The following is an 85,070-nucleotide window of genomic DNA, read 5'->3' on the forward strand; positions in this document are numbered from 1 at the left end:
CACCGATGAGGTGCTCCAGATCCTTGAGCAGCATGGGTTGGGGGACTTCAGCCCGGTCATCGGCACCCTGGACGAGGGCGGTGAGATCCGGCTGCGGCGGCATGGCGAGGTGATCTGGTGCGGTAGTCGCGCCGCACTCCAGGCGGTCTGGTCCGAGACCAGTTTCCGGATGCAGTCCCTGCGCGACCACCCGGACTGCGCCGACGAGGCCTATGAGCGCATCGCTGCCGATGATCCGGGCTTAAGCGCCGCCTTGAGCTTCGACCCGGAGGACGACCTCAGCTTCCCCTATGTGGCGAGTGGCGCCCGGCCGGCCATCGCCATCCTGCGCGATCAGGGCGTCAACGGCCAACTGGAGATGGCTGCGGCCTTCCATGCCGCCGGGTTCGAGTGTGTGGACGTGCACCTGTCCGACGTCATCGCCGGGCGGGTGGACTTGGTGCGCTTCCGGGGACTCGCGGCCTGCGGTGGATTCTCCTACGGCGACGTGCTGGGGGCCGGCGAGGGTTGGGCCAAGACCATCCTCTACAACCCGCGGGCGCGCAACCAGTTCCAGGCGTTCTTTGAGCGCGCCGACACCTTCACCCTGGGCGTCTGCAACGGCTGTCAGATGCTCTCCAACCTGCACGAGCTGATCCCGGGCACCGGCCACTGGCCGCGCTTCGTGCGCAACCGCTCTGAGCAGTTCGAGGCGCGTACCCTGCTGGTGGAGGTGTTGCCGACCTCCAGTATCCTGTTGGCCGGCATGGCCGGCTCGCGGATGCCCATCGCCGTCGCCCATGGGGAGGGGAGGGCGGAGTTCCACGACGCCGCCCACCTGGCAGCCGCCGGGCGCAGTGTGGCGGTGCGCTATCTGGAGAACGACGGGCGGGTGGCCGCGCTCTATCCGGCCAATCCCAACGGATCCCCGGAGGGGATCGCCGGCCTCACCAGCCTGGACGGGCGGGTCACGATCATGATGCCGCATCCGGAGCGGGTCTTCCGCGCCGTGCAGCACTCTTGGCGTCCGGACGGTTGGGGGCGGGATGGGCCCTGGCTGCGGCTCTTCCGCAATGCACGGGTGTGGGTGGATTGAAGTCGCGTCGGGCGCAGCGCACAGCAGTGGTTTCGCCGGCTGGTGCAATGGCGGATCGCCCATTGGGTATCCGCCTGACGGTTTCAATAGCCACCGATGAATTCGGCTACAGTACCAGGAGCCCGTTTGCGGTGGAGCATTTTGGCGCATGTACACTTGGGTATCCATACCGCTGCAAACTCATGTGATTCACCGCCTTGCCTCGCGCCCTTAGCGCCCACACTTCGGGGCTCACTCGATCACGCATGGCTGCATGTGTGAGTGGGTTTCGCCCGTCACTTTCTGATGAATCAATCCAGGAGTCTACCGTGAAAAGCCCCTTTTTTCTGATGGCCGCCGCTGTCCTGTTCTGCGCCCCCGTCGCCGCTGAGCCGGCCGCTGAACCTGCTGCTAAGTCTGCGGCTGCGCCTGCCGCTGAACCTGCCGCGAAATCCGACGTTAAGGCTGATGCTAAGTCCGCCGCTGAACCTGCGGCTAAATCCGCTCCTGAGCCTGCCGCCAAGCCCTCCCCAGAACCTGCCGCTAAGACCGCCGCTGAACCTGCCGCTAAAGCGCCGCCTGAACCGGCCACCAAGTCCACCGCTAAGTCAGCAGTTAAGTCCGCTGAGACGGCCGCTGAATCCGCCGCTGAACCCGATCTGGACATTGACTTCGAGACCCTCACCTGCCGTGAGTTTCTGGCTAAGGATACGACGAGCAAGAACGTGATGCTCTTCTGGATTGACGGCTACATCAGCCGTGATCGCGATGCCGCCAATACGAACCAAAAATGGATTGAGAAGCTTGCTAAGCACTTGGGTCAGTACTGTGCCAAGAACGGCAAGAAGACGATGATGGACGCCATCAAGGACGCGCCCGACGAGGATTGAGGCTAACCCGCGTAGGGCGGAACGCGTAGCGGTTCCGCCCTACGCGCTCGTGACACCGCTTCAGCGGTGTCGCGCATGTGTCAGGCGCTGTGCGTCGGGGGCACCGGTGGCCGGATTATGTCAAGGCCGTCCCGCCCGTCCATCCCACGGGCTTTATCATTCATTTCTTGGGGTAGATCCCATGGGCCTGCCGCAGACCACGTCGCTCTTGAGTCTCGACGACTACCTGGACTTTGAGCGTCGGGAAGCTGTCCGCCATGAGTATTTCGACGGGCTGGTTTACGCCATGGCCGGGGAGAGTTTGGAGCGAAGTATGCTCTGCTTCAATCTCGCGGCTATCTTGGGCAGCCAATTGATGGGTACACCTTGTCGGGGGCTATCCCCGAATATGAAGGTGCTGAGTGGTGACTACTCACCCGGTCAGATGCGCGGCCTGTTCTCCTATCCCGATGTCACCGTAGTCTGCGGCGAGCCTAAATTCCACGACGAGCGGCGCGACGTGCTGCTAAACCCCACGCTGATTGTAGAAATGCTGTCGCCCGGCACCGAGTCGTTCGACCGCGGCGAGAAATTCCAGCGCTACCGCAAGCACCTGGATTCTCTGCAAGACTTTGTGCTGGTCTCGTCCGCCTATCCGCTGATCCAATTGTTCCAACGCCAGCCAAACGGGTTCTGGCTTTATTCTGCAGCGGCGGAAATAGACGCCAGCATGGTGCTGCCGTCGATCGGTTGTGAGGTACCGTTGGCGCAGTTATATGATCGGCAGATTGCGCCTGCGGCGGAATCTGAGCAGGAATGAACATGCGACCTGCCAAACCATGAAATCGGCCCGGTCCCTGGTGCCCGCGACGGCTCTGGTGTTGAGTCTCGGCTTGTCGGCCTGCGGGCCGGACGAGTCATCCCCGTCTGCGGCCAACGTCACTGCCGGGGGGCAGCTAGGCCCAGCGTCCGCGCCTCTCATTTTCGATCGCCGCGAGACACTCTATGTGACCGGTGCCTCCTGGGGCCCCGCATCAAGCTGGAATCCGTTCCAGCCGGGTGGCCTGGCCAACGCGACCGGCACCATCGGCAACCTGTACGAATTCCTGTTCGGCTATGACCCGCAGAAGGGCGAGCTGATTCCCTGGTTGGCGGAGGCGGGGACCTGGCGCGATGCCAATACCTATGAGTTGAAGCTGCGCGAGGGGCTCACCTGGAGCGACGGCCAGCCGCTGACCGTCGCCGATGTCAGATTCACCTTTGAACTCGGGCGCAAATACCCGGCGCTCTGGTTCGCGCCCATGTGGTCCTATCTGACCGGCATCACGGCCCCCGACGATCGCCGCCTGGTGCTGACGTTCAAAGACCCGCTCTACCAGGACTTCGCCAGCAACCTTTACAACCTCCCGATCGTGCCGGAGCACCTCTGGCGGGACCGCTCCGAGCAGGAGATCACCACCGGCGCCAACGAGCGGCCGATCGGTTCCGGCGCCTATCGCTATCTGTCGCATGCCGAGGATCGCAACGTCTGGCAGCGCAATGATCAGTGGTGGGGCATCGGCGTATTCGGCTGGCCGGCACCCAAGTATCTGGTTGATATCCGCACCACCGGCAACAACGTGGCGCTGGGGCTAATGATCCGGGGGGAACTGGACCTCAGCAACAATTTCCTTCCGGGGGTGCCCGAACTGGTCAGACGGGGCCAGATCAAGACCTATTCTCCCGGGCCACCCTACATGATCCCGGCCGACACGACAGTGTTGTACCTCAATACCAGGAAAGGACCGCTGGCAGACTCGGCGTTCCGGCGCGCGCTGGCCTTCGCCATTGATGTTCCAACCATCGTCAACCGCGCCTATGGCGGTCTGGTCGTCGCGGCTAGCTCCGGTGGTCTGTTGCCCAGCTTGAGCAGGTATGACGATCACGAGGTGCTCATGCGCCTGGGCTACACCTATGATCCAGGCCGGGCGAGGCAATTGCTTGCCGCAGCCGGCTACCGGGACCGCGACGGCGATGGCTTCGTCGAGGCCCCGGACGGCGCACGGATCGCGCTTGAGGCCACCTGTCCCAACGGCTGGACCGATTGGATGGCGGCCATCGGCGTCATCGCGTCCAGCGCCCAGGCCGCCGGCATCGATGTCAGGACGGCGGCGCCGGACTATGGCGCCTGGAACACGGCGCTGGAAGGCGGCACCTTCGATATGACCTTGAATAGTGCCGCGCCCCTGAGCCTCACCCCCTGGACCCTGTATAGCCAATTGTTCAACCATCCGTTGCGGGCGCAGATGCAATCAGGAAACTTCGGCCGCTATGACAGCCCCCGGATATTCGAACTGGTCGACGCGCTCGCGCGATTGCCTGCTGCCGACGAACTCGGGATCAAGGTCGCCACCGCGCGCATTCAGACGCTCATGCTGACAGAGCTCCCGATGATTCCACTGTGGTATAACGGTCTGTGGGCGCAGTGGCGCGATTCGGCCTGGACGAACTGGCCGACCGCCGCCGCCGGTACGCCCAAGACGCTGCCCACCATCTGGTCGGGCTTCTGGCAGTTGGGTGGACTGCAGACCCTGATCAATCTGAAACCCAATCAATGATCCCAAGTCCGGGCGCAGGCCTCGGGGCGCACAGCGCCCAACACATGCGTGACACCGCTGGAGCGGTGTTACGAGGGGGGGACTAATGATCACGGCTGGGATGGAGGTCGAATGCCGCGCTATTTCGCCAGAAAGTTACTGATCTACGCCTTGACCTTTGTGCTGGCGGTGACGATCGATTGGCTGATTCCGCGCTTCATGCCAGGCGATCCGATTGCGAATATGCTGGCGCGGGTCTCGGTCAACACCAATGCCGCGCAGGTCATGCACGACTATTACGCCCATGTCTTCGGCCTGGACCTGCCGCTGTGGCGTCAATATCTCAATTTCTGGGGCCGCCTGCTCCAGGGCGACTTAGGGATCAGCCTCTATCTGTTCCCCACGCCGGTGACGCAGGTCATCGCGCGAGCGCTTCCCTATGACATCCTGCTGCTCGTTCCGGCCATCCTGCTCAGCTGGTTCGCCGGGAACCGGTTCGGCGCCCTGGCGGCGCGCAACCGCTGGCTGGACAATGTGGTGTCGCCCGTGGCCTATCTTTTCACCGCCATGCCCTATATGTGGCTCGCCATCCTGCTGGCCTGGTACTTAGGTCTAGTGCTCGGCATCTTACCGATTGCCGGCGCCTATGCCTTCTCGCTGCATCCCGCTTGGTCGGCGGCCTTTGGCTTAAGTCTGCTCCAGCACTGGTTCCTGCCCTTTCTGTCGCTCTTCCTGGTGGGGTTCGGCGGTCAGGCGATCGGCATGCGCAATCTGATCATCTACGAACTGGAGGCGGACTATGCCCGTTATCTGGAGGCGCTGGGTGCGCCCCAGCGGCTGGTGAGAAAACACGCCTTCGGCAACGCCATGCTGCCCCAGATTACCGGTTTGGCACTCGCGCTCGGGGTGGTGGTGGCCGGTGCCCTGGTCACGGAGGTCGTGTTCTCCTACCCCGGCATCGGCTCGCTGCTGCTGGCGGCCATCCAGCGTCAGGATTACTTCCTCATTCAGGGCTGCTTCCTGTTCATCATCATCGGCGTGTTGCTCGGCAATTTCATCGTCGACATCGCCTATGTTGTACTCGACCCGCGCACCCGTCGCGGCATGACCGGTGAACCGGCATGACGCCAAGCGTGCCGGGACGTGAATTTCTCTATTTCGCCTGGCGCAATGGCAAGCTGCGCTTCGGCCTGGCGCTGGTCCTGTTCTTCCTGGGGGTCGCGCTGTTGGGGCCGCTGCTGACGCACTATCCGCCACTGGCCTACCTCAATCCGTTGGGCGCCGAGGCGCCTTCCGCAACCTACTGGTTGGGAACGACGTGCTTTGGGCAGGATGTCTATACCCAGTTCGTCCTGGGGCTGCGGGCGGCCTTTCTGGTGGGCCTGCTCGGTGGCGGCATGGCCACCCTCATCGGCATGCTGATCGGATTCATGGCGGGTTATCGCGGCGGCCTGGTGGACGAGGTGCTCAACGTCCTCACCAACGTGGTGCTGGTGATCCCGACCTTTGCCGTGCTGCTGATCGCGGCAGCCTATCTGCAGGTGCGTAGCGTGCTGATGGAATGCCTCTTCATCGGCCTGACCGCGTGGCCCTGGGCCGCCCGAGCCATTCGCGCGCAGACCTTCTCGTTGCGCACCAGGGACTTCGTCGACCTGGCCCGCCTGAGCGGCATGCGTCCCCTCAAGATCGTCTTCACCGAGATCGCCCCGAACATGCTGTCCTATCTGGTCATGACCTTCATCCTGCAGTTCGGTGGGGCGATTCTCATGGCCGCGACGCTGGACTTCATCGGCCTTGGCCCGACCAATGCGCAGTCACTGGGGCTCATGATGCAGACCGCGGTGCTCTGGGGTGCGCTGCCGCTCGGTGCCTGGTGGTGGTTCATCCCGCCGGGCCTCGCCATCACCGCCATCGTGGGTGCACTCTATGTGATGAACGTGGGGCTGGATGACGTCTTCAACCCACGGCTGCGGGAGCGGTCATGAGCCTGAGTGTCCAGGAGCTGCGGGTCTATTATCAAACCCTGCACGGTGAGGTGCGGGCGCTCGACGGCGTGAGCTTCAGCATTGCCGATGGTGAGATCATGGGTCTGGCGGGGGAGTCGGGCTGCGGCAAGACGACGCTTGGCTATAGTCTCGTTCGGCTGAGCCCTCCCCGGCGCCTGGTCAGCGGCCGGGCGGTGCTGGACGGGGAGGAACTGCCGCTCGGGGACCCCGACGCGATGCGGCGCTTCGGCTGGAAGGGGGTATCCATCGTGCCGCAGTTCGCGATGAGCGCCCTGAACCCCAGGCGCCGGATCGGCGGGATGATTGCGGAACTGCTGGCGGCCCGGAAACTGCGCTACCTGGAACTGCTGCCGGAACTGGAGCGCAGGCTGGATCTGGTCCGGCTGCCTGCGGCGGTGCTCGCGATGTATCCCTTTGAGTTGTCGGGCGGTATGCGGCAGCGGATGGTCCTGGTGCTCTCCACCCTGCTCAACCCGTCGCTGCTGGTAGCCGATGAGGTGACCTCGGCCCTGGACGTCTCGATCCAGCGGGCGGTCGCTCAACTGCTGGCCGAGTTTCGCGACCGGGGGCTCGTCAAGAGCATGCTGGTGATCACCCACGACCTGGCGGTACTCTACCAGATTGCCGATACCATCGCGGTGATGTATGCGGGCAAGTTGGTCGAAAAGGCGTCTGCCGACGTCATCATCCGTGCCCCGCGGCATCCCTATACCCGTCTGCTGATCTCGTCCCTGCCGGAAATTGGGGCCAGGCACGCGCGGTGCAGGCTCAAGGGCATTCCCGGCCAGCCCCCGTCGTTGCTGAATCCGCCACTGGGCTGCCGCTTTCGAGCGCGCTGTCCAGCTGTGTCGGATCAGTGCGGCGAAGAGCCACCGTTGCGCGAGGTCGCCGCCGGGCACCAGGTTGCGTGCTGGCAGCAACCATGCTGAGTCTCGAGCGAGTCAGCAAGGTGTATCGCGTCGGGACCTTCGGCGGCGGGCAGGTGCGTGCGGTCAGTGAGCTCAGCTTCGCGCTGGCCCCGGGCGAGGTGGTCGCACTGATCGGCGAAAGCGGCAGCGGCAAGAGCACCGTCGGCAGGATGGTGCTGAACCTGCTGCCGGTCAGCACCGGGAGTATCCGCTTCGACGGTATCGCCCTTTCCGATCTGCGCCAAGGCGACCGCAAGGACTATTGGCGCCGGGTCCAGGGTGTCTTTCAGGACCCCTTCAGCGCCTACAATCCGATCTTCAAGGCGGACCGCATCTTCAGGACGCTGAGGGCCGAGTTTTTCCCGCGGGTCGAAACCGGAGACTGGAACCGGCGCCTCGACGGGGCGCTCCAGGCGGTGGGCCTGAACCCCCAACAGGTTCGGGACAAATTCCCCCATCAACTGAGCGGCGGGCAACTGCAGCGGCTGCTGATCGCGCGTGCGCTGTTGCTGGATGTCCAGTTGCTGGTCGCCGATGAGATCATCAGCATGCTCGACGCCTCCACGCGGGTGGATGTTCTCAACCTGCTGGCCGATCTCAAGGCGCGGGGGATGGCGATCCTGTTCATCACGCACGACCTGGGGCTCGCCAATTACTTAAGTGATCGGGTGATCGTCCTGTATCGGGGCTGCATGGTCGAGGCGGGGCCGGCCGAAGCGGTGTTCGAGAATCCGCAACATCCGTATACCAGAATGCTGGTGGCTGCGACGCCGCGCCTGGATTGCAAATGGCCGGTGTCCGACTGGACGCCGCCAGTTGGCGAAGGCGAGGGCCTGGGCTGCGTCTATTCCGCCCGCTGCCCGTTGTGCGACGGGCAGTGCAACCGCCCACCCGTGCCGATTGAAACTGCCGCTGGGCATCGCGTGGCGTGCTGGAGAGTCGCTGATCCCGGACACTGACCATCAGGCGGCGTCCATTTGCCGACACCCCGTCTTTCTTGGGATCATCGCCATCCGTCCCGTCCACGCCTCGAAGATACCCATGTCCACTGCCCGCGGGCCACTCGCCGTTTTTGCCTCTTTCTCCGGGACCGGCGGGGTGGAGCGGATGCTGATCAACCTGATCCGCGGCTTTGTGGACCTGGGGCAGCCGGTGGACCTGGTGCTGGTGCGGGCGGAGAGTCCGCACCTGACCCGTCTGCCGGAGTCGGTGGAGTGCATCCAACTCCCCACCAACCACACGCTGCTCGCCGCCCCGGCACTGGCCCGCTACCTGCGCGCACGCCGGCCCGCGGCGCTGCTGGCCGCCAAGGACCGGGCCGGACGCACCGCGGTGCTGGCCCGCGCCCTGGCGGGCACCGACACCCCCATTGCGCTGCGGCTCGGGACCAATCTATCCACCGCCATGGCGGGGCGCGCTGCGGTCTCCCGTTGGCTGCGCTATGCCCCGATCCGGCTGCTGTATCCGCGCATCGAGCGGATCATCGCGGTCTCCGGGGGCGTGGCGGACGACACCGCCCGCATCGCCCGGCTGGCGCGCCCGTCCATCGCGGTCATCCGCAACCCGGTCATCACCCCCGAACTGGCGGCCCAGGCCGCAGAGCCCTGCCCGCACCCCTGGCTGAACGACACCGCCCTGGACACGCGAGTGCCGGTGATCTGCGCCGCCGGCCGCTTGCAGCGCCAAAAGGACTTCCCGACCCTGATCCGCGCCTTCGCCCGGGTGCGTTCACAGCGCAACTGCCGGCTCCTGATCCTGGGCGAAGGCAACGCCCGCGCCGGCCTGACGGCCTTGATTGCCGAACTGGGGCTCACGGGGCAGGTGGACCTGGTCGGTTTCCAGGCCAACCCCTATCCCTTCCTGGCCCGAGCCGACCTGTTTGTCTTGTCCTCCGCCTGGGAGGGGTCGCCGAACGTGCTGACCGAGGCGATGGCCTTAGGGGTGCCGGTGGTCGCCACCGACTGCCCCAGCGGACCGGCTGAACTGCTGGATGGGGGGCGCTACGGACCCCTGGTGCCGGTGGGCGATGTCGCGGCCTTGGCCGCGGCGATGGCGGCTACGCTGGAGCAGCCGTTGCCCGCGGCCCTAGTGCGCTCAGCGGTCAGCGAATACGCGCAGGACCGCAGTGCCCGGCGCTATCTGGAGCTGATGGGGCTCGCCGCCGCAGGTGACCTAAACCGTTGAGTCGCAGGGGTACCGGTCGTGCGCGGGCCGACCCTGCCGCTACCATGTCAGGTTTTTATGCACAAGGCTCAGCGGCTTGATTGACGCTCTCAATGGCTTGGGCGAGCGGTCCGCGTGACCCCGAGGGGAAATCATAAGTGGTTCTATAGAAAGCATAACTTGCAATCGGTCAATTTCCGGCCGATCTGTTTCGAGTGCAGCGACGGCGCGCCCTCTGACTGCCTTCCCAAAGGTTGCGCACAGACTTATCCACAGGTTCTGTTGACAGGTTCCATAATCTCTTGCGGGGTGGCAGGTTACGGAGAGATTACGAGGCTGGGCCGAATGAGTCGTGGCTAAGTTGGGTCGAGCGGCGGCGCCTGCTCAGAAACCCTGGCCTTCCGGAGTCAGGATCATCCGCTCCACGTCCGCCAGCCTAATCTCCCGCCCATCCAGGGTGCGGACCACACGGCCCTGGACATCCCGGCGGTGCGCCTTGTAGGGGGTGATGACCCCGGTGTTGGCGTTGACCACCTGTACCTCAACCACCTGATGGCCATGCGCCCAGTCCCGGTACAGGTACCAGCTGGAGCCGAGAAACATTATAAATATAGTGGTATAGGCGAGCGTGCGCGCCATGCCGGCGGGCAGCAGCGGGGGCGGCGGCGCGCCGTCCCGGGGGCGCCCCGGGCCGCGCAGCCGTTCCCGGATGAAAAAAGCGGCGGCCACAAGGACCGCGACGGTCAGCAAAAATTTCCAGATCATGGGGTGTGCTGTCTGTGGGCCTGGCAAGCGAAAGGGTCGATCGAAACTCAAGGATCAGAGGCTAACACGAGCACGCCGTCGCCTTCTCGGGTTGCGGGTCTGCACCCCGGCCATTTACCATCCCTTTTGACCGACCCCCGCGACCCACTTGGAGCCCATGCGTCAACCGCCGACCCTGCTGGTCATACACCTGGCCCTGGCGCTCTTGGTGCTGCTGCCGGCGGGTTGCGACCAGCCTGCGCCGCCGACGGTCAACCTGTTCCGCGCGCTCCAGGTGGATAACCTGGACCAGATCAGGCGGCACATCGCGGCGGGGACCGACCTGAACCAGTCGGACCGCAACGGCGACCGGCCACTGCACCTGGCCGCCCGCGCCGGGCAGGTCGCTATCGCCCGCGAATTGGTGGACCATGGCGCCTCCCTGATCGTCCTGGACAGCGCCGGCCGCACCCCCCTGGAACTGGCCTTGAGCCAGGGCAAGACCCAGGTCGCGACACTCCTGGTCGAGGCCGGTGCCCCGCTCGATGCCCAGGTGCTGTTGGTGACCCTGGTGCGCGCTGGTGTTTCGGACCGGGACAGTGTCGATTTTCTGCTGCGTCGCGGTGCTGACCTTAACCGGCCGGACGCCGCCGGTCAGACCCCGCTGCACCAGGCGGTGGCGCTGGGTCATCTGGAGACAGTCAAGCGGCTGATCGCTCGCGGGGCGGACGTCAACCGCCCGGACGGGACCGGGCGCACGCCCCTGGCCCTGGCCCGCGCCCTGGACCCCAAGGCCACCAAGACCGCCGATATCCAAACGGCATTACAACAATCCGGCGCCCGCCCCTGAGTGGCACGGCGCCCCATTCGCGGAGAGAGTGCGATGGCAGAAACAGTGGATGAACTGACCGTTTCCTACACGGAAGACGGTATCGAGACCACCAAGGAATTGGATAAGGTGATCCTGTCCAAGGGCAGCTGGACGACCATCATCTTCCGTCACCAGGACTGGGATAAGGTCAAGGAGGTCTATGGCCCGGACAAATACACCATCCGCCGCTACCAGAAGCGTGCCGGCGAATACCGTCAACAATCCAAATTCAATATCTCCAGCCGCGCCCAGGCGGAGGGGCTGATCAAGGCGTTACAGGGATGGCTTAATGAGGGTGATGGCAGCGCTGATTGATTGTCAATCTGGCGCCTTACCGCGATAGGTCGCCGGCGCCTCGGGCAGGCGCGGGTGCCCCTCTGTGTGGCCTGTGCGTAAGGCGACCCCGTGAAATGAGTTGCGCTCGACGTCTTCATTGCCCCACTGGTCCCAGCCGTCTCGGGGGAAGCGGGCAAAGAGCTCGAGATAGGGGCCGGGTGAGCATTGCTCGATGATGTCGAAGATCTCATCCGGTTTGCGCGAGTGTTCGCGTTTTTGGGTCGAGAGTAGATTCACCTGGCGGCGGCCCGGTGCCAGGGTTCGCATGCCGCCGCGCACCCCGAACAGGATCATCTCGGTGACGTTTCTGAAATAAAACCCCACGCCCCGCCCATCGGGTCCGCCGTCCTTGCGGACCTTGTACCAGATTAGGTTCGACTTATAGGTGAAGCCCCAGGCGGCCATGACGCGCAGGCCCTCGTTGAGCAGTGCGTTGGGTACCCAGAGATACAGGTGACTGCGCTCGGCGGCCACCGCCTCGATCGGCAGGTCCATGATTTCCTGGATGCCCATGGTCGGGTAGCGCAGCAGCCGCTTGTGTTCCGGTGCCATCTTGCCGGTGCGGTTCTGGAATTGCCAGGGGGGGTCGGCGAGGATGGTGGAATATCGTTCGGCGACCTTGGAGAGCAGGTCTTCACCGGGGGTTGGCTCGGTGATGTCGGCGACTTGGGGCATGCGGGGTCTCCTTGATACCGAGAACGGGGTGCGGGGACAATAGGCTGGAGATTTCGCTTGTCTGGGGCTGCGCGGCATTAAACAAGCCGCCTGTCGGCGCTCCCAGGGCTATTTCAGTGACCCACGCAACTGCTCCACCGCGGGGTCCCCCGGCGCGGCAGCGGCCAGTTTATCCAGCCAGGCGCTCGCCGCGTCGCGCTGCCCGAGTTTGGTGTTGAACTGGACCAGGGCGATGAGTAATTGCGTATTGGCCGCGTCCCGGCCGACGGCGGTCGCGAGGACCGCCACGGCCTCCTGGGTACGACCGGCGCCGTCCAGGGCGACGGCGTAGACATAGGCATAGCGGGTGTTGGCGGGTGCGAGTTCCACCGCGCGCAGCAGTTCCGGCAGGGCTGCGTCCAGGCGTTTGGCCCGCACCTTTGACAGGCCTAGGGCGTGGTGCAGGTCAGCGCTCTGCGGGTCCACGACCAATCCCGCCTCCAGTTGCGTCGCGGCCTCGCCCTCGCGCCCCTGACCGCGATAGAGGTCGGCCAGGTTCGCATGGGCGGGGATGAAGCGCTGGTCCAGTGTAAGGGCCTGGCGGTAGGCCCGCTCGGCCACTTCCGGCTCCCCGGCGGCCAGGGCGATGAGGCCCAGGTTGAGGTTGGACTCGGGGCGATCGGCGTTGACGGTGGCGGACACCACATACTCTTCCAGAGCCGCGGTCAGCTCCTCCAGGAGTTTGCCGCCGATCCCCTGGGTCATCACCGGGGCCAGCACCCGCGCCGCCTCCAGCCGGACCGTGCGCGCTGGGTCGGAGAGCAGGGGCCAGGCCTGCTCGGTGCGGGTGCGCAGATCGGTGAGGTCCAGGTAGCGGACGGCGGCGGCCCGCACCAGCGGGTCCGGGTCCGCCAGCAGGCGGGTCACGGTCAGCAGGGCGTCCGGGCTCGGGCGGCCCGGGCGGTCATGGAGCCGTTCCAGCGCGGTGGCGCGGGCAATGGCGGGCTCCTTCGTGTCCCCGGCCAGGGCGAGCAGGAGCGCCGGGGCGTTGGCCGCGCCACTGTCCGCCGCGTGCAGGGCTGCGCCGAAATGGGGTCCGCGTCGCGCCGGGTCCGGGAACCAACCGGCCACCGCGGCGGCGGCCCAGGCCGCGTCTTTATCCTGGTGACAGTCAGTGCAGGCATTGGGGGTGCCGAGCTCGGCCGAGAGGTCCGGGCGCGGCACCCGCAGGCTGTGATCGAAGCGTGGGTCGACCACCATGTAGTGATGCTTGGGCATGTGGCAGGCCACGCAGCCGGCACCGGTGCCGCCCTGGGTATGGTGATGGTGGCTCGGGTCGTCATAACGGGGCGCCTGGTGGCAGCGCACGCAGACCGCGTTGCCCTCGGCCTTAAGCTTGAGGCTGTGGGGCTCGTGACAGTCCGAGCACACCACCCCCTGGCGGTACATGCGGCTCTGGATGAACGAGCCGTGTTCATAGTCCTCATCCTTGATCTGACCGTCCGGGAAATACAGTGCCGGCTCCAACAGGGCGAGCCGGAAGCCCTGGTGCAGCGCCTCGCCGGGGGTCAGGGTGTCCCAGATCCGGCCGCGCCTGGAGTGGCAGCGGGCGCAGGTCTCGGTTTGGGTGTGGGTGGTGCGGGGCACCGTGCGGGCCGGTTTGCCGGTGGCGGGGTCGATCTGAAACGCGCCACCGTCGCGATCCTTGAGGTCGACCGGGAGCCCGAAACCTGGGTCAGCGGGTGTGGTCGGGGTGGTGCCGGACGCCTTGGCCGAGGCCGCCGCGCGCGCCCAGTCGACGTGTCGGGCGCCGGGACCGTGGCACGCCTCGCAGGCGACGTTGATCTCAGCGAAGCGCGTGTCATAGACGTTGTGCTCCGCGTCATACCCCTTTTTGAGGTCAGTGGAGTGACAATCCGCGCACTGATAGTTCCAGGTCTGGTCCGGCGCGGTCCAGTGCAGCGGGTTCTTGTGGTCCATCTTCTCGTTAGGGTAGAGGTGGAACCAGCGCTGCCCCCCCTGGTCCTTGGGGCGGCTGTCCCAGGCTAGACCTAAGCTCTGGAGCCGCCCACCTGGGAAGGCGATCAGGTATTGCTGGAGCGGGTACCAGCCGAAGGTATAGCGGATGGGGTAGTCTTTGAGCGTCCCGTCGGGCCCGTCGGTGCGTACGAAGAAGCGCCCGTCGCGCTTGAAGAAGCGGGAGGTCACGCCGTGGGCGGTAAACTCGGTGTCCTTGAAGTCACCCAGTACAGACTGCGCCGTCGGCTCCTTCATGGCGCGGTCGTGGAATGAGTTGCGCCACAGGTCGACCTCCCTGGTGTGGCACTCGCCGCAGATCGTGACGCCCAGGTAGCCGGCGTCCTGCGCCGCCGCTGGGCCGCAGGCGAGGAACGGGAGCAGCAGCAGGGCGGGCAACAGGGTGTGCAGGTGCATGGCGATAGACATCCGGACAGTCTGGGGGCGACGGGTCAGGAGTATACCCCGACCATCGCGAGCGCATCCTGCTCACCCGACTGCGCCTGCCGGTCGGTTACTCGCACCGTATGATCTTGCGCATCAACACCTCGTCCTGCCCAGTCACCACCAGGTCCGCGATGACACCGACCGGGCGAAAGCCGTGCTTTTCATAGAAACACCGGGCGCCTGAATTGAAGCCGGAGACCAGCAGCCAGAGGTTGGGGGACCGGTCGCGGTAGCGCGACTCGACGAACTCGAGCGCCGCGCGCCCGACGCCCCGCCCCTGGGCCGCCGGGAGCACGGCGAATAGCTCGATATAGGCCCCGCGCAGCCAGGGGTGACGCACCACCACGAGTCCCTGCGGCTCGCCGTCGCGCAGCGCCAGATAGCGGGTCAGGTCCGGGTGGAGAGCCACCAGCGCGCCGGTCAGCGCAGCGGCGCTGTAACCCAGGGTTCGCCAGGGGTCCATGCCGGCCAGGGTCTCGGCGATCACTGCGGCCTGGTCCGGCGTCAGGGCCGCCGTCACGACGAACTCCAAGGCCCCGGCGCTCATCGCTTGCTGCCCCGTCCGAACAGTGCGTCATAGCGGCGGTTGTCCCCCGGACGTTCCTCATAACACTCCTCGACCGCTACCGGGCGCCCGGCGGACAGGAGTTCGCTGACGGTTACAAAGCGGTAGCCCTGTTTCAGCAACTCTGGGACAAAAAGGGGCAGGGCGCGGGCGGTGTTCCAGCCCCGCCCGTTGGCATGGGCGACCACGATAGCCCCGCGGTGCCCCTTGACCCCGGCGAGTACCGCGCGGGCGATGGCCGCGGCACTCTGCCCCTTGTCCGGGTCCCCGGTGACGATCGACCACTGGATGGCCGGGAGCCCGAGTGCGGCGGCGGCGTCAAGCGAGCCCTGATTGCAGGTGCCGTAGGGGAAGCGAAAGACCACCGGCCACGCCGGGACACGGCTCATGGCCGCGGCCCCCGCCGCCTGGGCACAGGGGCGTTCGGCCAGTTCGCGGCGCAGGACCTGGTACTCGGCCTGGGTCCAGAGGATCTGCTCGCGCACCTCGCGGTCCTCCACCACCCGCAGGTTGGCGTGGGTCCAGGAATGGTTGCCGATCTCGAATCGAGGGTCGGCCATGAGTTGCATGGCCTGCTCCGGATGGGTGCGCAGCCATTTGCCGCCGGCCATGAAGGTCGCCTTCACGCCCTGGGCGCGCAGGGCATCCACCAGCTCGGCGTCATAGCCGGCGCGCTCGCCGGCCTGTTCGCAGAGGTCGAACGTGAGTGCCACCAGGCGCGCCTGCGGGTCCGCCGGTTCCACTGAGCGGATTGAGCCTTTCAGCCCGTGGGCCAGGGGCGGCAGGGCCGTCTCGGCGGCGCGGATCGCCCAGGCCGGCGGCGGGGTGCGGTCGGGTTTCAGCCCGCGCTGTATGGTTCGGTCCGTGGGCGATCCCGCGAGTTGGGCGGGGGTCCAGCAGGCATTGCGCAGGGTTGCCGGGTCGTTGCCGTCCGGGATCGGTTCTTGGTGATCGACCGCCGGGCCTGGTTTGGCACTGCTGCCCCGATTCAGCAGCAAGTCCAACAGTTGGGCCGGGCCCGGGGTGGCCTCGGCACTTTGCGTTGGCGCGTCCTGCGGCGGCAGCAAGCGATCGGCCGACCCCGAGGCCGGCCCGGTGTCGGCTGGTTGCGCGGGCGGGGTCTGCGGCAGGGCCGCAGGAGCCTTCAGTGCAAGGGGCTGAGCCGCCGACACCGGAGCGCCGAAACCGGCCACGACCACGACCAATAACACGTGAGCGCGCGCCGGCGTCACAGGCACACCAGTGCCGCGTTGTGAAACACCGGAATGCCGAAGTCCTCGAATGAACTGATTTCGCCGAGTGACAGCGCGCCCGCCAATTGCGACACCCCCGCCATCTCTCGCAGTTGGTGCAACTCCTGCGCTGCGGCGGCTCCCAGATGCAGGCGGCGTCCCGCACAATAAAATGTGACTAACGTGTCACGCGTGGTACTGGAGCGGGATTTTAGGTCCGCGGCAACCGCGGCCACGCAATCGCTCTCGGCGAGCGCCGGGGCCCGCAGCAAACGCAAGACCGAGTTCGGTGGTACCTCGCCGATACAAATGATCGCGCCGTCCTCATCAAAGGCCACCGGGATGCGTACCACCACCTCGGTCAACATGATGAGACCGAAGGGGAAGTGAACCGCATAGTCATAGAAATTCTCGCGGGTTAGCCGTACCCCGAAGTCGGCGTCGATCACTTCCTGGTAGACCTCAAACGCTGGTCGCCCATTGATGGTATTGATCCGGTTGCCGATGGTGGAGATGGCCTGCATCTGCGTGTTGGCGGCGGGATAGCCATGCTTGACAATGGCATGGGCGTCCGGCAGCAGTAGGCCGGCGACGGCGTTAGCGACCAGCGACTCGCGGTCGAACAGGCATGGCATGGGTTGGAAGGTCTCGCTGCCGGCATTGATGCCGGCGTAGCGAACCCGGTCATGCAGGTCTTGATAGACACCGCTCAGTAGCGAGCCGATGTTGGGAATCATGGCATCGAAGATGAAGAAGAGAGTCGATGTGGCCTGGTCCGTCGCGGGTCGATAGGCTTGCCTGACGGCCTTGCCGATCCGGGCGGCGGCTGCGTTGGCGTCGGTCGTCACGTCTTGGAGCAGAAACCAGGGCGGCATCGGCGCGAGCCCGATCAGCCAGGCGCCCTGGGTCGTAAACCCAGCATTCGTGACCAAGGCGGGAAACACCGCACCGATCAAGGGCAGGCCCAGCGCTCGACACACACCTTGAATGCCAGGGACTTGATCTTTCTCTGCCTCCGGCAGCAGGACCACTACCCCCAGGTCGCGTGATTGCTGCCGCCACTGCGCCAGGACCATGCTGATCGCCTCGGGCCGGGCCTCAACGAGGGCGAATTGTTCAAACATGGGGGTGCCCTGTCACCAGCGGCGACTGGCACTGTGAGCGGGTGTTGGTCAAGGCCATGCCTTCAATGCCATCATCGTGGGCCAAGAAACAGATTTCTGACATATCCGTCGTGCGCGAGGCGCGAGCCTCGATACCACGCGGACCTCCCCGCGCACGACGGATCGCACGATGGATTCTACAACAATACCCGCTCGATCCCGCCCGCCTCGACCTGTTTCAGGAAGGCACCCTGCCAGCCCTCCCCAAGCAGCCGCCGCGCGACTTCTACCACGATGTAGTCGGTCGTAAGCCCAGTCTCGTCGGCATACTTGGACAGGCCCTGCTGGCAGGCCGGGCAGGCGGTCAGCAGTTTCACCTTGCCGCTCGCCGTGCGGTCCGCTCCGGTCAGGGCGCGTAGCCCATTGGTCAGTTCCTCGTGTTTGCGAAAACGGACCTGGTTGGCGATATCCGGGCGGGCACTACCGAGCATGCCGGCCTCGCCGCAGCAGCGATCCGAGAGGCGGACCTCCTGGCCGATCAGGGCGCCCGCGACCTTCAGCGGGGCATAGGTCTTCATCGGGGTATGGCAGGGGTCGTGATAGAGGTATTGCACCCCCGGCACGCCCCCCAGGCTCAGCCCCTTTTCCATCAGCCATTCGTGAATGTCCAGGAGTCGGCAGCCGGGGAAGATCTGTTCGAATTGGTATTTGAGCAGCTGGTCCATGCAGGTGCCGCAGGACACCACCACGGTGCGGATATCCAGATAATTGAGCGTATTGGCGACGCGGTGAAAGAGTACCCGGTTGTCCATGGTGATCTGCCGGCTGCGTGCATCCAGACCGGCGGCGCGCTGGGGGTAGCCGCAACACAGGTAACCGGGGGGCAGGACGGTCTGGGCGCCCTGATGATAGAGCATGGCCAGGGTGGCCAGTCCCACGTCAGAGAGCAGGCGCTCGGAGCCGCAGCCGGGAAAATAAAAGACGGCCTCTGCGTCCTCCGGGGCGACTCGGGGGTCGCGCAGGATGGGTACCTGGGTGCGGTCCTCCAGTCCCAGCACCTGGCGGAAACCGCGCTTGGGCAGGGCCACCCGGACCGGACGGCTGACCAAGTCCAATAGCTGACCGAGCGCGGCGGGGTGGCCGGTGGTGGCGGCGGGCCGCGTGGTGCGTCCGCGGGTGAGTCCCACTGAACGCGCCGTGGCATGGGCTAGGTTGAGCCCGGCAAAGCCCCATTTGATCAGCCCCTTGCGCAGCAGATGGATCGTGGCGGGGTTGGTGGTGTTGAGGAACTGCATCGCGGCCCAGGCCCCGGGGTTGAAGCGCTGCTGACGGCGGCTGACCAGGATGCGCCGCATGCGCATGGTGACATCGCCGAAGTCGATGTCGACCGGACAGGGGCTGAGACACTTGTGACAGACGGTGCAGTGGTCCGCCACGTCATTCATCTCCTCGATGTGACGTAGCGACAGCCCGCGCCTGGTTTGTTCCTCATAGAGGAAGGCCTCGAGAATGAGGCCGGTCCCCAGGATCTTATTGCGCGGTGAATAGAGCAGGTTGGCCCGGGGGACGTGGGTCGAACACTTGGGCTTGCACTTGCCGCAGCGCAGACAATGCTTCACATCGTCATTGACCGCCCCCAGTTCGGTCTCCTCCAGGATGATGGCCTCCTGCTGAACCAGCCGCAGCGACGGGGTATAGGCCCCGTCCAGTCCGGACCCGGGCATGAGTTTGCCGCGATTGAAGCGCTGGTGCGGGTCCACCCGCTCCTTATAGGCGACGAAGGCGGCGAGCTTGGCCGGCTCCAGATAGCGCAGCTTGGTGATGCCGATCCCGTGCTCACCGGAGATGACCCCGCCCAGCGCGGTGGCGAGCTGCATGATCCGGTCCACCACCAGGTCTGCCTCATGCAGCATGGCGTAGTCCGCCGAGTGGACCGGGATGTTCGTGTGTACGTTGCCGTCGCCCGCATGCATGTGCAGTGCCACGAAGAGGCGCGAATCGCGCACCCGGGCGTGACACCCGGCCAGGCGCTCACGCACCACGGCCAGGTCATGGCCGGCGAAGATCTCGCCCAGGCGCTCACCGACCTCGGTCCGATAGGATTGGCGCAGTTCCCGGCGCAGCATCAGGTCGAGCAGGGTGTCACCCGGGCGCCGGCGGGAATGCTCCGCCGTGCTCAGCAACTCCAGGTGTGCGTCGGCCGGGGCATCCAGATGCGCGAGCACCGAGCGCCAGCGCGCGCGCGCGCGGGTGACCAGCACCCGGGCGGCCTCGCGCTTGGCCGCGAGGATGGCGCGCTCCTCAGTCGAGTCCCGGTAGTCCCCGTCCCGATGCGACTCGGGGAGTTCGCCGGCCAGGTAATCCAAGACCGCGGCCATGATGGCGTCCTTGTTGCGGATGGACTGCTCGATGTTGATACGCTCGATCCCGCGGCTGTAGTCCGCCAGCCGGGGCAGTGGGATCACCACGTCCTCGTTGATCTTGAATGCGTTGGTGTGGCGGGAGATGGCGGCGGTGCGGGCGCGGTCCAGCCAGAAGCGCTTGCGCGCCTCCGCGCTCACGGCGACAAATCCCTCGGCGTCGCGCGCCCGGGCCAGTTCCACCACGTGCCCTGCCGCCCGGTCCACGGCCGTCGCATCGTCGCTCACCAGATCGGCGAGCAGGACCATCTTGGGCAGTTCCCGCCGGTCGGCCTTGGTGGTGTAGCCCACCGCCCGGACATAGCGCTCGTCCAGGTGCTCCAGGCCCGCCACCTGCACGTCGGCCAAGCCGTCGATGAAGTCCTTGATCTCGACGATGGCGGGCACCGCCAGTTCCAGATCGGTGCCGAAGAACTCCAGACAGACGGTGCGCACCTGCTCGGGCATGCGGTGCAGTACAAAGCGGGCGGAGGTGATGATGCCGTCGCACCCCTCTTTCTGCACCCCCGGCAGGCCGCCCAGGACCTTGTCGGTCACGTCCTTGCCCAAGCCAGCCTGGCGGAAGGTACTGCCAGGCAGGGTCAGGACCTCGGGTTGGCCGCGCGGCGTGGTGCCGTCCGGGGCGAAGCGCGAGAGGCGAAAGCGCACCTGCGCCTGGTCGTGGATCTTGCCCAGATTGTGGTCCAGCCGCTCCACCAGGAGCCAGTCGGCGTCCGGGGTGACCATCCGCCAGGAGGCGAGATTGTCGAGCGCCGTCCCCCACAGGACCGCCTTCTTGCCGCCCGCGTTCATGGCCACGTTGCCGCCGATGCAGGAGGCGTCCTGGGAGGTCGGGTCCACCGCGAAGGCGAGCCCATTGGCGTCCGCCAAGTCAGAGACCCGGCGCGTCACCACCCCGGCGCCGCAAAGCACCGTTGGGACCGGGTCCGCCACCCCGGGCAGGTTGATCCGCTCCACGCCGGAGAGTTGCTCCAGCTTTTCGGTATTGATGACGGCCGTCATGGGGTGCAAGGGCACCGCCGAGCCGGTGTAGCCGGTCCCGCCGCCGCGCGGGATCAGGGTCAGACCGCAATCGATGCAGGCGCGCACGATCGGGGCGACCTCGGTCTCGCTGTCCGGTGAAAGGACGACGAAGGGTAGTTCCACGCGCCAGTCAGTGGCGTCGGTGGCGTGTGAGACCCGGGCCAGGCCGCCAAAATCCAGGTTGTCCGCCCGGGTGATGCCGGCCAGTGCCTTGCGCAGCCGGTCGCGGGCCGCCTGCTCGGTCTCGAACCAGGCCCGGAAGCGCGCGACCGCGGTGCGGGCGGCGCTCAGGAGTTCAGCCGCGCCGGCGTTGTCGTTGAGGCGCAGCTCAAACTGGTCGAGCCGGTGGTCCAGCGCCGCGAGCAGCAGCCGACGGCGGTCGAGGTTCTCCAGCAGGTCGTCCTGGAGGTAGGGATTGCGGGTGATGACCCACATGTCACCCAGCACCTCGAAGAGCATGCGCGCCGAACGCCCGGTGCGCCGCGTCCCCCGCAGCGCCTCGATCAGCCGCCAGCGGGCCTCACCCAGGAAGCGGATCGCGATCTCCCGGTCGGAGAATGACGTGTAGTTATAAGGGATCTCGCGGATGCGCGGCTGGGTATCGGCAGTCATGGGGTTTCGGGTCCGGCGGGGCGGGCGTATTGCACTGCACAAAATGGTACCCCAACCCCGGCCATGGGTGGCTGTGAATCCGCGGTGCGGTGCGGTGCGGTGGGGCAGGGCGGTAAAATTGTGCGACGATCGCCCGGCATCCGGCCTTGGCTCGCGCCAATTTGCCTAACCATGAGGGATAACATGAACAGCAATTCCCCTGACGCCGCGGCCAAGCCGCACCGCCCCGGTCTTGGCGTCTTCCTGGATCTGGCGAGCGTCGACCGGGGCGACCTCGACCTTGGGCGCCTCACTGGCGCCTGCGAGCGCTGGGCGTTTTACCCCGCCACCGCGCCGGGGGAGATTGCCGGGCGCATCCGCGCGGCCGAGGTGGTCGTCACCAACAAGGTGGTGCTGAATGCCGACCTGCTGGGGGAGGCGGCGGCCCTGCGCCTGGTCTGCGTGGCGGCGACCGGCACCAACAACGTGGACCTGGAGGCCGCCGCCCGACTGGGTATCCCGGTGCGCAACGTCCTGGGCTATGCAACCCCCGCGGTGGTCCAGTACGTCTTTGCCGCCATCCTGAGCCATTACACGCGCCTCGCGGATTATCGTGCCTCGGTGGTGGCCGGCGCCTGGTCCAAGGCCGAGCACTTCTGCTTCTTGGAGTATCCGATCGAGGAGATCGCGGGCCGCACGCTGGGCATTGTCGGTCTCGGCGAGCTGGGTCGTGGGGTGGCGCGGGTGGCGGAGGTCTTCGGGATGCGCGTGCTGGTGGCCCGGCGGGATGCGGCGGATGAGCGCCCCGGCCGCGTTGCGCTGCACGAACTGCTGCCCCAGGTCGACGTGTTGAGTTTGCACTGCCCACTGACGGCACAGACCCGGGGGCTGATCGGGGCGACCGAGCTTAAGTTGATGCGGCGCGATGCGCTCCTCATCAACACCGCCCGCGGTGGTATCGTCAACGAGTCTGCCCTGGCCGAGGCCCTGCGTGCGGGCCTTATCGGTGCTGCCGCGCTGGATGTACTGACCCGCGAGCCCCCGCCGCCGGACCACCCGCTGTTGGCCGCGGACATCCCAAGCTTAAGTATTACGCCGCACGTTGCCTGGGCCAGCCGCGCCGCCCGCCAACGGTTGCTGGATGCGGTGGCGCACAACATCGGGTGCGGTTTGCGTACCGTATGAGTTGTCCCGCCCATGGGCCGCTTGAGTCACTGTAGAAGCGGCCCCGGCCGCGACGGGTTGTTGCGAGGACGGATGATCAAGGCCGGGCCTGGCGCGCATATCCGTTAGAATGACAAGACCGTCGCGATCAGGATTGCGATAGCCGCGTACAGAGACCCCCGCCATGGGGTCTCAGCACCGGTCGCTGTCGTGAGTCGGTAGTTGACCACGAAGAGGCCGAGGCAGAAAAATAAACCAGCGATTGCCGCAACGAACACGGCAAGCGAGTCATGCGTCATGAGACCCACCAGCGGCAGCACGATGAGTTGCAGGCCGATGACCCCGAAGCCGAGTCCGGTGAGCCTCATGAGTGCAGTGACGATGGACTGCAGGCCGGCGTCCACCTCCTCCCAGTGTCTCCCGGCCGCTTGCTCGTGAAATGGAAGGAAGCCGGCGCTGGAGAGGTTTTTGTACGCCATCACCAGCGAGACGAGTCCTACCAGGGCGTAGAGGAACACCGCAACCAATTGGAACGCCAGACCCATATGTCACCCCTGAAATTAAACTGCGTTCTTGTATATAACAGCCCTTCACTGCTTTGCGCAACGGGCATGGCGATTAGCAAAAAGAGTATCGTCGGATTGTACAGCTTCATCCGTGCTGCGTGCAACCGCAGTCTCGCCCTTGGCTTAGGCTTGGTGAATAAATATCGATTAGCGGAGTGCGCGACGATCGCGCGGAGATGATGGCGATACCTCAGATCATTCCACTGGGTGATAGTGCCGTCCTGGCCAAGTTTGATAGTGACTCCGCTGCGTCGGTCGCTATCCAGGGCTTTTGTGCCGCGGTGCAGGCGCGGGCCTGGCCCTTTGTGCGCGACTTGGTGCCGGCATTCCGGAGCGTCTGCATTCATTATGACCCGCTGCGGCTGTATGGGCATGGCTGGACCCCAACGACCTGGTGTGCGGAGTTGGCGGTGTTGCAATGCGCGCCGGCCGGGGCGCCGGCGGCGCGTCTGCATCGGTTACCGATCTGTTATGAGGCTGGGTTTGGTCTGGACCTGGACGCGGCTGCGCAGCAGCTGGGTGTAACGGTTGAGGCGCTGATTGAACAGCACCTGGCAGCGGTGTATACCGTGGCCATGATCGGATTCGCACCGGGGTTTCCCTATCTGGAGGGTCTGCCCGAGCGGCTTCGCCTGCCGCGTCGTGCCACGCCGCGCAGTGCGGTGCCGGCCGGCAGCGTGGCCATCGCCGAAGACCTGTGCGGTATCTATCCGGTGCAACTGCCGGGCGGCTGGCATGTGCTGGGGCGCACGCCGGTGCCGTTATTTGACATTCATCGCCCCTCACCCAGCCTGTTGCAGGCAGGGGATCGGGTGCAATTCGAGCGTATCGACTCACTCCAATTCGCGGCGCTCGGCCCATGTTGAAGGTCCTGCGGGGCGGTCAACTGTCCACCGTCCAAGATGCCGGCCGCATGGGCTGGCAGGCGCTGGGCGTCACGCCCGGGGGTGCCCTGGATGCGGTGGCGCTGCGGGTGGGCAACTGGCTGGTCGGCAATGCCGATCACCTCGCGGCGATCGAAATGACCTGGGCCGGTCTACAGGTCAGCTTCACCGAGGATACCCTGATCGCGCTTACCGGCGCACGGGCTGAGGTGTCCTGTGAGGAGCGGTCGGTGCCTTTCTGGCGGCCACTATGGATCAGTCGAGGCAGCGTGCTGCGGATGGGCCAGGTCATCGCGGGTGCCCGCGTCTATCTGTGCGTGCAGGGCGGGATCATGGCGCCGGTGGTCATGGGTGGGTTGGGTACCGATTTGCGCAACCGCTTCGGCGGGTACGAAGGTCGTGCCTTGAAGGCGGGCGATACGCTCGCGCTCAGGCCTCAGCAGGACCGCTATCCACGTTTGCGTGTCCTGCTGCGACAGCATGGGAGCGGATTCGCCAGTCCACCCTGGCAGGTCTCGATGTGGCGTGACAGCGGCCTGCCGGGTGATCGGCCGATCCGGCTGCTGGCGGGGCCACACCAGTCCGGATTGGGCGATCAGGGCGTTGCGACCCTGCATTCGGCTGAGTTTCGGGTGCTGCCCCAATCCGATCGCCAGGCGCTACGTTTGCAGGGCGTCGCCCTCACGGCGGCGAATGATCGGCAGCCGTCCGCCGGGGTGTGCTTCGGGGTCCTGCAACTACCGCCGGACGGTCATCCGATCCTGCTCCTGGCCGATCATCAGACCACCGGGGGCTATCCGGTGATCGGGGTCGCGGCCAGCGTCGAGCGCACCCGGCTGGCCCAGCTCAAGCCGGGTGACAGCGTGCACTTCGTCGGCTGCGGGCAGGACGAGGCGCATCGACTCTTGCAGGAACGTGAGCGGCGCTTAATGACGATCCGACACGAACTGGCGTGGCGTGCGCAATACGGCTGATGGGTCTGATTCTTGCGACAGCGCGCCGTCGGCCTTGATCATCAGCCCGGCCACCTGGCTGCGTCAGTGTAGGTCGCCCTTCAGGGCGACCTACATCTGCCCGTGGCCGGAACGATGATCACGGCCGCGCCGTCGTGTCATGAGGGTCCGAGCGCAGTTCAAGGTCCTACCGATATCTCTCACGACGCCCCTGCTGGCGATAGGTCAACCATGGATATCAATGCCGATCTCGGCGAAGGCGGTGACTGTGACGCATTGCTGATGCCGCTGATTGACCGCGCCAATATCGCCTGCGGCGGTCACGCCGGTGATCGGGCCAGCATGCGCGACGCCCTGCGGCTGACCAGGCAGTATGGCGTCAAGGCCGGGGCGCATCCGTCATATCCCGATCGCCCAGGGTTCGGCCGTATCGAGACCGGGGCCTCACCGGCCGCGATCGAGGCGGACTGCACCCGGCAATTGAGCGAATTCCGGCAGGCGGCGGATGACTGTGGCGTCACCATATCCCATGTCAAGCCGCACGGTGCACTCTATCATCGCGTGACGCAGGATGCGCCGGCCGCCGACGCCTTCTTGCGTGCGGTGATGGCCGTCTGCGGCGACTGTGCGGTGATGGGGCTGCCCGAAAGCCGGTTGCAGGAACAAGCCCGCCTGGCGGGGGTCGGTTATCTTGTGGAGATGTTTGCCGACCGGCGCTATGAGCCGGATGGCCGGCTGACGCCGCGTAGTCATCCTCAGGCCCTGATCGGCACGCCCGACGAGGCGCTCGGGCAAGTCCTGTCAGTCCGCGACAGCGGGTGGCTGCGCGCTCGTAACGGGCAGTGGATCGCGTTGCACGCCGATACCGTCTGCATCCATGGCGATGGCGGGCAGGCGCTGGCCTTGGCGCGGGAACTTCACCGCGTGTTGGCTGGTTCCGAATTGCCGTAGATCCGGTTGCGCTGCGCCAACCCAACGTGCGGACCGGCCATGGCCAAGTGCACTGATCGCGAAGCGCGGAGCGCCCCGCACCTGTGTGTCACCGTCGAGCGGTGTCACCAGTCAGTGCGGCGGAGCGCTCGGCACTCAGCGCGGCGGGCGGCGGCGCCTGGCCTTCTTGACGGCCGTCGGCGGCTTTGCCCCGACGGCGAGACCGCGGTAGATCCGCTCCGCGGTCCGACGCACCTCCGGGCTCACGTTGCGCAGGATGTCCTCGCCTTCGAGCAATGCCAGGAAGGCCCAGTAGAGGGGGGCGTAGCGTGCTGGGTAGTCGGCGGCCTCCATCCATTCACAGAACTGGGGGCCGTAGCCCTTGGCGTGGGCATAGCGCAGCGTGCGCTGGACCCGTAACAAGAAGGTACTCCAAAGTTGGGCATCCCCCTTCGCCAGGGCGGCGTCGAAGGCGGCGAAGGCTGGCCCAGGTGAGTCTTCCGCCAGGTGTTGGGCGGCGTCCAGCAGACGACCGATAGAATCCTCCGGGACCTGCCGCCCCAGCTCGGCGTGCTGCCGGGCGTCTTCGGGGCGGTTCAGATGGAACCAGTACAGATAGGCCAAATGCCCGTGCGGGTAACCTTGTTTCTTCGGCTCCGCCAGTTCCAGGCTGCGGAGATAGGCTTGCTCGGCCTCTTCATGGCGTCCCAGTTCGTCCTGAAGAAGTGTGCCGAGGTTGTTCCATGGCAATGCGTCCTTTGGATCGAGGACGATCGCCTGACGGAAGGCGGCTTCAGCTTCCTCACAGCGGCCCAGGTGCTCTTGCAGAAGGTCGCCGAGGTTGTTCCAAGGCCATGCAAAATTCGGATCGAGCGTGATCGCCTGACGGTAAGCGGCTTCGGCTTCCTCATAGCGGCCCAGGTGCTCTTGCAGAAGGCCGCCGAGGTTGTGCCACGGCAATGCGTCCTTTGGATCGAGCGTGACCGCCTGACGGTAGGCGCCTTCGGCTTCCTCATAGCGACCCCATTTCTCATTGAGATAATAGCCGAGTTGACCCCATGCCCAGGAGCGGTGCTCGTTGTCAAACTCCATTTCACCGCCCTTCCGCAATGAAGATTCGGCGTCTGCTGGAAAGCCAAGCTCCTCAAGTCGCCGTCCGCGGTGATAGGCTCTCAAGGGCGTATCTGATTGTTCAATGTCAGAATGGCCGTCAACGCGCGCCCATAGCCTATCGCCGTCTCCTGCAAATCGTTTCCGGGTGGCGCGCACCTGGTCGGGATCACTATTCGCCGTGTTCAGGGCGACCAGGCAACCCATTGCTGCAATGCCGGGTGTGTTTTCGTGTAATGCAGCGGCACTGGCCCCTTCCAGATCATAGCAATGACCTATGCTGCCATCCCGCACCGCCGCGCGATAAGGCCCCAGCTCATGCTCGGAAAGCGACACGGCTGCACATAACTCGGCAAGCTCATTGCGCAGCGTTTCTGTCAGCGCTGCCAGCCTATCTGCCTCTATCGTCGGCAGTAGTTCGACGACTCTACGCTTCTGCGCACCGCCGATTTCCAGGGAGCCACCCAACAGGTCCCAGAATCCCCGCGCATCCATCCCATTCGGCCATTCCCGTTGCATCGCCAGCACCCGGCGTTTTAACTCGACCATATCCGCCTGTTCAGGGTCGATATCGCGCAGGTCCACCAGGTGCCCGATCCGCTCACGGGTCTCGGATTGCTGAACCAGGTCCCGGCCGGCGGCGTGGCTCAGTGCCTTGCGATAGACCGGGTCGTCCATGCTCTCCGACAGGGCCGCCATCAGATCGGCCCGGCCCCGGTGGTTGCCGCTGCTCAGAACATCGCGGGCCAGGCCCTCCCGGTCGCCGGGTGAATAGAACCCACGCAGGAAGCAGGTCAGCCAGCGGACCCGCTGCTTGAGACGGCGGCTGCCATGGCGCATCAGATACCAGATATTGAAAAAGCGCTCGACCATCTGATAGCCGGAGCGCCCGCTGCCGCTGACCTCGACCTTTTCCACATAGCCATCGTTTTCCAGCCGGGCCAGTTGGGCATTGACCACCGTGACCTCCAGCCCGGATTCCCGCGCCACCTCATTGGCGATGATCGGGTCCCAGGCCAGGGCCACGGCATCCAGCACGGCGCGGGCCTGGGGTGCGGCCTCCTCGGCGCGCGCCTTGTAGAGCGGCGTCATGCGGTCCAACAGTTGTTCCAGGTCGGCAAAGGCGTCCTCGCCCGCCTGGCTTTCCAGCAGTAGATACAGGAGCGCCAGGGTGCGCGGATTGCCGCCGGTCATTTCGGTGAGTGCGTCGATACGCCCGGGGTCACGACCCAGCAGTGCCGCTACCTTGGCCCCGTCGGGACCGCGTTTGCCGGCCAGGCGATGCAGGCAGGCACGTACCTCGGCGATTTGCAGTCTTTCGAGGGTGGTGATGCGGAAGAAGTCGAAGAAGGCGGCCGTGCGATCGGACAGACCCTTGGGGTAGGCGGCCGCCGCACCGATCACCAGTGGACCGTCGGTCTGCTGGAGCAGATCGCGCAGGCCCCACGCGTGCTTTTTCAGCGCATCCAGGATCAGATTCAGGTTGTCGAGAAACAGCACCGGCCGCCGTCCCAGACGCTCACAGCCCTGGCGGAATGCGCGCCAGGCCGACCCGCCGCCGGCCTCGGCCTTGCGGTCTTTTTCGTAGGCGGTCTCCGCCGCGTCCAATGCGCTTTCCAGGGCTTGTGCGTCCTCCTGGTGGCCTGCCTGCTCCAGCCAGTCCAACAGCGATTCGCTGGCGTTGCGCCAGAACACATGCAGGTTGATGACGTTGTATTGTTCTTCGCGGAAGGTCAGTGGCACCAGACGCGCGGCGAGCCCCGGTTGTTCGCCGACCGCGATGGCGATGCGCAGCAGGAGCGTGGTCTTGCCCATGCCCCGTTGCCCGATGATGAGATGATGACGGGGGCTGGCCCCCGGCTCGGTTTGGTGACGAAGTTCGCCGAGGAAATGGTTGAGCGTGGTTTCCCTCGCTACGAAACCGGCTACCAAGTCGTCGGGGCTTAGATTTCCTGGGCCATAGAGCGCAATGACATCGATATCGGTCATGGCGTCACTCCGGCAGATAGCGCTGCCACCAGAGTCGTAGCAACTCCATGCGGAAGCGGTGGTTGTCGGCATCCAAGTCGGAGACGAGGAATCCGTCCTCTTCCAGAATGCGCAGTAGACGAAGCAGGTCCTTTCTGGGCAGAGTCGTGTCGTTTAGCGCCGGCAAGATGCCGTCGGAGGAAAGCCCAGCCTCAAAGTCGGCCAGATAGGCGAGAAGCGCAAATAGGCGGCCCCGCACGGGTTCGGCAAAATTCTTGCGTAGGTGTTCAGGCCAAGTCTCAAAATAATTGCGGTTTGTTGGTTGCAGCAGCCGCTTGCGGGCCTCGTTGACGCGCACCTGGGCAGTGTCAGGGTCCTCGGCAGGGCTGCCCTGCAACTGCATACCGAAGGCTTCGAGATAATAGGCGGACAACCAGCCGGACGCGGCGACGATGGCCGTGGCCTCGTGTTCACTGACCTGCTGGCGATGCTCGAAGAACCCTGTCGCTGCCCAGTCTTTTAGCAAGGCGCAAGCCGCTTGCGAATCCAGCGGGAGCAGTTCAAAGGGCTCCAGATTATTGGAGGCGCCCAGGTATTCGCCGCGGCGCGCCAGCGGCTCGATACCGATGGAGCCGGTCACCAGCCAGCGCAGACCCGGGAAGCGTTCGCGGAATTCCCGCAGGCGGTACGCAATGTTCTTTACCTGGGCGAGCCCATTGGGCGTGGCCTCCAGATGCAGCAGGAAAACCGGCAACTCATCAATCAGGATGGCCCAGCGGTTGCCTGGGTCCTCGGCGAGCGCAGCGATCAGATGGTCGGCGAAAATCTCCCAATTCACATTGAGGAGCGATTGCCACCAAGGGCTGGGACCCGCTGGGGCGCCGTGAGTCGCCTGCTTTAAGCGCTGGCGTAAGGAGTCGAGCAGGGACGCGGCTCGCTCACGTTTACCCTCAATGGTCTGACATAGCTTGGCAAAAAACTCCCGTTCGTCGCGACAGTTGGAGACGTCAATCTTGATCATGGCGTACCCATGATCGGCCGCGCGTTCCTCAAGTCGTTGCAGCACAAAGGTCTTGCCCAAGCGCCGCGGGCCGGGCATGAGCAGGTTCTTGCCGGCGTTGAAGCGACGAAAGATGGCCTCGGTCTCGGCCTGACGGCCGTAGGGGGCGGTGGCGAAATCGAGGGGCATGTCATGCTCTTTAAGTGTGGTTTGAATCCGTAATGTAGGTCAGGTACTATTGAAACGCAAGTGTTTTAAAGCGGAAGTGTTAAAAATGCTACCGCGCCCGCTTTCATGTTCCGGGCTCCGGTGGCTCGCCGTCGACAATGTTGCCGGGTCGATGGATCGCAAATCGACCTTCGGATAGTTGGATTTATCTGGTCTCATGAGTATGGACATATCTGGGCGTACACTTGTGGTGTGGATAAGCGGGAGCCTACAGGAGACCGGCGGCGGAGCACTCGCTGGCGTTTGGATGTAGCCACGCTGAGCACCGACGCTGACCCAGAGGCGCCCCGCAAGGTATGCTGACGCCCGGCACAGTGTTCCCTAAACCGTGTGAAACCATGTCCCTCATCGATAACCTTCAAGCCATGCTCGCCCGCGGCCAGGACTCGGCGTTGCTGCGCTATGGGCTGGGCAACGAGTATCTGAAGGCCGAACAGCCCGCCGCGGCGGCCGAGCACCTGGCCGAGGCGGTGCGTCAGGACCCGACCTACTCCGCCGCCTGGAAGCTCTACGGCAAAGCGCTCGCCGCACTCAGCCGCCACGCGGAGGCGCTCGACGTGTTCGACCAGGGCATCGCCGCTGCCGAGCGCAAGGGTGATCTCCAGGCCGCCAAGGAGATGCGGGTCTTTCGCAAGCGCTCGGAAACGGCCATAACTAGCTGACCTATAGGGTCTTCGGGAACTTTGACAGGTAAGGCGATGGCCTATGTCCTCGTGCCTGAATAAAGTCCTTGCGCAATGGCTCAGCATCAGGTATCGTTAAGTCAGTGCAGTATTTTCCCTGTAGTGTTCCGGTAGTACCTCCTCTCCGCAGTGTGTGGCAGATCCTTCCGTAATATCCCGACAGTCTTCTGCATATACACCAAGTAGAGTTTATCCAGAGGTAAGCGTAATGGCTTCAGGCACAGTTAAGTGGTTCAGTGACGAAAAAGGCTTCGGCTTCATCGCCCCGTCCGACGGTTCCAAGGACGTCTTCGTCCATCACAGCGCCGTCCAGGGCGGTGGCTTCAAGTCACTGGCCGAGGGACAGAAGGTCACGTTCAATGTTGAGCAAGGCCAGAAAGGCCCGAGCGCGACCAACGTCGTAGCCGAGTAAGACTCGGTACCAGGTGCCCGCCACCTGGTCTAAAGAGCCCCGCCCAACCGCGGGGCTTTTTTGTTTTCCGGTCCGTCGCATGCCGGCGGGCTACCCTTCTCCCGCTCCAGCCCGTGACGGAACCCACTCGTGATCTCTACTGCCAACATCACTATGCAGTTCGGCGGTAAACCGCTGTTCGAAAATGTCTCAGTCCAATTCGGCGGCGGCAATCGCTACGGCCTGATCGGTGCCAACGGCTGTGGGAAATCCACGCTGATGAAGATCCTGGGCCGCGATCTGGAGCCCAGCGCGGGCAACGTGTCGGTGGAGCCCCACAAGCGTCTGGGCAAGCTGCGCCAGGATCAGTTCGCCTTCGAGGACCACACGGTGCTGGATACCGTGATCATGGGTCACGATGAGCTGTGGCAGATCAAGCAGGAACGCGACCGCATCTACGCCTTGGCGCACATGAGCGAAGAAGACGGCATGGAGGTGGCGCATCTGGAAGTGCACTACGCCGAGCTGGACGGCTACACCGCCGAGGCCCGTGCCGGCGAACTGCTGCTCGGGCTGGATATCCCGCTGGAGCAGCATGAGTGCCTGATGAGCGCTGTGGCCCCCGGCTGGAAGCTGCGCGTGTTGCTCGCTCAGGCGCTGTTCGCCGACCCCGACGTCATGCTGCTGGACGAGCCCACTAACAACCTGGATATCAACAGTATCCGTTGGTTGGAAGAGGTGCTGAATGCGCGCAACAGCACCATGATCATCATCTCTCACGATCGGCACTTCCTGAACAGCGTCTGCACCCACATGGCCGACCTGGACTATGGCGAACTGCGCGTCTACCCGGGCAACTACGATGAGTACATGACCGCGGCCTCCCAGGTGCGGCAGCGTCAGTATGCCGACAACGCCAAGAAGAAGGTCCAGATCGCCGAGCTGCAGACCTTCGTCAGCCGCTTCTCCGCCAACGCCTCCAAGGCCAAGCAGGCCACCTCGCGCCAGCGCCAACTGGAAAAGATCAAGCTGGAGGACATCAAGCCATCCAGCCGGGTCAACCCCTTTATCCGCTTCGCCCAGGACAAGAAGCTCTATCGCCTGGCGCTGGAGGTGAAGTCGCTGGCCAAGGGGTATGACGGCGTGCCGTTGTTCAAGGGGCTCGACCTCACGGTCGAGGTCGGCGAGCGGGTCGCCATCATCGGCCCCAATGGGATTGGCAAGACGACACTGCTGCGCAGCCTGGTCGGGGATTTGACGCCCGACCACGGCGCTGTCAAGTGGTCAGAGAACAGCAAGTTGGGCTATGTTGCCCAGGACAACACCGAGGACTTTACGCAGGACGCCACCCTCTATGACTGGATGGACCAGTGGAAACAGCAGGGTGATGACGAACAGGTCATCCGCGGCACCCTGGGGCGGCTGCTGTTCTCCCAGGACGAGATCAAGAAATCGGTGAAGGTCATCTCCGGTGGTGAGCGGGGCCGCATGCTGTTCGGCAAGCTGATGCTGCAAAAGCCCAATATCCTGCTGATGGATGAGCCCACCAACCACCTGGACATGGAATCCATCGAGGCGCTCAACACCGCGCTGGAAGACTATCCCGGCACCCTGATCTTCGTCAGTCACGATCGGGAGTTCGTCTCCTCGCTCGCGACCCGCATCATCGAGCTTACGCCCCAGTGCGTGGTCAACTTCCGCGGCAACTACGAAGACTATCTGCGGCAGGGCGAGCGCGCGGCGGCCTAACAGCAGCGATCACGGCGGCGGGGGCGTCCCGCGTCAGGCAAGCAGGCGGGGCCCCCCGGCTCCAATGGGTGGTGTCCGCCCCATCAGCGCCCGATGCGGGCGCGGACCTCCAGCGCGACTTCCAGGGCCTTGAGTCCGATAGCGCCATCCACCAAGGGCGCGGCGCCGTTGCGCACACTTTCCACAAAGGCCGCCAGTTCCTGATCCAGGGGCTTCACCGGTTCCACTTGGAGGCGTTCGCGGGCGATCTCCGGGCGTTCGGCGCCAGGGGCCTCCCGTAGCCAGGCCCGATCGATGGTCTGGGCGATGAAGTCGAGCGACAGGTAGCCGCCGGACTGGAAGACGCGAATGCGCCGCGTCTGCTTGTCCGAGACCCGGCTCGCGACCACGTTGGCCACCGCGCCGTTGGCGAACTCCAGGCGGGCGCTGGCAATGTCCACATGGGGGGTCAGCACGGCCGCGCCGACCGCGGAGATGCTGCTGATCTCGGAGTCGATCAGCGACAGGATGATGTCGATGTCGTGAATCATCAGGTCCGAAACCACATCCACATCGGTGGCCCGCTCGGTGAACCCGCCCATGCGTTGGGCCTCGATATAGCGGGGGACCGTGATGCGCTGCGCCAAGGCCATGACCCCGGCGTTGAAGCGCTCGACATGCCCGATCTGGAGCAGTGCCCCATGGTCATTGGCCAGGCGCACGATCGCCTCGCCGTCCGCCCGGGTGGCGGCGATGGGCTTTTCGATCAGGACACCGAGGCCGCGCCGCAGGAAGGGCTCGGCCGCGTGCAGGTGGGTCGTGGTCGGGACCACCACGCTCACCGCGTCCACTCGCTCGGCCAGCTCCGCCAGGCAGTCGCAAACGGTGCAGCCGGCCTCGGCCGCCACCGCGCGTGCGCGCGCCGGGTCCGAGTCAACGACGCCGACCAATTCAACCCCAGGCATTCGCGAGTAGATTAGTGCGTGGAAGCGCCCCAAATACCCGACACCAACGACAGCGACGCGCAGCTTGTCTGACATGGCGGCTACCGGTCGTCGGTTCGGGAGGATGGCGCAGCGGCGATCCGACGCCGCACCCACCCAGTGCGTGGGGCCTCAGCCACCCACGCCACTGCCGGCCGGCCCCTGCCTGGCGATCGGGACCGGGGCCCCGCCGTAATACACATTGATTTGGTATGCAAGGGTCGCGGACATGCCGAGCGTGACGACGATCAATAGGAGAGAGAACAGATCTGGTTTCCGACGGCTGTGCTTGTGGGTCATGGACGTACCGGCGATCACTTCGATTGACGCTCAAACAGTGGGTTAGGGTTTACAACGCACGGTAATTGTGGATTAACGGCCCGTCGCAGGGCACGGAAACAGGGTGCAGAGTCGCTCCTGATTCACCCGGACCGCGGGCGTCTTAGCCCCTATTATTACCTGTTCCTTTGCGCTTGTCTGCTTTCGTTAAAATGCGCTAAAACCCCTGTCTCGTCATGGCCTCCTGCCATGCCTCGCGGCGGCCCGCTTCCTGCGAGCGCCCCTGGTAAGATACCCTTAGGGTCCGGTGAGTGGTGGTCTGCCAACCGATCCTACTGAAGCCCATTGCGCCGGGCAACCCACGGGCCTGGTGTCTTGCCGCAGACGGTCCCGCTGGTGCGCGCGAACACCCCCCATAGCCATTCCGCAGCGAGGTTCAAGTGCAGCGTCACGCGATCAAGGTCTTGGCCCGCAGCCAGTTTCAGCCCGAGCAGTCCGACCCCGGTGAGGGGCGCTACGTTTTCTCCTACACCGTCACCATCGAAAACCAGGGCAGTGAGCCCGCCCGTCTACTCGATCGCCATTGGATCATCACCGACGCCGACGGCCAGGTGCAGGAGGTCCGCGGTGAGGGGGTGGTCGGTGAGCAACCGCACCTGAAGCCCGGCGAGCGCTTCCACTACAGCAGCGGGGCCATGCTGCCCACCCCGGTCGGCAGTATGCACGGGAGCTACGGCATGATCGGCGACGACGGGACCCGGTTTGCGGCCGATATCCCGCCTTTTTCACTCGCCTCCCTCGCCCGGCTGCACTGACGCACCGCCCTGCCAGATGCCCACCTACGCCATCGGGGACATTCAAGGCTGCGAACTGGAACTGCGGCGGCTGCTCGAGCGCCTGCGATTCGACCCCGCCCTCGACCGCCTCTGGTTCACCGGCGACCTGGTGAACCGGGGCCCCGGGTCTTTGGGGGTGCTGCGCCTGGTTCATTCACTGGATGCCTGCTCGGTCGTGGTCTTAGGCAACCACGACCTGCATCTGCTCGCGTTGGCGGCCGGCAACGAAAAGCACGCCAAGAAGAGTACGCTGGCGGAGGTTCTTAAGGCCCCGGATCGGGATGAACTGCTCCACTGGTTGCGCCATCGGCCGCTGCTGCACCATGACGCCGATAAGGGCTTCACCCTGATCCATGCCGGACTCCCGCCCCAATGGACGCTGGCCGTGGCCCAAGACTGTGCCCGTGAGTTGGAAGAGGCCCTGCAGGGGCCCGACTACCGGGACTATCTGTTCGCCCTCTATGGTGACCAGCCGGCGCGTTGGGACCCGGAGCTGGCGGGTATGGAGCGGCTGCGTTTTATCACCAACGCACTGACGCGCTTACGCTATTGCACCCCAGAAGGGACCTTGGCCCTGAAAGAGAAGCGCCCGTGGTCCAGCCGCCCGGCGGGACTGGTGCCCTGGTTCCAGTGTCCGGGCCGGCGCAGCGCCGATGCGCGCATCATCTTCGGTCACTGGTCGGCCCTGGGCTATTGGGACCGGGACAATGTGTGGGGCATCGACAGCGGTTGTCTGTGGGGCGGCCAGCTGACCGCCGTGCGGGTGCGCCGGTCCAAACCCATCGAGCCCCTGCATCTGCCCTGCGCGGGTTATCTGGTTCCGGGTGAGGGCGGGGATTGAGCTTGGGTTACAGTAAGAGGTAACAGATTCGGCCCGTCCTGGCACGGACTTGGGGCCGTCAGCCGTGGCCTGCGTCGCTGCGGGTCGCCGTGATAGCCCCCGGCGCGGTATGCTGTCGCCGATCGCCCGATCTTGACCCGTCTACCCGATACGAACCCATGCAACACGACTACGATCCGCGCGGCATCGAGGCCGCGGCCCAGGCATTCTGGGAAGAACACCGCAGCTTCAATGCGGTGGAGGACCCCGCACGCGAGAAATTCTACTGTCTCGCCATGTTCCCCTACCCGTCGGGGCGGCTGCACATGGGGCATGTGCGCAACTACACCATCGGGGACGTGATCGCCCGCTACCAGCGGATGCAGGGCAAGAATGTCCTCCAGCCCATGGGTTGGGACGCCTTCGGCCTGCCGGCGGAGAACGCGGCCATCAAGCACGGCATCCCGCCGTCGCAGTGGACGCGCTCCAACGTCGCCTACATGAAGGCGCAGTTGCGCAGCTTAGGCTTCGGCTACGACTGGGAGCGCGAACTGGCGACCTGCGACCCGGACTACTACCGCTGGGAGCAGTGGCTTTTCACCCGTTTGATGGACAAGGGTCTCGCCTACCGTGCCACCGCCACGGTCAACTGGGACCCCATCGACCAGACGGTGCTGGCCAACGAGCAGGTGATCGACGGCAAGGGTTGGCGCTCCGGCGCGCCGGTGGAGAAGCGCGAGATCGAGCAGTGGTCGGTGCGCATCACCGACTATGCCCAAGAGTTGCTGGACGCCCTGGATGGGCTGACCGGCTGGCCGGAGCAGGTGCGCACGATGCAGCGCAACTGGATCGGGCGCTCTGAAGGTGTCTACATGGAGTTCGGCATTGCCGGCTCGGACGAGCCACTCGGCATCTATACCACCCGCCCGGACACCGTCATGGGTGTGACCTATGTGGCGGTGGCCGCCGAGCACCCGCTCGCCCGCCGCGCCGCGCAGCACAACCCGGAGGTCGCGGACTTCATCGAGTCGTGCCGACAGGGCGGGGTCTCGGAGGCCGAGATCGAGACCATGGAGAAGCGCGGTCACGCGCTGGGCCTTGACGCCATCCACCCCGTCACCGGCGCGGCGGTGCCCATCTTCGCCGCCAACTTTGTACTCATGGGCTACGGTACCGGGGCGGTCATGGCCGTCCCGGCCCATGACCAGCGTGACTGGGAGTTTGCCGAGAAATATGGAATCCCCAAGCATCAGGTGATCCATTCGGCCGACGGCAGCCCCTGCGGTATTGAGTCCTGCGCCTATGTCGAGAAGGGGGTCTTGCGGGACTCAGGACCGTTCGACGGCCTGACCTCGGGACAGGCCTTCGACGCCATTGCGAGCTGGCTCAAGGAGCACGGCAAGGGCGAGAAGCGGGTAAACTTCAGGCTAAGAGATTGGGGCGTCTCCCGCCAGCGTTATTGGGGCTGCCCGATCCCGGTCGTGCGCACGCCAGACGGCGGTGCCCGCCCGGAAACAGATTTGCCCGTCCGCCTTCCCGAGGACGTGGTGGTCGATGGCTCCGGCTCGCCCCTAAAGAGAATGCCTTCATTCTCGAATCTCGCCGACGGCGAGATTCGAGAAACGGACACATTTGATACATTCTTCGAGTCGTCCTGGTATTACGCCCGCTTCTGCTCCAGCAACTGCACCACGGCCATGCTCGACGAGCGGGCGCGCTATTGGCTGCCGGTGGACCAATATGTCGGTGGGATCGAGCATGCGGTGTTGCACCTGCTCTATGCCCGCTTTTTCCACAAGCTGATGCGCGACGAGGGGCTGGTCGATTGCGATGAGCCCTTCACGCGGCTCTTGACGCAAGGCATGGTGGTCGCCGAGACCTGGTACCGTGAGGACGCGGAGGGTCGCAAGGAGTGGTTCAGCCCGGCCGATGTCACGGTGACCCGCGACGACAAGGGCAAGCTGCTCCATGCGGTGCTCGCGGCGGACGGGCAGCCGGTGTGCTTCGGCGGCATTGAGAAGATGTCCAAGTCCAAGAACAACGGGGTGGACCCCGAATCGCTGATTGAGCGTTACGGGGCCGACACGGTCCGTTTGTATACCATGTTCACCTCGCCGCCGGACCAATCGCTGGAATGGAACGACGACGGGGTTGAGGGTGCCTACCGCTTCCTCAAGCGGCTGTGGACGCTGGCGAGTGCCAAGGCCCACCTGATCACGGGAGACGGCAGGAGCGTGAACCTGTTGTCGGCCCCGGATGAGGCGGCCGCAGCCGTCCGCCGCGAGGTCCACACCGCACTCAAGAAGTCGCTCTTCGACTACGAGCGCCAGCAATATAATACCGTGGTCTCCGGCTGCATGATGATCGTCAACGCGCTCTACAAACTGGATGATTCACCCGAAGCACTGTGCGTGCTGGATGAAGGGCTGAGGATCGTGCTGTGCCTGCTGGCCCCCATTGCCCCCCATGTGACCCACCATCTGTGGCAGGAGCTCGGTTTCGGTGAGGATATTCTCAACGCCTCCTGGCCGGCCGTGGACGAGGCGGCCCTCAAGCAAGACAGCATCGAATATGTGCTTCAGGTCAACGGCAAGGTGCGCGGCAAAGTCAGTGTCCCTGCGGACGCGGACCAGGCCGCCGTACAGGCCGCGGCCCTCGCACAAGAAGGGGTCCGGCGCCATACCGAGGGTGCTACGTTGCTCAAGATCATCGTCGTCCCCGGCAAACTGGTGAACCTCGTTGTCAAATAGCGTTGTTCAAACCCGGCGAGCGGTACTGCGGACGCTGCTGCGGGCGCTGTCCTTGCTGCCGCTCGCCGGCTGTGGCTTTCACCTGCGCGGTGCACTCGAGGTTCCGGCGACGCTTACCCCCTTGTATGTCCAGGGGGGCGCCGGCTCGCCGGTCTTTCAGGCAATCAAGGAACAGCTCTCCGGCAGCGCCGTTCCCGTGGCCGCCAGCCCGAGCAAGGCCAAGCTGATCCTGCGCGTGCTGGGGGAGGGGCGCACCTCTCGGGTCGTGGCCACCGACTCTAACGGCAAGGTATTGGCCTATGAGCTGCACTATCTGGTTACCTACGATGCGGTGCTGGCGGACGGGAAGCAGTGGCTGCCGCAACAGAAATTGGACTTGGTGCGGACCTTCGACAACCCGGACGTGGAGGTCTTGGGCAAGCAGCTGGAGGAGGTGCAGATCTACCAGGAGTTCGCCGTCGACGCGGCCGATCGCATCTTGATGCGATTGCGCACTGCACTGCACTGAGCCGCGGCAACGCCATGCGGCTGCGCTTCACTCAACTGTCGGACCAGCTCGCACGCGGGTTGGCTCCGGTCTATCTGATCTGCGGCGACGAGCCCTACCAGCTCGGCGAGGCTGCCCGGCTGATTCGGGCGCGTGCCCGCGCCGCGGGCTTTGACGAGCGGGAGGTGCTGGACCAGGACGGAGCCTTCGACTGGGGCGCCCTCACCGCCGCTGCCCGCGCGATGTCGCTGTTTTGCGCGCGCAAGCTCATCGACCTGCGCATCGGCACCGCCAAGCTTGGCAAGGACGGCGGGGCCGCGGTGCGCGCCTACTGCGAGCGGCCCTGCCCGGACAACCTGTTGCTGATGACGGCCCCGGCGCTGGAGCGCAAGGAGCTTGAGACCCAATGGGCCAAGGCGGTGGAGGCGCAGGGCGTGGTGGTTCAGGTGTGGCCGCTCAAGGAACGGGAGCTGGTCCAGTGGCTTGACCAACGGCTCAAGTTCGCCGGCTTCACCCCGGGGCCGGGGGTGGCGGACCTGTTGGCCGAGCGACTGGAGGGCAATCAGATGGCGGCGGCGCAGGAGATCGAAAAGCTCAAGCTATTGCGCGCGCCGGGACCGCTCGCGCTGGATGACCTGTTGGGCACCCTGGCGGACAGCGCCCGTTTCGACCTCTTTGCACTTACTGACGCGGCGCTGGCCGGGGATCGGGCGCGCGTCCAACGGGTGCTGACGGTCTTGCGGGCGGAGGGGACCGCGGCGACCCTGGTGCTGTGGGTCTTGGCCCGGGACCTGCGGATGCTGGCCCAGGCCGCCTGGGCTAAGGGGCATCCGGGGGCGGCGCCGGCGTTCATTGCGCGCCCGCGTCAGGAGATCGTCGAGCGCGCCCTGCGGCGTCTGTCGACCACCCTGCTACGCTCGCTGGTGCGCCAGTGCGCCCTGGCCGATCGCTCCATCAAGGGCCTGGGCCCCAATGACGCCTGGGAGCGACTCACGTTCATCGCCGACACCCTCGCCAGCGGCGCGCTACGGCTCCCGCCGCCGCCGACCCCGCGCTGAGCGCGAATGGGTGAAGGTTGGTTGGCCGTTCCTAGGCCGCATGTCCCGACGACATCCATGACTGCAAGCGGCTGAGAATAATGGGACAGGATTAACAGGATTTCGCAGGATTTACAGGATTCTTGATACCCTGATCAGCTGTCTTCTAATCCTGAAAAATCCTGTTAATCCTGTCCAATTTCCAGCGGACGACCACGATGTCATGCGCTTGGGGGGAGGCTTCGCTTCGCGGGTATCGAATCTATGGTCAACCTGGCGCGGCTACTACCAGCCCGTTGCGTTCCAGTACGGCGTAGACCTTGCGGCTGGTCCGCGCCAGCCGGGACAGGTCCCCCAGCGTGGGGCTCTCCCCGGCGGCCAAGCGGCGCTCCCAGTCATCCAGTTCGCCTTCCAGAAAATCCAGGAGCTTGCGTGAGCAGCCGTCGCACGCCCCGGTGCAGACCCGGGATTGCGGGGCCTCGAAGGGGATCGCCACCCGGACCTGGGCGATTAGGTGGCGCATTGCCGTGCGGGTGTCGGGCTTCATCCAGGCCGTGGGCTAGCCGGGCGTCTCAGACCCGCGACATGAACTCGCCGGAGAGCGTATTGACCTTGATGGACTCGCCCGACGCCAGGTACTCGGGTACCTGTACCACCAGCCCGGTGCTCAGCGTCGCCGGCTTATTGCGGGCGGAGGCCGAGGCGCCCTTCATGGCGGGGGCGCAGTCGATCACCTCCAGGACTACCGTGGCGGGCAGCTCGATACCCACCGCGACGGCGTCGACCACCAGGGCATAGATCCCCTCCAGACCCTCGGTGAGGTAAGGGAGTTCGGCCTCCAGGGCCTCCAGGTCGAAGCCGTATTGTTCGTAGGTGTCCCGGTCCATGAAGGTGCAGCCGTCGCTGTCCTGAAACAGGAACTGCACGGCGCGCCGCTCGAAATCGACCGTCTGCACCTGTTCGTCACCCTTGAAGCTGCCCTGGAATTTCTGGCGATTGACGACGTTGCGCCCGCGCACCTTGTAGAGCGTGTTGCCGCTGCGCGAGGACGCGGTCTGGACTTGGAGGTCGGTGATATAGACCACCGCACCATCCACCTCGAGGACGCTTCCCTTCTTGATTTCACTGGCTTTCATGTGTTCACTTGCACTGCGCGTAAGGATTGAGAGGCCGCATCATACAGGCGCGGGAGGGTCTCGGGGGGCACGGGTCAGCCGTCCGACGCCCATGGGGGCCACGGCGCGGCCGTCCCGGCGGGCACTGGGTCCGGCGCCTGGGGTAGAATCCGACCCATGATCCAGGTTACCGCACACATCCGCATCGACCCCGCCGAACTTGAGGAGCAATTCTGCCGCTCCCCGGGGCCCGGCGGGCAGAACGTCAACAAGGTCGAGACGGCCGTGCAGTTGCGCTTCGACGTGGCGCACTCGGCGTCCCTGCCGGAGGACGTGCGCGCGCGTCTGCTGCGGCTCGGCGGGCGGCGGGTCGACAACGCGGGTGTACTGACCATCGAGGCGCACCGCTTCCGCACCCGCGAGCGCAACCGCGAGGACGCCCGCAGCCGCCTGGTCGCACTGATTGCGCGCGCCGCCCACCGGCCCAAGCCGCGGGTGGCGACCAAGCCCACCCGCGCCTCCAAAGAGCGGCGGCTTGAGAGCAAACGGGCCACCTCAAGTACCAAGCGGCTGCGCGGGCGGCATGCGGGCGATGACTGAATTCGAGCCGTGTTCGCGATTGAGGCGATGACTCACCTGGCACAGAAACGGCGCAGCCGTGGGCTGCCGCGGGCGGACTCCTCCCCCGATGGCAGGGCGGCCTGCGGGTTCGCCAGCCAGGTGGCAATGTCGCTCATCACCCGTTCCCGCTGGAGGTCCCGGGTCAGCATGTGCCAACCTCGGGCATAGAGTACCAGCCGCAGGTCCGGGTTCGCGGCGGGCAGATCATTGAGTAAGGCGCAGAAGGCCGCGCGAGGGATGATGCGGTCGTGCTCGCCGTAGAGTACCAGTGCCGGCCGCGGTAGACGGGGCGCGGCGGCGCGGGCGAGATCCATCAAATTGGTGAGGCCCCACAGGGCTTCGATCCGGGTTGCCCTGATGATCAGTGGGTCGTCGGCATAGGTCTGCAGCATGGCCCGGTTGTCGGTGGGCGGGCGTTTGAGCCCTTTGCCCGTCAACGTCAGCCAAGGCAAGGCGCGTGCCGTGATCGCGAGCGCCAGGCGCTGCAGCGGGGGCATGGTGTCACGTGACCAGACCGCCGGGGCGATCAGCACGGTGCCCGCGACGTTGGCCGTCACTCCCGCGGCCATGATCTCCGCGCCGCCCATGCTCTCCCCCACCAGATACAGGGGTAGGCGGGGGTGGCGTTGATGCAGCAGTGCGGCGAGGGTTCGCAGATCCGCGATCAGGTTGTCCTCGCCTGCCCAATGGCCGCGCCGCTGGGTAGCGCCGAAACCGCGCTGGTCGTAGGCGTAGACGAGGAAGCCGTGGGCGGCAAGCGCGGGGCCGAGCTGGGCGAAGGTTAGCCCCGCGTGCTCATTGAAGCCGTGCAGCGCAAGCACCAGGCCCCGCGCCGTGCGGGCGTCGCCCCAACGGCGCAGTGGCAACCGATAGTCGTCGTCCATCACGGCCGTCGTCGTCGTGAGCCGGGCCGGCCCGCTCGCTGACCGGGGACTGTGCGGCGGCACCCCGGCGCAGCCGGTCAGCAGGACGAGCACTGCAAGGGTCCAGCACAGGGTGGGTGTGCCGCCCGCGGTGCCTGTTGACTCGATCAGCGTCCCCTCATTCTTCCGTCTCCACCACCACCCCGGCTCCATGGCGGCCGGTGATGATCACCAATTTGCCCAGCGTCGGGTGACGGGCGGTGACGACTGTGAAGTCGTCGGCCGCCTTTTCGGCCAGGGTCTCACTCTCGTCCTTGAGGTCACGGATGACCGGGGGATTGGCATCGAACATGCGCATGGGTAGGCTCCGGGTGAATGGGTGGTGAGCGGTCAGGCGTAGGTCGGGTTAGCGAAGAGTAACCCGACATTTCGGTGCCGCATGTCGGGTTACGGCGCGCGTTAAGCCTCTGTCCTGTCAACAGATGCCGTGCCCCGCGCGCCTAACCCGACCTACGGGATCGTGCAAAATGAGCGTGGCGGCGGAATGCCTCTTACAATCTCCGGCGCGTGGGAACGAGACGGAAGACGCCTGGTCCGGCTACTGCTTGCGGTCCAAGTCCTCTTGAATCTTGGCGATGCCGGCCAGGGCGCACTCCTCGTCGGCCTCACCGGCCGGCGAGCCGCTCACCCCGACCCCGGCCACCAGGACGCTCCCGCCCATCAGGACCGGCACCCCCCCGGCGGACATCAGCACCCCGTTGAGATGGCCGATGGCACTATTGGCCCGCTCCCGCATGGCGGAGGTAGCGGCGCTGAAGTTGGCCGCGGTCTTGGCCTTCTGTTCGCTGAGATTGGCCATCAGCGGGGCGGCCAGGGTGTCGCGCAGGGGTGACCTGGACGGTGCCGGCGCGATCGACCACGGTCACGGCCACCTCGAACCCCTTGTCCCGACAGGCGGCCATCGCCCCCTCTGCGACCTTGAGGGCGGCGCTCAGGGAGAGGTGCGGCAGCTGCACCAGCAGGGGGTCATCGGCCAGCGCGGGGGTGGCGATCAGCAGGGCCGCGGCGGCGGCACACAAGGTCTTGGTCATTGTCGGGTCCTCTGTGATGGGGCGGGCCATTAACCGTAACGCCGCTCGATGTATTCGTCCACCATGCGCTTGAACTGGCCGATGAGGTCGTCCCCCTTGAGGGTGGCCGCCTTCTCGCCGTCCACGTAGACCGGCGCGGCCGGGTGCTCCCCGCTCCCGGGCAGGCTAATGCCGATGTTGGCGTGCTTGCTCTCGCCGGGGCCATTGACCACGCAGCCCATGACGGCCACGTGCAGGGTCTCCACCCCCGGGTAGCGGGTGCGCCACTCGGGCATCTGCTCGCGCAGATAGGTTTGAATATCCTGGGCCAGGTGCTGGAAGGTGTCGCTGGTGGTGCGACCGCAGCCGGGGCAGGCCGTGACCATGGGGGCGAAGGAGCGCATCCCCATGGTCTGGAGGACCTCCTGGGCGACCTGGACCTCGCGGGTGCGTGCCTCCCCCGGGGCCGGGGTGAGCGAGACGCGGATGGTGTCGCCGATGCCCTCCTGCAACAGCACGGCCAGGGCTGCGGTGGAGGCCACGATGCCCTTTGAGCCCATGCCGGCCTCGGTCAGCCCCAGGTGCAGTGCATGGTCGGTGCGAGCGGCGAGCATCCGGTAGACGGTGATCAGGTCCTGTACACCGCTCATCTTGCAGGACAGGATGATGTGGTCCTTGGGCAGGCCGAGTTCCACCGCGCGGGCGGCGCTGGCGACGGCCGATTCGACCATCGCCTCATGCATGACCTGATCGGCCAGCTTGGGGGCGGCGGAGCGCGCGTTGGCGTCCATCATGCGCACGATCAGCTCCTGGTCCAGGCTGCCCCAGTTGACGCCGATGCGCACCGGGCGGTCATAGCGGGCCGCGATCTCGATCATGGTGGCGAACTGGCTGTCGCGCTTCTCGCCGCTGCCGACGTTGCCGGGATTGATGCGGTACTTGGCCAGGGCCTGCGCGCACTCCGGGTAATCGGTCAGCAGCCGGTGGCCGTTGAAATGGAAATCGCCGACCAAGGGCACGGTACAGCCCTCGGCGTCGAGCTGAGCGCGGATCGGCGCCACCGCGCGGGCGGCGGACTCGGTGTTGACGGTGATGCGCACCAACTCGGAACCGGCCCGCGCCAGGTCCGCCACCTGGCGCACGGTGGCGGCCACGTCGGCGGTGTCGGTGTTGGTCATGGACTGGACCACGACCGGCGCCCCGCCCCCGACGGTGAGCGAACCGATGCGCACCGGGACCGTGGCACGCCGCGGGAGCGGGGACTGGGGGGGAGAGACTGGATTCATGCTGACCTCGCCGTGGAGCGGCCTGGGGGACTCGAAAAAAAGCCGTACAAAGATGAACCCTGCGGGGCTTCAGGGCAAGTGCGAGCGTAACCCCTGAATGATCGGCAGATAGTCCGGGTGCTCCTGATCGATGCCGCCATGCCGGACCAGGAAGTCGATCACCACCAGGTTGCAGTTGAGTTTGAACTCCTCGGTGTTCCGGACCAATTCTGCCACCGCTGCCAACGGCAGGCGGGTGAATGACTCCACCTCCCCGTCGGTGCAGCGCGGCACGAAGTCCGCCGGTAGTTCCAGGTCGTAACAGAACATCACGTCCGGCTTCAGCCCGTCGCGGGCCTCCCGGCAGTAGGTCACGGCGCCCACGGCTACGGCCTGATCCGCGAGCGCGGGGCCGATGTCGGCCTCCTCGCGGCACTCCTTGCGCAGGTTCTCGCGCAGCCCGACCCCGTGGGGCAGGCCGCCGGCCACCAGGTTATCCAGGCACAGTGGATAGACGCGACGGTCGGCCGAGCGACGGCCGATCCACAGCTCAATCCCGCGCGCCGTGCGCACGAAGCCGTTGAGGTGCTGACCGAAGGCGCGCACCCCGAACCAGGGGGCGGCGGTGCGGTCGATCAGGCAGCGGGCCTGGTCACGGCGACCCGGGGTCACGGCGTAGCGCTCGCCATGCAGGTGGGCGATCAGGCCCTCAGCGACCAGGGTCTCAACCACTCCCGCCAGGCACTGCGAGCGCGCCGCGAACCCGGCCGGGGCACCGACCCAGTCGACCCGATCGGCGTCCACGCGAAACTGGTCGGGCCAGCGCCGCAGCTCGGCCGCAAAGACCGGCCGCAGCGAGCCGATGCGCTCACGGGCCAGGGTCCAGGGCAGAAAGCCGGCCGGGTCCCAGGCGTTGCAGGCGCGGACCTTCTCGAGATAACTCATGATCCATCCGCCTTGGCGTCTTCCCACAGGCGCTCCATCTGCGCACGCACGGCCGGTCCCGGCTGCAACCCCTGGGCGGCGAGCCCCGTCTCGATCCGCGCGAAGCGCCGTTCAAACCGATGGTTCGCGGCGCGCAGGGCCTGCTCGGCATCCACCCCCAGATGCCGCGCCAGATTGACGCAGGAGAACAGCAGGTCGCCGATCTCATGCACGCGCGCGGTGGGGTCGACGTGTTCGGCGAGCGTCTCACGGCACTCGTCCAACTCCTCCTGCACCTTGTCGAGTACCCCGGCGATGGCGTCCCAGTCGAAGCCCACCCGGGCCGCCCGCCGCTGGAGCTTTTCGGCACGGACCAGGGCGGGCAGCGCTTGGGCGACCCCGGCCAGGACGCCGACGGGGGCGCCGACCGCCCCCGGGTCGCCCGCCCGTTCTCGGGCCTTCTCGCGCTCCCAGTGGGCACGTACCGCCGTGGTGTCCGCGAGTGCCGCATCCGCGAAGACGTGCGGGTGCCGGCGGACCATCTTGTCGCAGATGGCCCGTACCACGTCCGGGAAGGCGAAGGCCCCCTGCTCTTGCGCCATGCGGGCATGGAAGACCACCTGGAACAGCAGGTCCCCTAACTCGTCGCGCAGGTCGGTGAGTGAGCCGGACTCGATCGCCTCCGCCACCTCGTAGGCCTCCTCCAGCGTGAAGGGCAGGACGGTGCTGAAGGTCTGGGCCAGGTCCCAGGGACAACCGCCCGCCGGGTCGCGCAGGCGGGCCATGATGGTCAACAACTCGTCGATGGTGGTCTTGTCGGGCATGGGCTTAGCTGATTCGAGGGCCTATCGTGGATCGCAGGGACGCGCCGGAACTGAAGTTCCATCAGCGCCGTATCGGCGGCGGCAGCGGTTCGGCCGTGCTGAGGCTATCGGCCCACGCCTGCACCGCCTGGTGGTCGATGACTTGGCCAGCGTCCACCTCGGCCAACGCTTCGCGGGTCAGACGGCTGCGCTCCTGTTCCTGGTCGACCTTCTCCGCCAGCAAGATCGGAACCTGTGCGGTCAGCGCCATGGTCTTTGCCCTCTTACCAATTCCCTCAAATCATAGTGATTAAGAACGATTGATACAACAGAAGGTGCCGTCGGCCATGCGGGAGGCGCGAACGCCCCGCCTTTTCCGGCTTCCTGTTAGGATATGCGGCTTCGCCGAGCATCTGAGTATTTAAAACCATGTCCGAGACCTTGCGCATCGCCACCCGCAAATCACCGCTCGCCATGTGGCAGGCCGAGCACGTGACCGCCGCCCTGACGGCCATCCACCCAGGGTTGCGGGTGGAGATCATCGGGATGTCCACCAAGGGCGACCGCATCCTTGATGCGCCGCTCGCCAAGGTCGGCGGCAAGGGCCTGTTCGTCAAGGAGCTGGAGCAGGGGATGCTGAGCGGCGAGGCGGACATCGCGGTGCACTCGCTCAAAGACGTGCCGGTGGAGCTGCCCGAAGGGCTGCACCTGGCGGCGATCCTGGAGCGCGAGGACCCGCGCGACGCCTTCGTCTCCAACCGCTTCGCGTCGCTGGACGAGCTTCCCCAGGGCGCCTGCGTGGGCACTTCCAGCCTGCGCCGCCAGTGCCAGCTCGCCGAGCGCCGCCCGGATCTGCGCATCGAACCGCTGCGCGGCAACGTCAACAGCCGTCTGGGCAAGCTCGACGCCGGTGATTACGACGCCATCATCCTGGCCTCGGCCGGGCTGATCCGCCTGGGTTTCGAGTCGCGTATCCGCAGCCGCATCACCGCCGAGCAGAGCCTGCCGGCCATCGGCCAGGGCGCCATCGGGATTGAGTGCCGCACCGACGACCCACGGGTCAATGCGCTGATTGCCCCGCTGCACCATCATGAAACGGCCCTGCGCGTGCGCGCCGAGCGGGCCATGAACCTGCGCCTGCACGGGGGTTGTCAGGTGCCGATCGCCGGCTTCGCGACCCTGGCCGACGGGCGTCTGCACCTGCGCGGCCTGGTGGGCGACCCGGACGGCTCGCGCACCCTGCGCGCGGAGGCCGAGGGTCCGCAGGAGGACGCGGAGGCGCTGGGCACGGCGGTGGCTGACGCGCTGCTGGCCCAGGGTGCCGGGGAGATCCTGAGCGCGCTGCACGACGCGTCATGAACGCAGGCGGTACCCTCGCGGGGCTCGGGGTCCTGGTGACCCGGCCCCAGGCGCAGGCCGCGGGTCTGTGCCGGCTGATCGAGTCCGCCGGCGGTCGGGCGCTGCCCTTCCCGACCATGGAGATCCAGCCGGTCGCCGACCCCGCGCCGGCGCGCGCGCTGCTCGCCCAGGACTGGGACCTGATGGTCTTCACCAGCCGCAACGCGGTGGACCTGGCCCTGGCACTGGGGTGCGACGCGACCTGGCCGCGGGTGGCCCGGCTGGCGGCGATCGGGCGCGCCACCGCGGCCGCCTTGAGCGCCGCTGGGCGCGCCCCCGACCTGGTCCCGCCCGAGCGCTTCGACAGTGAGGCACTGACGGCCATGCCCGAGTTGGCCGCCATGGCCGGCCGGCGGGTGCTGATCGTGCGCGGGGAGGGCGGGCGCGCGCTGCTCGGGGAGGTGCTCAGTGAGCGCGGCGCACTGGTCGAGTTCGCCGAGGTCTACCGACGGGTGCGCCCGACCGTCGACCCAGGCCCCTTGCTTGAACAGTGGCCGACGCAGGTGGGCCTGGCCATCGCCACCAGTGACGAGGTGCTGCTCAATCTGGTCGAGATGCTGGGCGCCGCCGGGCGCGACCTGCTGCTTGCTACCCCGCTGGTGGTGATCAGTGAGCGCACCGCGACGACCGCGCAGGGCTTGGGCTTTCGCCGGGTGCGGGTGGCCGAGCGCGCCGAGGACCAGGCGATCGTGACGGCCTTGGGCGCGCTGGCGGGGGAGGCCGGCCGCGGTGAGCCTGTGAAGGTATTCGGAGCGTCTCCGACGTAGCCCGGATGAAGCGCAGCGGAATCCGGGGGGGGCGCAGACACGCAAGGAATCAGTGGCTTGCAGCGGCGACCCGGATTCCGCTGCGCTCCATCCAGGCTACGGGACTACGGTGTACTCGGGTACCTCGGCGGCGGTCAGCATAGGCGAAGTCTAATCCAGCGGAGTTCAATGGTCGCCCTTCGCGTAGGCCAACACCGGGGCGCTGTGATCCAGGTCACCCGGGGCTTGGTGCTGCCCTGGGAACCGGCGGCAGTCAATGCGCTTCATCTTTTTCCCGTACACGGCGAAAGACCTCCCGCGCCAAGTGATCCTGTGCCGCGGAGCGGAACTCGGCGTCGGTCATCACCCGGGAGAAGATCTCCTCGTTGCCCTCCATTCGGGCGATGAACAGTTCATCCAGCATGCGATCAAAATAGGACGCGAAGTTCGCGAAGTTGTTGGCACGGGCCGCTTCCGCGATGTGCTCATTGTCTTCCGCCGACGCCCGTATCTGGTCGAAGAACAGTTGATCCGCCACGGTAAAGTCGGTGCCGAAACGCTCGTTGAGGAGATCGATCAGGCTCGATAGGGCAACCGCCTCATCTTTGACCCCACCAGTGCCCACATCGGTCGGCCCCTTCAGTGGATAGGCCTCGCCCGGCGCGAGGTTGATGGAGCCCTCGGTCATCTGTTGGAGCCGGAAGAACCGCAGCGCCACCTCATCATCGAGAGCGAAACCCTGACCATCACCCGGCGGCGGGAGCTTTGCCAGCAGGTTCCGCACGAAGGCGTAGAGCCGTTCGAGGTCGCTATCCTGGTAAGGGATGATCTGCGACAGAAAGCCATAGAGATTGCGATAGGCCGTCAACTGGCCGCGAAACGTCTCGCGTTCATCTTCCTCCCGCTCCTGGAAGCGCTGCACGACGGCATCGAGCACGGCGTTCATCACCCGATGATCGCTCGCCGAGTGGTCGCGCTTGGCGCGATACCAGACCTTGGCGAAGGCGGTCACGTCCGCGGGTGTGAAGATCGCCCATTCGAGCAGGCGGTGTTGCAGCTCGGAGAGTCGCTGGGGATCGGCGTTCTCGCCGACGGGCGTCGTCTCATAATAGGGCTTGAACGCCTGGTAGATGTCGTCCTCCTCGTTGACGAAATCGAGCACGAAGGTGCGCGACTTGCCGGGCGCGATGCGGTTGAGCCGCGAGAGGGTCTGTACCGCCTGCACGCCGGCGAGCCGCTTCACCACATACATGGTCTGCAACAGGGGCTGATCGAAGCCGGTCTGATACTTCTCCGCCACCAAGAGCACCCGGTAATCGTCGCGCTCGAAGGCCTCCGGCAGCGCGCTCTCAGAAAGACCGCCGTTCATCGAGACCTCAGTGTAGGACGCGCCGGGGTCATCCGGGTCTTCGACCGTGCCCGAGAAGGCCACCAGCGAGCGAATGCCGGTGTAGCCCTGATCCTTGATGTAACGGTCAAAGGCCAGCTTGTACTTCACGGCGGCCAGGCGGGAGCCCGTGACCACCATCGCCTTCGCCCGCCCGCCCAGCTCGTGCATCACGTAGAGCCGGAAATGCTCGACGATGACGGTCACCACCTGCTCGATATTGACTGGATGCAGCTCCAGGTAGCGTGTCAAGGCCTTCGCGGCCTTCTTGCGCGGTACATTGGGGTCGTCCTCGATCTGTTTGATCAGGCCGAAGAACCGCTTGTAGGTGCTGTAGTTGGCGAGCACATCCATGATGAAGCCTTCCTCGATGGCCTGGCGCATGCTGTATTCGTGGAAGGGTGAGGCGCCGGAGGGGCCCGGCTCATCGAACAGGGCCTTGGTCTTGAACTTCGGTGTGGCAGTGAAGGCAAAGAAGCTCAAGTTGGGCTGCCTGGCCCGCTTCAGCGCATCGCGGAGCACCGCCGCCTTCGTCTCATCGGAGAGGTCGCGGTCCTCCTCGTCGGAGAGCTGGGCGGCAATCGCCGCCTCGATCCCTTCCTGGTTCAGCATGCCCCGCAGTGCCGTCGCGGTCTCTCCGCTCTGGGACGAGTGCGCCTCATCGACGATGACGGCGAAGCGTTTGCCCGCCGTATCGATCTGGACGCCCGCGCCCTTCTTCTCCAGCGTCGACAGCGCCCGGGCGATGAAGGGGAACTTCTGAATGGTCGTGATGACGATGGGCGTGCCCTGGGAGAGTGCACGGGCGAGCTGCTGGGTGTCCTCGTCGATCTTCTCGACCACACCGGTCTTGTGCTCGAATTGGTAGATGGTCGCCTGCAACTGTTGATCGAGCACCCGCCGGTCGGTGACGACGATGACCGAGTGAAAAACCTTCTGATCCTGGGCATCGTGCAGGCTGGCCAACCGATGCGCGAGCCAGGCAATAAAGTTCGACTTGCCGGAGCCGGCCGAGTGCTGGACGAGATAGTTCCGGCCCGCCCCATGGGCCTTGGCGTGGGCGGCGAGCTGGCGAACCCCGTCGAGCTGGTGATAGCGCGGGAAGATCATCATCTCCCTGCGCACGGTGCGTACGCCCTTGCTCGTCGTGACCTGGCGCTCCTTCACCTCCAGATGCATGAAGCGTTGCAGGATCTCCAGCAGGCTGTTTGCCTCAAGCACCTCGTCCCACAGGTAATGGGTCTTCCAGTTGCCCGCCACCGGCGGGTTGCCCGCCCCGTGATTGTTCCCCCGATTGAAGGGCAGGAAATGAGTCTCCTTGCCATTAAGCCGTGTGGTCATCCACACCTCGTCCGGGTCCACGGCGAAGTGAACCAGGGCGCGTTTCTTGAATGCGAAGAGCAGATCGCGCTCATCCCGCTGGTGCGCGTATTGATGCATGGCATCGGCGGCGCGCTCCCCGGTGAGCGGGTTCTTGAGCTCGCAGGTGACGACGGGGATGCCGTTGACGGCCAGGGTCACGTCGATGATGCAGCGGCGGTGCTGCCCATCCGCCCGCTTCAGCACCGAGGTAAAGGCGACCTGGCGGGTGATGGTCAGCCGGTTCTTGGCGTAGCTCGCCGCCGCCTCGGGGTTCATCGCGGTGTTCGGCCGGAAATAGGCCAGCCGCAGGGTCTTGCCGTAGCACTTGAAACCGTGTCGCAGGACGTGGAGCGTGCCCTTGAGTTCCAGTTCTTTGGCCAGGCTGTCGAGCACGGTCGCGGCGGTCTTGCCTCCGAGCAACGACTCCAGCGCCGCCCACTTGGCCGGCTGGCTGTCTTTAAGGAAGCCGGTGACATCGTCCGGGAAAAGGGCGAGCGCTTCGTCATAGGCGGTCGGACTGCGCGTCTGATAGCCGCCAGTGCTGGTCAGACCGGCCTCGATCGCTGTCTCGAAATCGCGTTCTGTGTGGGCGGACATGCCGAGTTTCCCCAAGTGTGTTCATCAATGATAACTTGGCCGCATGGGGGCCATCGTGTCTGGGACCGCGCGCGCTCCCCTCCCGCGTAGCAAACTTGCCCTCATGTAACCGTTCGATTACGATTACCCTATGGTCACGATGAGGACTGAGCGATGAGCGAGAAGATCCGCATTGCCGATTTGCCCGAATTCGACATCACCGAACACCTGGAAGACGACCAGGCCATCGCCGAGTATCTGACTATCGTGCTGGAAGAGAACGACCCGGCGGCCTTCGCACAGGCACTCGGAACCGCTGCCCGCGCGCGCGGCATGACCGAGATCGCCAAGGCGAGCGGGATCGCGCGCGAAGCCCTCTAGGCCCTGCGCGCCGACGCACAGCCGCGTTTCGATACTATCAACCGCGTCTGTCATGCGCTGGGCGTCAAGCTGGTGGCTCAACCGATCGAGACGTGACGCGGGACGGCAGATGATGGGGGCATCAAGGGTCATCGCAGATCCGCAAGCTGCCCTGTGACGACTGCCGTGATCAGAGCACTACGGAACTCGGCTAGAAGCGTAATCGTGCGATCGATCTTATCCATTTGCTCGGACATTTGTCCAAGCTCCAAGCCAAGAGCGGCAAGTATCCGAGCGATCTCATCTCTTGGCGGCAGCGGAATCGGAAGATCGGCGACGACAGTCCTCGAAATTGAAGCGAGATTCGTGGATTGAACAGCACGCCTGAAGAAGTGGAACTTCGCATACGCGGCTTCCGTGCATCGCGCGACCCATTCTGGATCTAGCGCATTTAGTCTCACGGCAAAGACGTGATTTTGATGCAAGCAGGGAAAAATTTGACGTCTCCAAACCGCCCCTCGCCCAAGTTTGTCATTGTCCCCGCCTTCGTTCATTAGGATGTCGCCATTCTCAAGAGCGTACTTCTGGACGTCATTAGCTCTGACTTCAATCTCTGCGATCTCGTTCAAGTCCAACCAACCGTCTTGGACGTTCGCGACCCGAAGGTATGGCAACACCACCGTTTCCTCGTTCGAGTAGGACTTGCCCTTGGTGATGCCGGAACGAACTTGGCCAAGCCGCTTCAATGGTACCGGCTCCCAATGCGCGGGGATGTCGCCGAGCCAGTCGATGCCCGAGGGTTTCATGGGGGCGTCGGGGTTGAGGCCCTTGGTGACGGCGCGGGTGATGAGTGCCTGGCGCTTCTCGGCCAGCCGGTCTAGCAGCGCGCGCTTCTTCTCGATCAGGCCGTCGATCCGCGCGGTCTTCTCATCCAGAAATCGTGCAATCCTCTGTTGCGTGTCGAGCGAGGGCTTCGGCACCATGAAGTTCGCATAGCGCTCCGCGCTGACGTTTTGGATTGTCGATTGAATGAGGTTTGAGTCGATATCAGCCCAATAACGTGTGCTCTGAAGATACCAGTAGATATACCGCGCATCGAATTCTGCTGAGCTGCGCAGTCGGATCAAATAACCTGCAAAGCACGCTCTACCCCAGTCCTCTTTATAGATTAGAGACTTGCCAACCGTAGCGCCGCTGCGAGCCAATAGAATATCGCCTTCCTGAAGCAGGTAAGGCTCTGCAACGCTGGGTGGGAGGGAACGAAATGTCTCTTCCCGCAATAGACCGTTGGAATCAACATCCGTGATCCGGACAAAACGAGGCCAATCGGGATCATCAAACTCAGCTGCGGCGTTGGCGCCGTATTTGAGCGATTCGGTTGACGTGAACTTTAGACGGATTTCGCCAAAGACGCTCATGTGATGAGCCCCTTCAGCAACCCGGCAATCTTCCCTTCAAGCGTCGTAATGTCCGTCTCGATCTGATCGAGCGGGCGCGGCGGTTTATAGACATCGAAATGCCGGTTGATCGGGACTTCGGAGTGAACATTGGTCATGCCTGCCCCTCTCCACCTTGGCCTTTGCCTGCGGACTTCTGCGCCGGTTGCTTCCGCGCGGCACCGAGCAGTTCTGCCGACGCCTTCAAATCCTCGATATAGCGGGCTTCGGCCTCGGCCTCAGCGGCGAGGCGGCGGCGCTCGGCGAAGGCATCGTATTCCCGGTTGGCGTGGTCGAGTGCGTCCTGGTGGCTGATGCGACCCGCGCCCTGGAGCACGGGCAATTCGGTATCGTGCAGGAACTTGTCGAGAAAGCCCTCCCAATCGCCCATGCGGATGTCCTGCCGACGCTGGGCGCGGAATTCGGCCTGATCGAGGAACATGACGGTAATCCGGTTGAGGGTGTCGATTTCCTGGCTGTCGAGGTAGTTCTTGGCGGTGCCGACATCGCGCTTTAGTAATTGGCGCCCTTTCCAGTTGGTCGCTCCCATGTTGGGCTTTTCGGCAATGGCCCGCTCGTAAACGATCTCGGCCGCTGTCAGGCCGGTGGCGGCGAAGTGCATCTTGTTCTGCACGGCGGCAAAAAAGCGCTGGGTTTCGCGCTCGCCTTCGCGGTAATCGCTGGCGAGGGCGAAGATGTCGCGGATACGCTGGTAGACTCGGGCCTCGCTGGCGCGGATGTCGCGGATGCGGGCAAGGAGTTCATCGAAATAATCCACTGGGCCGGCGGTGCCTTTGAGCCGCTCGTCATCGAGCGTGAAGCCCTTGACCAGGTATTCGCTGAGGCGCGCGGTGGCCCACTGCCGGAACTGAGTGCCGCGGGTGGAGCGCACACGGTAGCCGAGGGCGATGATCATCTCCAGGTTGTAATGGTCGAGGAGACGCTTGATCTGTCTCTTGCCTTCGGTCTGAACAATTAAGTATTTCTTAAGAGTTGCCTCTGGCCGCAGCTCTTCCTCTTCGTAAATGGCTGTTATATGTTGGTTTATGTTGGGGACCGAGGTGCCGTAGAGCTCGGCGATCTGGCGCTGGGTCAGCCAGACGGTGTCGCCTTCGAGCAGGACACGAATCGGCGCGGCGGCATCGTCTGCACGGTAGATCAGCAGGCTGCCCCCCGGATTTTCTTGCTCTTGCCCGCTCATGCGATCAGCCCCTTCAGCAGCCCGGCGATCTCCCCTTCCAGTTGACTGATGTCCGCCTCGATCCGATCGAGCGGGCGCGGCGGTTTGTAGACATAGAAGTGCCGGTTGATCGGGATCTCGTAACCGACCTTGGTCTTCTCATAATCCACCCAGGCATCCGGCACATGGGGCAGCACCTCGCGTGCGATGTAGGCGTCGATCTCACCCCGGAAGGCCGCTATCAGCCGGTCGTTGGGCTTGTCCGGGCCGAAGTCCATGGGCAGCGGCAGCGCGGTGCCGGTCGGGAGTGGAATGTTCTCGGTGTCCCGCAGCTCGCTGTCGGGCTCCGCTTGGCCCTTGGCGTCGCGGCAGATCGCGGCGCCCGGGTCGCGCTCGCCCAGCGCAGCGAAGATGGCCTTCTTGATGGGGGCCGGGAGCTTGAGCCCGGCGCGCTTCGCGGCCTTCGTCAAATCGGCATCGAAGACCGCCCGATCCCGATAGCGCCCCTTGCCTTCGAGGGTCCCGACCGCGGCGCGGATGGCATCCTGGAGCTTGCGCCCCTCCTCGATCTCCCGTTCCACCTCGCCCTTGTCCTTACGCTTCTTCGATGTGGCCAGGTTGGCAAAGGCGGACTGGTCGTCGAGCCGGGCGATGCGCTCGGGGTTGGCCGCGAAATTCATCCGCAAGGGGCGCTCGACCGTCACCTTGAGGAAGCCGAATTCGCGGTTCTCGAAGAGGCGGGAGATGACGCGGGTCTCGGTCTGTCCGTCGATCTGGACCACGGCCGTCTCGCCGTCCTGGTAATTGCCGTAGACGCGGGCGAGGTGGCGAATCTGGTCTTCGGTGATCTCGTTGCGCTTGTTGTTGAGGCTCTTCTTCATCTTTTGGAAGAAGTGGGTGCCGTCGATGAGCTGTACCTTGCCGCGCCGCTCGGTGGGCTTGCGGTTGGTCACCAGCCAGACGTAGGTGAAGATGCCGGTGTTGTAGAAGAGCTGGTCCGGCAGGGCGACGATCCCCTCGAGCCAGTCGTTCTCGATGATCCAGCGGCGGATCTCGCTCTCGCCCGAGCCCGCGCCGCCGGTGAAGAGCGGCGAGCCGTTGAAGACGATGGCGATCTTGGAGCCGGGCCGGTCCTCGTCCCCCTGCGTATAGGGGTACATCTTGGAGATCATATGCTGGAGAAACAGCAGCGATCCGTCGTTGATGGCGGGCAGTCCCGCACCGAATCGGCCGGCGAAACCCAGGGTGTTGTGCTCGTGCTCGAGCGCGTCCTTCTGGTCCTTCCATTCGACGCCGAAGGGCGGGTTGGCCTTCATGTAGTGGAAGTGCCAGCCCTCGAAGCCGTCGCGGGTCTTGCCGTCGCCCAGGGTATCGCCGAGGACGATGTTGGCGGTGTCCTCGTCCTTGATGAGCATGTCGGAGCAGCAGATGGCCCAGGCTTCGTCGTTGTACTCCTGGCCGTAGAGGGCAAGCTGCGCCCGGTCATTCTGGGAGAGGATCAGCTTCTCGGATTCGGAGAGCATGCCGCCGGTGCCGCAGGACGGGTCGTAGATGGTGCGGAAGATGCCGGGCCTGTAGACATCCTGCTCGCCGGTGTAGATGAGGTTCGCCATCAGGCGGATGACCTCGCGGGGCGTGAAGTGATCGCCGGCCTCCTCGTTGGCCTGTTCGTTGAAGCGCATCACCAGGTGCTCGAACACGTAGCCCATCTGGAGGTTGTCGATCCGCCTGGGATGAAGATCCACCTCGGCCATGGCCTTGACGATGGTGAAGAGGCGGTTGCTGGCGTCCAGCTTCTCGATCTGGTCGGCGTACTTGAAGCGCTCGAAGATGCGCCGCGCGGTGGGCGAGAAGCCGTTGATGTAGGAGACCAGGTTGGGCGCGATGTTCTCGGCGTCGCCGAGGAGCCGTGCGAAGGTGTAGGGGCTGGTGTTATAGAGCGGGTGCTTGCGGTTCGGGTCGGCGGCCTTGCCGAGCAGCCGATCCATGGCCGCCTCCGGCATCTGCTGGGCCTCCAGTTCGCCGCGTCGCTTGAGAACGGCATCCTTGGTCGGTTCCAGCACGCAGTCGAGCCGGCGCAGGACGACCATGGGGAGCATCACCAGGCGATATTGCGGCGGGCGGTAGGGACCCCGGAGCCGGTTCGCGATCTCCCAGATCTTGGCCTTAAGGTCTTCGTGCGTTTGAATGTCCACGGATGGTCGTCCTTCTCGTTGGTCGCTGCCACGCATCGATGCGTTGCATGCTTCAGGTGCACCGCGCTCGCGGCGGTGGCGTTCTTCTTCTGGTCAAGCAGCATGCGGACGACGGTACGCGGGCGGGCTTACCGGGCCCGGAGGTGCGCTGTCCCGGGGGTCGGCGATGGGCCGGATTATGGCCAATCTCCGGCCCGCTGACCATTGCGACGCCCCAATTCGGATGCGGGCTGACCCAGGGTTTCCTCTCCTCCTCGGATGTCGCAGGGGACCCAAGGACGGCGGCGGGGGAGTTGCCGCCGTCTTCCAGGGACTCCGGGAAGCGCGGGTCCGTGGCCGGCTAACGCTCGGGGGACTCCATGGAGCCTGGCAGGGAGGGGACGGAGTCCTCGGGGGACTCCGCGGACGACTCGCGGAAGACCATGAAAAAATAAAACAAACAATATTTTGCATCATCCTTCCGCGAACCCCGACCCCAGGGGAGTCCGTCGATACCTCCAGGGACTCCGCGACGCTCTCGGGGGAGCCATGGAACTATCCCAGGGTCTAAAGGCGCACCCCAGGGGAATCCATGAGCAGCCCCAGGGAACTAGCGGAGATTCCGGGGTAGTGCGTCGGTATCCCCGGACTATACTTGAATTGCGCAGGGGTGTCGGGGACTGTCTCGGTGGACACCATGCCAAATCCATTGCCTCCACCGCGGCGCCTGGTTCCATCCTGCGAGGACCATCCGTTTAACCGCGAACGATAAGGAGTGCAGCCAAAATGTCTAACTCCGATTTCATCCCTAACTCGGACCACGACTTACTGGTTTGGGCGGAAAATTTGCATGCCAAGCTGGCAGCCAATCCCGCCGCCTATGGTGTGACCGCCGAGGAGGTCGCTATCTTGGGCGGGGCAAATGCCGATTTTCGTGCCAAGAATGCCGCAGTCGCGGAGATCAACACCACCGCCAAGCGGATCACCGCCGAGAAGGATCACAGCCGGGGGACCCTCATGTCCCTGGGCCGGGGACTCGCGCGGCGTGTGAAGGGGCATGCGGGTTATACCGAGGCAGCGGGTGCCGACCTGGGGATTGTCGGCCATAAGATCAGCTTCGACCCCGCCACGGCCAAGCCCATCCTGAGCGGCACCGACAAGACCGACGGCGCGGTCGAGTTGCGCTTTCCCAAGCTCGGGACCGAAGGCGTGAATATTTACTGGCAGCGCGAAGGGCAGACGACTTGGCTCCTGGTGGGGCACGCCAACCACTCTCCCTACACGGACAGCCGCCCGCTGCTCGAACCCGGCAAGACCGAGTTGCGCCGCTACACGGCAGTCTATGTGATCAACGACAAGGAGGTTGGGCAGTTCAGTGATGTCGTCGAGATCACCTGTGCCCCGTGATGGGCTTGATCATCACTGCGGCCACCCGGCACCGATAGGGTGATGGCTTGCCCCACTACCGAGTTGTGCCGTGCCGTTGGAGCGCTTTAGCAGGCGCATCGTGACACTGCTGCGGCAGTGTCACGCCTGTACTGGGCGCTCCGCGCCCTGATATCTCACGCAAGATCGCTTTTTCTCCGAGTCTCTGCGCGCCGCGGGTTCCGACCGGGACGCATTGCCGCTTGCCGAGCCCCTGCCCAAGCCGGTCGTCGGGTTAGGCGCGCCCTTTCACCCGCGCCACCCGTGCTGACGGTAGCGTGCGCGGTAACCCGCCATGGCGCTGCCGTCGGGTTACGCTTCGCTAACCCGACCTACACGCTCGACGCTGACCAGATAGCCGCTTAGGAGTAATCATGACAAACGTCATTCGCCTCGTCGATGCTGACGGCACCGACCAGCGACACATCACCGCGGAGATCACAAGCACGGGAGACCTCCTGTTGTCCGGGCAGGATCTCGGCCCGCTCGTCCGCGAGGTTTGGGGGGATTCGGACTACGAGTACTGGCTCACAGTCCCCGCAAGTGAGAAGGACCGGGTGCTGCTGATGCTCCTCGAAATCGCCTATGCCGGAGACGAGCAAGCCGTTAACAAGCTACGAGAAGCCCTTGATTCCCGAGGCATCCCCTGCAAGTTCGATTCCTACGCCTAAGCGATACCCGAGTCGGGCAATGACCACCGCAAAGCGCGTCAGCTAACCACTGCTTCGGGGGGGAATACCTGCCCACAGGCTTGCAGGGCTCTATGGGCGGTTTCCAGTGCCCCCCCAAGCTTCAATGCGACGGACCACGGCCAGCAGGTCAGGGGCGGTTATCCCGCCCGTCGGCCGGGGGCCGATCCAGGGGAACACGTCAACCTCGAATCGACGGATGATCTTTTCAGCATGGGCCGGTACCCACTTCGTGGGGTTCCGCCCGAACCACTCAGGGGTGATGGCCTCGAAGGTATCAATCCCCGCGGTCTTGGTGGCCTTGCGCGCGGCGCTTGGGTCAATGTCTTTGGCGATCGGTTCGCGGGCTTCGTCGCGCCGGGTGCGGGCCGCTTTCAGGGTCACGCCTGGGTAAGCGGCCAGCGCCATCAGCTTCTCTTTACCGTCCATGCGGTACTTGAAGCGTCAGAGCTTGGTGCCATTCGGGTTGACCAGCAGGTAAAGCCCGCGCTCGTCCGCCAGCTTGTAGGGTTTGCAGTGGGCTTGGCGTTGCGGATGGCGGTATCGGTCAGGGGCATGGGGGTATCCCTCTTTTGCGGGGCCGGGATACCCCCGTGGGTACCCCCAGATGCGCGGGCTGCTATGGGACTACCTTAGACCGTCTGACCCCTCAGAGCAAAAAAAGGCGGCAGAAACGAGAGCTTCGGTGCTTCCTGGAACTGTCTGAAACGGCGATGTGGTGCCCTCGGCGGGATTTGAACCCACGACCTATCGCTTAGGAGGCGATCGCTCTATCCAGCTGAGCTACGAGGGCGGACGGATGGACGGGACCTGCGGTAAACTCGTCAGGCGGGTCACGCACCGGGTCCTTAGTGTACCGCATCGCCGAACCAGTCAGCGACCGCACGATGCCTGACCAATCCGGCCACCCGGCCCAATTGGCCGCTCAACAGCGTGCTGGGGCCTGGGCCGGTGTGCCCGCGTGGCGACCCGGAGCTATCTGGTTGGACGTCCGCTCAACGGGGGGTGACTGCGCCGGCGTTGCAATTGTTGCAACCCCGAGAGAAATCCGGGATCATGGGTAACCACCACTGAATGGCGTAGGAACGACCATGGCCGAGCCCCAGGAACGCACAGTCCGAGACGACCCCTTTGCACCCGATTTGTCGCTGCAAGAGCGGCTGCATGCACTGGAAGCGGCCTGGGGGGAGCCGCTGCCCGGCCAATCGGGGGCGCAGCGGCAGTTGGCCGAGCAGGCGGCGGCCTTGGCGGCACTCGCCGCCGAGGCCGCAGCCCAACGGGAGCGCTTGCGAGACCGGGAAAAGGCGCTGGTGGAGCGGATCGCCGATGTGGATGATGACCGCCGCCTCAACATCGCTCAATTGCAGCGTGAGTCGAAGTCGCAGCGCGAGGAGTTGGAGGCCCGGCTGCGCCGCCATGGTCGGGTGACGGTCCTGGCGCTGTGCCTGGCCGTGGCCGGTAGCGGCTTGGTCGCCCTGTACGCGTATTGGCGGACGCCCGTGGCCGATCTTTCTGCGGAGGTCGCTACCCTGCGCCAGGACCTGCAACGGCTCTCCGGTATCGCGCGGCAGGATACCGAGCTTCAGGACCGGCTAACGGCCATCGCCACCGTGGTGGGGCAGGTCTCGGGCGGCGTGGTGCAAGACCCAGCCCTGGCGGCCCGGCTGGACCAGCTGGCGGCCGAACAGGGTCGCCAAGGGGCTGAACTGGTGGGCGTGCAACGCAGCCTCCAAGCGGTGGTCGCCGGGATGCCGTCGAAGGTCGGGCCGAGCGTCGACCCTCAGCCGGCGAGCCCGTCACGCCCACTCAAGTCCGCCGCGTCGGAACCCATCCCCGAACCCGCCCCGAAACTTGCCCCAGCCCCCATCCCGGCACCCATCGCGGAACCCGCTCCGCAACCCGCCCCGGCATTGGCGGGTAAACATCAGCTGACGGTCACCGACCGCCCCTTTGCCCTGCAAATCAGCGGCGGCTACCATCTGGACAAGATCCTGGAAATGGCTGCCGGCCCGAACCTGCCGGCCCGGGTCTATGTGTACCAGGACGTCCGGCGGGGGCGGCCCTGGTTCGTGCTGATCCACAGCATCTACAAGAGTAGGGCGGATGCCCAGGCGGCAGTCGGGCAATTGCCCCCGCAGCTGCGCCCGTGGATCCGCTCCCTGACGCCGGGGGCTGAACTGAAGATGATCGAACCGCGTTCCGATAACTGAGCGTTCCGGGTCTTTCTTCCCCGCCCCATGGGCAAGGGCCCCGGAACAGGCGACAATGGACGGTCGCTGTTGACGCCTGATCTATCTGAGTCCCATGCCCCGCCCCCTGACCCGAGACGACATTCGCCACGCGATCGACCTGAGTTCGTTCAACCGGGGTCTCGGCTATTTCCGGCAAGGGATGGTAATCGATCTCGCGGAGGAGCGGCGCGACGCCGACGGGATCAGTCTCCAGGCGCGGGTGCGTGGCAGCGGCGGGCGCTTCTATCGCCAGTCCATCTTCATCCCCGCGGACCCTGACAAGCGCGACATCACGGGCTCCTGCGGCTGCCCGGTGGGCTACAACTGCAAGCACGTGGCCGCTGCCTGCCTCGCCTTCGAGGAGCGTGAGCGCCAGTTCCAACCCACCGACGGCAGCGCCGCTACCGAGTTCCTGAAGCGCTGGCTCACCCGGGTGGTGGCGGCCGGTGAGACCCCGGTCACGGTCGCGGATGCGGAACGCTTGGTCTATGTGCTCCAGCCGAGCCCCACCGACAGCCAGGGAGTCGCCGTGGAACTGCGGGTCGCCAAGCCCCTGCGTCGCGGCGGGCTCTCCAAGGGCCGCCAGGCGAATCTCTATAACCTGCTGCACGGGTTCTCCACGCCTGAGTATCTGGCGGCGGTAGACCATGACATCCTGGGTATTCTGCGCGCCTCCGCCGCCGGTCAGTGGATCACGAGCGTCCCTTTGAGCGGACTAAACGGCCAGTTGGCCCTGCTGCGGATGGTCGCGACCGGTCGTTGCCATTGGCAAGGCAGCGAGGCGGCACCCTTGGTAGCGGGTCCGCCGCGGGATCTCACGATCGGCTGGCGGGAGGGTGCCGACGCACTGCTGAGCCTGGTGCTGACCGTGACCCCGGCGGCCCGGCTGCTGCTCCTGGACCCGCCGCTGTATCTCGACGGCACGCAGCACCTGGTGGGCCCGGTGCAGGCCCAGGGCTTGAGCTGCGCCCAACTGCGCGAACTGCTGGCCGCCCCGCGCCTGCGTGCCAGTCAGGCGCAGGCCATCGCCCGCACCCTGGTGCTGGAGTTCCCCCAGTTGCCCCTGCCGCCCCCGGTGCCGGTGCCGGTGGCTGAGGTCGTTGCGGCCCCGGCTGTCCCCTGGTTGACGCTGAGCTGCGAACCGCTGACGGGCATCGAGACCGACCTGCTCAGCCTGGATTTCGACTATGCCGGTCATCGCGTCCCCGGCCTGCCGGCGGTGTCGCACAGTGTGCTCGCCGCTGACGGCGGGACGGTACGCATCCGCCGCGATCTGGACGCGGAGCATGCCGCCCTCGACACCCTGGCGGGGCTGGGTTTCGTGCCGGTCGAGACCGTGCGCCCTGGCGGTCACCGGCTGCTCCCCGCCGCCACCAATCCCATTGAGCGCGCCGGGCACTGGTCCGCGCTGCTGCGCGACGGTCTGCCGGTCCTGGAAGCGGCCGGCTGGCGGGTGGATATTGCGTCGACCTTCCGGCTACGTTTCGAGGCGGCGGACTGGGACCTAGAGGTGGAGGAGGCCCCGGAGGTTGGGGTCAACGACTGGTTCGGCCTGCGCTTCGACCTGGACATCGGTGGGCGGCACGTCCCCCTGCTGCCGATTATCGCCCCCCTGCTGGAGCTGGGGATGGGCGCCGAACTGCCGCAGATCATCAGCCTGCCCCTGGACCCCACGGGGACCGACGCCGCCGCGGCCCATCGCTATGTCGATCTGCCCGCGGCGCGTCTGCTGCCTTTCATCGAGACCCTGCGGGACCTCTTCGACCGGGCCGCACCGGGGGCGGACGGGCAATTGCGGATCTCGCGTTTTGACGCGGCGGCGCTCGCCGACCTGGAGGCCCAGGGGTATGCGATCCGCGGGGCCGAGCGGCTGCGCGAACTGGCCCGACGCCTCGCGGACTTCACCGGCATCGAGTCGATTGAGCCGCCCGCCGGGCTGACCGTCGAGTTGCGCCCCTACCAGCGGCGTGGGCTCGACTGGCTCCAGTTCCTGCGCGCCTGGGACCTGGCCGGTATCCTGGCGGACGACATGGGGCTCGGTAAGACCATCCAGGCCCTGGCCCACCTGCTGGTCGAAAAGGAGGCCGGGCGGCTCGACCGCCCCGCACTGGTGGTCGCCCCCACGAGCCTGATGGGCAACTGGCGACGGGAGGCGGCGCGCTTCACCCCGGCCCTGCGTACCCTGGTACTGCATGGGTCCGAGCGGCATGCCTCCTTCGAGCGCATCCCGAACTATGACCTGGTGCTGACCACCTACCCACTGTTGTCGCGGGACCAGGAGCATCTGCAGGGGCAGTCCTTTCACTCAGTGATCCTGGACGAGGCCCAATCGGTCAAGAACCCCAAGTCCCAGGCCGCTGCAGTGGTGCGCGCCCTCAAGGCCGATCATCGCCTCTGTCTGACCGGTACCCCGATGGAGAACCATTTGGGCGAGCTGTGGACCCAGTTCGATTTTCTGCTGCCGGGCTTTCTGGGCGACCAGGCCAGTTTCAAGCGCAATTGGCGCACCCCGATCGAGCAGCACCGCGACCAGGAGCGCCATGCCCGCCTGGCCCAGCGCGTGGCCCCCTTCATGTTGCGCCGGCGCAAGCAGGACGTGGCAACCGAACTGCCGCCCAAGACCGAGATCATCAAGAGCGTCACCTTGGGCGAGGCCCAGTCGGCGCTCTATGAGGGCATTCGGCTTTCCATGGAGCAGCGGGTGCGCGATGCCATCGCCGCCCAGGGCCTGGCGCGCAGCCATATCACCATCCTGGATGCGCTGCTGAAGCTGCGCCAGACCTGCTGTGATCCGCGTTTGTTGAAGCTGCCGGCGGCCGCCCGGGTCAAGGAGTCCGCCAAGCTGGAGCTCCTGATGGACCTGGTGCCGGAGCAATTGGAGGAGGGCCGGCGCATCCTGCTGTTCTCCCAGTTCACCAGCATGCTCGCGCTGATCGAGACCGAACTGGACGGGCGCGGCATCCCCTACGCCAAGCTCACCGGCCAGACCCGCAAGCGCGACGAGGCCATCGACGCCTTCCGCTCGGGAGCGGTGAACCTCTTCCTTATCAGCCTCAAGGCTGGGGGCGTGGGGCTCAATCTCACCGAGGCGGACACCGTGATTCTTTACGACCCCTGGTGGAACCCCGCGGTGGAGTCGCAGGCGGCGGACCGCGCCCATCGCATCGGCCAGGACAAACCGGTCTTCGTCTACAAACTGGTGACGGAGCAGACGGTGGAGGAACGCATCCTGACGATGCAGGAGCGCAAACGCGCGTTGGCTGCCGGGGTCTATCAGGAGTCGGCCGGAGAGCCGGACTTGGGCTTCAACGGTGCGGACCTGCAGGCCCTGTTCGCCCCCTTGGGGGCAGCGGGCTAAGTGCCACCGGGCAGGACGCTCGACTTGACAAACCTCGTCGCCATTGTTCACGCACCGGCAGCTTGTGCACACCCTCCGCCGTCGGCGAAAGTCGTACGAAATGGGGCGGCAGGATGGGGTAAGGGCTTGACAAATGATCGTAACTGGCTGTTATTGCGATTTTCTTTTCAGTGGGCGCGTCCGGCCCCTAAAGAAAATGAAGTCGGAAATGAGCGACTTGCCGAGGGCTTCAGGACATTCGTCCACAGAGTTATCCACAGGTTTGGCACTGCGGACCGCATCCCTGCGTCGTGGTCTTTGCGGTCCTCGCGCCGGGTCATGCGCACGGCACTTTCTAGGCTCACGGATCTCCGCTACCCTGCACCTGTCGCCGACTGTTTGACCGAGATGCCACATGCCCGAGGCCGTGTTCGCTACCCCCATGGGCCCCATTGGTCTGCACTGGACGGGGGAAACCCTGACCGGGGTGGACCTGGATCCGCTACCCGCCGCGTGCGGCGCCGGTGTGGCTCCGCCGACGCTCAGGCGCCAACTGGAGGCGTATTTTGCGGACGGTACCGCGCCCTTCGACCTGCCCCTGGAACTGGGCGGCACATTCTTTCAGCGGCGGGTCTGGGCGGCCATCCGCGCCATCCCGCCGGGGGCGACCCGCACCTATCGGGATCTTGCTCACGAGCTGGGCAGCGCTCCGCGGGCCGTGGGGCAGGCGTGCCGGGCCAATCCCTGCCCTATCGTGGTGCCCTGTCACCGCGTGGTGGGGGTCACTGGGCTGGGCGGCTTTGCCGGGGATAGCACCGGGGGCAAGCTCGCGTTCAAGCGCTCGCTGCTCCGACACGAGGGGGTGGTGGTTGACTGAGGGGTGGCGCCATGGCGGATGACCGGGCGGTGATCGAGGGCTTTGCGGATATCCTCTGGATGGAGCGGGGCCTGAGCCAGAACACGCTGGCCGCCTATCAGTCGGACCTGCGCGCCTTTGCCGTGTGGATCGAACGCGAGCGTGGGCATTGCCTGCTCCAGGCCGATCGACTGGATCTGCTCGACTATCTGGCGGTCCTGTCGGTGGCGGGGCGTAAGCCGCGCTCGGCGGCCCGGCTGCTGTCCTGCCTGCGCCAGTTCTATCAGCACCAGGTGCGCCAGGGTGTGCTCCAGGAGGACCCGAGTGCGCGGGTGGATGCCCCGAAGCTTGGCCGGCCCTTGCCCAAGAGTCTCACCGAGGCGGAGGTGGAGGCCCTGCTGGGGGCGCCCGACCCGGCGGACTCGCGCGGCCATCGTGATCGCACCATGCTCGAGGTGCTTTATGCCGGGGGACTGCGGGTGACCGAACTGGTGACCCTCACCTCCGGTCAGGTGAGCCTGACCCAGGGGGTGGTGCGGGTGATGGGCAAGGGTAGTAAGGAGCGACTGGTGCCGCTGGGGGAGGACGCCGTGGACTGGCTCGCGCAGTTTGTGCGCGGACCGCGTCAGGACTTGCTGGGCGGACGCGCGAGCGACTTTCTGTTTCCGACCAGCCGCAGCGACTGCATGACCCGTCAGGCCTTTTGGCAGCTCATCAAGCGTTACGCCATCCAAGCCGGGGTTGTGAAGCCACTCTCGCCCCATACCTTACGCCATGCCTTTGCCACCCACTTGTTGAACCATGGGGCGGATTTGCGCGTGGTCCAGATGCTGCTGGGCCACAGCAGCCTGTCGACCACCCAGATCTATACACACGTTGCTCGGGAGCGCTTGAAACAGCTGCACGCGCGGCACCATCCACGCGGATGAGTCTGGTCCGGGATCAGTGCTCACGGCAAGACGCCAAAGTTATTGAGTGTGTTAGCAGCGTCGGGCGGTTCATCCGGTGGGTGGACGCAGTGTTTTTTTCTTGGCGTCTTGGCGTCTTGGCGTGAGAAAATACCCGACAGTTTTCCCCGCCGCCGTCCGGCGTATAGATATAACATAGAGTCAAGGACTTAACTGCCATGCCCTCGTTTGACATCGTCTCCGAGATCGACCTCCAAGAGGTCCGCAACGCGGTCGATCAAGCCAATCGGGAGACCTCCACCCGCTTCGACTTCAAGGGCGTCAAGGCGACCTTTGAACTCGCCGACGGCAAGGTATTGATGGCCGCCGAGCAGGAGTTTCAATTGCAGCAGATGATGGACATCCTGCGCCAGAAGCTCGTCAAACGCGCGGTCGACCTCAAGGCCCTGGACGTCCAGGAGCCGGCGATCACGCTTAACGCCGCGCGTCAGGAGGTGCTGCTCAAGGAGGGCGTGGACAGCGATACCGCCAAGTCCATGGTCAAGCGCATCAAGGGCAGTAAGCTCAAGGTCCAGTCGCAGATTCAGGGGGACCAGGTCCGGGTCACCGGCAAGAACCGCGACGACCTCCAGGAGGCCATGGCCCTGTTGCGCGGAGAGGATTGGGGTCTCCCGATCAAATTCAGCAACTTCAGAGACTGAAACCACATTCCACCCCCCAGTTCACCCCCAGGTCCGGGCGCGCTGCCGCCGCGTCTCCCGTCCTCCACCGCTTGCGCAGACTGAGAAACCACTATGCATTTCCGCCGTTCGCTCGCCGCCGCCGCACTGATGCTCGCCGCCGGCGCCCTGTTCGCCGCTTCGCCCGAGGACGCCACCATCCGCGCGGCCCTGGCGAAGGCCGCCCCAGAAATCAAGATTGACAGTATCCAGCCGTCCCCGATCAAGGGCCTCTACGAGGTGATGGTCGGCACCGAGATCATGTATGTGACCGCGGACGGCCGTTACTACGTGGACGGTCGCATCCTCGACCTCGCCAAGCGGGAGGACCTGACCGAGCCCCGCCTGACCGGCGTGCGCAAGCGCCTGGTGGATGGTTTGGGTGAGTCCCAGATGATCGTCTTCGAACCCTCGGTGTCGGCGAAACACACGATCACGGTCTTTACCGACATCGAGTGCGGTTACTGCCGTAAGCTCCACAGTCAGATCGCGGAGTATGGCAAGGAGGGTATCCGCGTGCGTTATGTCTTCTTCCCGCGCGCCGGCAAGGGCAGCCCGGCCTACAAGGAGGCCATCTCCGTCTGGTGTGCCGGTGACGCGGCGGCGCGCCGCGCTGCCTTGACCGCGGCCAAAGCGGGTCAGACCATTGAGGAGAAGACCTGTGACAACCCGGTGGATGCACACATGGCGCTGGCGCAGAAATTCGCCCTGCACGGGACCCCGTCGATCGTCACCGAGACTGGCGAGATGATCGGCGGCTACGTGGAACCCAAGCGGCTGGCGGCCAAATTGGCGGGCGATGCCGCGGGCGGCCCGGCGAACTGAGCGTGTGCGGGGGTTCGCTTGACCGAGCCCAGGTCTGAGACCGACCAGGAGCGGGTCGCGATGTGGGCTCATCCAGTGCAATACGCTTGGCGTACCGACCGTGGGCGCGTGCGTCAACAAAATGAGGACGCGCTCGCTGTCCAGGCCGATCTGGGCTTGGTGGTGGTGGCCGACGGGGTCGGCGGGGCCAGCGCCGGTGAGGTGGCGAGTCAGTTAGCCGTCGACACGATCCGCGAGTGCTTCCGGCGCCAGTTGCTGCCGTGGACGGACGCCGAGCAGGCCGCAGCGGTGGTCGAGGTGGCGGTGCAGGAGGCCAACCGGGCGGTCTGGCAACTGGCCCAGACCAAGCCCGATTGCGACGGTATGGGAACCACCCTGGTCCTGGGTTTCGCGGGTGCGGGCTGGCTCGCCTATGTCAATGTGGGCGACTCACGCCTCTACCGCCTGCGGGGAGAGCGCCTGGAGCAACTCTCGCACGACCACTCGTTTATCCAGGCGGTCGTCGATCAAGGGCTCTTCCGCAGCCTCGACGACGCCCGGCGGGCCGGCATCGGGGAGCATATCCTGACGCGGGCCTTGGGCATTGCCGCGCAGCTCAGTGTCACCTGCCGATTGACCGATTTGCGCGGCGGCGATCTCTACCTCTTCTGCACCGACGGGCTCACCGGCATGGTGCCGGTGGATGCCCTCTGCCAACTCCTGCGCGCCGTCGGTACCAGCGCACTGGACAGCGCTGCCGAGGCCCTGCTGCGGCTCGCCAACGCACGCGGTGGGACCGACAACATCACGCTGGTCTTGATGCGGGTCGGCGAGCCGCCGGCTGACGCAGGACTGGACACGTGTTGGCCCCCAACCTGACGGCCATCCATTGCGTCAGTCACTGTTGACCGTTTAACGCGACGATGCCGATAACCGGTAGTGCCCGTTCTGTGTCGCCGGCAGATCGCAGCAACCTGGAGACCATAATGAAACGCAACATCAAGACGCTTGCCTGCCTGATCTGTGCAGTGGGGATGGCATGGGGCCTCGCGTCCTGTGCGCAGATGAAGGCGGCGCCCTCGAAAGGCGGCGGATTCGTCCCGCTGGGTAAGCTGCAGCATGATGCCGCGCTCCCCTTCGACAAGGCGTGGATTGCCGACGGTATCGACTGGAGTGCCTTCAAGTCTATCGCTATTGCACCGGTCAACACCCAGTACCTCATCCAGTCACAGTGGTGGCAGCAGAACCTGCGCCAAGGCCTGATGCAGAAGGATGCACAGGCCATTGCACTCTACATGCGGCAGCAATTCGCCAATGCCTTCAGAAGCGACCCGCGGCAACGTTTTCGGGTGGTCGAAGCGGCCGGGCCGGACTCAGTGATCCTCGAGCTGGCGCTGACCGAGTTGGTGCCGAGCAATGTCGTGGTGGAGGCCGCTGCGCTTGCGGCCCCCAAGGGCAGCGGGCTCGCGATCTCGGCAGCGGAGCAGGTCGCCGGTACGGTGGCGACCGTGGCCTTCGAGGCCCGGGTGAAGAACGCGAAGACGGGTCAGGTCATCGCCATGTTTGCCGATCGCGAACAACCCAAGATCAACCCCGTCGATCTCAAGCAACTCACCTGGTATGCCGAGGCCCAGGAAATCATTGGCGACTGGGCGAATGAAGCGGTCAAGGTGGCCGGCATGCGATCCGATGAAATCGTCAAGCCGGCCCCCCTCTTCAGCCTCAAGCCCTGGTAGCTGAGGTCCGGGCGGGGGAGGGCGCTGCTCGCGCAGTACCCTCAGCCCTTGAACAGCAATGGCACGACATCCTCAAACCGCGTGGCGAAGTGGATCAGAAGCCCTTTGCGGACATGCTCAGGGACCTCTTCGAACTCGCCGCGGTTGTCCTCCGGCAGGATGATCTCTTTGATCCCCGCGCGGCGGGCGGCGATGAGTTTTTCGCGCACCCCGCCGATGGGGAAGACCTCGCCGGTGAGGGTGATCTCGCCGGTCATCGCGATGCGTCGTACCGGCACGTTGCGGGCCAGCGACAGGAGTGCTGCGGCCATGGTGATGCCGGCTGAGGGGCCGTCCTTGGGGGTGGCTCCGGCGGGGACGTGCAGGTGGATGAAAGCCTTGTCGAAATAGGTCGACTCGGCGCCGAAGTCGCGGGCGTGACTGGTGACATAGGTGTAGGCGATCTCGGCGGATTCCTTCATCACGTCGCCCAACTGGCCGGTCAGCTTGAAGCCGCGGGCCTGCTCGTGGGCGCGTACCGCTTCAATCGGCAGCGTCGCCCCGCCCATGGTGGTCCAGGCGAGCCCGGTGACCACCCCAGGGCCGGAGAGTCGGCGCTCGTCGCGGAACACCGGGCTGCCCAGGTACTCCTTCAGGTCCGCCGCGCCGATGGTGATGGGTAGTGTGGCCCCTTCCAGCATCCGTACCGCGACCTTACGCACGATCTTGGCGAGTTGCTTCTCCAGTCGCCGGACGCCCGCGTCCCGGGCGTAGCCGTCGATCAGTTCGCGCAGCGTGGTGGTGTCCAGTTTGATCCCGCCCTTGGGCAGCCCGGCGCGATCGATCTGGCGGGGCAGCAGGTATTTTTTCGCGATCTGGAGCTTCTCCTCGGCGATGTAGCCGGCGAGCGTGATCTGCTCCATGCGATCCAGGAGCGGCCCGGGGATGCTGTCGGTGGTGTTGGCGGTGCAGACGAACAGGACTTTGGACAGGTCGAAACGCAGGTCCAGGTAATGGTCCAGGAAGTCTGAATTCTGCTCAGGGTCCAGGACCTCCAGCATGGACGAGGCGGGGTCGCCGTGGTAGGAGGCCCCGATCTTGTCGATCTCATCGAGCATGATGACCGGATTGGCGGTGCCGGCGTCCTTGATGGCCTGGAGGAACTTGCCGGGCATGGCGCCGATATAGGTGCGGCGGTGGCCCTTGATCTCCGCCTCGTCGCGAATGCCGCCCACCGAGAAGCGGTAGAAGCGCCGGCCCAGTGCATCGGCGATCGAGTGCCCGATGGATGTCTTGCCGACCCCGGGCGGGCCGACCAGCAGGATGATGGAGCCGGCGATCTCGCCCTTGTGGATGCCCACCGCCAGGAATTCCAGGATGCGCTCCTTCACATCCTTGAGTCCGTAGTGGTCCCGGTCGAGTACGCGGCGGGCGCGTTTGAGATCCAGTTTGTCCGGGGAGTGCTGACCCCAGGGCAGCAGCGTGATCCAATCCAGATAGTTGCGGGTAACCGAGTACTCGGGCGAGCCGGTCTCCAGCATCCCCATCTTCTCCATCTCCTCGTCTACCCGTTTCTGCGCCTGCGCCGTCAGGGTGAGCTTGGTGAGGCGTTCCTTGAACTTGTCCAGTTCAGCGGTGCGGTCGTCCTTGGCGATCCCCAGCTCCTTTTGGATGGCCTTCAGTTGCTCCTTCAGCATGAACTCACGCTGCTGCGTCTGCATCCGCTCCTCGACCGAACGGCGGATCTTCTGCTGGGCCTTGGCCAGTTCCAGCTCGTTGTTGAGCAGCACCAGGACCTTTTCCATGCGCGGCAGCAGTTGCACTTCCTCCAAAACCTCCTGCAACTGTTCGCGCTTGGAGGTGGTGAGGCTGGCGGCGAAGTCTGAGAGATGGGAGGGGTCGTCCGGGCCGAAGCGGTCCAGGAACATGCGCAGCTCTTCCACATACAGCGGGTTGAGCGGCAGCAGTTCCTTGATGGTGTTGATCACCGCCATGGCATAGGCCCGGACTTGGTCGTCCGGCGCACCGGCCGGTTCCGGCAGATAGGAGACGCGGGCATTGAACGGGACCGTGTCGTGGACCCAGCCCTCAATGCGAAAGCGCTGCAGGCACTCGACGAGGACCTGCAGGTGCCCCTCCTGGCGGTGGACCCGATGGACCCGGCAAGCGGTGCCGACCGGGTAGAAGTCGGCGCTGGTCGCCTCCTCGGAGGTCTCGCTCCTCACCAGGACCACGCCCAGGATCTTGTGCTCGGTCTCACCGACCGCGTGCAGCGTGGGCGACCAGTGCTCGGCCGCCATCATCAGCGGCACCGCCTGACCCGGGAAGAAGGGCCGGGAGGCGACCGGCAACAGATGGATCTGGCCGGGCAACATGTCGTTGGCCCGCGCCAACGCGATGACGTTACCCTCCTCGTCCGGCTTACTTTCGCTCGCCAGTTCCACTGCCTCCACCGCTACCTCCGTCTCCGTCTCAGACATTCGTCTCTCCCGGGCTAATAACATGCTCTAGCTATGTGAGTTTTGGGCCATCGTGCGGGCGTTGCAACGCCCTGAGTGCTGAGGTTCAAATGGGCGCCTGGTAGTTGGCCAGCCGGACGAAGCTAGCCACGTCCAGGTTCTCCGCCCGCAGCACCGGATCGATCCCGACCGCGGCGAAGCCCGCGGCGTCCACAAACCCGGCCAGGCTGTTGCGCAAGGTCTTGCGGCGCTGGGAGAAGGCCGCCGCCACCAGGCGCGCATAGTGGGCCGGGTCGTGTGGCGCGTCCGGCAGCGGCCGCCGCGGCCGCAGGCGCAGGAAGGCCGACTCCACCTTGGGGGCCGGGGTGAAGGCCCCGGGGCCGATGCGAAACAGTGTCTCCGCCTCGCACCAGGTCTGCACCATCACCGACAGCCGGCCGTAGACCTTGCCCCCGGGGTCCGCGCTAATCCGCTCTGCCACCTCCCGCTGCAACATCAGGTGCAGGTCCAAGAGGCAGTCGGCCTGCTCCAGGAAGCGGAACAGGAGCGGGGTGGAGAGGTTGTAGGGCAGGTTGCCGACGATGCGCAGCGACGCGGGCGCGGTGCTGAGCGAGCATAGGTCGAAGCGCAGCGCATCCGCGCTGTGGATGCGCAAGTCGCCCAGGCCCTGTAGGCGCTCCCGCAAGGGCTCGATCAGATCGCGATCCAGTTCAATGGCGTCCAGGGACCCTGCATGTTCCAGGAGTCCCCGGGTGATGGCCCCTTGGCCTGGGCCGATTTCCACCAGGCGCTCCCCGGGGCGCGGCCGCACCGCATCCAGGATGCGTCGGATGGTCCCGGAGTCGTGCAAGAAGTTTTGGCCGAAACGTTTGCGTGGTTGATGCATATCCACCAGTGTGGCCTATCCAGCGGCAGGATTCGAGCCCTATCCGGTGCGATGGGCGATATTTTCACCGCATGGATCACCGGGCTGGGCGTGGTCAATAGACCCACGGGACGAATTTGCGCGCCCGGGCCGCATATCCCGGGTAATCCGGGTGACGCTCGGTCAACCAACGCTCCTCCTTGCCGGCCTTGTAGTCGAAGAACAGGCCGCCGATCAGCAGCAGCGCCAGGTGGCTGAGGCTTAGTGTGTAGCAGACCCAACCCAGGGCGGCGAACAACAGCGCGCTGTAGAGCGGGTGGCGCACGACGGCGTAGACCCCGCTGGTTACCAGTTGGCTGTGGTCCACCGGATAGGGCAGCGGCGTGAGGTAGGGGCCTAGCGCGCGCGAGCCCAGCCCCCCGAAGGCCAGCGCCACCAGTGCGCAGACGACGAGCACCGCCCAGCGCGGTGCCACGGTCTCAGCAAGCAGGTCCGGTGTGAGCCAGGGGTTCCAGCGAGGAGCGAGCGCGAAGGCGAGGAACAGGGCGAACTGGATGACGACCAGCCACTCACCGCGTCGGCCGTGCCAGGCGGGGGCCGGCGCGGGGCGGTTGCTGGGGGTTTGATCAGGGGGCATGGCGGCTCCTGTGCAAGGTTGCCCGGTCGCCCCAAGATGCGGTCGAAGCTCCGGGAGGCAAGACCGTAGGTGCCTTGGCGTCCAGGATCAGCCCTCCGGACGCAGCACCAGGAGTGTTTCGGTCTGCGGTTGCGACGGTCCATTCCACGGCCAGGGGTGGCTGCGACCGTTGCGCCAGTCAGCGAGTTGGTCTGTGCGATAGGGCGAGAGCCAATGTCCGGACTGGCCGAGCGGCAGGGTACCCCGGGTCAGCCGCCAGTCGGCCGGGGTCTGGACCATCCGTACCGACGGCACGATCATAACGTGGCGCGGGTCGGCCGACGACGGCTTCGCCAAATCCACCGTATCCGCGGCACCGCCGATCCCGATGGGCCCGACGTCGAACAGCCGACCGAGGAGCGGTACCCGGTGGAAGGCGTGGGGGAAGGTCAGGGTGCGCAACCGGTCGAGCCGCTGGTCCGCCGGCCGCGGCAGGGCCGAGTCGAGGTCCGCCGCGGCGGTGCGCAGTGCACGCCCCCAGATCTGCGCGGGCGACTCCGGCCCCGGGGTGGTCACATCGTCCCAGAAGCTGGACTCGCCGGTGCGCAGGGTCTCCTGTAACGAGTTATAGGAGAGGGTGGCCATCGACATCAGCGGGGCCAGGTCCTCACCCAATTCGTCACTATAGATGGCCCGCCACAGGGCCGGCTCCAGCAGGGCGTAGAGTGCGGCGGCGCGGCTTGACCCGTCCATGACGCCGTCCCAGGGGAGCAGGTCGCGCTCGGCAATGGCCCAGGCCGCGGGGTCCGCGGCGCGCAGTTGCGGCTCGATCCGGCGCAACGCCCGCTGGGTGAGCCGCGCCTGGATGCTCAGGTGGTCCGAGGCGATGGCGGCCATGCCGGCGGGGTCGAGCGGCCCGTGCGTGGTCCCGATGTCGCCCAGGCGCTCGCTGATGCGCTGGGCGCGATAGGGCGCCAGCCAGGAATGGCTGACGTTCACGCCATAGTCCAGCGGGATGGTGCGGTTGTTGGCGGTGATGATCGACGCCTCCGGGGGGTCGGTCAGGGTGGGGTTGAGGCCTTGGGGCACCAGCGCATCCCAGCCGTAGCCTGCCACCCAGCCGGGGGCGGGGAAGGTCCCCGCACCCTGGCCGCGGTGCGGCAGTCGCCCGGTGACCTGCCAGGCGATGCCGCCGTCCCGATGGGCCAGCATCAGGTTCTGGGAGACTGCATAGAAGTTCAGACCCGCGGTGCGCGCCGTGCTCAAGGTGGGTGCTCGGGCGAGCGCCCAGAGGGCCGGGAGGCTGCGGTCGGGCGGGTCGGTGACCTGGCTCAGTGCGATCAGATAGGGGCTCGCAAGTGCCGGGAGCCACCCCGGTTCGGCTCCCGGCATGCCGGCGGCGTGCCCGGGTGCCAGCAGGTCATTGAGGATGACCCCATGGCTGGTGCTGCGCACGGTGAGCTCCACCGGCGGCGCGCCCTTGACCTCAATGTGTTCTGCCCGGGTGCGGATGGCCTCCGGTGCCCCGTCGGCCCGTTCGACGTGCTCGCCGTCCGCGGTGGGCCGTTCCAGGAACAGGTCCTGGGTGTCGGCAATGCTGCTCGTCATGCCCCAGGCCAGGTCCGCGTTGTGGCCGATCAGCACCAGCGGCACCCCGGGCAGGGCCAGACCGGCTTCGTGTATCTCAGGCCCGATCAGCTCCAACTCGTACCAGATCCCCGGCACCGACGGTGCCAGATGGGGGTCGTTGGCGAGCATGGCCGTGCCGTCCGCAGTGCGCGCGCCGGTGACCACCCAGGCGTTGCTGGCCGGTGCCGGGACCGGCAGGCCGAAGCGCGCGGGCAGGTCCAGGAGCCTGGCTAGTGCAATGGCCGTCGCGCCAGTCCCGGACAGGGGCCGATCCGGCAGTTCAGGCGCCACCGGCGGGGCCGGCACGCCCTCGTCGGTCGGAAAGAGTTCCCGCGCCCGTTCCTTGCCGACCCGCTGTGCCATCCGCAGATAGGTCAGTTCCTCCTTGAGGTTGAACGACTGGGTAAACGCCATGTAGGCGCCGATCAGCAGGCTGTCCTCCGGCCGCCAGGGTTCAGGCGCAAATCCGGCGATCAGATACTCGATTGGCAGCCGGCCCGCCGCTTGGGTGCGATAGGCATTCACCCCGTCCGCGTAGGCGGTCAGCAGCGCACGCTCGGGTGCCGTCAGTTCCGCCAAGGCGCGCCGTGCCGCAACATTGAGCCCCAGGGTGCGGAACAGCCGGTCCGCGTCCACGGCATCCGGCCCGAAGAGCTCCGCCAGCCGCCCATCGGCCAGTCGGCGCATCAGGTCCATCTGCCACATCCGCTCCCCGGCCACCAGGTAGCCCTGGGCAAACAGCAGGTCATGGGTAGAGTCCGCCTGGATGCTGGGCACGGCGTGGAACCCGAAGCGCACCCGCACCGGGGCGGTGAGGCCAGCCAGGGCGACTTCGCCGGAATAGACCGGCTGCGCCCGTTTGGCGATCCACCAGGTGGTCCCCCCACCCGCGAGTGCAAGGGTGAGCAACAGCGCGGCGGCGGAGAGCAGGATGCGTTTGACCATGGCGAGACCCGTGGCGAGGAGCGAGCGCAGAGAGAAACACGCTCCGCGCGACTTGTCCAGTCATGGGGGCCTCGCACTGGGGGCAACGCTTGTCGACGCAACAACCTCGGTCTCGATCACCGTTCCGGCCAACGGCAATCCGTCATTTCCCGCCGGTAACCCGGAATCCAGGCCAGGGATGGCAACCTTTCAGTCGCCATGGACGCTTGGAATACTGCGGAAACGGGAACTTTCGAGGCAAAATCGGCACAAAGGCCTTTGAGGAGTCCATCCATGCGCACGACCGTAAACCTCGACGATGATCTGCTGATTCGAGCCCAGGGGTTGAGCGGCGTCACTGAGCGCGGCGCCCTGATCCGTGAGGGCCTTAAGGCGTTGATCGAGAGTGAGGGCGCCCGCCAACTGGCGCGACTTGGAGGCAGCGAGCCCGAACTCCAGCCGATCCCGCGCCGCCAGTCCGAGCCGGCCTGACGCAACAAAGTGCTCGGGACGCACCGCTGGCGCAGTGGTTATAATACCCACCATGAACAGCAAGCGTTTTCCCGTGGTATTACATACCGATGACGGCGTGCGCTTCGGCGTGACGGTGCCTGACATGCCCGGCTGTTTTTCGGCCGGGGACACCTTCGACACGGCACTCGACAGCGTGGTGGAGGCGATCGAACTGCATCTGGAAGGGCTGACCGAGGACGGCCAGGACATCCCCACGCCGCGCCCGATCGCCGAGCGGCGCGCCGATCCCGACTTGGCCAGCGGCGTGTGGGCGATCGTCGCGGTGGATGTGTCGCGTTTCGAGGGCCGTGCCGAAAAGGTCAACATTACCCTGCCCGGCCACCTGCGGGCCAAGATCGACCGCTACGCGAAGGACCATGGCGCGACGCGCTCGGGTTTTCTGGCGGAGGCGGCGCGGGCGGCGATGCGATAACTAAACACCTCGGCGCGCGCCGCAGGAAGCCCGAATTCTGCGACGACGGTGAGGGCGTGGCGCGCCTTTTTTTGGGCAATGGCCAGGCTCTGACTTTGACTAGGTAATTGAACCTAGCCTCGTATGCCAGCCGTCATTCCGGCCAGGAAGCCGCAATCCTGCGCCAGGAATGGCAACCTCTCAGCCGGTACACCTGTGCAGAATAAAACGCGGAGCTCGGAAAGATGATCAATGCCTTGCGCGGGCTATTGGGGCTGAGGATTCAGAAGAAAGCGTGGTCTGTCCCCTATTTGCCTCAGGACCTGACCCCAGATCTTTCCGTGCCCGGGCCTTGAGCCAGCAACGTTGCGCCCAACACGACCGGCACAGGGTGCCAGGTCGGCGCGGCCAGGAGGGGGCAAACGGCAGCGGAATCTGTACAATGCACGATCAAGGCTGGAAGGCGGGGCATCCGCGGGTACTGCCGACGTCTTGGGCGACTTCGGAAGGTACTCACTGGTTGGCCCACCTGCTTTTCAGCGTGCGTTGTCGCCTCTGCCGCTTGCGGACGGGCGTCCCCTGGCCGCGGCGATCGACTGCCGAACGGGCCGGGCCAATGCGCGCTGCGATACCGGGGGCGGGCGTCACGGGCGTCATTGCTGCGCAACGTCGAGCCACCATCCGCCTGGCGAGCCAAGAATGTTACACATAGCGCACGCCACAACGCGGCTCCCCGGCAGTAGCGGTTTGGGATTGCACTGTGGCCCCGCCGCTTAATCGGCGGTCATCTGGGTGATAGGTCAAATGTGCGATGAAAAGGCTGGTCAGAATCTATTTGGACAGTTCGCCGTGGCTGATTTTTCTGCCTTTCTTGTTTTTATTTATTTTGATTGTTCTGGCATTTCACGCTGATGGGCTGCAGAATGATGAAGCAAGATATTATGGATTCGCAAATAATTTATTAAATGGTTACTATTCTCCGCCCCCGCCGAATGTTAATTTATGGAACGGTCCGGGGTATCCGGTTTTTTTGATGCCGTTTGTTTTCTTTGGTCTCCCATTAATCTTAATAACCCTGACAAATGCTTTTCTGCAATACTTATCGATTATCTTGTTATTTTATGCTATTAATCGATATGCTTCGCGATATACGTCGTTGTTTTTTTCTTTTTATTGGGCGTTTTACTATATCTCTTATCAAGAGTTGTATTCTGTTGCGACGGAGCCTCTTGCTTCATTTTTGTCTGCGCTTATTGTTTTCTTGCTGTCGAAATCATTTCAGTGTGGTTCGGCTATAAGTTACTTATTGCTTGGGGTGACGATTGGCTTGCTTGCTCTGACCAAGGTTATTTTCGGCTATGTGATTGTTATTTCGCTTTTTATTTTATTTGCTTTATTTGTTTCTAAGGTTGCCGTCGTCAAGCAAAAAAAATTACTTTTCATTATGTCGATTGCTTTGCTTGTCAATATTCCGTATTTATTTTATACTCACAAATTGACTGGCAAGATTTTATATTTCGGAAATTCTGGAGGAATGTCGCTGTATTGGATGAGTACCCCCTTTGAGGGTGAGTTCGGCGATTGGAATAATGATTCATTTGATGCAAATTGCGGGCGTGATCCAAGAATTCCATGTAATTCCGCTTTGTTTGCAAGAAATCATCAGGCGGATATTGATTATGTTAAGCAATTCAGCGGTACAGCGCGTGATGACGTGCTTAAGCAGATCGCCCTTAATAATATAAGGTCGCATCCGGTAAAATACTTGAGAAATTGCATATCTAATCTTGGGCGCCTTTTCTTTGGGGTTCCGACTAGTTATTTTTATCAGCGTGAGGAAACGTTACTTAGATTTTTTCCGAACAGCATAATATTAACAATGATGATTTTTTCTATAATAATTACAATCTATAATTTCAAAAATATTGCAATGGAAATAAATTTTATTGTTATTTTTTTCTTTATCTATCTATTCTTGACAACCCTGGTGAGTGCTTATCCGAGGCAGTTATATGTTGTTGTACCTTTATTATTGTTTTTGTTTGCTTTTGTCGCTGAAAACTGTGTTATTGTAAAATTCAACATTTCAGCTGAAAAATAAGCGATTATGAGCAATAAAATCGACTGCGTCACACCGGTACCTGAAGCATGAAGCTCACGATTGTCATTCCATGTTATAACGAACGCGACACGATTGAATTGATCATCGACGCGGTTCGTCAATCTGCCTACCTTGATAAGGAAATCATCGTCGTGGACGATGGCTCTGATGATGGCTCGTGTGCCCTCTTACGTTAAAAGATCAGTCCCAAGGTGAGTCGGATTATCTACCATCACGTCAATCAGGGTAAAGGCGCGGCGCTGCGCACCGGGTTCATGGCGGCCACGGGCGACATCCTCATTGTCCAGGACGCGGATCTGGAATATGATCCTAACGAGTATCCCGCACTGCTCAAGCCCATCTTGGATGGGAAGGCGGATGTGGTATATGGTTCACGCTTCATGGGTGGGAATGCCCATCGCGTGGTCTATTTCTGGCACCGCGTGGGGAATGGCTTTCTGACATTGGTTTCCAACATGTTCACGAATTTGAATTTGACGGATATGGAGACCTGCTACAAAGCCTTCCGCCGCGAAATCATCCAGGGGATCGAGATCGAGGAAAACCGCTTTGGCTTTGAGCCTGAAATCACGGCCAAGATCGCGAAAAAAGGTTGCCGAATCTATGAAGTAGGTATTTCCTATTACGGTCGCACCTACAGCGAGGGTAAGAAGATCGGGTGGCGTGATGGCGTACGGGCTCTGGTCTGTATTTTCAAGTACAATCTATTGCGATGAAAATTGTTCGCTATTTTTTTGTCGGCGCCACTGCCGCGGCCGTTGATATCGGTCTGTTCGGGGTGGCGGTCAAAGGTTTGGGCCTACCATGGTTTCCCGTGGCCATTTGCAGTTTTGTGCTGGCCACTGCCGTCAATTACGCGTTGTCCATCCGTTATATCTGCCACAGCGGCATAAGGTTTGGTCGCCGTCACGAAGTGCTGCTGGTCTTTCTGGTCAGCGCTATCGGTCTGGTTATCAATCAGGCAGTCCTTTGGGTATTGATTCAATCTACATCGACTGATGTTGTGTTGGCGAAGATGGCATCAAGCGCGTGTGTGTTTTTTTGGAACTATGGAGTACGCGGCCGGTTTATTTTCGGGGTAGCCGAATCTTCATCTCGCTCCCACGCTCCAGCGTCGCGAAGGCTTTAGAGAGGGAGAGTGTCAGGTCTTGGAATCGATCATACCCAGACAAAGCATGATTGCAAGACCTGACCCCATTCCTTGTGTGACCCCATTCCTTGTGCCATTGTTTCGGATCTTTGTTGCCAGGGCATGAGCTTCCGAAGAAAACGTGGTCTGTCACCTATTCTCCTTACTGGATTACGCCCCTCCAGCCACCACTGCTTGGGAGGCATTCCCAACAGAATTGTTCCTTGAAATTGAAGCTCACTGTGCAGTCGCCCGTGATTGCCCCCGTTGTCCAGATATCGGCGCTCCAACTGCCGGTCGGGCAGGTACCGCTGACCGTGTTGTCGCGGGTGTAGCCGCCGTCAGCGGTCACCGTGAAGGCGCTGCTCGCCCCAGCGTTTACCGGCTGTGGGCTGTTAGGACTAACGCTGCCGCCACTGCCGGCGGAGGGTGTGACCGTGTAGTTGACGGGACTGAATGTCGACACCAGGGTATAGGTGTTGGTCGAAAAAGAGCCCCAGCTACTCAGCCGCACGTAGTAAGTTCCGGCACTTAAGGTACGGGCGATGAAGAAGTTGTATCCGTCCATGATATTTTCGTCCGTTACCAGCACGTTGCCGGCCCCATCCAGCAGATAGCCGTTGGTGTGGAATGTGGCGGCGGTCGATTTAACGGTCAAGAGCCCGCCTTCGGTGAGGTCGACACGGAAGTAATCGAGGTCCGCGACCGGATTTATCGAGCCGGTGGTGCTGCTGTTCGGGGCCACGAGTGTCGCCGTTTCTTTGGTATTTCCTTGGTCATCAGGGAGCTGTGTGAAGCTGAAGCTCACTGTGCAGTTGGCCGTGATCGCCCCGGTGGTCCAGACATTGCCGCTCCAGCTGCCGGCCGGGCAGGTGCCACCTACCGCGCTGTCGCGGGCGTAGCCGCTGTTGGCCGTTACTGTGAAGGCGCCGACCGCCCCCGCGATCACCTTCTGCGACGAATTGGGGCTAACGGTGCCGGCGGATCGTACCGAACCGCCTGAAGGAGTGACGAAGTAAGTGGGGGTCGGCGATGATAATGTCGCCTGCCAAGTCACGCTGACGGTACCAATATAGCAACCGGACGAGTTGACGTATGTGGAGAAGGTGCCGGACGCCGCTGCGGCCGAAGAGAACTGGGCGGTAAAGCTAGAACCGCTGCTGTTAGTATAGTTGACTTGGTTATTCTGAATAGGCAGGGAAGGCGAGAGTAGTACGGTCGATGTGACGGTTGCTGTGCAGCCCCCACTGGAGACACTAGCGGTGCCCTCAAAGCTCGTTAGGGCGTTATTTTCTATTACAAAGAAAACTGGCTTCGACTGGGATGTGGTCCCGTCCCAGGTCCCGCCGCCCGCCAATGCCCGGTCGATAAGTCCTAGCTCGAGGATTAGTGCAAACACAACCGGATAGCTGAGCCGCCAATGCTGAATAACCATATTAAGTCTCGTTTCAGGCTTGGTCCCGGAAACGGTCAGCGAATCGCGGAACTTGGGAAAGCCGCCGCCGGTTAGCTAAACTTGGTCGAGCGAACGAGGCGTTTCCCAAGAACTGCGGTTAAAGGGGTCTGATCTAAAGGGGGGCAGTACCCTTAATCAACGGGCCTTATCGTAAAGGGTGCTGCCCCTTTAGCTCAAAACTCGCGGCAGGCTACCCGCCGCGGCTAAACCGGAATCTCACACGAGAGACGTATACTTGAGCGCGCCCCCTCCCTTTTTTTCTATTTGTACTTGTAAGTAGGTGCTGGGCGGTATGTAGGTGTCGGTGGTGGGCGGTATGGTGGGGGCGAGTATGTTCGTTGGGAATCCCTCTGCTGTTGAGCCATCGCAGCGTTATTCTGTTGCTGTCTGTACTCCTGTCTCTGCATCTGAGTGTAAATATTGTCCATCCGTGCTTTTGAATCTGCATTGCTCTGACTAAACGCAGATTGAGAAGTTGCCAGCAACGCAACGGCGGACAACGTGACGGTAAGGATTTTCATCTCTGTGTTCTCCTAACGGTTAACAAGAAATACGGCGCTTTGCTTCGCCTTTGCGTCCGCGAGACTGAGCCCGGCTTTCGCTATCGCTCCATCCGCAGCTAAAGGGTCCAGGTTCAACTATTTCCGGCTAAAGGAGCACGGCTAAAGGGGTCAGCACGGCTAAAGGGGTCAGTACCCTTAATCAATGGGCTTCATCGTAACGGATGCCGATCCCCTCTCGCTACTGGTTCCGAGCGGCCGGGCACCCTAAAAAGTCAACCTATTGACCACAGCCTCCGGTCGCTTCAAGAGCGCGAGCGATTTCTCGCCACCGCTTGCCATCTGCCTGCCTGGGCGCGCCATGCGCTTTCGGATCAACCGGGGATGAAGCATAGCAAGGAGCGCGGTCCTCCGATTACCGCCGTTGGGGTAGGGCTCTGTCCCTGAAATTGGGGACAGCGCAGCCGCGTATTTGTGCTGGTTGGGGTCCGACGGAGACGAGGGCCAGGCGATCGGTGCGGCGGGTCTTTCGGCGGGATGGTTCGCGATCCGGTCGGACGGCGCGAGGCACCCGGCAGGGTTGCGCAGCGGAGTCGGAGCCGCCTCAGCGGGCGCTTGCGGACGGGCCTTGATCATCGTTGTAGCCATCGGTACTCCCTGCGCAGAGCGCCTAATACATGAGTGACACGGCTGGAGAGACTGGGCGAGAATCGGTGCCGGCTGCGGACGTTCGCGTCTGGGAGCGCCGACATTTTGTCGGCCAACCGCCGCAGGCGGTTCGCGGTTTCGCGGTTAATCGCAAGGGCTTTGTTTTCGCGAGGACCCAACGGCGCTGCGCACCGTCGCCGACAGAATGTCGGCGCTCCCAGCCGGGGTGGGGGTTGGTGGCTGCGAATATTTGCCCAGTCTGGTCAGACGATCACGCCGCCTTGCACGCCCCACCGCACCACCTCGATGGCGGTGTGCAGCCCGAGTTTCTTCATCAGGCGCTTGCGATGGGTGTTGACCGTCCCGGGGCTGATCGTGAGGATGCGGGCGATCTCCTTGCTGCTGTGGCCTTTGGCCATGAGACAGACGACCTCCTGCTCCCGCGCGGACAGCGGGGCAGTCGAATCTCCATTGCGTTGCATGGTCCGCAGCTTGGCGCGGACGGAGGGCGTAATGAAGGTCTGGCCGGCGGCGACAGCACGCACAGCGCAGATGAGTTCCTCGAATGGGCGGTCCTTGAGTACATAGCCCATCGCCCCCGCCTGCTGGGCCGAGAGCGCGGCGGCTGGGGTGTCGTGCAAGGCGAGCAGCAGGACCCGGGTATCCAGGGCCGCTGCCTCGACCCGGCGTGCGATCTCGATGCCGCTGGCCTTGGGTAAGCAGAGGTCCAGGATGGCCACCTGCGGCGCATGGTCCGCGATGAGTGTCCAGGCGATCTCGCCGTCGGCGGTCTGGGCGAGGAGTGCGACGTCGGACTCTGCCCGGAGGAGTGCCGCGAGTCCCTGGCGGACCATCGCCTGAGCGTCGGCGAGGATCAGGTTTATCGACATGGTCCTGACTCCCTGCCGAGCGGGGCTGCGGCCATGACGGCGCGCCGCCGGTCATTGTCCTGTGGGCGGACGTGCAGGGGCGCCCGCACGTCGTGGGTTTGGAGCCAGTTCCAGTCCATCGATCACGTCCTTAAGCCGAGGTTGTCGCTGTTGCGGCGGACTCTGCCCATCGTGCGAACGGTTCGCCGCGAACCCGTTCCCTCGTAGATGGTAAGACCATTCCTGTTCGGGTTGCAGCGATTTTGTGTTTGCTTTTCTTAATACTGGCTTCGGGTAATGCGACGGTGGGCATCCCTAAGGCATCCGGCTTGCGGCGAGCCTTGTGTCCCCTCACACGGGGCGCTACTTTAGGAGGCCCGCGCTGCCGCAAGAGTGACAAAGATGACCATCCGCGAATTCGACACGATCGTCATCGGCACCGGCCCGGGCGGGGAGGGGTCGGCCATGAAACTCGCCAAGTCCGGGCGGCAGGTGGCCGTGGTGGAGGCCCACAGCGCGGTTGGCGGCGGTTGTACCCACTGGGGCACTATCCCGAGCAAGGCCCTGCGCCACTCCATCCAGACCCTGG

Annotated in this window: 74 protein-coding genes, 1 tRNA gene and 2 pseudogenes; 43 read left to right on the forward strand and 34 right to left on the reverse strand. The window is 64.6% G+C overall.

Annotation, left to right across the window (positions count from 1 at the left end; genetic code table 11):
• From QZY44_RS14525 to QZY44_RS14565, 9 genes are all read left to right on the forward strand, one after another.
• On the forward strand, window positions 1-1,075 hold a 1,075-nt coding region (locus QZY44_RS14525), incomplete at its 5' end, for a phosphoribosylformylglycinamidine synthase subunit PurQ (RefSeq protein WP_295447404.1).
• A gap of 308 nt (window positions 1,076-1,383) precedes the next feature.
• Entirely contained in the window at window positions 1,384-1,944 is a 561-nt protein-coding gene (locus tag QZY44_RS14530) for an HdeA/HdeB family chaperone (RefSeq protein WP_295447406.1), read from the forward strand.
• 181 nt (window positions 1,945-2,125) lie between these two features.
• On the forward strand, window positions 2,126-2,743 hold the full coding sequence (locus QZY44_RS14535) for a Uma2 family endonuclease (protein ID WP_295447408.1): 618 nt from the start codon (window positions 2,126-2,128) through the stop codon (window positions 2,741-2,743).
• 19 nt (window positions 2,744-2,762) lie between these two features.
• The gene (locus tag QZY44_RS14540) at window positions 2,763-4,520 is read left to right on the forward strand and encodes an ABC transporter substrate-binding protein (protein ID WP_295447410.1); all 1,758 of its coding nucleotides are present in this window, start codon (window positions 2,763-2,765) and stop codon (window positions 4,518-4,520) included.
• Window positions 4,521-4,631: 111 nt separating this feature from the next.
• Window positions 4,632-5,624 carry an ABC transporter permease gene (locus tag QZY44_RS14545; protein ID WP_295447412.1) on the forward strand — a complete coding sequence of 331 codons (993 nt, stop codon included), beginning with the start codon at window positions 4,632-4,634 and terminating at the stop codon, window positions 5,622-5,624.
• Window positions 5,621-6,484 carry an ABC transporter permease gene (locus QZY44_RS14550; RefSeq protein WP_295447414.1) on the forward strand — a complete coding sequence of 288 codons (864 nt, stop codon included), beginning with the start codon at window positions 5,621-5,623 and terminating at the stop codon, window positions 6,482-6,484. Before QZY44_RS14545 ends, QZY44_RS14550 begins: the two co-directional genes overlap by 4 nt.
• Window positions 6,481-7,434, forward strand: coding sequence for an ABC transporter ATP-binding protein (locus QZY44_RS14555; protein ID WP_295447416.1), 954 nt, complete (start codon window positions 6,481-6,483; stop codon window positions 7,432-7,434). Before QZY44_RS14550 ends, QZY44_RS14555 begins: the two co-directional genes overlap by 4 nt.
• Window positions 7,428-8,372 carry an ABC transporter ATP-binding protein gene (locus tag QZY44_RS14560; RefSeq protein ID WP_295447418.1) on the forward strand — a complete coding sequence of 315 codons (945 nt, stop codon included), beginning with the start codon at window positions 7,428-7,430 and terminating at the stop codon, window positions 8,370-8,372. The genes QZY44_RS14555 and QZY44_RS14560 overlap by 7 nt, the downstream gene beginning before the upstream one ends.
• Before the next feature lie 82 nt (window positions 8,373-8,454).
• Window positions 8,455-9,597, forward strand: a complete 1,143-nt coding sequence (locus QZY44_RS14565) for a glycosyltransferase (RefSeq protein WP_295447420.1) — start codon at window positions 8,455-8,457, stop codon at window positions 9,595-9,597.
• Between the two features lie 363 nt (window positions 9,598-9,960).
• Here the strand turns inward: QZY44_RS14565 and QZY44_RS14570 are convergent, their stop codons facing one another.
• A complete protein-coding gene (locus tag QZY44_RS14570; protein ID WP_295447422.1) occupies window positions 9,961-10,341 on the reverse strand; it encodes a hypothetical protein in 381 nt (126 codons plus the stop codon).
• Window positions 10,342-10,498: 157 nt separating this feature from the next.
• Between QZY44_RS14570 and QZY44_RS14575 the strand changes: the two genes are divergently transcribed.
• Together QZY44_RS14575 and QZY44_RS14580 are read left to right on the forward strand one after the other, a co-directional pair.
• A complete protein-coding gene (locus QZY44_RS14575) occupies window positions 10,499-11,170 on the forward strand; it encodes an ankyrin repeat domain-containing protein (protein WP_295447423.1) in 672 nt (223 codons plus the stop codon).
• A 33-nt stretch (window positions 11,171-11,203) separates the two neighbouring features.
• On the forward strand, window positions 11,204-11,506 hold the full coding sequence (locus tag QZY44_RS14580) for a hypothetical protein (RefSeq protein WP_295447424.1): 303 nt from the start codon (window positions 11,204-11,206) through the stop codon (window positions 11,504-11,506).
• A 3-nt stretch (window positions 11,507-11,509) separates the two neighbouring features.
• On the opposite strand, the gene QZY44_RS14585 is transcribed toward QZY44_RS14580, so the two are convergent.
• The 6 genes from QZY44_RS14585 to QZY44_RS14610 form a co-directional block, all read right to left on the reverse strand.
• Entirely contained in the window at window positions 11,510-12,202 is a 693-nt protein-coding gene (locus QZY44_RS14585) for an MT-A70 family methyltransferase (protein ID WP_295447426.1), read from the reverse strand.
• A gap of 108 nt (window positions 12,203-12,310) precedes the next feature.
• Window positions 12,311-14,626: a tetratricopeptide repeat protein gene (locus tag QZY44_RS14590; RefSeq protein ID WP_295447428.1), complete on the reverse strand. Its 2,316-nt coding sequence runs from the start codon at window positions 14,624-14,626 to the stop codon at window positions 12,311-12,313.
• Window positions 14,627-14,711: 85 nt separating this feature from the next.
• Window positions 14,712-15,191, reverse strand: coding sequence for a GNAT family N-acetyltransferase (locus QZY44_RS14595; protein ID WP_295447430.1), 480 nt, complete (start codon window positions 15,189-15,191; stop codon window positions 14,712-14,714).
• Window positions 15,188-16,420, reverse strand: coding sequence for a polysaccharide deacetylase family protein (locus QZY44_RS14600; RefSeq protein WP_295447432.1), 1,233 nt, complete (start codon window positions 16,418-16,420; stop codon window positions 15,188-15,190). Before QZY44_RS14600 ends, QZY44_RS14595 begins: the two co-directional genes overlap by 4 nt.
• Window positions 16,421-16,437: 17 nt before the next feature.
• Window positions 16,438-17,565, reverse strand: a complete 1,128-nt coding sequence (locus tag QZY44_RS14605; protein WP_295447434.1) for an FIST C-terminal domain-containing protein — start codon at window positions 17,563-17,565, stop codon at window positions 16,438-16,440.
• Window positions 17,566-17,741: 176 nt separating this feature from the next.
• The gene (locus tag QZY44_RS14610; protein ID WP_295447436.1) at window positions 17,742-21,599 is read right to left on the reverse strand and encodes a DUF3683 domain-containing protein; all 3,858 of its coding nucleotides are present in this window, start codon (window positions 21,597-21,599) and stop codon (window positions 17,742-17,744) included.
• Window positions 21,600-21,782: 183 nt separating this feature from the next.
• On the opposite strand from QZY44_RS14610, the gene QZY44_RS14615 reads away from it, so the two are divergent.
• Window positions 21,783-22,763 carry a D-2-hydroxyacid dehydrogenase gene (locus QZY44_RS14615; RefSeq protein WP_295447438.1) on the forward strand — a complete coding sequence of 327 codons (981 nt, stop codon included), beginning with the start codon at window positions 21,783-21,785 and terminating at the stop codon, window positions 22,761-22,763.
• 104 nt (window positions 22,764-22,867) lie between these two features.
• Here QZY44_RS14615 and QZY44_RS14620 read toward each other — a convergent pair whose 3' ends face one another.
• Window positions 22,868-23,287 carry a hypothetical protein gene (locus QZY44_RS14620; RefSeq protein WP_295447440.1) on the reverse strand — a complete coding sequence of 140 codons (420 nt, stop codon included), beginning with the start codon at window positions 23,285-23,287 and terminating at the stop codon, window positions 22,868-22,870.
• Between the two features lie 197 nt (window positions 23,288-23,484).
• Here QZY44_RS14620 and pxpB point away from each other — a divergent pair, with 197 nt between their 5' ends.
• From pxpB to pxpA, 3 genes are all read left to right on the forward strand, one after another.
• The gene (pxpB, locus tag QZY44_RS14625; RefSeq protein WP_295447441.1) at window positions 23,485-24,174 is read left to right on the forward strand and encodes a 5-oxoprolinase subunit PxpB; all 690 of its coding nucleotides are present in this window, start codon (window positions 23,485-23,487) and stop codon (window positions 24,172-24,174) included.
• Entirely contained in the window at window positions 24,168-25,166 is a 999-nt protein-coding gene (locus tag QZY44_RS14630; RefSeq protein ID WP_295447442.1) for a biotin-dependent carboxyltransferase family protein, read from the forward strand. The genes pxpB and QZY44_RS14630 overlap by 7 nt, the downstream gene beginning before the upstream one ends.
• Window positions 25,167-25,376: 210 nt before the next feature.
• The gene (gene pxpA / locus QZY44_RS14635; protein ID WP_295447444.1) at window positions 25,377-26,096 is read left to right on the forward strand and encodes a 5-oxoprolinase subunit PxpA; all 720 of its coding nucleotides are present in this window, start codon (window positions 25,377-25,379) and stop codon (window positions 26,094-26,096) included.
• Between the two features lie 135 nt (window positions 26,097-26,231).
• Here the strand turns inward: pxpA and QZY44_RS14640 are convergent, their stop codons facing one another.
• Together QZY44_RS14640 and QZY44_RS14645 are read right to left on the reverse strand one after the other, a co-directional pair.
• On the reverse strand, window positions 26,232-29,174 hold the full coding sequence (locus tag QZY44_RS14640) for a tetratricopeptide repeat protein (RefSeq protein ID WP_295447446.1): 2,943 nt from the start codon (window positions 29,172-29,174) through the stop codon (window positions 26,232-26,234).
• Between the two features lie 4 nt (window positions 29,175-29,178).
• A complete protein-coding gene (locus QZY44_RS14645) occupies window positions 29,179-30,342 on the reverse strand; it encodes a hypothetical protein (protein ID WP_295447448.1) in 1,164 nt (387 codons plus the stop codon).
• Window positions 30,343-30,719: 377 nt separating this feature from the next.
• On the opposite strand from QZY44_RS14645, the gene QZY44_RS14650 reads away from it, so the two are divergent.
• The 3 genes from QZY44_RS14650 to QZY44_RS14660 all read left to right on the forward strand — a co-directional run bounded on the left by QZY44_RS14650 (window position 30,720) and on the right by QZY44_RS14660 (window position 33,204).
• A complete protein-coding gene (locus QZY44_RS14650) occupies window positions 30,720-31,043 on the forward strand; it encodes a tetratricopeptide repeat protein (protein WP_295447450.1) in 324 nt (107 codons plus the stop codon).
• A 229-nt stretch (window positions 31,044-31,272) separates the two neighbouring features.
• Window positions 31,273-31,476 carry a cold-shock protein gene (locus tag QZY44_RS14655; protein ID WP_295447452.1) on the forward strand — a complete coding sequence of 68 codons (204 nt, stop codon included), beginning with the start codon at window positions 31,273-31,275 and terminating at the stop codon, window positions 31,474-31,476.
• Between the two features lie 129 nt (window positions 31,477-31,605).
• Window positions 31,606-33,204 (forward strand): ABC-F family ATPase, encoded by a 1,599-nt coding sequence (locus tag QZY44_RS14660; protein ID WP_295447454.1) that lies wholly within the window; start codon window positions 31,606-31,608, stop codon window positions 33,202-33,204.
• Window positions 33,205-33,287: 83 nt separating this feature from the next.
• Here QZY44_RS14660 and QZY44_RS14665 read toward each other — a convergent pair whose 3' ends face one another.
• Window positions 33,288-34,223 (reverse strand): Gfo/Idh/MocA family oxidoreductase, encoded by a 936-nt coding sequence (locus QZY44_RS14665; RefSeq protein WP_295447455.1) that lies wholly within the window; start codon window positions 34,221-34,223, stop codon window positions 33,288-33,290.
• Between the two features lie 662 nt (window positions 34,224-34,885).
• Here QZY44_RS14665 and apaG point away from each other — a divergent pair.
• From apaG to holA, 5 genes are all read left to right on the forward strand, one after another.
• Window positions 34,886-35,260, forward strand: a complete 375-nt coding sequence (apaG, locus tag QZY44_RS14670) for a Co2+/Mg2+ efflux protein ApaG (protein WP_295447458.1) — start codon at window positions 34,886-34,888, stop codon at window positions 35,258-35,260.
• A 16-nt stretch (window positions 35,261-35,276) separates the two neighbouring features.
• Window positions 35,277-36,122 (forward strand): symmetrical bis(5'-nucleosyl)-tetraphosphatase, encoded by an 846-nt coding sequence (locus QZY44_RS14675; RefSeq protein ID WP_295447460.1) that lies wholly within the window; start codon window positions 35,277-35,279, stop codon window positions 36,120-36,122.
• A gap of 158 nt (window positions 36,123-36,280) precedes the next feature.
• Window positions 36,281-38,851 (forward strand): leucine--tRNA ligase, encoded by a 2,571-nt coding sequence (gene leuS / locus QZY44_RS14680; protein ID WP_295447462.1) that lies wholly within the window; start codon window positions 36,281-36,283, stop codon window positions 38,849-38,851.
• Complete coding sequence (gene lptE / locus QZY44_RS14685; RefSeq protein WP_295447464.1) at window positions 38,841-39,359, forward strand: LPS assembly lipoprotein LptE; 519 nt, start codon at window positions 38,841-38,843, stop codon at window positions 39,357-39,359. Before leuS ends, lptE begins: the two co-directional genes overlap by 11 nt.
• 14 nt (window positions 39,360-39,373) lie before the next feature.
• Window positions 39,374-40,396, forward strand: coding sequence for a DNA polymerase III subunit delta (gene holA, locus QZY44_RS14690; RefSeq protein WP_295447466.1), 1,023 nt, complete (start codon window positions 39,374-39,376; stop codon window positions 40,394-40,396).
• 247 nt (window positions 40,397-40,643) lie between these two features.
• Here holA and QZY44_RS14695 read toward each other — a convergent pair whose 3' ends face one another.
• Both QZY44_RS14695 and yeiP read right to left on the reverse strand, forming a co-directional pair.
• Entirely contained in the window at window positions 40,644-40,898 is a 255-nt protein-coding gene (locus tag QZY44_RS14695; RefSeq protein ID WP_295447467.1) for a hypothetical protein, read from the reverse strand.
• A 49-nt stretch (window positions 40,899-40,947) separates the two neighbouring features.
• Entirely contained in the window at window positions 40,948-41,511 is a 564-nt protein-coding gene (yeiP, locus tag QZY44_RS14700) for an elongation factor P-like protein YeiP (protein WP_295447469.1), read from the reverse strand.
• Window positions 41,512-41,667: 156 nt separating this feature from the next.
• Between yeiP and arfB the strand changes: the two genes are divergently transcribed.
• Window positions 41,668-42,090: an alternative ribosome rescue aminoacyl-tRNA hydrolase ArfB gene (gene arfB / locus QZY44_RS14705; RefSeq protein WP_295447471.1), complete on the forward strand. Its 423-nt coding sequence runs from the start codon at window positions 41,668-41,670 to the stop codon at window positions 42,088-42,090.
• Window positions 42,091-42,122: 32 nt separating this feature from the next.
• On the opposite strand, the gene QZY44_RS14710 is transcribed toward arfB, so the two are convergent.
• The 8 genes from QZY44_RS14710 to QZY44_RS14745 form a co-directional block, all read right to left on the reverse strand.
• Complete coding sequence (locus tag QZY44_RS14710; protein ID WP_295447473.1) at window positions 42,123-43,088, reverse strand: alpha/beta hydrolase; 966 nt, start codon at window positions 43,086-43,088, stop codon at window positions 42,123-42,125.
• Window positions 43,089-43,152: 64 nt separating this feature from the next.
• On the reverse strand, window positions 43,153-43,332 hold the full coding sequence (locus tag QZY44_RS14715) for a hypothetical protein (RefSeq protein ID WP_295447475.1): 180 nt from the start codon (window positions 43,330-43,332) through the stop codon (window positions 43,153-43,155).
• Window positions 43,333-43,572: 240 nt separating this feature from the next.
• Window positions 43,573-43,833 carry a heme-binding protein gene (locus QZY44_RS14720; RefSeq protein WP_295447477.1) on the reverse strand — a complete coding sequence of 87 codons (261 nt, stop codon included), beginning with the start codon at window positions 43,831-43,833 and terminating at the stop codon, window positions 43,573-43,575.
• On the reverse strand, window positions 43,751-44,065 hold the full coding sequence (locus tag QZY44_RS14725; RefSeq protein ID WP_295447545.1) for a hypothetical protein: 315 nt from the start codon (window positions 44,063-44,065) through the stop codon (window positions 43,751-43,753). Before QZY44_RS14725 ends, QZY44_RS14720 begins: the two co-directional genes overlap by 83 nt.
• A gap of 29 nt (window positions 44,066-44,094) precedes the next feature.
• Window positions 44,095-45,330 (reverse strand): flavodoxin-dependent (E)-4-hydroxy-3-methylbut-2-enyl-diphosphate synthase, encoded by a 1,236-nt coding sequence (gene ispG / locus QZY44_RS14730; protein WP_295447479.1) that lies wholly within the window; start codon window positions 45,328-45,330, stop codon window positions 44,095-44,097.
• A gap of 69 nt (window positions 45,331-45,399) precedes the next feature.
• Window positions 45,400-46,254 carry a DUF4743 domain-containing protein gene (locus QZY44_RS14735; RefSeq protein ID WP_295447481.1) on the reverse strand — a complete coding sequence of 285 codons (855 nt, stop codon included), beginning with the start codon at window positions 46,252-46,254 and terminating at the stop codon, window positions 45,400-45,402.
• On the reverse strand, window positions 46,251-47,057 hold the full coding sequence (mazG, locus tag QZY44_RS14740) for a nucleoside triphosphate pyrophosphohydrolase (protein WP_295447483.1): 807 nt from the start codon (window positions 47,055-47,057) through the stop codon (window positions 46,251-46,253). Before mazG ends, QZY44_RS14735 begins: the two co-directional genes overlap by 4 nt.
• Window positions 47,058-47,118: 61 nt before the next feature.
• Window positions 47,119-47,307 carry a CopG family transcriptional regulator gene (locus QZY44_RS14745; protein ID WP_295447485.1) on the reverse strand — a complete coding sequence of 63 codons (189 nt, stop codon included), beginning with the start codon at window positions 47,305-47,307 and terminating at the stop codon, window positions 47,119-47,121.
• Between the two features lie 158 nt (window positions 47,308-47,465).
• Here QZY44_RS14745 and hemC point away from each other — a divergent pair, with 158 nt between their 5' ends.
• Complete coding sequence (gene hemC, locus QZY44_RS14750; protein WP_295447486.1) at window positions 47,466-48,395, forward strand: hydroxymethylbilane synthase; 930 nt, start codon at window positions 47,466-47,468, stop codon at window positions 48,393-48,395.
• On the forward strand, window positions 48,392-49,201 hold the full coding sequence (locus tag QZY44_RS14755; RefSeq protein WP_295447488.1) for a uroporphyrinogen-III synthase: 810 nt from the start codon (window positions 48,392-48,394) through the stop codon (window positions 49,199-49,201). The genes hemC and QZY44_RS14755 overlap by 4 nt, the downstream gene beginning before the upstream one ends.
• Window positions 49,202-49,454: 253 nt before the next feature.
• Here QZY44_RS14755 and QZY44_RS14760 read toward each other — a convergent pair whose 3' ends face one another.
• Complete coding sequence (locus QZY44_RS14760; RefSeq protein ID WP_295447489.1) at window positions 49,455-52,526, reverse strand: type I restriction endonuclease; 3,072 nt, start codon at window positions 52,524-52,526, stop codon at window positions 49,455-49,457.
• A 153-nt stretch (window positions 52,527-52,679) separates the two neighbouring features.
• Between QZY44_RS14760 and QZY44_RS14765 the strand changes: the two genes are divergently transcribed.
• Complete coding sequence (locus QZY44_RS14765) at window positions 52,680-52,886, forward strand: addiction module antidote protein (protein ID WP_295447491.1); 207 nt, start codon at window positions 52,680-52,682, stop codon at window positions 52,884-52,886.
• Window positions 52,887-53,014: 128 nt separating this feature from the next.
• On the opposite strand, the gene QZY44_RS14770 is transcribed toward QZY44_RS14765, so the two are convergent.
• From QZY44_RS14770 to QZY44_RS14785, 4 genes are read right to left on the reverse strand one after another with little or no spacing between them, the layout of a single operon-like run.
• Entirely contained in the window at window positions 53,015-54,283 is a 1,269-nt protein-coding gene (locus tag QZY44_RS14770; RefSeq protein WP_295447493.1) for a restriction endonuclease subunit S, read from the reverse strand.
• Window positions 54,280-54,420 carry a hypothetical protein gene (locus QZY44_RS14775; RefSeq protein ID WP_295447495.1) on the reverse strand — a complete coding sequence of 47 codons (141 nt, stop codon included), beginning with the start codon at window positions 54,418-54,420 and terminating at the stop codon, window positions 54,280-54,282. Before QZY44_RS14775 ends, QZY44_RS14770 begins: the two co-directional genes overlap by 4 nt.
• A complete protein-coding gene (locus QZY44_RS14780) occupies window positions 54,417-55,502 on the reverse strand; it encodes a virulence RhuM family protein (RefSeq protein WP_295447497.1) in 1,086 nt (361 codons plus the stop codon). The genes QZY44_RS14775 and QZY44_RS14780 overlap by 4 nt, the downstream gene beginning before the upstream one ends.
• Window positions 55,499-57,676, reverse strand: coding sequence for a class I SAM-dependent DNA methyltransferase (locus QZY44_RS14785; RefSeq protein WP_295447499.1), 2,178 nt, complete (start codon window positions 57,674-57,676; stop codon window positions 55,499-55,501). Before QZY44_RS14785 ends, QZY44_RS14780 begins: the two co-directional genes overlap by 4 nt.
• A 765-nt stretch (window positions 57,677-58,441) precedes the next feature.
• On the opposite strand from QZY44_RS14785, the gene QZY44_RS14790 reads away from it, so the two are divergent.
• Window positions 58,442-59,062, forward strand: coding sequence for a hypothetical protein (locus QZY44_RS14790; RefSeq protein WP_295447501.1), 621 nt, complete (start codon window positions 58,442-58,444; stop codon window positions 59,060-59,062).
• 392 nt (window positions 59,063-59,454) lie between these two features.
• Complete coding sequence (locus QZY44_RS14795; RefSeq protein WP_295447503.1) at window positions 59,455-59,751, forward strand: hypothetical protein; 297 nt, start codon at window positions 59,455-59,457, stop codon at window positions 59,749-59,751.
• Between the two features lie 90 nt (window positions 59,752-59,841).
• Here the strand turns inward: QZY44_RS14795 and QZY44_RS14800 are convergent.
• Together QZY44_RS14800 and QZY44_RS14805 are read right to left on the reverse strand one after the other, a co-directional pair.
• A pseudogene (locus QZY44_RS14800) lies at window positions 59,842-60,201 on the reverse strand (integrase arm-type DNA-binding domain-containing protein); the annotation flags it as partial.
• 284 nt (window positions 60,202-60,485) lie between these two features.
• Window positions 60,486-60,562: transfer RNA gene (locus tag QZY44_RS14805), tRNA-Arg, on the reverse strand.
• 298 nt (window positions 60,563-60,860) lie between these two features.
• On the opposite strand from QZY44_RS14805, the gene QZY44_RS14810 reads away from it, so the two are divergent.
• The 8 genes from QZY44_RS14810 (at window position 60,861) to QZY44_RS14845 (ending at window position 70,360) form a co-directional block, all read left to right on the forward strand.
• A complete protein-coding gene (locus QZY44_RS14810; RefSeq protein WP_295447507.1) occupies window positions 60,861-61,979 on the forward strand; it encodes a hypothetical protein in 1,119 nt (372 codons plus the stop codon).
• A 94-nt stretch (window positions 61,980-62,073) separates the two neighbouring features.
• Window positions 62,074-65,358, forward strand: a complete 3,285-nt coding sequence (locus QZY44_RS14815; RefSeq protein ID WP_295447509.1) for a DEAD/DEAH box helicase — start codon at window positions 62,074-62,076, stop codon at window positions 65,356-65,358.
• 394 nt (window positions 65,359-65,752) lie between these two features.
• On the forward strand, window positions 65,753-66,214 hold the full coding sequence (locus QZY44_RS14820) for a methylated-DNA--[protein]-cysteine S-methyltransferase (protein WP_295447511.1): 462 nt from the start codon (window positions 65,753-65,755) through the stop codon (window positions 66,212-66,214).
• A gap of 11 nt (window positions 66,215-66,225) precedes the next feature.
• Entirely contained in the window at window positions 66,226-67,122 is an 897-nt protein-coding gene (xerD, locus tag QZY44_RS14825) for a site-specific tyrosine recombinase XerD (RefSeq protein WP_295447513.1), read from the forward strand.
• Between the two features lie 197 nt (window positions 67,123-67,319).
• The gene (locus QZY44_RS14830) at window positions 67,320-67,802 is read left to right on the forward strand and encodes a YajQ family cyclic di-GMP-binding protein (protein ID WP_295447515.1); all 483 of its coding nucleotides are present in this window, start codon (window positions 67,320-67,322) and stop codon (window positions 67,800-67,802) included.
• A 93-nt stretch (window positions 67,803-67,895) separates the two neighbouring features.
• Window positions 67,896-68,645 (forward strand): DsbC family protein, encoded by a 750-nt coding sequence (locus QZY44_RS14835; protein WP_295447517.1) that lies wholly within the window; start codon window positions 67,896-67,898, stop codon window positions 68,643-68,645.
• 60 nt (window positions 68,646-68,705) lie between these two features.
• Window positions 68,706-69,503, forward strand: coding sequence for a protein phosphatase 2C domain-containing protein (locus tag QZY44_RS14840; protein WP_295447520.1), 798 nt, complete (start codon window positions 68,706-68,708; stop codon window positions 69,501-69,503).
• A 107-nt stretch (window positions 69,504-69,610) separates the two neighbouring features.
• On the forward strand, window positions 69,611-70,360 hold the full coding sequence (locus QZY44_RS14845; RefSeq protein ID WP_295447522.1) for a DUF3313 family protein: 750 nt from the start codon (window positions 69,611-69,613) through the stop codon (window positions 70,358-70,360).
• 41 nt (window positions 70,361-70,401) lie between these two features.
• Here the strand turns inward: QZY44_RS14845 and lon are convergent, their stop codons facing one another.
• From lon to QZY44_RS14865, 4 genes are all read right to left on the reverse strand, one after another.
• On the reverse strand, window positions 70,402-72,819 hold the full coding sequence (gene lon, locus QZY44_RS14850; protein WP_295447524.1) for an endopeptidase La: 2,418 nt from the start codon (window positions 72,817-72,819) through the stop codon (window positions 70,402-70,404).
• An 85-nt stretch (window positions 72,820-72,904) separates the two neighbouring features.
• Complete coding sequence (gene rsmA / locus QZY44_RS14855) at window positions 72,905-73,684, reverse strand: 16S rRNA (adenine(1518)-N(6)/adenine(1519)-N(6))-dimethyltransferase RsmA (RefSeq protein ID WP_295447526.1); 780 nt, start codon at window positions 73,682-73,684, stop codon at window positions 72,905-72,907.
• A 94-nt stretch (window positions 73,685-73,778) separates the two neighbouring features.
• On the reverse strand, window positions 73,779-74,300 hold the full coding sequence (locus QZY44_RS14860) for an isoprenylcysteine carboxylmethyltransferase family protein (RefSeq protein WP_295447528.1): 522 nt from the start codon (window positions 74,298-74,300) through the stop codon (window positions 73,779-73,781).
• 87 nt (window positions 74,301-74,387) lie between these two features.
• A complete protein-coding gene (locus QZY44_RS14865) occupies window positions 74,388-76,853 on the reverse strand; it encodes a penicillin acylase family protein (protein ID WP_295447530.1) in 2,466 nt (821 codons plus the stop codon).
• Window positions 76,854-77,126: 273 nt separating this feature from the next.
• Between QZY44_RS14865 and QZY44_RS14870 the strand changes: the two genes are divergently transcribed.
• The 5 genes and pseudogenes from QZY44_RS14870 (at window position 77,127) to QZY44_RS14890 (ending at window position 81,008) form a co-directional block, all read left to right on the forward strand.
• A complete protein-coding gene (locus QZY44_RS14870; protein ID WP_295447532.1) occupies window positions 77,127-77,324 on the forward strand; it encodes a type II toxin-antitoxin system VapB family antitoxin in 198 nt (65 codons plus the stop codon).
• A 52-nt stretch (window positions 77,325-77,376) separates the two neighbouring features.
• Window positions 77,377-77,778 (forward strand): type II toxin-antitoxin system HicB family antitoxin, encoded by a 402-nt coding sequence (locus QZY44_RS14875; RefSeq protein WP_295447534.1) that lies wholly within the window; start codon window positions 77,377-77,379, stop codon window positions 77,776-77,778.
• 790 nt (window positions 77,779-78,568) lie between these two features.
• A complete protein-coding gene (locus tag QZY44_RS14880; protein ID WP_295447536.1) occupies window positions 78,569-79,858 on the forward strand; it encodes a hypothetical protein in 1,290 nt (429 codons plus the stop codon).
• A 47-nt stretch (window positions 79,859-79,905) separates the two neighbouring features.
• Window positions 79,906-80,595, forward strand: a pseudogene (locus QZY44_RS14885) (glycosyltransferase family 2 protein).
• On the forward strand, window positions 80,592-81,008 hold the full coding sequence (locus tag QZY44_RS14890) for a GtrA family protein (protein WP_295447538.1): 417 nt from the start codon (window positions 80,592-80,594) through the stop codon (window positions 81,006-81,008). Before QZY44_RS14885 ends, QZY44_RS14890 begins: the two are co-directional and overlap by 4 nt.
• 163 nt (window positions 81,009-81,171) lie before the next feature.
• On the opposite strand, the gene QZY44_RS14895 is transcribed toward QZY44_RS14890, so the two are convergent.
• Both QZY44_RS14895 and QZY44_RS14900 read right to left on the reverse strand, forming a co-directional pair.
• Window positions 81,172-82,443, reverse strand: a complete 1,272-nt coding sequence (locus QZY44_RS14895) for a hypothetical protein (protein ID WP_295447540.1) — start codon at window positions 82,441-82,443, stop codon at window positions 81,172-81,174.
• A 1,432-nt stretch (window positions 82,444-83,875) separates the two neighbouring features.
• Entirely contained in the window at window positions 83,876-84,502 is a 627-nt protein-coding gene (locus QZY44_RS14900) for a response regulator transcription factor (RefSeq protein ID WP_295447542.1), read from the reverse strand.
• Window positions 84,503-84,883: 381 nt separating this feature from the next.
• Between QZY44_RS14900 and QZY44_RS14905 the strand changes: the two genes are divergently transcribed.
• Window positions 84,884-85,070 (forward strand): FAD-dependent oxidoreductase (locus QZY44_RS14905; RefSeq protein ID WP_295447543.1); only part of this gene is annotated, 187 nt, incomplete at its 3' end.

The organism is uncultured Thiodictyon sp., from assembly GCA_903837595.1.
Taxonomy (GTDB): domain Bacteria; phylum Pseudomonadota; class Gammaproteobacteria; order Chromatiales; family Chromatiaceae; genus Thiodictyon.

Bases quoted from the DNA above. Each gene is read 5' to 3' on its own strand.
- QZY44_RS14655 (WP_295447452.1), top strand. From the start codon at position 31,273: ATGGCTTCAGGCACAGTTAAGTGGTTCAGTGACGAAAAAGGCTTCGGC.
- QZY44_RS14815 (WP_295447509.1), top strand. From the start codon at position 62,074: ATGCCCCGCCCCCTGACCCGAGACGACATTCGCCACGCGATCGACCTG.
- QZY44_RS14615 (WP_295447438.1), top strand. From the start codon at position 21,783: ATGAACAGCAATTCCCCTGACGCCGCGGCCAAGCCGCACCGCCCCGGT.
- QZY44_RS14765 (WP_295447491.1), top strand. From the start codon at position 52,680: ATGAGCGAGAAGATCCGCATTGCCGATTTGCCCGAATTCGACATCACC.
- QZY44_RS14535 (WP_295447408.1), top strand. From the start codon at position 2,126: ATGGGCCTGCCGCAGACCACGTCGCTCTTGAGTCTCGACGACTACCTG.
- QZY44_RS14830 (WP_295447515.1), top strand. From the start codon at position 67,320: ATGCCCTCGTTTGACATCGTCTCCGAGATCGACCTCCAAGAGGTCCGC.
- QZY44_RS14620 (WP_295447440.1), bottom strand. From the start codon at position 23,287: ATGGGTCTGGCGTTCCAATTGGTTGCGGTGTTCCTCTACGCCCTGGTA.
- hemC (WP_295447486.1), top strand. From the start codon at position 47,466: ATGTCCGAGACCTTGCGCATCGCCACCCGCAAATCACCGCTCGCCATG.
- QZY44_RS14545 (WP_295447412.1), top strand. From the start codon at position 4,632: ATGCCGCGCTATTTCGCCAGAAAGTTACTGATCTACGCCTTGACCTTT.
- QZY44_RS14845 (WP_295447522.1), top strand. From the start codon at position 69,611: ATGAAACGCAACATCAAGACGCTTGCCTGCCTGATCTGTGCAGTGGGG.
- rsmA (WP_295447526.1), bottom strand. From the start codon at position 73,684: ATGCATCAACCACGCAAACGTTTCGGCCAAAACTTCTTGCACGACTCC.
- QZY44_RS14735 (WP_295447481.1), bottom strand. From the start codon at position 46,254: ATGAGTTATCTCGAGAAGGTCCGCGCCTGCAACGCCTGGGACCCGGCC.
- QZY44_RS14900 (WP_295447542.1), bottom strand. From the start codon at position 84,502: ATGTCGATAAACCTGATCCTCGCCGACGCTCAGGCGATGGTCCGCCAG.
- QZY44_RS14555 (WP_295447416.1), top strand. From the start codon at position 6,481: ATGAGCCTGAGTGTCCAGGAGCTGCGGGTCTATTATCAAACCCTGCAC.
- QZY44_RS14880 (WP_295447536.1), top strand. From the start codon at position 78,569: ATGAAAAGGCTGGTCAGAATCTATTTGGACAGTTCGCCGTGGCTGATT.
- QZY44_RS14560 (WP_295447418.1), top strand. From the start codon at position 7,428: ATGCTGAGTCTCGAGCGAGTCAGCAAGGTGTATCGCGTCGGGACCTTC.
- QZY44_RS14795 (WP_295447503.1), top strand. From the start codon at position 59,455: ATGACAAACGTCATTCGCCTCGTCGATGCTGACGGCACCGACCAGCGA.
- QZY44_RS14590 (WP_295447428.1), bottom strand. From the start codon at position 14,626: ATGTCTATCGCCATGCACCTGCACACCCTGTTGCCCGCCCTGCTGCTG.
- lon (WP_295447524.1), bottom strand. From the start codon at position 72,819: ATGTCTGAGACGGAGACGGAGGTAGCGGTGGAGGCAGTGGAACTGGCG.
- arfB (WP_295447471.1), top strand. From the start codon at position 41,668: ATGATCCAGGTTACCGCACACATCCGCATCGACCCCGCCGAACTTGAG.
- holA (WP_295447466.1), top strand. From the start codon at position 39,374: ATGCGGCTGCGCTTCACTCAACTGTCGGACCAGCTCGCACGCGGGTTG.
- QZY44_RS14890 (WP_295447538.1), top strand. From the start codon at position 80,592: ATGAAAATTGTTCGCTATTTTTTTGTCGGCGCCACTGCCGCGGCCGTT.
- pxpA (WP_295447444.1), top strand. From the start codon at position 25,377: ATGGATATCAATGCCGATCTCGGCGAAGGCGGTGACTGTGACGCATTG.
- QZY44_RS14540 (WP_295447410.1), top strand. From the start codon at position 2,763: ATGAAATCGGCCCGGTCCCTGGTGCCCGCGACGGCTCTGGTGTTGAGT.
- QZY44_RS14645 (WP_295447448.1), bottom strand. From the start codon at position 30,342: ATGCCCCTCGATTTCGCCACCGCCCCCTACGGCCGTCAGGCCGAGACC.
- QZY44_RS14565 (WP_295447420.1), top strand. From the start codon at position 8,455: ATGTCCACTGCCCGCGGGCCACTCGCCGTTTTTGCCTCTTTCTCCGGG.
- QZY44_RS14575 (WP_295447423.1), top strand. From the start codon at position 10,499: ATGCGTCAACCGCCGACCCTGCTGGTCATACACCTGGCCCTGGCGCTC.
- QZY44_RS14755 (WP_295447488.1), top strand. From the start codon at position 48,392: ATGAACGCAGGCGGTACCCTCGCGGGGCTCGGGGTCCTGGTGACCCGG.
- QZY44_RS14820 (WP_295447511.1), top strand. From the start codon at position 65,753: ATGCCCGAGGCCGTGTTCGCTACCCCCATGGGCCCCATTGGTCTGCAC.
- QZY44_RS14860 (WP_295447528.1), bottom strand. From the start codon at position 74,300: ATGCCCCCTGATCAAACCCCCAGCAACCGCCCCGCGCCGGCCCCCGCC.
- QZY44_RS14610 (WP_295447436.1), bottom strand. From the start codon at position 21,599: ATGACTGCCGATACCCAGCCGCGCATCCGCGAGATCCCTTATAACTAC.
- QZY44_RS14870 (WP_295447532.1), top strand. From the start codon at position 77,127: ATGCGCACGACCGTAAACCTCGACGATGATCTGCTGATTCGAGCCCAG.
- leuS (WP_295447462.1), top strand. From the start codon at position 36,281: ATGCAACACGACTACGATCCGCGCGGCATCGAGGCCGCGGCCCAGGCA.
- ispG (WP_295447479.1), bottom strand. From the start codon at position 45,330: ATGAATCCAGTCTCTCCCCCCCAGTCCCCGCTCCCGCGGCGTGCCACG.
- QZY44_RS14725 (WP_295447545.1), bottom strand. From the start codon at position 44,065: ATGACCAAGACCTTGTGTGCCGCCGCCGCGGCCCTGCTGATCGCCACC.
- QZY44_RS14875 (WP_295447534.1), top strand. From the start codon at position 77,377: ATGAACAGCAAGCGTTTTCCCGTGGTATTACATACCGATGACGGCGTG.
- QZY44_RS14720 (WP_295447477.1), bottom strand. From the start codon at position 43,833: ATGGCCAATCTCAGCGAACAGAAGGCCAAGACCGCGGCCAACTTCAGC.
- QZY44_RS14585 (WP_295447426.1), bottom strand. From the start codon at position 12,202: ATGCCCCAAGTCGCCGACATCACCGAGCCAACCCCCGGTGAAGACCTG.
- QZY44_RS14790 (WP_295447501.1), top strand. From the start codon at position 58,442: ATGTCTAACTCCGATTTCATCCCTAACTCGGACCACGACTTACTGGTT.
- QZY44_RS14595 (WP_295447430.1), bottom strand. From the start codon at position 15,191: ATGAGCGCCGGGGCCTTGGAGTTCGTCGTGACGGCGGCCCTGACGCCG.
- QZY44_RS14675 (WP_295447460.1), top strand. From the start codon at position 35,277: ATGCCCACCTACGCCATCGGGGACATTCAAGGCTGCGAACTGGAACTG.
- QZY44_RS14840 (WP_295447520.1), top strand. From the start codon at position 68,706: ATGTGGGCTCATCCAGTGCAATACGCTTGGCGTACCGACCGTGGGCGC.
- QZY44_RS14835 (WP_295447517.1), top strand. From the start codon at position 67,896: ATGCATTTCCGCCGTTCGCTCGCCGCCGCCGCACTGATGCTCGCCGCC.
- QZY44_RS14780 (WP_295447497.1), bottom strand. From the start codon at position 55,502: ATGAGCGGGCAAGAGCAAGAAAATCCGGGGGGCAGCCTGCTGATCTAC.
- QZY44_RS14810 (WP_295447507.1), top strand. From the start codon at position 60,861: ATGGCCGAGCCCCAGGAACGCACAGTCCGAGACGACCCCTTTGCACCC.
- QZY44_RS14760 (WP_295447489.1), bottom strand. From the start codon at position 52,526: ATGTCCGCCCACACAGAACGCGATTTCGAGACAGCGATCGAGGCCGGT.
- yeiP (WP_295447469.1), bottom strand. From the start codon at position 41,511: ATGAAAGCCAGTGAAATCAAGAAGGGAAGCGTCCTCGAGGTGGATGGT.
- QZY44_RS14775 (WP_295447495.1), bottom strand. From the start codon at position 54,420: ATGACCAATGTTCACTCCGAAGTCCCGATCAACCGGCATTTCGATGTC.
- QZY44_RS14580 (WP_295447424.1), top strand. From the start codon at position 11,204: ATGGCAGAAACAGTGGATGAACTGACCGTTTCCTACACGGAAGACGGT.
- QZY44_RS14715 (WP_295447475.1), bottom strand. From the start codon at position 43,332: ATGCGCATGTTCGATGCCAATCCCCCGGTCATCCGTGACCTCAAGGAC.
- QZY44_RS14650 (WP_295447450.1), top strand. From the start codon at position 30,720: ATGTCCCTCATCGATAACCTTCAAGCCATGCTCGCCCGCGGCCAGGAC.
- mazG (WP_295447483.1), bottom strand. From the start codon at position 47,057: ATGCCCGACAAGACCACCATCGACGAGTTGTTGACCATCATGGCCCGC.
- pxpB (WP_295447441.1), top strand. From the start codon at position 23,485: ATGATGGCGATACCTCAGATCATTCCACTGGGTGATAGTGCCGTCCTG.
- QZY44_RS14895 (WP_295447540.1), bottom strand. From the start codon at position 82,443: ATGGTTATTCAGCATTGGCGGCTCAGCTATCCGGTTGTGTTTGCACTA.
- QZY44_RS14550 (WP_295447414.1), top strand. From the start codon at position 5,621: ATGACGCCAAGCGTGCCGGGACGTGAATTTCTCTATTTCGCCTGGCGC.
- QZY44_RS14745 (WP_295447485.1), bottom strand. From the start codon at position 47,307: ATGGCGCTGACCGCACAGGTTCCGATCTTGCTGGCGGAGAAGGTCGAC.
- QZY44_RS14665 (WP_295447455.1), bottom strand. From the start codon at position 34,223: ATGTCAGACAAGCTGCGCGTCGCTGTCGTTGGTGTCGGGTATTTGGGG.
- xerD (WP_295447513.1), top strand. From the start codon at position 66,226: ATGGCGGATGACCGGGCGGTGATCGAGGGCTTTGCGGATATCCTCTGG.
- QZY44_RS14640 (WP_295447446.1), bottom strand. From the start codon at position 29,174: ATGACCGATATCGATGTCATTGCGCTCTATGGCCCAGGAAATCTAAGC.
- QZY44_RS14630 (WP_295447442.1), top strand. From the start codon at position 24,168: ATGTTGAAGGTCCTGCGGGGCGGTCAACTGTCCACCGTCCAAGATGCC.
- QZY44_RS14570 (WP_295447422.1), bottom strand. From the start codon at position 10,341: ATGATCTGGAAATTTTTGCTGACCGTCGCGGTCCTTGTGGCCGCCGCT.
- QZY44_RS14695 (WP_295447467.1), bottom strand. From the start codon at position 40,898: ATGCGCCACCTAATCGCCCAGGTCCGGGTGGCGATCCCCTTCGAGGCC.
- QZY44_RS14865 (WP_295447530.1), bottom strand. From the start codon at position 76,853: ATGGTCAAACGCATCCTGCTCTCCGCCGCCGCGCTGTTGCTCACCCTT.
- QZY44_RS14605 (WP_295447434.1), bottom strand. From the start codon at position 17,565: ATGTTTGAACAATTCGCCCTCGTTGAGGCCCGGCCCGAGGCGATCAGC.
- QZY44_RS14770 (WP_295447493.1), bottom strand. From the start codon at position 54,283: ATGAGCGTCTTTGGCGAAATCCGTCTAAAGTTCACGTCAACCGAATCG.